A 110,902-nucleotide genomic window follows, 5' to 3' on the forward strand; every position below is an offset into this window, starting at 1 on the left:
CACTCGCCAGCGCGGCGTCACGCAGCGACCGGTAGATGGCATTGACGTCGGACAGGCGGGTGACCGCGGCCCTCAGATCAGGAGAAGCCGCAGTCGTGAGCAGGATCTGGTCCGGGCGGCTCTGCGGCTTCAGCAGATCGTAGCCGTAGACCAGGCCCTTGGGCGGCGTACGCAGGTGCTGCATGTAGGCGACCCACGCCTTGCTGATCCGCACCTCCGACGCCTGGGTAGCAACGACATTGCCCGGCACCGCCGCAGCCAAGGCCGCGTCGACATCGGCGGCAAGCGCCGGACCCGCGGCAAAGCCGTCGATGGTCGAGCGACGCAGGATCGAGGACAACTGGCCGACCGCAGACCTGGTCGCATCGTTGCGAAGCCAGATCGGCGCTTCGCCATGCTGGAAATAATAAAGCTCGACCGGATCGGTCGGAGCGACCCGCACCACCGCGACAGGCGCGGGTGCCGGCTTGGGCTTCTTGCGGGCTTCGGCGGTGCCGGGCACGGCCAGAAGCGCGAGAACAGTTGTCGAAAGCAGGAGCTTGTTCACCGAGGATCCCCGTTAACCGATGGTTTCCCCAGCCTTTTACCGGCGCAGGTCTGTCGGGCAAGTGAACCGACGACTCGGTTCGGCGCATTTAGCGCGTCAACCGGCAGCCTGTTCGAGGACCGGGCCGATCCGATCGATGGTGTAGGGCTTTTCGAGCAGGGGGGCCTCGGCGAAATTGGCCGGAGGCGGCTCGACATGACCGCCGCTGGCGATCACGAACGGAACGCCGCGATCGCTCAGCACTTCTGCCACAGGCCAGACGAGCTCACCCTTCAGGTTGACGTCGAGAATGGCGACATCGAAGCCACCGTCCTCGCACGCCTTCATCGCGTCCGCGAGATTATCGCAACTGGCATGGATGCGGTGACCCAGAGTCTCGAGGAAGTCCTCGAGCATCATGGCGATCAGCGGCTCGTCTTCGACAACGAGAATGGAGCGTGCAGTACCCACCGACCGGCCTTTGCAGGTCCGAAATGGTAAGGCAATACTTTTCAGCGCGCTGCCAGGATCCGCCGGGCCGCTTCGGAAAGTTGCTGTACGGAGAAGGGTTTAGGCAGAAACGCCACATTGTCGAAGTCGATCGAGCGGCGGAGTTGCTCCTCCGCATAGCCTGACATGAACAGGATCGGCAGTTCGGGCCGGGTCAAGCGAGCCTCGCGGACCATGGTTGGCCCGTCCATGATCGGCATGACGACATCGGTGATCAGCAGATCGATGACCTCGCCCCGGCCGACGATCTCCAGCGCCTCCTCGCCGTTGGCGGCGGTCAGCACGGTGTAGCCCTGGCGGGTCAGGGCGCGCTCGGCGACGGTCCTGACCATCGCCTCGTCCTCGACCAGCAGGACCACGCCGGTGCCCCAGGTCTCCTCGACCTTGGGCGCGGGGGCAGCCGCGCGAACGGCCACGGTGCGTTCTTCCTGGTGGACCGGAAGATAGATGACGAAGCTGGTCCCCTCGCCCACCTTGCTGTCGGCGAAGATGAAGCCGCCCGACTGCTTGACGATGCCGTAGACGGTCGACAGCCCGAGCCCGGTGCCCTTGCCGACCTCCTTGGTGGTGAAGAAGGGCTCGAAGATCTTGCCCAGGACCGACGGCGGGATGCCGCAGCCGGTGTCCGAGATGCTGAGCGCGGTATAGTCCGCGATCGGCAGGATGTCGGAGCCGAGCTCGGCGACCTGATCGGCGCGGACCGCATAGGTCTGGATGATCAGCTTGCCGCCGCCCGACCCGAGCATCGCGTCGCGGGCGTTGACCGCGAGGTTGACGATGACCTGCTCGAGCTGCCCCGGATCGGCGCGCACCGCCCCCAGTTCGCGGCCATGCTTGACCTGCAGCACCACCGTTTCGCCGAGCAGGCGCTTGAGCAGGTGACTGACCTCGCTGACCACGTCGGGCAGTTGCAGGACCTGCGGGCGCAGCGTCTGCTGGCGCGAGAAGGCGAGCAGCTGGCGGGTCAGGCCGGCGGCGCGGTTCGAGTTCGATTTGATCTGCTGGATGTCGTCGTAATCGCTGTCACCCGGCGTGTGCCGCATCAGCATGAGGTCGCAGTGGCCGATGATCGCGGTCAGGATGTTGTTGAAATCGTGGGCGACGCCGCCGGCGAGCTGGCCCACCGCCTGCATCTTGGTTGCCTGCGCGACCTGGCGCTTGAGCTTGGCTTCCTCGCTATTGTCCTTGAGCAGCAGGAGGACGCTGGCCTCGCCGAGGTTGCGCAGGCCCGCGATGGTCAGCGCGACCGGTTCGCCCGGCTGATGGGGCAGGCGCACGGCAAGGTCGCCCGACATGGCGGGCCCGCGGCTGTTGCGGCGCACGGCGTCGGCCACCGCCGCCTTATCCTCCTTGACCACCAGGTCGCTCGGGAAGGCGGGCAGCGTCTTGTCCTCGTCGAGCGAGGCGGCGCGGCGGAACGCCTTGTTGCTGGTGAGGAAGCGACCGTCGCGATCGACCAGCGCCAGACCGAGGGGAAGCAGGTCGAGCAGCGCCTGGAGGCTGGCCGGCTCGGCGAGGCCGGGGGTTTCCCCGGTCGCAAACAGCAGCGCCAGGCCGGCCGGTTCGCCAGACCCGGGCGCCACCGGAATGTGGAGCAGGCGAAGCATCTGCCCACCCGCCCCCTCGGCGGCGAGCCGCACCCGCCCCTCGCCTGCCCCGTCGAGCAGCGAATCCATCCGGACCGCGTCGTCCGGGGCGAGTTGGGTCCGCCGCATGAATAACGGATTGGCGGCAATGACCTGTCCGTCGGCATCGACCGCCGCGGCGAGCACGCCCGCTTCTCCCAGCACTTCGCCTTCGCCGCCGGTAAGACGTGACACGAGCACGTCGAGCGGCGAGCGCGGAGACGGCGGGAAGCGCCAGAGCAGTTGGTCGCGGGCCTGCCCGACCCGCTTGACCGAGACGGTGAGCAGCCCGTCGGTTCCCTGCAGGTCGATGGCCTGGCTCTCGCCATCCCGAAGCGCGAGGTGGCCGGCTTCGGACAGCGCCGCCGCCGCTTCGTCCCCGGAGCCGAGGTGAAGCGGTAGCGGAAGGTCGGGGAAGCGGTCGCGATAGGCCTGGTTGAGACTTAGCAGTGCACCCTCGCCGTCGGTCAGCGCGACCGGATCGGGGCACAGGTTCAGCCCGGCCGCGACCAGCGCGAAATCGGGGGCGATCGCCGGGGCGGCGTGGGAGAGATCGACCGGACGGCGCCTCAACCATCCGAAAGCGGCAGCACCGAGCGCGGTGACCCCGAGCGGGGCCGCGACCGGCAGGTTACCGAACGCCAGTGCCAGCAGCGCGACGCCGCCGAGCAGGGCGGCGAGGATGAGCGGCGCCAGCCAGGGCTCGTCGCGCGACACGGGTTCAGCGTCGATCGCGGCGAGCCTGGCGTGGAGCATCAGCCTACCATACGCGGACGCGCTGCTCTGGCGCCAGATAAAGCTTCTGGCCGGGCTGGACGTTGAACGCCCCGTACCAGGGGTCGAGGTTACGGACGACCGACACGCGCTGCTCCGAAGGACTGTGGGAGTCGGTGAGGAGGCGCTGGCGCGCGGCCGCCTCGCGATACTTGGCCCGCCACACCTGCGCCCAGCCGAGGTAGAAGCGCTGGGCGCCGGTGGTGCCGTCGATGCTCGGCGCCTCCGCTCCACCCAGCGAATGCTGGTAGGCATCGTAGGCGACCGTCAGGCCGGCAAGGTCGCCGATATTCTCGCCAAGCGTGAGCCGGCCGTTGACCTTGGCATCCGGGAACGGCTGATAGGCATCATATTGCGCCACCAGCCGGTCGGTCGCTGCCTTAAAGGCGGTCACGTCCGAAGGCGTCCACCAGTCCGCCAGACGGCCATTCTCGTCATATTTCGAGCCCTGGTCGTCGAAATGATGGCTGATCTCATGCCCGATGACCGCGCCGATGCCGCCATAGTTGAGCGCCGGATCGGCATTGGGATCGAAGAACGGCGGCTGAAGGATGGCCGCCGGGAAGACGATCTCGCTCATCGAGAAATTGGCATAGGCGTTGATGGTCATCGGGGTCATGCCCCATTCCCAGCGATAGATCGGCTTGCCCAACTTCTCGATATTGTACGCGTAATCGAACTGGTTCGCGCGCAGCGCATTGCCGAAAGCATCGTCGCGCGACACCTGCAGCCCACTCATGTCGCGCCACTGGTCGGGATAGCCGATCTTGGTGGTGAAGTTGGCCAGCTTGGCGCGGGCACGCTGCTTGGTGGCGGGCGCCATCCAGGTCAGTCCGTCGATCCGCCGGCCCATCGCCTCGACCACATTCTTCACCAGCGCATCGGCCGCGGCCTTGGTTTCGGGCGGGAAGTATTTGGCGACGTAGAGCTTGCTGACGTCGTCCTGCAGCGCACCGGTGGTAAAGGACACCGCCCGCTTCCAGCGCACTTCCTGCTCGGGCGTGCCGTTCAGCGTCGTGCCGTAGAAAGCGAACTGCTCGCGGTCGACGGCCGACGGGAGAACCGACGCGAAGGCACTGAGCGAGCGGACCAGCAGCTGGTCCCGGAGCACGCCGAGCGGAGCGCGACCGAGAATCCTCGCCTCGCCGGTGATCGCGCTCGGCTGAGCGACGATGAGGTCGCTCACCCCATTGGCTCCGCTTTCGCGGATCATCCGCGCGAAATCGAAGCCGGGCGCACTCTTGGCAAGCGCGGCGACGGTCATCTTGTTGTAGGTCTTGGTCGCGTCGCGGCTGTCGACCCGGGTCCAGTGCACCCTGGCGAGGTCGGTTTCGAAGGCGAGGATAGCCGTGGCCCGGGCGGCGGCATTGGGCTCACCCGCCAGCGTCAGCATGTTGGTCAGGTGCTGGAGATACTTGGCCCGGATGTCCGTGAGCTTGGCATCGTCCTTGAGGTAATAGTCGCGATCGGGAAGCCCGAGGCCGCTCTGCCCCAGCGACAGGATGTAGGTGTCGGGATTCTTATCGTCCTGCCCGACATAGGCGCCAAACGGAGTGCGGACGCCGTTGCGGGCGGCCGCGGCGTACAGTGCGGGCAGTCCCCCGCGATTGTTGAGGGCCTTGATCTGGCCCAGCCAGGGCTCGATCGGCTTCATTCCCTTGGCGTCGATCGCGGCCTGGTCGGTGAAGCTGGCATAGACCGCGCCGATCCGGCTGTTCGAATCCTTGGCGGATTCCTCGATCAGCTCACGGGTACGCTGCTTGGAGATGTCGTCGAGCTTGGCGAACATGCCGTAGCCGCTCTTGTCGGCCGGAATCGGCGTGTCGCGCAGCCAGGTGCCATTGGCATATTCGAAGTAATTGTCGCCCGGCAGGACGCTGTTGTTCATCCCGCTGGTGTCGAAGCCATAGGTGCCAAGCTCGGGGCTCGGCCGGGACGGTGCGGGGGCGGCGTCAGCGACCGCAGGCGTCTCGCCCGCTGTGCTGTCGACCATTGCGGGGGTGGTGGCGCAACCGGCGAGGGCAGTGGTCGCGGCGAGAACAAGAAGAAGTCGCTTCATGGAGTTACGCTACTTTCCGGTCAGTGGATGTGTTGGAATAATTCAGGCCGCACGCGCCTGCGCCACTTGCGGCTGACCCACCAGCGCCAGACGACGATCGACACTGCATAGCCGACCAACGCACTGACCAGTGCGATCAGGAACAGGCCGGTAATCATTGCCGGGGCGGCGTCGGACAGCAGCCATTCGAGCCAGCGCCTGGCCCCCGCGCCGCTCGAGTAGAGCGCCTGAAAGGCTGCGAGGTCAGCGTGGAAGCCGAGCTTGTTGCCCAGCGCGATCGCCGCGATCAGGAAGAGGGGCGTGGTCGCGGGATTGGACAGGAAGGTCATCGCCGCGGCGATCGGAATATTGGCTCGCAGCGGGATCGAAAGCAGCGCCGCGCCGACGATCTGCAGCCCCGGGATCATCAGGAAGATCCCGACGAAAAGGCCACCGGCGACCCCGCGCGGCACCGAGCGGCGGGTGAAGCGCCACAGGTCCGACCGGCGGATGCTCTTGCCGAACGGCTTCAGCCAGCGGCTTTCCAGCACTTCCTCGCGGCTCGGCGTGGCCTTGTCGGCCAGGCGGCGGAAGAAGCCGGGGCGGCTAGCCACGATCGTCGTCGGCCGCGCGGCGCTCAGCCATTCGACTTCAGCAGGCGCTGCTGCTCCCGCTTCCAGTCGCGTTCCTTGATCGTCTCGCGCTTGTCGTGGACCTTCTTGCCGCGAGCCAGGGCCAGCTCGACCTTGGCCTTGCCCTTGCCGTTGAAATAGATCGACAGGGGCACCAGCGTCAGGCCCTGCCGGTTGATCGCGCCCATCAGCCGGCCGATCTCGCGCTTCTTGAGCAGCAGCCGGCGCTTGCGGCGCGGCTCGTGGTTCATCCAGCTGCCGTTCTTATATTCGGGGATGTGGCTGTTGATTAGCACCACTTCCTCGCCTTCGACGGTGGCATAGCTTTCCGCGATCGAGCCTTCGCCGTTGCGCAGCGCCTTCACTTCGGTGCCCTGAAGCGCGATGCCCGCTTCGAACCTTTCCTCCACGAAATAATCGAACCGGACGCGGCGGTTGTCGGCCACGACCTTCTGCTTGTCGAATTCTGGTGAGGGCGGGGCAAATTTGGGCATGGGGCTTTCCCGACAGCACTTAGGGGCTGCACCCCCCGGGCGGAAGCCACCGCTTCGCAAAAGAGTCGGGTTAATTGACAGATAACCATCAGCCTTAACGCGAAAAGCGCGGAACACGGCCATTGGCACGGCCGTTGCTTAACCAATGGCTATGGATGTGAAGGGTTTCGCGCGGCGTGCCGGCCGTCTGTTCGTCATCCGGACGCGCTGGGAGGCGTGGGCGGTGACCTGGGCGATCGCTTTGGGTGCGGCCGAACGCGGCAAATATTACCTCGGCCTCTATCCGGGCGTGCTCGGCTGGACCTTCTTCGTGATCTGCTGCGCGGTGGTGTTCGTCGCCGGCGCGAAACTGCTCGACGCGACCCGGCATGAGGCCGCGGCGAGCCGCCCCCCGCGCAAGCTGGTCCCGGCCACCGGCCCGCTTCGGCGCCAGCGTCCGCTCAGTCGTAGTCGACCCAGAGGGTTCCGTCCGGGCGACGATTCAAGGTTACGGTCCGCACATCGCAAATATTGACCGACGGCCAGACGATGTCCGAGCCGGCGATGCGGGCCCGCAGGTCGAACGCGCACAGATCGCCTCCCGGCGATGGAAGCGACAGGCGCGCCCGGGCAGGCACTCCAGCACCGCCGAGGGAGCGCCACGTGGCACTCCCGTCAGCCGGGCGGATCGACAATGCTTCGATAAGGGTCCCGGTCCCGTTCACCAGCACGAAGGGGCCGGGGGCACCGAGGGCGGCGAGAAGCAGGAGGTAAGCTCCGACCATGTCTCCTTATAGCAGAAGGAGGCCATGGCCGCGAGCGGTCAGGCTGCGCGGCTGAGCCCGCCCGTCCCGTGGCGGAACAACGGCGCGGCGGCGCTGCGCGAGTAGCTTTCCGACAAGGGCAAGGCGGTGCCACAGAAGCCGCATTCGGCCAGCATGCGGCCGATCAGCCAGTGCGTGCGTCCGCAGCCGGGGCAATGATTGACGGCATTCTCCCGGTAGACGGCATGGTAGCCACGGACCGAGGGATTGTAGTTCCGGGTGGTCGTGATGCTCGAAGTCAGCATGGGCTGTCCCCCGCTCCTAAAATTTAGTTCAAATGCGTAACGAGCGCCGAGTCGTTCGGTTTCAGCGATGATCTGCTTTCGCCCGGGCCCTGTCACCCATTTGCAACGCAATGTGCCGAGGCGGGACGGGTGTGGATATTAACCTTTTATCCACCAATGAGGCGCAACTTTCCGGAAATTGCGCCGCCTGTCCCTTGTAGTGGAGCCCGGAAGAATGGAGTCGAACCAGCGCTATTATGCCCGGCGGGCAGCGGAAGAACGAACCGCCGCAAGTCGCGCTATCACCGCTGCGGCGCGGGAGTGGCATGCCCAGCTCGCCCTGCAATTCGCCGTCAGGGCCGCCGAAAGCGTCGCCGCCGCGGCCTGAGGGCGCCGGTTCCCGTCAGCTTGGCAAAGCCCTCGCCGGTCTGACATAGTCTGCTCCATGTTGAACCTGTTTCTCGCCGCCGCCGCAGCGCTGCAGCCAGCGGCCGCTCCGGCACCGCTGATGATTTTCTTCGACAGCGGCGGAAAGGACATTCGCCGCGAATGGGAGCCGGTCCTCGACGAGGCGGCGAAGGCGGCAGCGGGCGTGACCCGGCTGCGCATCATCGGTCATAGCGATCGCCCCGGCAGCCCTGCCGTCAACCGCCGCTTCGCGCTTCAGCGCGCTCAGGTGGTTGCCGACGCCCTCGTCGCGCGCGGTGTGCAGCGATCGGTCCTGCTGATCGAGACGCAGGGCGAAGACTCCCCCTTCATCCCTACCCCCGACAACGTCCGCGAAATCCAGAACCGGCGGGTCGATATCCGCCCGGAGTAAGACGCCCGTCGCCCAGAAGCGACTTGCCTGATCCCTGTTGGCGGCCGAAGCACGCAGGCGATGATCGAGCATCACAACGGAAAGCGCAAAGATCACGTCGACGTGCTGGTCGTCGGTGCGGGTCTGTCCGGCATCGGCGCCGCCTGGCACCTGCAGGCCTACTGCCCGAAGCGAAGCGTCGCGATCGTCGAAGCGCGGGATGCGATCGGCGGGACCTGGGACCTGTTCCGCTATCCCGGCCTGCGCTCCGACAGCGACATGTATACGCTCGGATACAGCTTCGAGCCGTGGACCGGAGACAAGGCGATCGCCGATGGCGCGACCATCCTCGCCTACGTCAATCGGGTGGCGGACAAATATGGCATCCGCCGGAAAATCCGCTTCGGCCACAGACTGGTCGCTGCCGATTTCGACAGCACGGCGGCCCGCTGGACGGTCACGCTCGAGACCCCTGGCGGCGAACGCCGAATGACGTGCCGCTGGCTGCACATGGGCACCGGCTATTATGACTACGACCAGGCTCATCTCCCCGATTTCGCGGGCGCCGACAACTTTGCCGGCGAGTATTTTCATGCCCAGTTCTGGCCGCAAGACCTTGAGCTTGCAGGCCGGAAGGTGGTGGTGATCGGAAGCGGAGCGACGGCGGTGACGATCGTTCCGGAACTCGCCAACCGAGGCGCAGCGCACGTCACCATGCTGCAGCGCTCGCCGACCTACATGGTCAGCCACCCCTCGGTCGACAAAGCGGCCAACCGCCTCCGCCGACTCCTTGGCGACCGCCTCGCCCACGGCATTATCCGCACTCGCAACGTGCTGCTGCAGCAGGCCTTTTATCAGCTGGCGAGGAAGCGGCCCGCTTTCACGAGACGCCTTCTACGCAAGGGCCTGCTCCGGGAACTTCCAGCCGACTACGAGGTCGATACCCACTTCAACCCGTCCTACAATCCATGGGATCAGCGGCTGTGCCTGGTGCCCGATTCCGACCTGTTCGAAGGAATAAGCGGCGGGAAGGTGTCGGTGGTGACCGATCACGTCGATCGCTTCGTCGCGGAGGGCATCCGGCTGAAGAGCGGACGATTGCTGGAGGCCGACGTGATCGTGGCGGCGACTGGCCTCAAGGTGCGGCTGCTGGCCGATGCGCGGTTCAGCATCGACGGCGTGCAGCGCAAGCTGGGCGGCGCCATGACCTACAAGGGCATGATGTTCGGCGGAGTACCGAACCTTAGCTACAGCTTCGGCTACACTAATGCGTCGTGGACGCTGAAGGCCGACTTGTCGTCCTACTATCTGTGCCGGCTGCTCAACCGCCTCGCCGCGAAGCGGCAGACGATTGCGGTGCCAGAGCCCGATCCGCAGGTACAGGCGGTCAATTTCCTCGATTTCACCTCGGGCTACCTGCAGCGCGCCACGGCGGTGCTTCCGGTCCAGGGCGACCGCGGGCCATGGAAGCTTTATCAGAACTACGCGCTCGACCTCGCGGCCCTGAAATATGGCCGGGTCTACGACGGGGTCATGCTGTTTTCCGGACAGGCCGAGCGCCTGCCGCCCTCCCCAACCCTGACCCGGAGAATGACATGAGAAAATGGGTGATCGCGGGGGCGTCGCTGGCGGCGGGCCTTGCCGGTGCCGGGCTGTTCAGTACCGGCATGGCCCGGCGGGCGGAGAAGCGGGTGCCGATGGACGGTCGGCTGGTCCAGGCCGGCGGCACGTTGCTTCATGTCACCGAGCAGGGCGACGGACCGCCGCTGCTGCTGATCCATGGCCTCGGCGCCCAGTTGCGCAGCTTTGCGGGGGAAATGGTCGACGAGCTTGCCCTCGACCATCGCGTGATCAGGGTCGACCGGCCGGGGTCGGGCTATTCGCCGCCCCTGCCCTCCCGCTCGCAGCATCTCGCCCATCAGGCCGAAGCCATCGCCGCGCTGATCGATGAACTAGGCCTGGAGAGGCCGTGGCTGGTCGGCCATTCGCTCGGCGGCGCGCTCAGCCTGCATGTCGGCGAGCGCTTTCCCGACAAGGTCGCGGGTCTTGCGCTGATCGCCCCGGCGACCCAGCCGGTGGTCGAGGTGCCGGATGTCTTTCGCGGACTGCTGGTTCCGCTGCCGATCGTCGGCCTCGTTTCGCGAACGCTCGCCGTCCCGCTCGGCATGGCGAGCCGCGCCAAGGTATTGAAGGAAGTGTTCAAGCCCGAGCCGGTGCCGGACGACTATCTGACTGCCGGAGGCGGAGCGCTGGCGCTGCGGCCCGGCAGCATCGAGGCGGCCTGCGGTGACCTGCAACTTGCCCAGCAAGGCGCCAGGGAGATGGTCGGGCGTTACGCCGCCATGACCCTCCAGGTGCGCATCCTCTACGGCTGCGGGGACAATCTGCTCGACTATCGCCTGCACGGCGGCGCAACGGCCGATGCGATCCCGGGTGCGACGCTGACGCTGGTCGAGGGCGGGCACATGCTGCCCTTCACGCAGCCGCTGGAGACTGCGCGGTGGGTGCGATCGGTCACGCGGCGAGGTTGAAGGTGGAGGGCAATCGCGCCACATGGGCCTCATGCTGATCACCACCGAGCTGACGCCCAACCCGTCGACCCGCAAGTTCCTGCCGGGCACCACCGTCATGGAAGCGGGCAGCCGCGACTTTCCCGATGCCGCCAGCGCCGAAGCGAGCCCGCTCGCCGAGGCCCTGTTCGCGACCGGCGACGTCGAGGGAGTGTTCTTCGGCCGCGACTTTGTGTCGGTCACCGCCGCGCCTGACATCGACTGGGCCGGGCTCGAGATCGACGTGGTGCAGATCCTGCTCGATCACTTCGTCTCGGGCGCGCCGCTGTTCCGGGCCGGGAGCGCGGGCGGCATCCACGTCGCGGCGGACGAGGACGCCAGCTACGACGAGGATCCGGCCGATGCCGAGATCGTGGCGCAGATCAAGGAACTGCTCGAGACCCGGGTCCGCCCCGCGGTCGCCCAGGACGGCGGCGACATCGTCTATCGCGGCTACAAGGCCGGCACGCTGTTCCTGGCGATGCAGGGCGCCTGCGCTGGCTGCCCGAGCTCGGCGGTGACGCTGAAGCGCGGGGTCGAGAACCTCATTCGTCACTACGTGCCCGAAGTGGAAATCGTCGAGGCGGTCTAGGACTTTCACCTGCAGCCACACGGTGGCTAGAACAGCCTTTCACTTCCGGAGCCTGTCCATGCCCTCAGCCTATATCGTCGCCGCCGCTCGCACTGCCGGGGGCAAGAGGGGTGGAGCGCTCAAGGACTGGCACCCGGCCGACCTTGGCGCCAGGGTGCTGGACGCGCTGGTCGAGCGGTCGGGGATCGATCCGGCCGCCGTCGAGGACGTGATTGCCGGCTGCGTCGGCCAGATCGGTGAGCAAAGCTTCCACATCGGGCGCAACATGGTGCTGGCGTCGAGCCTGCCCGACAGCGTACCGGCGGTATCGATCGACCGGCAGTGCGGGTCTTCCCAACAGTCGATCCACTTCGCCGCGCAGGCGGTGATGAGCGGGACGCAGGACGTGGTGATCGCCGCCGGGGTCGAGAGCATGACTCGGGTTCCGATGGGGCTTCCGGTGCTGCTGCCCATGCAGGCCGGGATCGGCATCGGGCCGTGGCCGCAGTCGATCAAGGATCGCTACGGCGTGACCGAATTCAGCCAGTTCACCGGGGCCGAGATGATCGCCGGCAATTACGGGATGAGCCGCGAGGAACTGGACAGCTTCGCGCTCGAAAGCCACCGGCGCGGAGCGGCGGCGACCGAGCGGGGCGACTTCGATCAGGAGATCGTCCCGCTGACGGTCGTCGATGCCGACGGCCGGGAGCGCCAGCACGTCCGCGACGAGGGCATCCGCGCCGACGCCTCGATGGAGCGGCTGGGCAGCCTCAAGACGCTGAAGCCCGACGGAGTGATCACCGCCGGCAACGCCAGCCAGATCTGCGACGGCGCGTCGGGCGTGATGGTGGTCAGCGAGCGGGCGCTGAAGGAGCATGGGCTGACCCCCCTCGCTCGGATCGATCACCTGACTGTCACCGCGGGCGACCCGGTGATTATGCTGATCGAGCCGATCCCCGCCACCCGCCGCGCGCTCGAGCGGTCGGGGCGGCGGATCGAGGACATCGCCCTGTACGAGGTCAACGAGGCCTTTGCCCCGGTGCCGCTGGCTTGGCTGCGCGAGATTGGCGGCGATCCGGAGCGGCTGAACGTCAACGGCGGGGCGATCAGCCTCGGCCACCCGTTGGGCGCTAGCGGGACCAAGCTGATGACGACGCTGGTCCATGCGCTGCGCAAGCGGGGCGGCGGCTATGGCCTCCAGACGATGTGCGAAGGTGGCGGCATCGCCAACGTAACCGTCATCGAAGCGCTCTGAGCGCATGATCATCAACGTGACCACCCGCGACGGCCATGCCCGTGCCATCGAGGGCCAGGGTGGCCGGTCGCTGATGGAGAACCTCCGCGCTGGCGGGATCGAGGAAGTGCTGGCGCTGTGCGGCGGCTGCTGTTCGTGCGGCACCTGCCACGTCTTGGTCGGCGAAGAGTGGTTGGCCGCCTTGCCCGCGCTAAAGGAGGATGAGGACGATCTGCTGGCGATGAGCGACGAGCGCCGGCCCAACAGCCGCCTGTCGTGCCAGATAAGGTTCGAGGCGGAACTGGACGGGATCAAGGTTACGGTCGCACCGGAAGATTGAGCGGCGCAGGGTCACCCGACGAGAAAAAAGAGCGAACCGTAAAGGTTCACAGCGCCATGCTTTGTCCTACGTTGCAAGCCTCTGCAGCCGACCCTAGATGCCTGCCCATGAAAAGCCTTTCTTTCCTCGTTGCGGCTCTGGCCGTCGCAGCGCCCGCGACCGCACAGGCCCCTGCCCTTCACGTCGGCGGCTGGGTCCGCGCCGGGGTGGGCAGCAGCGCGGCCTATGTCAGCGTGCACAATGGCGGCGGGGCCGACCGCCTGCTGGGCGCGAGCAGCCCAGCCGCGGGCCAGGTGTCGATCCACGACAGCCAGAACAATGGCGGGGTGGTGCGGATGCGGGCGGCGGGTGCCCTGCCCCTCCCCGCCGGGGCAAGCATCGCGATGAAGCCCGGTGGGCTGCACATCATGCTGACCGGACTGAAGGCACCGCTGCGCCCCGGCGCCAAGCTGCCGATCGTGCTGCGTTTCGCCAAGGCGGGGCTGGTCCGTGCAAGCCTGCCGATCCTGCCGCCCGGGGCGCAGGGTCCGGCCGCCGCGGGGGCGCATCATGGCCACTGAGGCGCCCGCGTCGAAGCTGAAGGTGCTGCGCCTGGTCTTGTGGTCGCTGGTCGGCCTCGCCGCCCTCGCCTTCGCCTGGCTGCTGCTGATACGGCCGGAGGGCCTGACGGTGACCAGCCGGGCCGATCCCGGCATGCCCGGCTTCACCATCGGCGCGCCGTTCACGCTGACCGGGGCCACCGGGAAACCGTTCAACAGCGCGCAGGCGCTGGCAGGGCGGCCCTATGCGATGTTCTTCGGCTTCACCAACTGCCCCGACGTCTGCCCCAACACGCTGGGCAAACTGGCCAAGCTGCGCGGCCAGTTGGACAAGGGTGACCAGGCGTTCGACATCGTGTTCGTCTCGGTCGACCCGGGGCGCGACACGCCCAAGGTCGTGGGCGACTATGTCCAGCTGTTCGGAACCCCGATCATCGGCCTGACCGGGACCGAGGAGCAGGTGGCAGCGGTCGCCAAGAGCCACGCCATCTACCAGGCGCGGGTGCCCGACAAGGCGGCGCCCGGCGGCTACACCGTGGACCATGGCAGCCAGGTGCTGCTGTTCGGGCGCGACGGCAAGTTCGTGTCGACCATCGCGCAGGAAGAGGCCGATGCGCCGGCCCTCGACAAGCTGCGGCGGATCGTCGCCTAAAGCTTCTTGCGCGTAGGCTGAAGCGGTTGGGAAAAGTCTGACCCAGGCAACGACGTCGGCCATCACGCCAGGGCGGACATTGCATCCGACGTATGCATCGAGCAGCATCCTGATTTACGCCCATCTTTGCCGGAGGCGGCCGTGCTTTCTTACGCCAGTCTAGCTGCGCTGCTCGGTTTGGCGCCCGCCCCGACAAACGCGCCGGGTGTAGTACTAAGACGCCACTGTTCGTGACCGTCAGCGAACGGCCCAACAATGATGTTCAGCGCCCTTCCGCCATCCTGTCGCAAGGGACCACCGACTGGTTGTTTCGTCCGGGCCCGAAGGTGGATCTCCTGCGCAAGCAGGCTATCGTGGGCGGCGATCCGACGGTGGGCGGGGTGACGCTTCGCGATGGTTCGGGTCTGTCGTTCGACCGCGACTGCCGCGGCGACCGTTGCCTGTATACGGGCCTCTCACGGGTCGCTCGGCCCGATGCCTGCTGGAATCTGTCCTACGATGCCCGGAAAGGCGATGGCGACCTGGTCCTCGGAAGGAACAGGGTCGTCGTCGCCCCGAAGGGCGAGGGAAGCGAAGTCCGCTTGGTCAGGAACGACCCCGCTGCGCCGCCAAGATCCCTACTGCTTTTGGAAACCGCGAGTCCGATCGTCGGGCTGAACGTCTCGATCCTTTCCTTTCACGGCGGTCTGCGCACCTTCGACGTCATTCGCGGGGAAGCGGGCGGAACCTTGGTGCTGACCACCTACGTATTCGATCACAAGGTCGCCCCCTGAGGTTAAGCCTCGAGGTCGACGGACTCTTAGTGCTGGGGACCCGTGAACAGGCGGGGAATCGTCCACATCATCAGGAACACGATGATCGCTCCCCAGGTGGCGAATGGCCAGTTCCTGTTCTTCAGATCCCTTCCAGTCTGGATCGCGCAATAGGCGAGCACCGGAAGTATGAAGATCAAAGCCAACCCGCCCACTACCTGCTTCCTTTTCCGGAGTTTGAGGTGGTCGCCACAACCGATCGCCGCAATAGGTCAAAGGCGGACTTAAGGAACTGGCGGCTCGTAAGGCGAAATCCTGTACGTGGTCACGATCAGCGAACCGTTCCTATGTTGTCGGATAACGTCCATGGTGAACAACACGCCGTGGAGCGGTGGCGACAGGCCAATCGCGACGATGCGCTCTCCACCGACAAGGAGCCGCCTTTCGATCCACCTGTCGCCGATGGCTCGGCGAAGGAAGAGCTCGCTTGGACTGCCGGGACGCTTGAAAACGAGTTGGGTCTTCGCGTCGATCTCGACGATGCCATTGCGTGAAATCCGGTATGGTGCGTCCGCGAGCCACGGCCAGCATGCGGACGCCACGCCGGTTCGATTGAGCCCTAGGTAGATGCAGCGCGCTCCCGAGCAATCACGATCGAATTGGAGGCCCGACCCGTCGTCCAGCAATGCCACCCCCATCGTGGGGTCCTCGGCGACGATCGTCTTTCCGGCGAGCGGGTGACGCTGCCTTCCGAGGCTGAAAACGACATCCGTCGCACCTTCACTGATGATGCTGGTGGGAAATCCAAAGCTGGTGGCGGGTCGCTCCGTGACAGTCGATGCTACCGCAGTGGTTTGGCACGCCCCAATGGGCGTCGGAGAGACTGTGCCGCCGACGGCGCTCAAGGCAAGAATCGATAGCAGCATTTACCCAAGGTAGCTGACGCCGGGGCTTCGGCAACGGGTCGCAAGGGCAACGGTACCGCGCCCATCGCTGAACCATCCACAACTTTCACGATCCCAGATGTTCTTGAATTGTTCTCCCCGATGTAACCCGGCCGGGTGAGCACGAAGCATATCCGGACAATCGCCGACCTAGTTCGATTCGGCGCGAGCTTGCGCATCGATTGCGGAGACTGCGGCGCATCCCTGACCATGGATGGCCTGGAGGCGGCCCGAAGGAGCGGTGCCCGCGATCTGCGGTCGCTTCAGCCGCGGCTGCGCTGCCGACGGTGCGGAGCCAGGAATTCGAAGCTGACGATCCTGCCGCCGCTCTAGATTGCAATTCCGGGAAGGGCGGAGATCGACCTACGATTGAATAGCGCCCTGACGCCTCTCATTGAGAATCGCCGCAACCCGATCGGCACAGCGCCGTAGCAGAGCTACCGTCTCGACGGTGCTGAGCACGCGCTCTTCGGGGTCGATGGCGCACAGCGTTCCGTAGAATTCGCCATTGGCGAGAACGATCGGGAGCGAGGCGTAGCTCTCGAAACCGTAGAGCATGGGGACGGGGTGGGTTCGCCATTCGGGATCGTCGGCGATGCGGTCGATGATGATGGCTTGGCCGCACCTGCGGATGTCGTCGCAGATGGTCTTCTTCACTTCCAGTTCGCCCCCGGGGTCGAGCCCGAAGCCGATGCGGTCGACCACCTGGGCGGCGATCCAGCGCTCTTCGGTGACCCTGGCGACCGCGACGAAGCCCATGCGGGTGGCGTGGCAGACCTCCAGGAGGATGCTGCCGATCTCCGGATCGCTGCCTTCAGCCGCGACTTCGCGTGCGAACTCGTCGTTCATGCGGGAAGGTATGATCGTCAGGAGAGGTGCTGACAACTCGGGGAATAGTGGAACGTTGGTCGGGGATGTTGACCACTTTCTGGCGCAGGTTAGTCTCGCGAGGTGTCACGCCACCTGATCACGCTCATGGCTGCCCTGGTTGCCTTTCCTTCGGTGGCATGGGCCTGCAGTTGTGCCGACCCGGACGATCTGACGGAACGCCAGATGCGTCACCTCCTGAGCAAGGTATCGCTCATCGCTCGCGGGCGCGTGGTGGCGGTGGATTATCCCGCCGGCTGCAGCGTCGCCCCGTTGCGGTGGGCCTATGCGATTGCGGGTGCCCGGCTTCCGGTGACCTATACGATCGCGGTTCGCGAGACACTGCTCGGGCGTCCTGTCAGGACGACGACCGTGGTGCAGCGTCAAGGCGCGGGGTTTGACGGTTGCAGGCCCCTTGGTTCGGCCGCTTGCGAGGACACGCTGCCGACTGTTGACACGCTATGGGTGCTCAACCGCATGCCAAATGGAGAGCAGCGCTCAGCCGGGGGATGCGGCTTGGCGCTGGCACCCCATTTCCTTCGACTTGCGAAGCAGCGCCGCAGCAGCGCGGGCTGATCAATTCTGCTCCGGGTAGCGTTCCGGAAATCCGGCTGCGCTTCAGCCCTTCACCCGTGCCAGCAGGCGTTCGACGGCGGCGATGCTTTCGGGTTCGTCGAAGCTGGGGGCGTGACCAACCTGTTCGATGGTCACCAGTTCGGCCTCGTCGCCCAGTTCGCGGACCATGCGGTCGGCGGTGGCGGCGGAAAAGAGGTCGCTGGTGGCGCCGCGCAGGATGGTCACCGGGCGACCCTTGAGGTGGTCGAGCCACGGCCAGAGATTGGGCTGGGTGGCGTCATTGGCCTCGGCGAAGGGCTCGGCGATGCGCATGTCATAGTCGTAGACGACCTGCGGCCCTTCCTCGCGGCAGCAGCGGCGGGCGAAGCGCTCCCACTCGGCCGCGCCCCAGCGGGGATAGACGTCGCCCATCCGGCTCATCATCGCTGCGCCGGCGTCGGCGAAGCTGGTCCAGGTCACCGGCTGGCCGACATAGGTGCGGATGCGCTCGATCCCCTTAGGGTCGACCTCGGGCCCGATGTCGTTGAGCAAAGCTCCGGCGATCCGTTCATTCTCCATCGCCGCGATCAGCATGGTGACGAGCCCACCGAGCGAGGTGCCGATGAACACCGCGTCAGCGATGCCGAGCTGGTCGAGCAGCTTGATCACATCGCGGGCATAGGTCGCCGGCATGTAGCGCGAGGGATCGGGGTCGGCCGCGCTTCCGCCGCGGCCACGGAAGTCGAGCGCGAGGACCCGCCATTCGCCGGCGAAGCGGTCGGCCACCGGCTCGAAATCGCGGGCATTGCGGGTCAGGCCCGGAAGGCACAGGATCGGGGGCTGGTCGGGGTCTCCACCCGCATAATCGCGATAATGGAGCCGAAGGCCGTCCGTGCTGTTGTAGTTCCGGTCCTCGTACCGAGCCACTCGCTGCTCCTTTTCTGATCGCCTGCCTCTATCCGGACAAGATGACGCCTGTGCAACCCTACCAACCCGATCCGCGCATCCTGGAGCTTGGCGACGGCTTCTACGACCCGGTCCGGGCGGCGGAGTTTCCGGCGTGCACGGCGCGGTTCGTGAATGAGCGCGCAGCGGCAGAGGTCGGGCTGGAGTCGGCCGACTGGGCGCGGCACTTCTGCCGGTTCGAGCCGCTGCCGGGCAATCTCGAGGCGCCGCTGGCGCTGCGCTATCACGGGCATCAGTTCCGGTCGTACAATCCGGAGCTTGGCGATGGGCGCGGGTTCCTGTTTGCGCAGCTACGCGACCGTGGCGGGCGGCTGACGGACCTCGGCACCAAGGGTTCGGGGCAGACGCCGTGGAGTAGGTTCGGCGACGGGCGGCTGACGCTCAAGGGCGGGGTGCGCGAGGTGCTGGCGACCGAGATGCTGGAAGCGCTGGGTGTCAACACGAGCCGGACCTTCGCACTGTTCGAGACGGGCGAGGAATTGCAGCGCAACGACGAGCCCTCCCCGGCCCGCTCGGCCGTGCTGACCCGGCTGAGCCATGGGCACATCCGGATCGGCACCTTTCAAAGGCTGGCGTTTGGCGAGGACGTCGAGGGACTCGAGCGGCTGGTGAGCTATTGCCTCGAGCATCTGTATGGCGAGCCGGCCGATGGCGGGGCCGAGCGGCTGTTCGCGCTGGTGACCGAGCGGACCGCGGCGCTGGCGGCGAGCTACATGGTGGCCGGCTTCGTCCATGGGGTGCTCAACACCGACAATATCAACATCACCGGCGAGAGCTTCGACTATGGGCCGTGGCGGTTCGCGCCGACCTGGGAGCCCGGCTTCACCGCGGCCTATTTCGATCATTCCGGGCTCTATGCGTTCGGGCGGCAGCCGGAGGCGATCCAGTGGAACCTGGCGCAGCTGGCGGGGTGCCTGGCGCTGCTGACCGACGGGCACGAGCGGCTGCAGGCGAGCTTGGAGGGCTTCGCCGCCCACTTCCACGCAGCCCTTTCGGCGGGGATGGTGCGGCGGCTGGGTCTGACCCCCGCTGGGGCCGAGGAAGATCGGGTGGTTGCCCGGGCGGTGGTGGCGGCGCTGGGGACCGGCAAGGTCGGGATCGACCGTTTCTTTTTCGACTGGTTCGGCGGCGCGCGTCCGACGGGCGAGGCTTATGCCGATCCGGCGTTCGAGGCACTGGCCGAGGCGATCGGGGACCGGCGGGGTGAGCGGCGCCACGCCTATTGGTCGGACGCGCAACCCTGTTCGATTCTGATCGACGAGGTCGAAGCAATCTGGGCGGCGATTGCCAGCGACGACGATTGGGCGCCGTTCGAGGACAAGGTGGCGGCGATACGGCGGATGGGCGAGGCCTTGACGGAGACGGCGGGCTCGGCTTCTTCGCCAACTCCATGACATTGATTTCCTTTGAGCCGGCGACCGGCGACACCCTGTGGTCCGGCGAGCCCGGCGATGCGGCGACCGAGGTCGCAGCCGCGCGCGAAGCCTTTCCGGCCTGGGCCGCGCAGCCGGTCACGTATCGCGCCGAGACCCTGCGCCGCTTTGCCAATGCGGTGCGGGCGAGGGAAGCGGAGTTCGCCCGGCTGATCGCGCGCGAGACGGGCAAGCCCCTGTGGGAGGCGAAGACCGAAGTCGGCGCGGTGGTCGGCAAGGTCGAGATTTCGATCAGCGCCTACATGCAGCGGACCGGGACCACCCGCCAGGAAGCGGCGCTGGGGTCCAAGGTCGCGGTTCGGCACAAGCCGCACGGGGTGCTGGCGGTGCTGGGGCCGTACAATTTCCCGGCGCACCTGCCCAACGGGCACATCGTTCCGGCGCTGCTCGCCGGCAATACGGTGGTGTTCAAGCCGTCGGAAAAGACCCCGGCGGTCGGCGAGATGCTGGTCCAGCTGTATCACGAAGCGGGCGTGCCGGAAGGCGCGGTCAGGCTGCTGATCGGGGGGCCGAACGAGGGCCGTGCGCTGGCCGGCGAGGACGGGATCGACGGGCTGCTGTTCACCGGTTCGGCCCGGGCCGGACAGGCGCTCCACCGCCAGTTCGCCGACATGCCGCACAAGATCCTGGCGCTGGAACTGGGCGGCAACAACCCCCTGGTGGTGTGGGACGCGGCCGACACTGCCGCCGCGGCGACCATTGCGGTGCAGTCGGCCTATCTGTCGGCCGGGCAGCGCTGCACCGCCGCGCGGCGGCTGATCGTGCCCGAGGGCCGCGCCGGGGACGCGCTGGTCCAGGCGATGCTCAAGCTGATGGACCGGCTGATTGTCGGCGAGCCGTTCGCCGAGCCGCAGCCGTTCATGGGGCCGGTGATCGACAATGACGCGGCCGACCATATCCAGGCGCAGTTCCTCGACCTGATGATCAAGGGTGGGAAGGTGATCCGCCGCCTCGACCGGCCGCAGGAGCAGCAGCCGTTCCTGACCCCGGCGCTGATCGAAGTGACCGACGTGGCGGGTCGCCCCGACGAGGAGATGTTCGGGCCGGCGCTGCAGCTGATCCGGGTCGACAGCTTCGAGGCGGCCATCGCCGAGGCCAACAACACCCGCTTCGGGCTTGCCGCGAGCCTAGTCGGTGGGTCGCCCGAGCAGTTCGACCGCTTCTGGAACGAGGTAAGGGCCGGGGTGATCAACTGGAACAAGCCGACCAACGGTGCGCCGTCGAACGCGCCGTTCGGAGGCGTCGGCCTCAGCGGCAACCACCGGCCGAGCGCGGCCTATGCGGCGGATTATTGCGCTTATCCGGTGACCAGCAGCGAGGCGGAGATTGCGCGGGCCACGATCGGCGAGGGTCTGCGCGACCCCACTATGCTGGAAGACTAAGGGCCATCGCGGGCCGGAGCGTCTGAAGCGCGTCCGGCCCGCGGCCCACCCCCGGGCAGGGGCTAGTGGAAGTCGGGCGTGTGCCCCTCTTCCACCAGATCGGTGAACTTGGTGATCCGGGCATCGAACTTGAGCTTGACCTTGCCGGTGGCGCCGTGGCGCTGCTTGGCGATGATCAGTTCGGCGGTGCCGTAGATCTTGGCCATTTCCTCTTGCCACGACGGCAGGTCGGGATGGTCGTCCGGCGGCTGCTTGGCCATCAGGTAATAGTCGCCGCGGTAGATGAACCAGACCATGTCGGCGTCCTGCTCGATCGAGCCCGATTCGCGAAGGTCGGACAGCTGCGGGCGCTTGTCTTCGCGCTGCTCGACCGCACGGCTGAGCTGGGACAGGGCGACGACGGGCACGTGCAGTTCCTTGGCGAGGCTCTTGAGGCCGCGGCTGATCTCGGAGATTTCCTGGACGCGATTGCCATCGCTGCTCTTGCCCGTCCCGCTGAGCAGCTGGAGATAGTCGACGATCACCAGCCCGATGTTCTTCTGGCGCTTCAGCCGGCGGGCGCGGGCGCGCAGGGCGGCGATGGTCAGGCCGGGGGTGTCGTCGATGTAGAGCGGCAGGCTGTTGAGCTCGGCCGCGACCCGCGCGAACTCGCGGAATTCGTTGATGTTCATGTTGCCGGTGCGGATCTGCGTGCCGGGGATATTGCTCTGTTCGGCGAGCACGCGGGTCGCCAGCTGGTCGGCCGACATTTCGAGGCTGAAAAAGGCCACCGCAGCGCCGGCCGAGCGCTCGGACACGATGCCGTCGGCATTGTCCTGGAGCATCCGCCGGGCGGCATTGAAGGCGATGTTGGTGGCGAGCGAGGTCTTGCCCATGCCGGGGCGCCCGGCGAGGATGATGAGGTCGGAGCGGTGCATGCCGCCCATTCGCGAATTGACCTCGGTGAAGCCGGTGGTGATCCCCGACAGCGCACCACCCGAGTTAAGGGCGGCCTCGGCGATCAGAAGCGCTTCCTTCGACGCGTCGGCGAAGGTCTTGACCTTGCCTTCGCCCCCGCCCTGCTCGGCGACCTTGTAGAGTTCGGTCTCGGCGCGCTCGATCTGTTCGAGCGGCTTGACGTCCTCCGAGGTGTCGAGGGCGCCGGTGACGAGGTCGCGCCCGACCGCGACCAGGCTGCGTAGAAGCGCAAGGTCGTAAATCTGGGAGGCGAAGTCGCGCGCCGCGATCAGCGCCGCGCCCGATCCGGTCAGCTGCGCGAGATAGGACGGGCCGCCGACCTGCCGCATCGCTTCGTCCGCTTCGAACAGGGGCTTCAACGTCACCGGGTTGGCGATCATGTTGCGATCGGTCAGCCGGAGCACGGCGTCGTAGATGCGGCCGTGCAACGGCTCGAAGAAATGATCGGCGCGCAGCTTGAGCTGGACGTCCTCGACCAGCCGGTTGTCCATCAGCAGCGCGCCAAGCAGCGCGGCCTCGGCCTCGACATTGTGGGGAAGCTGCTGGACCGGGGTCTCGGCGGGCCCGGCGCCCGGATGAAGGAGGATTTCGGCCATGAGCGTTCCTCTACGCCTTTCGCGGGCGCGGCCAAGCTGTGGATAACGGGGAAATCGTGGGGAGCGCGGATTTCCGCCCGGCGGGAATCGACGAACCGTTGGGCGCACGGCTAAGCCCTGCCCCATGAGCATCCTTTCCGACCGCTGGATCCGCGAGCAGGCCCAGAACTCCGGCATGATCGAGCCGTTCGTCGAGGCGCAGCGGCGCGACGGGTGCATCAGCTATGGCCTGTCGAGCTACGGCTATGACGCCCGGGTCGCGGACGAGTTCAAGATCTTCACCAACGTCGATTCGGCGGTGGTCGACCCCAAGGACTTCGCCGCCAACAGTTTCGTCGATCGCAAGACCGACTGCTGCATCATCCCGCCCAACAGCTTCGCGCTGGCGCGTACGGTGGAATATTTCCGGGTGCCGCGCGACGTGCTGGTGATCTGCCTCGGCAAATCGACCTATGCGCGGTGCGGGATCATCGTGAACGTCACCCCGCTCGAGCCGGGCTGGGAAGGGCATGTGACGCTGGAGTTCAGCAACACCACGCCGCTGCCGGCGAAGATCTACGCCAACGAGGGGGCGTGCCAGTTCCTGTTCCTCAAGGGCAACGAGCCGTGCGAGGTCAGCTATGCCGACCGCGCGGGCAAGTATCAGGGGCAGCAGGGGGTGACGCTGCCCAAGCTGTGATCAGGCCTGCCTGTCGACCCACGCGATGAAGGTGTCGGCGAAGCCATCGATCAGCTTGGCGAGGCCTTCGTCGCTGACCTTGCCGTCGTCGCCGAACTTGCCCGCCGACAGGTTGCCGACGTACATTTCGGGTTGGCCGAGTACAATGGCGTCGAGGTGGACCAAACTCTGACGGAGGTGGTGGTTGCAGCCGAAGCCGCCGGTGCCGCCTGTCGATTGAGTGACGACGGCGGCGGGCTTTTGCTGGAAAACGCCCTGACCGTAGGGCCGCGAGCCGATGTCGATCGCATTCTTGAGGCCGCCGGGGACCGAGCGGTTCCATTCGGGCGAGACGAATAGCAGTCCGTCGCAGCCCATCACCGCGGCGCGGAAGGCGTCCCAGGCGGGGTGGGCCGCGTCCTTTTCGAGGTCAGGATTGTAGAGCGGCAGCGCGTGGATCTCGACGTCCTTGAACGTCAGCCGGTCGCCGACCGCGAGTTCGATGCCCCGGGCAAGCTTTTTGGTCAGGCTGTCGGCACGCGGGCTGCCGCGAAGGACGGCGATGGTCTTGGGCATGGGTGAACTGTTCCTAGCGCTTGCGGGATTGGTGGCGGATGTTTGCCGGTCGGCCGCGGCGACCGCCAGCAGGCTTAAAGACGCGGTCACGCCGTTGTTCCCTGGGGCCTCCGGCGGGACGGCCGTAGCTGCCCTCCGGAAGCTCGAAACGGAGCGCGCCGCTGACCGGATTGGCTTCGGTCAGGCGCAGCTGGAGTCGCTGGCCGATGCGATAGGTTTCGCCGGTCTCGTCACCGACCAGCTGGCGCCCGGCCTCGTCGTAGCGGAAATATTCATGCCCAAGGTCGGCGGCAAGGATCAGGCCGTCACCGCCGAGACCATCAACTGTGGCGAAGAAGCCGAACGGCTGGACGCCCGAGATGCGGCAATCGAGCAATTGGCCGACGTGATCGGCGAGATAGGCGGCGACGTAGCGGTCGATGGTGTCGCGCTCGGCCTCCATTGCGCGGCGTTCGAGCATGGAGATGAGCTCGCCAATCTCGGTGAAGCGGGCGGCGTCGTCAGCGGGCAATCCGCCTTCGCCCAGCTTGTAGTGACTGACCAGCGCGCGGTGGACGAGGAGATCGGCGTAGCGGCGGATCGGCGAGGTGAAGTGGGCGTAGGACGGCAGCGCCAGCCCGAAGTGGCCGAGCGGATCGGGCGAGTAGCGGGCCTGGGTCTGGGTGCGCAGGATCTGCTCGGTGATCTCGGGCAGCGCATCCCCGTCCCCAACCCGCTCGATGATGCGGTTGAAGGTCGCGGGCTTGATCACCTGGCCCAGCGCGAACTCCATATCGAAGGTGGCGAGATAATCCTTGAGCGCGGTCAGCTTCTCACGGCCGGGCGTCTCGTGGACGCGGTACATGACCGGCGCCTTCTTCGCCTCCAGCGCCTTGGCGGCGGCGACGTTGGCGGCGATCATGAAATCTTCGACCAGTTTGTGCGCGTCGAGCCGCTCGCGCGGGGCGACCGAGGTGATTCGACCCTTCTCGTCGAGGACGACCTGGCGTTCGGGCAGGTCGAGTTCGAGCGGCTCGCGCTTCTGGCGGGCGGCGTAAAGCGCGGCCCAGCAGTCCCACAGCGGCTTCAGCGCGGTGTCGAGCAATTCGGGTTCCACCCCGCCTTCGCCATCGATGGCGCGCTGGGCGTCCTCATAGGCGATATTGGCGGCGACCCGGATCACGGCGCGGGTGAAGCGGTGCGCCTCGAGGCTACCGTCGGGGCCGACCTGGAGGTGGCAGGCGAGCGCGGCGCGGTCCTGGCCTTCCTTCAGCGAACAGATGTCGGACGACAGTTCGTGCGGCAGCATCGGGACGACGCGGTCGGGGAAGTAGACGCTGTTGCCGCGGCGGCGGGCTTCGCGGTCGAGCGCGCTGCCGGGGCGGACGTAGAAGCTGACGTCGGCGATGGCGACGATCGCATCCCACCCGCCGTCTTCGCGGGGCGAGGCCCAGATGGCGTCGTCATGGTCGCGGGCGTCGGCGGGGTCGATGGCGACGATCGGCAGGTGGCGCAGGTCCTCGCGGTCGGAGCCGAGCGGCAGGCTCGACACCTCGCGCGCTTCCTCGACCGTTTCGTTGGGGAATTCGTGCGGAAGCCCGTGCTTGTGAATGGCGATCAGGCTGAAGCTGCGCGGGGCGAAGGGATCGCCGAGGACGGCGTCGACCTTGGCCGACACGCGCGGCGGGCGGCCGGAGGGTTCGGCCAGGACGAGGTCCCCGGTCTGCGCCTCCCCGAGGTCGGACAGGGGAAGCTGGCGGCGTTCACGCTTGTCGACGGGTTTCAGCCACTTGGCGCCCGCTTCGTCCTCGTGGACGACGCCGAGGATGAGGTCGGCCGAGCGCTGCAGCTTCTTCATTAGGTGGGCGACATGGCCCGACCCGCGCTCCTCGGTACGGGCGAGAATGCGATCGTTGAGCGCGAGTGCCGAGCGGCGGCCCTTCTCGAGCACGCGGAGTTTTGGCGGCGGCCCCTCCCCCTGCCAATTGTCGGGAACCGCGAGCGCCTGCTCCTCGATCGCGACGATGCGGAGCACGGTGACACGGGGCACGCCGCCCGTCTTGTGGAAGGCGCGGCCGGGAGCGCTGTCGATCAGCCCCTCGTCGGCCATGTCCTTGAGCAGGGCCTTCAAGGCGATCTTGTCGTGACCGTGCAGGCCGAAGGCGCGGGCGATCTCGCGCTTGCCGGCAGGCTGGCCCGACTTCTCGATGAAGTCGAGGATCTGCCTGGAGGTGGGAAGGCCGGTGTGGGCGGGCTTGCGGGGCATTCGGGTCCTTATGACGGGGTGGCAGCACGGGCCGCTAGAGCAGCGCGCCGGGCGAGATGATGTTCCCGCCAGACGATGACGAGACCGCTGGCGATGATCACCGGCGCGCCGAGCCAGACGGTGGCGGTGGGCAGCTCGGCAAACAGCCACAGCCCGAGCAGGGTCGCCCAGAGCAGGGAGGTATAGTCCATCGGCATAACCAGCGCGACCGGGGCGAGACGGAGACTGGCGGTCAGGGTAAGCTGGGCAAGACCGCCGGCCAGCGCGAGGCCGGCAAGGATGGCGAAGGTGGCGGCGTCATGCGCACGGCCGAAGTGGAGCATGAGCAGTCCGAGCGGCAGGAGGCTGCTGGCGGCGAACCAGAAGACCGTGGTCGACGCCCGCTCGGTCGCGCCGAGACGGCGGATGACAATGGTCACGGCGGCGGTCATGCCGGCCCCGACCAGCGCCACCGCAGCGCCGAGTAGCGGCACCCCGCCCTCGCCCGGATGAACGATCAGTAGGACGCCAAGGAAACCGACCACCACCGCGCCCCACCGCCAGCGCCCCGTTGCCTCGCCCAGCACGAGGGCGGCGAGGATCGTCGCGAAGATCGGCACTGTGAAACCGATCGCGGTGGCGTCGGCCAGCGGCAACAGCAGGATGGCGAGGAAGTTCATCGCCATCGAGGTGAGGCCGAGCGCCATCCGGCCGATGTGGGCGCCGACCCGCCTGGTCCGCAGCGAGGCGAGACCGGGTCCAGCGAGGACCAGCCCGGTGGCGCAGACGACCGAGCCGATCTGACGATAGAAGAGGCTTTCCACGACATGGACGCCGCGATTGCCCGCCAGCTTCACGCCGGCGAACATGATCGCCAGGAGCAGCGCCGTCACCAGCCGCAGCAGGATACCGGCAAGCGGGCGCTGGGCGGCGGGACGGTCGGTATCTTCCGCGGTCATCGCCGCGCCGAGCCTGGACTCACTTGGTCTCCGGCGCCACGTACGGCTTGAACGCGCCGCCCGGGACAGCGCTGGCAACCGGGCTTTCCCAGCCGTCCTTGCCGACCGAAGACACGCCGAACACCCAGTCGTCGACGCGGATGCCCTTCAGGACGGCCTGCTTCTGCGCGCCTTCGACCCGGCCCATGGTGGCGTTGTTCGACGGACGATTGGGATTGAGCGCCGACCCTGCCGGCGGCGCTTCGTTCGTGACCAGCACGTCCGAGACCGCGGTCGACGACTTGGTCCAGTTGTTCTCGTCGGTCCGGCGCCAGTGCACCTTGTAGGCCGGGACGCCCGCCACCGGGGGCCAGTTGACCGTGGTGTCGGTGCTGACCGCGCCCTGGGCGACCGGGGCGGGCGGCGGCGGGGCGTTGGCGATCGCCATCAGCGCGGCGACGTTGAGGCGCACGATCTTGGCGAGGTAGGGGAAGTCCATCTCGTCGATGGTGTCGCCGAACTTGCGACCATTCTCGGTGCGCAGGTCCTGGTGCTGGTGGTCGTAATCCTCGACCGCGACCGAGAAGCGGACGGCGGGGAAGCCGGCGTTGAGGAATTCGGTATGGTCGCCGCCGCGCCCGAACCGGTCGTTGCGCCACACCTGGCGGACGTCGAGGCCGATCTGCGGCAGCCGCTCTGCAAGGCGATCGAGGAAGCGGCTGATGTTGCGGCTCGGGCTGTCATTCTCCCCGCCGAGGCTGCGCTGCGAAGCGGCGAGCGCTTCGCGGCCCTGCCAGCGCGGGCCTTCGGAGAAGACCCGCACGGCCTTGGCATCGCATACGCCGTCCGACCCGCAGCTGTTGCCGATGATGTCGTTGTTGAGGTTGGCGACGACGTTCCAGCCCTGCGCCTTGGCGTAATCAGAGAGGATTTTGCCGCCGAGCAGCCCCTGCTCTTCTCCCGACAGCACGCCATAGACGATGGTCCCGCCGAACTTGGCGCCGCGCAGGGCGCGGGCGGCCTCCAGCACCGCGACGGTGCCCGACCCATCGTCATTGGCCCCGGGCGAGTCGTTGGTCGCGTCCATGACGTCGGTCACGCGGCTGTCGATGTGGCCGGTGATGATCACCACGTCGTTCGGCCGTTCGGCCCCGCGCTGGATGCCGACGGCATTGCAGACCCTGGTCGGCTGCGGCACGCGGCGGCCAGTCACCGTGTCGCAGGTCTGGAGCGTCTCGAGGCCCAGCGCCTTGAGTTCGGCTTCGGCCCAGCGCACCGAGGCGCCGATCCCGCGTTTCGGGTCGGTCTGGCTGGACAGGGTGTGGCGGGTGCCGAACCCGACCAGCCGGACGACATCGGCGCGCAGCCGCGCTTCGCTGACCTTGCGCGCGGCTGCCATGATCTGTTGTTCGGGGGTCGCCGCCGCCGACGCGGCAGTGCTGGCGAGGAGAAAGGTGGAAATGGTCAGCGCCAGCGGTTTCAGCATCGAAAACTCCCAAGTCATGCGGTCGTGCGGTGGAGTAGGTTTTTCCCGAAGCCCGGTCTAGGCTGCTGCATTCTTAACGGGGAGCAGTGACATGGGGATGGTGCGTTGGGCCCTTGCGGCGGGGGCGTCGCTGAGCGTGTTGGCGAGTTCGGTGGTGGCGCAGGGCCTGCCTCCGATCCTGACAGGCGCGCCCACCGCTGCCGCCGTGTCCGCGCGATGCACCGAGATGCTGACCCGCAGCGCGGCGTTGCGCAAGGCGCTCGAAGCGCCGGGCAAGAGCGCCTCGGCGCTGCAACAGTTCGACGATCTCCTCAACGTGCTGATCGGCGCCAGCGGCGAAGCGACGCTGTATCGCGAAGTGCTCGTCGACGACGCTGCCCGCACCGCCGCGCAGGATTGCGAGGTCAAGGTCGGGACCGAATTTAATGCCGTCACCTTGTCGCGGCCGATCTACGAGAAGCTGAAGGCACTGCCGACGCCGGCCGACAAGGCGAGCGCTTTCTACCTCCAGCGCATGTTGCAGGCCTTCGAACTGTCGGGCGTGGCTCTCGATGCCGACAAGCGGGTCGAAGCGCGCCGGCTCGCCGATCGGATCTCCGAACTCACCACCACCTTCCAGGCCAATATCCCCAAGGGCTAGCGAACGATCACCGTCACCGCGGCCGAACTCGACGGGGTGCCGGCCGATTTCATCGCCGCCCGCAAGCCGGGCGCCGACGGGCGCATCACCCTTCGCACCGACAGCGCCGATTTCGTGCCGGTGATGACCTACGCCAGGAGCAGCGCGCTGCGCGAGCGCTTCCAGCGTGAATATGCGCAAGTCGCTTATCCGCAGAACGACGCGGTGCTGCGCGAGATGATCGATACGCGGCAGGCATTCGCCAAGCTGATCGGGCGGCCCGACTTCGCCACCGTCGATTTCGAGCCGCGGATACTGAACACGCCGGCCAAGGTCGAGGCACTGCTGGCCGAAATGGCTGCCGCGGCCAGGCCCGCCGCCCAGAGCGACTATGCCAAGAGCTCGCCGTGCTGCGCCAGACCGATCCGCAGGCGAGCAAGATCAACCCGTGGGACAATGGCTATCTGACCCCGCTCGTCCAGAAGCAGAGCTATGGCTTCGATCGGCAGGAAGCGCGCAAATACTTCAACTATCCCAAGGTGCGCGGCGGCATCCTGCAGCTGAGCGAGGACCTGTTCAGGGTCGACATCAAGCCGTGGAAGACCGCGCTGTGGCACCCCAAGGCCGAAGCCTATGAGATGTTCGAAGGCGGCAAGCTGATCGGCCGCTTCTACCTCGACATGCACCCGCGGCCAGGCAAGTATGAGCATGCCAACGTGGTCCCGCTGCGTCAGGGCAAGGGCGGCCAGGTCCCGGTGATCGCGCTGGTGATGAATGCTCCCGACGGCCTGATGGAGCATGGCGACGTCGTCACTTTCCTCCACGAATATGGCCACCTGCTGCACGGCATCTTCGGTGGCCAGAACCAGCATTGGGCCGGGCAGAGCGGGATCGCGACCGAGGCCGACTTCGGCGAAGCGCCCTCGCAGATGCTCGAGGAATGGGTGTTCGACTATGACACGCTGAAGCGGTTCGCGACCAACGAGGCGGGCCAGCCGATCCCGCAGGAACTGGTGGCGCAGATGAATCGTGCGCGCCTGTTCAACCTTGGGATGGGCGACATGCGCCAGCTCGGGCTGAGCGAAGTCGCGCTGAGGCTCTACCAGCAAGGAGCGCCCGCCGATCTCGGCGCCGCTTACCGTGGTTACGTCAATCGCTACGACCTGATCCCGCTGCCCGAATGGTCGCAGGGCCAAAACAGTTTCAGCCACCTCGCCGGCTATGGCGCGAGCTATTACACCTATCGCTGGTCGAAGGTGATCGCCGACGACCTGTTCACCCGCTTCGCCAGGGAAGGACTGCGCAATCCGAAGACCGCGGCCGATTACCGGCGGCTGGTGCTGGCGCCGGGCGGGACCAAGCCGGCGGCGGAGCTGGTCCGAGATTTCCTCGGGCGGCCGATCAGCATCGACGCCTACAAGGCGGAGATGGCCAGGGCCGCGCGCTGAGCCGCGCGAGCATTGGCAAGCGGCGCTGACCGGGGCTAGAGGGAGCGGCAATCCCCTTCCCTAGTCAGGACGCGTCCTCATGCTTCGTCAGATCGACCATTTCATCGGTGGCACTTCGGTGGCGGCGGGGGACCGCTCCGGCGATGTCTTCAACCCATCAGCGGGCGAGGTCCAGGCGACCGTCCGCCTCGGCACCGCGACCGACCTCCAGAAGGCGGTCGACGCCGCTAACGCCGCCCTACCCGGCTGGGCCGCGACCAACCCGCAGCGCCGCGCCCGGGTCATGTTCAACTTCAAGGCGCTGATCGAGAAGAACATGGAGGAGCTCGCCGCCACCTTGGCGTCCGAGCATGGCAAGGTGATCGCCGACGCCAAGGGTGACATCCAGCGCGGGCTGGAAGTGATCGAGTTCGCCTGCGGCATCCCCCACGCGCTGAAGGGCGAATATACCCAGGGCGCAGGCCCCGGCATCGACGTCTATTCGATGCGCCAGCCGCTCGGCATCTGCGTCGGAATCACCCCGTTCAACTTCCCGGCGATGATCCCGATGTGGATGTTCGGCGTCGCCATCGCCTGCGGCAACGCCTTCATCCTCAAGCCGTCCGAGCGCGATCCGAGCGTCCCCGTGCGGCTGGCCGAACTGATGAAGGAAGCGGGCCTGCCCGACGGTATTCTCAACGTTGTCCATGGCGACAAGGAGATGGTCGACGCGATCCTCGATCATCCGGACGTCAAGGCGGTGAGCTTCGTCGGCTCTTCCGACATTGCTCAGTATATCTACAGCCGCGGCACCGCGAACGGCAAGCGCGTGCAGGCGTTCGGCGGGGCCAAGAACCATGGCATCGTCATGCCCGATGCCGACCTCGACCAGGTGGTCAACGACCTGACCGGCGCCGCCTTCGGTTCGGCCGGCGAACGCTGCATGGCGTTGCCCGTCGTCGTCCCGGTCGGCGAGAAGACCGCCGATGCACTCCGTGAAAAGCTGATCCCGGCGATCGAGGCGTTGCGGGTCGGTGTGTCGACCGATCCCGACGCGCACTATGGGCCGGTGGTCAACGAAGCGCATAAGAACCGGGTCGAGGAGTGGATCCAGACCTGCGCCGACGAGGGCGGCGAGCTGGTGGTCGATGGCCGCGGCTTCAGCCTGCAAGGCTCGGAGAAGGGCTATTTCGTCGGGCCGACCCTGTTCGACCATGTGAAGCCGCACTTCCGCTCGTACCAGGAAGAGATCTTCGGCCCCGTCCTGCAGATCGTCCGCGCCGCCGACTTCAACGAAGCGGTTCGCCTGCCGAGCGAGCATCAATATGGCAACGGCGTCGCCATCTTCACCCGCAACGGCCACGCCGCGCGCGAGTTCGCGGCGCGGGTCAACGTCGGGATGGTCGGCATCAACGTGCCGATCCCGGTGCCGGTCGCCTATCACACGTTCGGCGGGTGGAAGCGGTCGGGCTTCGGCGACACCAACCAGCACGGGATGGAGGGCGTCAAGTTCTGGACCAAGGTCAAGACGGTGACGGCGCGCTGGCCCGACGGCGGCGTTGGCGACGGCGGCAACGCCTTCATCATCCCGACCATGGGCTGAGGCGGGTGCGCTTCCTCCTCCTGCTGCTGGCGCTGCTTCTGATCGGAGCGCCGGCGGCAGCGGCGGACAAGCGCATCGCGCTGACCTTCGACGACGCACCGCGGCAGCGCGGGGCCTATTTCACGCCCGACGAGCGGTCCAAGCGGCTGATCGCCGGCCTGCGCAAGGCAAAGGTTCGCCAGGCTGCGTTCTTCGTCATTCCCGGCAATTTCGGCAAGAACGACGGCGTCGGCGGCGAGCAACGGATCGCGGCTTATGTCCGGGCCGGGCACGTCATCGCCAACCACAGCTGGAGCCACCCGGCGCTGACCGAGGTCACGGCGGCCGACTATGTCGCCAACATCGACCGGGCCGAGCAATGTCTCAAGGGCCAGCCGGGCCGGCGCCCGTGGTTCCGCTTTCCGTATCTCAATGAAGGCCGGGCCGACAAAGCCAAGCGCGATGCGGTTCGCACGGCGCTGGCGGCGCGGGGCCTGCGCAATGGTTACGTCACCGCTGACGGGGCCGACTGGAACATGGAAGCGCTGACCACGGCGGCGGTGAAGGCGGGCAAGCCGGTCGACATGGCCGCGCTCCGCCAATTGTATGTCGAGACCATGGTCGGCGCGGCCGAGTATAACGACGGTCTGGCGCGCAAGGTGCTGGGCCGGGCGCCGGCGCAGGTGCTGCTGCTTCACGAGACCGACCTGGCGGCCTTGTTCGTCGCCGACCTTGCCGCCGCGCTGCGCAAGGCCGGGTGGACGATCATCACCGCCGACGAGGCCTATCGCGATCCCATCGGCTCGCTCCACCCCGACGTCCCCTCGATGCAGGGCACGCTGACCGAGGCATTGGCGTGGGAGAAGGGCCTTGCGGCGCCCCGCTGGTACGACCGGGTCAGTCCCAAGGTCGCCGATCCGTTGTTTGCCCAGCGTGTCCTGGGGGAGACCCGGCCGTGAAGCGGGCGCAGGGAAGCTCGCCCTATGAAGCGCGCTACGGCTTCTCCCGCGCGGTCCGGGTGGGCGAGCGGATCCTGGTGGCCGGAACCGCGCCGGTCGAGGCCGATGGCTCCTCGACCCCCGGCGACGCGGCCGATCAGGCGCGGCGCTGCCTCACCATCATCCTCGGCGCGATCGCCGAGCTGGGCGGATCCGCGGCGGACGTGGTGCGGACCCGGATGTATATCGTCGATCCCGCCGATGCCGATGCGATCGGCGCCGTGCATGGCGAGTATTTCGGCGAGATCAGGCCCGCATCGACGATGGTCGTCGTAAAAGCGCTGCTTCGCGACGAATGGCGGGTCGAGATCGAAGCCGAGGCGTTGGTGAGGGGTGAAACATAATCTTCTAGCGCTGATCGTCGCCCTTCCCCTCCTTGCCTGCACCCCCGCCGGGGACAAGGCCGAGACCGGCGAGGCGATCGCCCAGGGGGCCGGGGTCGGCGATGGCCCGACCGGCCGGGTCGGTCCCTCGGTTGCGCGCGGGGCCGACAAGGGCCCCATCCCCTCCGACATCGACGAGGGCCTGAACCCGGCGAACGAGGCCGCCCCGAAAGGCGAGCCGGCCGCCAAGCCGACCATGATCCCGGCCCAGTTCCACGGCCGCTGGGGCCTGACTGCCAACGACTGCAAGCCCGAGTTCGTCAGCGCCGCCAAGGGGCTGATGGTGGTGAACGACAGCCGGCTGACCTTTTACGAAAGCCGCGGCACCCTCGACCGGATCGACGCCTGGACGCCGGCCAATCGCTTCACGGCCAACTACGGCTTTTCGGGCGAAGGCATGACGTGGGAGCGGGTGATCACGCTGGAGCGTACCGGTTCCACGCTTCGCCGGACGGAGAAGGGCGGCGACGAGGGCCCTGTCGACCTCCGCTACACCGCCTGTCCAACCACCTAGGGGCGGCGGAGCAAGTCTGCTCCCATGCCGACCTGACCTTGATACCGGGCCGCTGGAAAGTCGCAGCGGTCGGAGCTAGGGCGAGCCCATGTCCCAATTCGACCTCACCGACGACCAGCGCCAGATCCAGGATCTGGCGCGGCAGTTCACCGCCGCCGAAATCACGCCCCACGCCGCCGAGTGGGACGAGAAGCACCATTTCCCGCGCGCCACCGTTCAGAAAGCGGCCGAACTCGGATTCGGGGCGATCTACGTGTCCGAGGAAAGCGGCGGGATCGGGCTCGGCCGGCTCGAATCGGCGCTGATCTTCGAGGCGCTGAGCTACGGCTGCCCGTCGACCAGTGCGTTCATCTCGATCCACAACATGGCGGCGTGGATGATCGACCGCTTCGGCTCGGACGCGGTCAGGCAGAAGTATCTGCCGAGCATGATCGGGATGGAGCGGCTGGGCTCCTATTGCCTTACCGAACCGGCGAGCGGGTCGGATGCGGCGGCGCTCAAGACCCGCGCGGTGCGCGACGGCGACCATTACGTCGTCTCGGGCTCCAAGGCGTTCATTTCGGGCGGCGGCGAGAACGAGATCTACGTCACCATGGTCCGCACCGGCGAGGACGGCCCCAAGGGCATCAGTGCGATGGTGATCGAAAAGGACATGCCTGGCGTCAGCTTCGGCGCGCAGGAGCGCAAGCTCGGGTGGCATTCCCAGCCCACCGCGCAGGTCAATTTCGACGAGGTCCGGGTGCCGGTCGAAAACCGCGTCGGCGGCGAGGGCGAGGGCTTTCGCATCGCGATGATGGGGCTCGATGGCGGGCGGCTCAACATCGGCGCCTGCAGCCTCGGCGGCGGGCAGCGCTGCCTCGACGAGGCGGTCGCTTATACCAAGGAGCGCAAGCAGTTCGGCACCGCCATTGCCGACTTCCAGAATACCCAGTTCATGCTGGCCGACATGGCGACCGAGCTGGAGGCGGCCCGTGCGCTGCTGTATCTCGCGGCGGCCAAGGTCACCGACAATGCGCCGGACAAGACCCGCTTTGCGGCGATGGCCAAGCGGCTTGCGACCGACACCGGCTCCTCGGTCGCCGACCGCGCGTTGCAGCTGCATGGTGGCTATGGCTATTTGATGGACTATCCGATCGAGCGCTTCTGGCGCGACCTTCGGGTTCACTCGATCCTTGAAGGGACCAACCAGGTCATGCGCATGATCACCGCGCGGGAGATGCTGCGCCAGTGACCAACGATGTCCTGATCACAACCGAAGGCGCGCTGGGCCGGATCCGGCTCAATCGACCGCGGGCGATCCATGCGCTGACCCGCGACATGTGCGAGGCGATGAGCGACGCGCTGCTGGCGTGGCGCGACGATCCCGCGATCCAGGCGGTGTTGATCGACCATGCCGAGGGGCGCGGCTTCTGCGCCGGGGGCGACGTGGTCGCGCTGGCAAAGTCGGGCGCCGGTGACGGGACGGAGGCGGCCGCCTTCTTCCACGCCGAATATCGCCTCAACCATCTGCTGTTCACCTATCCCAAGCCGACCATCGCGTTGATGGACGGGATCACCATGGGCGGCGGCGTGGGCATCGCCCTCCCCTGCCAGGTCCGGGTCGCGACCGAGAATACGCGGCTGGCCATGCCCGAGACCGGGATCGGCCTGTTCCCCGACGTCGGCGGCGGCTGGTATCTGTCGCGGCTGGAAAGCCGGGTCGGCCAGTTCATGGCACTGACCGGCGCGCGGCTGGACGGGGCGGAGTGCCGCTACCTTGGCCTTGCCACCCATTATGTGCCGCAGTCCGCCATGCCCGACCTGGTCGAGCGGCTGGCCGCCGCGCCGGCGCGGGCCGCGGGAGCTGCCGGCAATTTCGTCGGCAACATGCCGGCGGCGCGAATCGAGCAAAACATGGCCGACATCGCCCGGCTGTTCGCGCCCGACACGCTGGAGGAAGTGATTGCCGGCCTGGAAGCCGAGGACAGCGATTGGGCCCGGTCGGAACTGGCGACGCTGCGCAGCAAGAGCCCACTGTCGTGCAAGGTCTCGCTGCGGCTGCTGGCGGAAGGCGCCGGGCGGGCGACGTTCGAGGACGAGATGCGCGCCGAATATGCGCTCGCCTGCCGTGTCGTGCACACCCACGATTTCGTCGAAGGCGTCCGCGCGCTGCTGATCGACAAGGACAACAACCCCGAGTGGAAGCCGGCGGTGCCCGAGGCCGTGCTGGACGAGACCGTCGACCAGCTGTTCGTCGAGCTTCCGCCCGAAGAAGCCTGGACGCCGTTTCCGGAGATCGCATGACCGAATACACCACCCTGCTGATCGAGCGGCACGATGCCGTTACCCTGGTCCGCCTCAACCGCCCGCAGGCGCTGAACGCGCTCAACAGCCAGGTGCTGGCCGAACTGATCGATGTCTTTGCCGCCTATGACGCCGACGACAGCCAGCACTGCCTGGTCCTGACCGGCAGCGAAAAGGCATTCGCCGCAGGGGCCGACATCAAGGAGATGCAGAGCCAGGGCTTTGCCGACATGTACTCGGCCAATTTCTTCGCCGGGTGGGAGCGGGTCACCGACACCCGCAAGCCGTGGATCGCGGCGGTCAGCGGCTTTGCGCTGGGCGGCGGCTGCGAGGTGGCGATGATGGCCGATTTCATCATCGCCGGCGACAATGCCAGGTTTGGCCAGCCTGAGATCAAGCTAGGCGTCACCCCCGGCATGGGCGGATCGCAGCGTCTGGCGGCGGCGGTCGGGAAGGCCAAGGCGATGGAAATGTGCCTGACCGGGCGGATGATGGGCGCCGAGGAGGCCGAAAAGGCTGGCCTCGTGGCGCGCGTCGTGCCGGCCGCGTCGTTGGTCGACGAAGCGCTCAAGACCGCGGCCGAGATCGCTGCCATGCCCCCGCTCGCGGCGATCGCGGCCAAGGAAATGGTCAATGCGGCGTTCGAGCTTCCGCTGGCGCAGGGCGTCAGGTTCGAGAGGCGGTTGTTCCACGGCCTGTTCGGGACCGAGGACCAGAAGGAAGGCATGGCCGCGTTCGTCGAGAAGCGGCCTGGCAAGTGGACCGGCAAGTAGGAGCGTCAAGCATGCGGATCGCATTCATCGGGCTCGGCAACATGGGCGGCGGAATGGCTGCCAACCTCGCCAAGGCGGGGCATGAGGTTCGCGCGTTCGACCTTAGCGAGGCGGCGCTGGCCAAGGCCGAGAAGCGCGGTGCGACGCGGGCGGCGGATGCGGCGGCTGCGGTCGAGGGCGCCGAGGCGGTGGTTACCATGCTGCCGGCCGGTAAGCACGTGGCCGAGGTCTATCGCTCGGCGGTGTTCGGCAAGGCTCCGGCCAGCGCCATCCTGCTCGATTGTTCGACCATCGACGTCGCCACTGCCCGCACCGTCGGGGAAGAGGCCCGCGCGGCCGGCTACGAGATGGTCGATGCACCGGTGTCGGGCGGGATCGCCGCGGCCGAGGGCGGGACGCTGACCTTCATGGTCGGCGGCTCGGCTGAAGGCTTCGAGCGGGCGCGGCCGATCCTCGAGCAGATGGGCAAGGCGGTGATCCATGCCGGCGGCAGCGGATCGGGACAGGCCGCCAAGATCGTCAACAATATGCTGCTCGGCGTCACCATGGCCGGGACCTGCGAGGCGTTCGTGCTGGCGCAGAAGCTCGGCCTCGACCCGCAGGTTTTCTTCGACATTTCGAGCAAGGCGAGCGGGCAGAGCTGGTCGATGACCTCCTATTGCCCGGTGCCGGGCGTCGGACCGGAAACCCCGGCCGATCGCGGCTATGACGGCGGGTTTGCGGCGCAGCTGATGCTCAAGGACCTGACGCTGGCGATGGAAGCGGCGCAGGCGGCGGGGGCCTACACCCCGATGGGCGGCGAGGCTGAGGAGCTTTACCGCCGCTTCGTCGAGCGGGGTGGTGGCCCCAAGGACTTTTCCGCGCTGATCAAGATGATCGATGACAGCTGGACGCCGCCCGCCCAGTCGAACTAGGCTGCGCCATCATTCTTGCCGGAGCAACCATCCGATGCGCATCCTGATCCTGTCTTCCGTTGCGGCTGCCGTCCTCGGCACGGCCGCCATCGCGGCTCCGCTTTCGCGTGAGGCGGGCGTCAGGATGATCGCGCAGCGGCATGCCGGCTACGAACAGCTTGGCAAGGCGATGCGCGCCGCCAAGCAGTCGATCGACAAGGGCGACGTGGTGACAACCCGCGCCACGGCCAACCAGATCACCGCCCTCGCGGCTCGAGCGCCGACGTGGTTTCCTGCGGGCAGTGGTCCGGAGGCCGGCAAGACCCACGCCAAGGCGCTGGTGTGGCAGCAGCGGGCCGACTTCGACGCCAAGATGAAGGATCTCGGCAGCGCATCGCGGCTGTTCCAGGCCGCGGCGGCGGGCGGCGATCTCGATGCCATCAAGGCCGCTCATGGCAAGCTTGGACAGACCTGCGGCGCCTGTCATCGCCAGTATCGCGAAGAGCATTGAGGCCCGGCGGACCCCTGGGGTCAAAACTGGGCTGTTCCCGCACGCCTTGAGGAGTCTTCGATGCGTTCGATCCTGCTGGTTTCCGCCGCCTTCCTGACCCTGTCCGCGTGCGGCAGCGGGAGCGATGACGCCAATGCCGTCCTCAACGATGCCAACGCCAGCGGCGCCGAGGCGACCGCCACGGTGACCAACACCGCCATGGCTGCCGCCGACACGCCGCTCGAACGCGAGGCGGCCCTGGCCAAGATGAAGGAGCGGCACGACGGCTACGAGAAGATCGGCAAGGCGATGCGCGCGGCCAAGCAGGGCATCGACAAGCAGGACCTGAATGCGGTGCGCGCCTCGGCCGACCAGATCGCCAGCCTGGCCCCGCAGGCGATCGGCTGGTTCCCGCTTGGCACCGGCCCCGACGTCGGCAAGACCGGCGCCAAGGCCGAAATCTGGCAGCAGAAGGCCGAATTCGACAAGGGCATGACCCGCTTCAACGAGGCGGCCAAGGTGTTCCAGGCGACCACCGCCGGCGGTGATTTCGGTGCGATCAAGGAAGCCCACGCCAATCTCGGCAAGACCTGCGCGGCCTGCCACGACCGCTTCCGCACCAAGGATGACTGACGCCGCGGCAAGCGTCAGGGGGCATGGCGGCGCGCCGCGCGCGGCGGTGCCCGTCTGGGACCTCCCGATCCGCCTGGTTCACTGGAGCATCGCGCTGCTGGTGCTTTTCTCCTGGTGGTCGGCGGAAAACGGCAAGATCGAGTGGCATATCAGGAGCGGGCTCACGATCCTGTTCCTGCTGCTGTTCCGGCTCCTGTGGGGCGTCCTCGGAAGCTCGACGGCGCGCTTCGCTTCCTTCGTGACGGCGCCGTCGCGGGTCGCCGCTTACCTTCGTGATCCGGCCGGCTGGTCGCGGGTCGGGCATACCCCGCTCGGCGCGCTCAGCGTGGTCGCGCTGCTGAGCCTGCTTGTGCTGCAGGTCGCCTTCGGCCTGCCACTGTCCGACGAGGATGGCATCGTCACCGGGCCGCTCAACCGGCTGGTGAGCTTCGACACCGCCGAATGGGCGCACGAGGTCCACGAGATCCTGTTCAACGTGCTGCTCGCCTTCATCGTGCTGCACGTGGCTGCCATTGCCTACTACCGATGGAAAGGCAGGCACCTCGTCAGTGCGATGGTGACGGGGGACAGCAAGGATTATCCTGCGGGCACCCCGGGACTGGTCAAGGCCGGCGCGGGCCGGCTGGTCGTCAGCCTGGGAATCGCCGCGGCGGTGACCTCGTGGATAGCGAACGGAGTGCCTGGACTATGAGCGAAGCCCGCATCGATTATGTCGAACTGCCGAGCGCCAGTGCGCACGAACTGACCCGCGCTTTCTATCGCAAGGCGTTCGGCTGGACCTTCACCGATTATGGCCCGACCTATAGCGCGGTTGAAGGAAGCGCGGTCAGCGTGGGCCTGCAGGGAGACCGGGAAGAAGCGCTGTCGGCGCCGCTGCCGGTGGTCCGGGTCGACGACCTCGACGCTGCGTTCGATGCCGTTACGAAGGCCGGCGGCCATATCGCCAAGCCGATCTTTGCCTTCCCGGGCGGCCGCCGCTTTCACTTCATCGATCCGGGCGGCAACGAGATCGCGGTCTGGGTCACGGCCTAAGGTCGTCCGCCGGCCCACGGCAGGCGTCCAAGCCGCTCGGCGACGCTTGCCACCCTGCCCCGCCGGGCATCGATGACCAGCCCCCCGCTCTGCCGCAGGCGCGGCGCATCAAGCGTCAGCCAGCGGGCGCGGCAGGCGCGCGGCAGGCGGCGGTCGGCGACCACGATGTCGGCCGCGGCGCAGGCCCGAATCAGTTCGCGCCAGTCGAGCCGCTGGGTCGAGCGCAGCGCCAGCAGGGTGCGCCTGGTCCCGCCAAGGTCGGCGACGCAGCTGTCGGCGCTGCACCGCGCCCGGCGGTAGGCCGCGAGCGGCGGCGGGTCGCCGTCGAACCCGGCATTCTCGGCCATGAGGTCACGCACGAAATCGCCGGCCCGGTCGCGCAGCAGCCACGGTGTTCCGGCCTCGTCGATCACCGCCAGATGCTTGCCGTCGCCGGTGACCAGGACGTCGGGCAACGGCTCGGCGAGGGTGAGGGGGATGCCGACCGCGATCGGGGCCAGGCCCCACCGCCGCCAGGCGCTGTTCCACAGGCAGAACCACAAGCCGCCGCCGATGATCAGCCCGAAGGCGGTACGCGGCATGGCGGGGAGGATCGCGCTCGCCCCCGGCGTATCCGCCACCGAGTGGGCGATGTGCAGGAGAAGGCCGATCGACCAGTCGGTGAGCGCCCACAGCGGCGCGCCGAGACCGAGGGTGTCGAGCAGCAGGGCGCTCGCCTCAAGCGGCATGATGACGAAGGTGGTGAGCGGAATGGCGACCAGATTCGCCGCAACGCCGTACAGGCCGGCCCGGTGAAAGTGATAAAGCGCGAAGGGCATCAGCGCGACTTCGATCGCCAGGCTGGTCGCGGTCATCGCTCCGAGGCTGCGCAAGGTGGCCGCCGCCCGCCCTTCTTCGCGCCGTTCGAACAATCGCTTGAATCGGGCCGAGCCGTACACCGTAACGAGGGTCAGGACGGCGGCAAAGCTGAGCTGGAAGCTGGCGCCGGCAATCGCCTCGGGGCGGATCAGCAGGACCAGCAGCGCCCCGGTCGCAAGGAGGCGGATGCTCATCGCCTCGCGCCCGAGCAGGATCCCGGCGAGGACCAGCAGGGCCGCGACGCAGCTGCGCACGGTCGGCACCTGCAGGCCGGTCAGGACGGTATAGGCGACCCCGGCCAAGGCGCCGGCCGCGAACCCGATCGCGACCAGGTTCCAGCGCAGCGCCAAGGTCGGCACCAGCGCCAGGGAGCGGAGAACGAGCAGGTAGAAGAAGCCGACCGCGGCGGCGATGTGGAGGCCGCTGACCGACAGCAAATGGGCGAGCCCCGAGCGGCGCATTGCCTCGGCGTCGGCCTCCAGCACCGAGCCCTGGTCGCCGGTGACTAGCGCGGTGGCGATCCCGCCTGCGCTGGCCCCAAGCTGGCCGCGGATGTGGGTGTCGAGATCGCGGCGGATACGGTCGAGCCCGGTTTCATGCGCGGGCGTGACGACCGTCACCTTGCCCAACGCCTTGCCGGTGGCGCCGAACCCCATGAACCACGCGTCGCGGGCAAAGTCGTGGGTGCCGGGCAGCGCCATCGGCATCGGCGGGGCCAGCCGGGCGCGCAGGCGCACCACCGCCCCCACGCCGAGCGTCGGGCCGAGCGCTTCGGCGTCGGGCAGGGGAAGCGAGACCCGGATCCGCGGCGGAAGGCCGGGGCTGGCTACGGCAAGCGTCAAGCGGAGGTTGCCACGGGCGACCAGCCGCTCGGCCTTGAGCACCTTGCCCTCGATCGCGGCGATGAGCGGCCGGTCGAGCCGCGGCGCCGCCACCTCGCCGCTGCGCCACCAGATGAGCGCGCAGCCGAGCGCCAGGCCGGCGCCGGCGGTGGCGATCACCTGGCCGGTACGGCCCCGAACGACCAGTCCGGCGGCGACGAGCCCGGCACAGCACAGCAACATCGCCGCCCAGGCGAGCGGGTCGGCAAGCACCAGCCAGGCGGCGATTCCGCCCCCCAAGGCGACCACCGCCCACGGCGCAAGCTGGGAACGTTCGACCTCAAGGCGGTTTTCCGCACTTGCGAAGAACGCTCCGGCTTGCCAGTGCACGGGTGCCGGTATGTTATCCGGGGAAGCGGCCACGTCCATTGCTGCCTCCCTAGTGAAGGCATGCGATCCGGCGGAACCGAAGAAAGAGGAAAGCGCGCTTGAGCGCAAGCACCATCGTCACGCGCTTTGCGCCCAGTCCGACCGGCTTTCTCCACATCGGAGGGGCGCGGACGGCCTTGTTCAACTGGCTGTTCGCGCGCCATCACGGCGGCAAATACCTGCTGCGGATCGAAGACACCGACAAGGCTCGCTCGACCCCAGAGGCGATCGAGGCCATCCTCGACGGGCTGTCGTGGCTCGACATCACTGGTGACGGCGAGCCGCACTTCCAGTCGCAGTTCGAGGCGCGTCACGCCGAAGTCGCCCATCAGCTGATCGAGCGCGGTGCGGCCTATCGCTGCTACCTGACCCAGGAAGAGCTGGCCCGCCGCCGCGAGGAAGCGCAGACGCAGAAGAAGCCGTTCCGGATCACCAGCGAGTGGCGCGATTGCACTGACGCGCCCTCCCCCGATGCGCCTTTCGTGGTCCGCCTGAAGGCGCCGCGCGAGGGCGAGACGGTGATCGAGGACCTGGTGCAGGGCCGGGTGGTAGTCCAGAATGCCGAGCTCGACGACTTCGTCCTGCTCCGGTCCGACGGCACCCCCACCTACATGCTGGCGGTGGTGGTCGACGACCATGATATGGGTGTCACCCACGTCATCCGCGGCGATGACCATCTCAACAATGCCTTCCGCCAGCTGGTGATCATCCGCGCGATGGGCTGGCCCGAGCCGACCTATGGCCACATCCCGCTGATCCATGGGGCCGACGGCGCCAAGCTCAGCAAGCGCCACGGCGCGCTGGGAGTCGACGCCTATCGCGACGAGATGGGGATCCTTCCCGAGGCGCTGTTCAACTATCTGCTCCGGCTCGGCTGGGGCCATGGCGACGATGAGATCATCAGCCGCGAGCAGGCGGTGGAATGGTTCGACATCGACCACGTCGGCAAGTCGCCCAGCCGGTTCGACACCAAGAAGCTGGAGAACCTTAACGGCCATTACATCCGCCATGCCGAGGACAGCCGCCTGGCGGTGCTGGTCGCGGCCCGCCGCGGGGGCCTGGAAGCTGAGGAATTGGCGCTGCTCGAGCAGGCGATGCCCGAGCTCAAGGCACGGGCCAAGGACCTGAACGAACTCAGCGCCAACGCCGATTTCCTGTTCGTGTCGCGGCCGTTGCAGCTGGACGAAAAGGCTGCGGCCTTGCTCGACGGTGATGCGCGGGCGTTGCTGGCGAAGCTGCACGCTACCCTTTCGTCGGTGAGCGAGTGGACCCACGACGGCACCGAGAGCGTGGTCAAGGCTCTGGCCGAGGCCGAAAATCTGAAATTGGGCAAGCTTGCCCAGCCGCTTCGGGCGGCACTGACCGGGCGGGCGACCAGTCCCGGCATCTTCGACGTGCTGGTATTGCTGGGTCAGGACGAAAGCCTGGCCCGCATCGGCGACCAGCTCGACCCCTCTACAGTGATGTTGCACCTCAAGGAGCGCAATTGATGTCGAATGCCAATCTGACCCTGGGCGACAAGGCGCTCGACCTGCCGGTGTTGAGCGGCACTGTCGGGCCCGATGTCGTCGACATCCGCAAGCTGTACGGTGCGACCGACGTCTTCACCTACGATCCGGGCTTCACCTCCACTGCCAGCTGCCGCAGCGCGATCACTTATATCGACGGCGAAGCGGGGATCCTGCTTCACCGCGGCTATCCGATCGACCAGCTGGCCGACAAGTCGAGCTTCATGGAAGTCGCGGCGCTGCTGCTGCACGGCGAACTTCCGAGCAAGGACGAACTCGACAAATTCACCTACACCATCAGCCGCCACACCATGCTGCACGAGCAGCTGGCGACCTTTTTCCGCGGCTTCCGCCGTGACGCGCATCCGATGGCGATCATGTGCGGCGTGGTCGGCGCGCTGTCGTCCTTCTATCATGACAGCACCGACATCACCGATCCCAAGCAGCGCGAGATCGCCTCGCATCGCCTGATCGCCAAGATGCCGACCATCGCGGCAATGGCCTACAAGTACAGCATCGGGCAGCCGTTCCTGTATCCGGACAACTCGCTGTCCTACACCGGCAACTTCCTGCGCATGACCTTCGGCGTTCCGGCCGAGGATTATCAGGTGAACCCGATCGTCGAAAAGGCGATGGACCGGATCTTCATCCTCCACGCCGACCATGAGCAGAATGCCTCGACCTCGACCGTCCGCTTGGCCGGCTCGTCGGGTGCCAACCCGTTCGCCTGCATCGCGGCGGGCATCGCCTGCCTGTGGGGCCCGGCACATGGCGGCGCCAACGAGGCCGCGCTCAACATGCTGCGCGAGATCGGTCACGTCGACCGCATCCCGGAATATATCGCCCGCGCCAAGGACAAGGACGATCCGTTCCGCCTGATGGGCTTCGGCCACCGGGTGTACAAGAACTTCGATCCCCGCGCGAAGGTGATGAAGGAGACCGCCGACGAGGTGCTGCGTGAGCTCAACATCTCCGATCCGGTGCTGGACGTCGCCAAGGAGCTGGAGCGGATCGCGCTCAGCGACAACTACTTCATCGACAAGAAGCTGTACCCGAACGTCGACTTCTATTCGGGCGTGATCCTGAACGCGATCGGCTTCCCGACCGAGATGTTCACCGCGCTGTTCGCACTTGCCCGCACGGTCGGGTGGGTCGCGCAGTGGAACGAGATGATCGCCGATCCCGAGCAGAAGATCGGCCGTCCGCGCCAGCTCTACACCGGTGCGACGCAGCGCGATTACGTGGACGTCGGCGCCCGCTAGGCGAGCGGAAGGGTCAGCCGAAAGGCGGCGCCGGGTCCGGGGAGGTCGAGCAATTCGACCTCTCCGCCCATGTCGCGGGCGAGCCGGCGGGAAATGGCGAGGCCGAGGCCGGCGCTACCGCCCCGTGCTTCCGCCCCCTGTTCGAAGCGTTCGAAGATCCGTTCCCGGTCGGCGGCGGCGACGCCGGGTCCTTGGTCGATCACCGTGATCGCGGCGGTGGATCCCCGCTCCAGCTGCAGCGCCACGGTCCCGCCTTCGGGCGAGAAGCGGACCGCATTGCCGATCAGGTTGACGAGGATCTGGGTGATGGCGCGCGGCTGCCCGCGGGCCTGCACGCTGCCCTCCCCTCCGACGTCGAGCAGGATGCGGCGGCTCGACGCATTGGCCTGAAGCAGGCTGGCGGCGTCGAGCACCAATTCGGCCAGATCGAGTTGCTCGCCGGGCGATTCGCCGACCTCGGCGCCCCCGGAGGCGCCGTCGCCGAGCGCCGTCAGCAATTCCAGCAGGTGCCGGGCCGCGGTCGCAATGTCCGTTCCATAGCCCGCATAGTCGGTCTTGAGCGGGCCCTGGCTGCGGGCGGCGATCTCTTCCGCCCGGCTGATGATCGAAGCCAACGGATCGCGCAGCAGTTCGTCGAGCGGCGGCAGGTCCGAACCTTTACGGGCCGCCACCTCATCCGGCGCGCGGACGCGGATGGTGTAGCCGACGAAGCGGCCATCCTCGACCCGCGGTTCGCCGTCGATCAGCACCGCGGCTTCGTCCCCGCGCAGCAGCGCCATCTGGCCGGCAAAGGCGGTGCGGCCCGCCAGCGCCTCCAGCAACGGCAGGTTGCCGTCCGCGTCTTCGACCGGGCGGACGAGGCGCGACAGGGCCTGGCCGATGAGGTCGCTCTCGTCCTGCCCGAGGCGCCGGGCGAGGCCGGGACTGACGCCCAGGATGCGCAGGGCTTGGTCGGTAACGACGTCTTCGGCGGCCGCCCGTTCCTCCGCCGCGGCTCCCTCGCCGCTACGCCCGCCACCCAGCCAGCGCGATTGCGCAGGCGGGCGCGCCGTCCAGCGCTCGACCGACAGGGTGACCCCGTCGCGATCGGGCTCGGCGCGGACCAGGAGGTCGAGATCCTCGTCCTCGCTGGCGGCCAGGACAGGGCGCGTGATCCCGACACCGAGGCGGGAGGCGAGCCGCACGAGGGCGGCAAGCTGGGGCACCGACAGGGTGTTGCCTAGCGTCGATCCGGCCTGTTCCTGCAAGGCCAGCAACGGGGGGTCGGCGGCGACCAGCCGGCCGGCCGCGTCGACCCGTGCGGAAATCGGGGGCTGGAGGGGGAGGCTAGCCACGACGGCCGATGATCCGCCGGGCGTTGCGATAGGCCCCGGGCAGCGCGAGTTCGGCACGAGCGGCCTCGACCGTGTCGTTGCTCATGGCGTCGAACGCATCGATGGCGCGGACCGGATCGCCGATCCCGAGCGCGGGACCGGCGGCGGCGAGCAGCGCGGCGACTTCGGGCCGTGGCGCACCGGCGAGGCGAAGCAGCAAGGCGATTCGGTCCGGGCCGCCGAGCAGCGCGCTCCACGCCTCGTCGGCGGGAATGCAGGCCTCGGCCGCGAGAATGGCGGCGAGGATCTGAGCGTCACCCTCTTCGGCAAGGGTCATCAGCAGACCCGGTTCGCGGCGGCCGTCGCCTCCAAGCGCGTCGGCCAGCGCGCCTTCGAGCTGTTCGAGCGAGGGGGTTTCGAAGCGCGATGAAAGCAGGTCGCTGATCGCATCGGCCATTTCGGCGTCACTCGGGTTTTGGCAGCGCAAGGCAAGTGCAGCGCCGATCGCGACCACCAGCCCGGTGGCAAGAGCGGCGGGAAGGTCCGGCAGGTCGAGCGCAACGCGGCCGAAGCGGTCGCGTCCGCGCCCCCGCGCGGCGATTAATGTCATGGCTGCGGCGGCGATGTCGGCGTCCTCGACGGCAGTCCAGCGCTGCAGGGTCGACCGGCCGCCGCGGCCCGCCGAGGCGATCCGCTGGCCGTCGGCACGGCGCAGCAGCAGCCTGATCAGCATCTCGTCCTGTATCAGCCCGGCACGGGTCAGGTCGGCGATTAGTTCGGCCGGGCTTGCGGTGCAGTCGGCGGCTGCCTCGGCCGACAGGCGCACCCGAAGCTCGATCGCAATGCGCTCGATCAGCCCATGAAGCATCACCGCCATCACCGAGCGTTCCTGCTCGGTCAGGCGGTCGTCGGGAGCAAGAAACAGGTCCTGTACGACAGCCGCGATCCGGCGCCCCTCACTCGCCGGAAAGGCGAGGGAAGGTCGATGCGGGTGCTGCCTCGGGGGAGGCGCAGCAATGGGCCATTCGGCGGGCATGTCGAAGCGGTTTAGCAAAGGTGCCTTAACGCCGCGTCAATCGCGATCGGCAAGCACCAGTTGCTGGACGATGAAGAAGCTTGCGGCGGCATAAAGGGCGAGCGCCACCGTTAGCAGGCTCCAGGCTCCGAACGCCGCGAAGGGCAATGCCAGGAACACCGCGCTGCGCGGGGTCAGCAGCCACAGGTCGGGGCCAAGCTCGCGTCCGCGCCGCTCCACCCGTGCAGCTTCGCCGAACGCGATCGCCGCCGCCGCCGCGACCAGCGCGCCCCACCCGCCACCGTGGCGGGCCTCGAACCAGGCGAGCCCGAGCAAGGCGATTCCATGGGCGGGAGCGAGCAGCCGGAACAGGAGGCCGTGCCGCGAGAAGGGCCGCAGCCGAACCGTCGCCAGCCGCTCGGCAAGGCGATCGAGCGGGCTTGCCGCGACCAGCAGGCCCATCGCCCACAAGGGCTCTCCGCGAGTGAACAGCAGGGCAGCGCCAAGGACCATCAGCACCGCCGCCCACAGCAGGGCGGTAGGGCGGACCGGCGCGCCCATCAGCTGGCGGGTGAGAAAGTCCTCGACCGGCGGGAGCAGGTAGCGGCTCGGCCAGTCGCGGCGGCGGTGGCGGCTGCTGTCGATCAGGTGGCGGTCGAAGGCGGCGCTGCTGGTGTCGCTGGCGGCGAGGAACGGGCGCAGACCCTCGGGCGCCGGAACCAGCCGCGCGCCTTCTTGCACCGCGCGGCGCAGCAGGGTCGAATGGAGATCCCAGTCACCCAGCATCCGCGCGGTATCGGTCAGCATCTTGGAGGAGATCAGGGCCAGCCCGGCCCAGCGATGGTCGTTGTCGATCCGCTCGAACGCATGGTGGCGTTCGTCGTCCGGAACGGTGAGGATGGCGGGACCGGGCTCTTCGGCCAGTTCGGCAAGCAGGGGCGCCGCAGGAGCGATCCCGTCGGCCATCTGCAGTACCGCGATCTCCGGATCGAACCGCGCCGCAGCTTCCATGGCGTCGGTGACGGGGACAACCGAAATGCCCTCGGCGCGGAGTCTTTCGAACGCGGCCTGGAGGGTCGGCGGCACACGCTCGACGATCACGACGATCGGGGCCGCGCCGACCGCAGCGGCGCAGCGAGCCTGATATTCGACGAGGGTGCGACCTGCGAGCGGCGCCAGTGCATGGAGCCCGCCCTGATCATCCTCGTCATGCGCCGCGATCAACGCACCGAGCGCCATTCCCACCCCTTCCTTCTGGCCCTCCCTCTTGCACGCTTCCGTAGTCGAGCAAAGGTGGTAAACATGGCGCCATGACGCCGTCCCAGCCCCGCTCCATGCACGACGCATCGGATGAGCCCCTCGAGCTGACGGAGGCGGTTGGCGCCCCGGTCGTGGAGGATCGGTCAGAAGAATTGTCCTGGGTGGACGAGCCCGTTCCCGCGGTCGAGAGCGGCGCCGACGGCAGGCGCGTGCTGGGCTGGACGCTGGGATTGCTGGCGCTGGCGTGGATCGGTTTTTCCGGATGGAGCGCCGGCCAGGCGCTGGGTCAGGCGGCGAGCGCGCCTCTGCTTGCGCAATGGCTGGCGGTCGCGGCGGCGCCCCTGGTCCTGCTCGGCCTCGCCTGGCTGATCTTCGGTCGCACCCGGCGGCGCGAGGCAGAGAGCTTCACCCGGTCGGTGCAGGTGATGCGCTCGGAAGCGCGCAGCCTGGAGCAATTGCTCGGCGTGCTGCGCCAGCGGCTCGACGACGAGCAGGCGGCGCTGTCCAGCCATGCCGACCGGCTGATGGGGCTAGGAGACGAAGCGGGCCACCGGCTCGGTAACGTCACCCGCGAACTGGCGTCCGGAAGCGAAGCGCTGAGCCGCCATGCGGCAGTGCTCGACCGCGCGGCGGAAAGCGCACGGAACGACATTGGCGTCCTGCTCGACGACCTGCCACGGGCGGAGGCGAGCAGCCGCGCGATGGCCGAGGAGTTGCGCCAGTCGGGGCGCGAGGCGAGCGCGCAGGCCGCCAGCCTCGAAGCGCAACTAGCGGCGATCAGCGGTCGCGCGCGCGAAGCGGAAGACCAGGTCGGCGGCGCTTCGCAGCGGCTGGTCGCCCATCTCACCCAGATTGAAAGTGCCGGCGCGGCCGCCGCGCTGCGGGTCGGGGAGTCCGGAACCACGGCGTCGGCGCAGATCGACGCCCTTCTCGAGCGCACGGCCGAGGCGCTGGGCGTCATCCGCTCGGGCATCGACGAACAGGCCGCAGCGGTTCGCGGGCTGGTGGACCAGAGTTCGGCGGCGCTAGGCGTCGCCGGGCAGGAAGCCGCGATCCAGCTCGGCGGGCGCCTCAGCACCGCCGGCCAGGCGCTCGACGGCCTGTCGTCGCGGATCGCGGAGCAGGATCGCGCGGTCACTGCTTTGGTGTCGAGCCTCGAACGCCAGCTTGGCGATGTCGATCAGCGCTTCGTCGATCTTGCGGCCGAAGGCGACCTGCGGGCGCAGGCGGTGGCGACGGCGATCGACCGGGTCCGCCGCGAACTCGACGGCCTTGGCGCCCAGCAGGCGGCAAGCGGCGGCACGCTGGACGACCTCAGCCACCGCACCGAGCATCTGCGCACCGCCATCGCCGGCTTGCAGCGCGAGTGCGGGACCGAACTGATCGGCGCGCTCGAAGCCGCCGAAGGCGGGGCGGAACGGCTCCTGGCGGCGGTGCAGGCCGCACGGCCCGACGTCGAATGGATGAGTCAGGCCGCCGACGGGGTGACCACCCGCCTCGAGCAGGGCACTTCGGGCCTTGCCGGACAGCAGGAGCGGCTTGCGGGCCTCCTGGCAAGCGTCGAGAGCGGCGTCGGCGGGGCCGAGCAGCGGCTTGGTGAGCTCCGCACCGCCCTCTCCGCTGCAGGTGAGGAAGCGACCCGGCTGCAGGCCGAAACCGGCCCCGCACTGGTCCAGGCGATGGTCCAGGTCCGCGAGGCCGCGGCGCAGGCGGCGACCCGGGCGCGCGAGGCGCTCGCCTCGGTGGTGCCGGAAACCGCGCAGCAGTTGTCGGTCGAGGCACAGGCGGCGCTCAGCCGGGCAATCGAACAGAGCGTGTCACAGCAACTGGGCGAAGTCGAACGGGTCGCCGCCCGCGCGCTGGAAGCGGCGCGTCACGCCTCGACCGGGCTGTCGCAGCAGATGCTCAACATTGGCCGCACCGCCACCGCGCTCGAACAGCATATCGAGAAGACCCGAGAAGACGGCCGGGTAGCGGACAGCGAAGCCTTTTCCCGCCGTGCCGCGGTGTTGATCGATTCGCTTCACTCGGCCTCGATCGACGTCGGCCGGATCCTCAGCGACGAGGTCGATGACCGAGCCTGGGCCGCCTATCTCAAGGGCGATCGTGGCGTGTTCACCCGCAAGGCGGTACGGCTGCTGTCGGCAGGCGAGCTTCGGCTGGTCGAGCAGCAACTCGGGAGCGACCCGGAATTCGCTTCGTCGGTCACCCGCTACGTGGGGGACTTCGAATCGATGCTGCGCCGCGCCTCGGCCGAACAGGAGGGCGGCATGATGGCCGTCACCCTGCTGTCGAGCGACATGGGCCGGCTCTACACCGCGCTTGCCCAAGTACTGGAACGCCGCCGCGCCTTCTGAGCGGACCGGACAAACTAATTGTAGAAGTCGAGCGTCTCGGCGGTGATCCAGCCCTGGGTCCAGTTGGCGTAGAACAAGGCAAACAGCAGCGCCGAGATGACGGCCGCCCGCAGCAGGTGCCGCTTGAGGTCGAACCGGTGCGGCGCGCTGTCGGCCTGGCCGGGAACCCGGGGCGCGCCCGCCTCCTCATCCGTCCGCATGCCGAACGGCAGCATCAGGAATGCCGTGAAGACGAAGATCAGGAAGTAGACGGCAAGGGCGCTCCCGGGGTTCACAGGCGGGTCACCAGCACTTCCACGTTGGGCTTCTTGCCCGTCCACAGCGTCGCGCAGCGGCGGACCGCGAGCCGGATGTTCTCGCGCAATCTGTCCTCGTCGCGGATCGGCTCGACAGCCTTCGCCGCGGTGGCCTGCGCATCGCGGATGAAGTCTTCGCGATCCTCCTCGACCGGCACGCCGACTGCCCGCACTACCGGGTCGGCGGCGAGCGAGCCGTTGCTGCGCAGCACCACGCTGACCGCGATCACGCCCTGCTGGGAGATGCGGCGGCGCTCGTTGATTGTCGTGCCGTCGGCCGGAAGGATGACGTCGCCGTCGAGCACCAGTCGGCCGACACGCTCCTCGCCAACCTTCTTGGCATTGCCGGGCGCGAGGCGGATGAGGTCGCCATTCTCCTGCACCAGGGCAGCGGGGATGCCACTGTCGGTGCCGAGGCGGGCCTGTTCGAGCATGTGGCGGCGCTCGCCATGGACGGGGATCAGCAGCTTGGGCCGGATCCACTCGTACATCTGCTGGAGCTCAGGCCGGCCCGGGTGGCCCGAGACGTGGACATGCGCCTGCCGCTCTGTGACCGTGCGGACGCCGAGCTCGGCCAGCTGGTTCATCACCCGGCCGACGGCATTCTCGTTGCCGGGGATCTGGCGCGAGGAGAAGATGACGGTGTCGTTCTCGCCGAACTTAATCTCGTGCTGCCCTGCCGCAATCCGCCCAAGTGCAGCGCGCGGTTCGCCCTGCCCGCCGGTGGCGACCACCAACAGCTCGCGACGTGGCATCCGCATCGCTTCGTCATAACGAATGGTGTCGGGAAAGTCGGTGAGGTAGCCGGTGGCGCGGGCGACCTTGAGGTAGCGCTCGATCGAGCGGCCCGCGACGGCCACCCGGCGCCCGGTCGCTTCGGCGACCTTGCCGATGGTGTGCAGCCGCGCAGCGTTGGAGGCGAAGGTCGTGACCAACACTCGGCCGGTCGATTCTTCAACCGCCGCGCGCAGTCCGTCGAACAGCTCGGCCTCGGAGCCCGACGCCTTTTCGGTAAAGGCGTTGGTCGAATCGCAGACCATCACATCGATTCCAAGGTCGCCGATCGCCTTCAGCTTCTCGGGGCTGGTCGGGTTGCCGAGCACCGGGGTGGGATCGAGCTTCCAGTCGCCGGTGTGGAAGATCCGGCCGTGGCGCGTCTCGATCAGCAGGCCGTTGGCCTCGGGGATCGAGTGGGCGAGCGGCACCGGTGTGACCTTGAACGGCCCGAGGTCGAGGACGTCACCCGGATGGATGAGCTTGAGCTTGACCTGGCCGGTAAGGCCTTCCTCCTCCAGCTTGTGGGCGATCAGCCCTGCGGTGAACGGCGTCGCGTAGAGCGGCACCTGGAGGTCGGCGGCGAGATACGGGATCGCGCCGATATGGTCTTCGTGGCCGTGGGTGAGGACGAGCCCGACGAGGTCCCTGCGGCGCTTTTCGATGAATTCGAGGTCGGGCAGGACGAGGTCGATGCCGGGATAGTCGGCCTCACCGAAGGTCATGCCGCAATCGACCATCAGCCACTTGCCTTCGGTGCCGTAGAGATTGACGTTCATGCCAATCTCGCCCGAGCCGCCGAGCGCGAGGAAGAGCAGTTCGTTTCCTGGTGTCACGATGTTTCCTGTCTGGGCCCGTCACGCGGGCCGATCTACGCAGTCCATTGGTCAGGTCAGGAGAAGCGGCTGGACTGACTTTGCCGCTTTGCTCCTCGCATTTGGGTCAGGCGGGCCGGTGGCTCCGCTGGTGGAGCAGCGCCAACCCGCGAATGGTGAGGTCGGGCTCGACCGCATCGAACAGGTTGTGCTGCTGAAAGAGGGTGGCAAGGCCGCCGGTGGCGATGCAGGTAACCGGGCGGCCGATTTCCGCCTTCACCCGGGCCAGCAGGCCTTCGATCATCGCGACATAGCCCCAGTAGATGCCGGACAGCATCTGACTGGCGGTGGTGCGGCCGATGACGGTCTGGTCGGTCGGCGCCTCGATCGCGATGCGCGGCAGCTTGGCGGCGGCGGCGACCAGGGCGTCGAGGCTTAGGTTGATCCCCGGGGCGATGATCCCGCCCTTGTAGGCGCCGTCATAGTCGACGACGTCGAAGGTGGTGGCAGTGCCGAAGTCGATCACTACCAGGTCGCCGGGATAGGCCGCGTGGCCGGCGATGGCGTTGAGCACCCGGTCCGCGCCGACATTGTGCGGCTCGTCGACGTCGAGTCGAATGCCCCAGTCGGCCGCGCCCTGCCCCGCGACCATCGCCTCCTGGCCGAAATATTTGCGGGCGAGGACCTGGAGATTGTGGAGCGCGCGCGGGACGACGGTGCCGATGATCACTCCGGTCACGTCGCTGCGGGCATAACCTTCGAGGCTCAGCAACTGGTGGAGCCAGACGGCATATTCGTCAGCGGTGCGGCGCGGGTCCGTGGCAATCCGCCAGCGCGCGGCGATGCTGCCGTCCTCCGCCAGCAGCGCGAAGACGACATTGGTGTTACCGGCATCGACCGCGAGCAGCATGAGGTCAGGCGTTCCCGAGCATTACGTCGGCCGCATGAATGCGCCGTTCCTCGCCACCCGGCAAGGCAAGGCGGAGCGCTCCATCGGGGGCAAGGCCGGCGAAGGTGCCTGCGAGCTTCTCGTCGGCGGCGACATGGACCGACAGGGCGGTGCCAACCGGGTGGGCACTCTCTAGCCATAAAGCGGCGAGCCCCAGCGGGTCGTCCCGCCAGCGCTGCAGTTCGCGGGCAAAGGCGGCGGCGAGTAGCGGGGCAAAGGCTTCCGGGCTGACCAGCGCAACCGAGGAGAGGGCAACTGTCTCACGGCCTTCGATGGCGGGCGCCTGGGCGAGATTGACCCCGAACCCCGCGACCACCCGGTCCTCCTGCCGCTCGAGCAGGATGCCAGCCAGCTTGGCCGATCCCAGCAACAGGTCGTTGGGCCATTTTAGGATGAGTCCGGTCGCCGGGGCGGCGGCCTCGACGGCGCGGATCAGCGCCAGCCCGGCGGCGAGCGCGAGCGTGCCGGCCTGCGGATCGGTCGGTGCCAGGCGGACCAGGGTGGAGCCGTGGAAATTGCCGCTCGGGCTTTCCCACGTTCGGTTCTGCCGGCCCCTGCCCTGTTCCTGCCGGGCGGCGATCAGCCATTCGCCCTCGGGCGCGTGGCGTTCGGCCAGTAGGTCGCTGTTGGTCGAGCCGGTACGCTCGACAAAGCGGATGCGGGTCAACAGCGCGGCCCGCGCAGCATCAGAAAACGCTGGCCGCGTCGGCTGCGGCGGTGGTCAGCGGGCTGATGAGAAGATAGCCGAGCGGGCTGATGGCGATCGCGCAGGCGGCGATCAGGGCCGTCTCCGTCTTGCCGCGGGCCGGGGCGAACGGCTCGGCCGGGGTGTCGAAGTACATGACCTTGACGACCTTGAGATAGTAGAAGGCGCCGATCACGGTCAAGACGGCCGCGGCCACCGCCAGCCAGACGAAGCCCGCATTTACCGCCGCGAAGAACACCATCAGCTTGGGCCAGAAGCCGAACAGCGGCGGAATGCCGGCGAGGCTGAGCATGAACATCGCGATGGCCAAGGCCAGCAGCGGGCGAGTCTGCGAAAGCCCCGACAGGTCGCTGAGCTTCTCCAGCGGACGCCCATCGGCATCGCGCATCCGCATGATGCAGAGGAAGGCGCCCAGAGTCATCACGACATAGACCGCCGAATAGACCAGCACCGCAGTGGCGCCTTCACGGCCACCGGCGGCAAGGCCGACGAGGGCAAAGCCGACGTTGTTAATCGATGAATACGCCAGCAGCCGCTTGACGTTGGTCTGGCCGTAGGCGGCGACCGCACCCAGCACGATCGAAGCCAGCGCAGCGAAGATCACGATCTGGCGCCACTGGTCGGTCACGGGTCCGAGCGCTTCGAGGCAGACCCGGGTGGCGAGGAGGATGGCGGCGGCTTTCTGACCGGCCGCGAAGAAGGCGGTGACGGGCGTCGGCGCGCCTTCGTAGACGTCGGGCGTCCACATGTGGAACGGCACGGCGGCGATCTTGAAGGCGATGCCCGCCAGCGTGAAGACCAAGCCGAACAGCAGACCGAGGCTGGCGCCGTTCGGGCCGGCGAAGGCGGCTGCGATACCCTCGAAGCCCGTGGTCCCGGCAAAGCCGTAGAGCAGGCTGATGCCGTAGAGCAGGATGCCGCTGGCAAGCCCGCCGAGCACGAAATATTTGAGGCCCGCCTCGGCCGAGCGTTCGTCATGCCGGCGGTAGGAGGCGAGGACGTAGGCCGACAGGCTCTGCAGCTCGAGGCCGACGTAGAGCATCATCAGGTCGGACGCGCTGACCATCACCGACGCGCCCAGCGCCGAGAGCAGGATCAGCACCGCATATTCGGCGCCATGCTCATGATTTTGGTCGAACCAGCCGTGGGCCATGACGATCGCCACCGCGGCGGCAAGGTAGATGATGACCTTGCCGAAGGCGGCGAAGCCATCCGCGGCCCACATGCCGTCGAACACTCGGCCCGCTTCCTGCGCTGCGCCGATCAGCGCGAAGCAAGCGGCCACCAGCAGCGCGATGGCGGCGACATGGGTGATGGTCGAAGACCGGCGCACGAAGGCGGCGACCATCATCAGCGCGATGGCGCCGAGGCCGAGGATGATCTCGGGAAGAATCGGGGCGAAATTCATCAGTGCGCCTCCCCGGCGCCATGTTCACTGGCCTTGGCCGCGGCGGCTGCGGCAGGATTGCCGGCGGTCGGACGGCTGTCGCCGGCCGGCTTCGCTCGCTCGATCCGCGTCAGCAGACGGCCGACATCCTCACGCATCGGCGCCATGAAACTTTCGGGATAGACGCCCATCCACAGCACGATCGCGGCGATCGGCGCCAGCAGCGCCCATTCGCGGCGGTCGAGGTCGATCATCGCCGAGGCTTCCTCGGTGCGGGCTGCGCCATAGGAAATGCGCCAGTAGAGCCACAGCATATAGGCGGCGCCGAGGATGATGCCGGTGGTGGCGAAGATCGCACCCCAGGTCGACACTTCGTAGGTGCCCATCATCGCCAGGAATTCGCCGACGAAACCGCTGGTGCCCGGAAGGCCGACCGCGGCCATGGTGAACAGCAGGAACAGCAGCGCATAGGCCGGCATGTTGTTGGCGAGGCCACCATACTTGGCGATCTCGCGGGTGTGCATCCGGTCGTAGATCACGCCGACGCAGAGGAACAGCGCGCCCGACACCAGGCCGTGGCTCAGCATCACGATCAGCGCGCCTTCGATGCCCTGCCGATTGAAGGCGAACAGGCCGAAGGTGACGAACGCCATGTGCGCGACTGAGGAATAAGCGATCAGCTTTTTCATGTCGCCCTGCACCAGCGCGACGAGGCTGGTATAGACGATCGCGACGCTCGACAGGCCGAACACCAGGGGCACGAACTGCGCGCTGGCTTCGGGGAACATCGGCAGGCTGAAGCGGATGAAGCCGTAGCCGCCCATCTTAAGCAATACGCCGGCCAGGATCACCGAGCCCGCGGTCGGGGCCTGGACGTGAGCGTCCGGCAGCCACGTGTGGACCGGCCACATCGGCATCTTCACCGCGAAGCTGGCGAAGAAAGCCAGCCACAGCCAAGTCTGCAGCCCCGGCGCGAAGTCGGTCGCCATCAGGGTCGGGATGTCACCGGTGCCGGTCTGGCCGATCATCACCAGCATCGCGACCAGCATCAGCACCGAGCCGAGCAGGGTATAAAGGAAAAACTTGTAGCTCGCCTTGATCCGCTCGACGCCGCCCCAGATGCCGATGATCAGGTACATCGGGATCAGGCCGGCTTCGAAGAAAATGTAGAACAGCAGCAGGTCCTGCGCCATGAACACGCCGAGCATCAGCGCCTCCATGAGAAGGAAGGCGGCCATATATTCGGGCACGCGCTTGTCGATCGAGCGCCAGCTAGCGCCGATGCAGATCGGCATCAGGAACACGCTGAGCATGATCAGCATCAGCGCGATGCCGTCGATGCCGAGCGCCCAGTTGAGGAACGGCGTGCCGAGGCTCACCCGCTCTTGGAACTGCCACTGCGCGCCGCCGACGTCATAGCCCGCCCACAGGACGCAGCCGAGGACGAACAGCGCCAGCGTGGCGCCGAGCGCCAGCCAGCGCGCGCCGTTCGCCTTGAGGAACAGGCAGCAGAGCGCCGCCAGCAGGGGCAGCGCGATCATCAGGGAAAGAATGGGAAAGCTCATATCAGCTGGTCATCGCCCAGGTCGCCAGGCCGACGAGGCCGAGCATCATGACGAGGGCATAGGAGTTGAGGTAGCCCGACTGCAGGGCCGCGGTCATGCGATTGCCGACACCCACCGCATGGGCCGCGCCGTGCGGGCCGAAACGGTCGATCGTCTGCACATCGCCGCGCTTCCAGAAAAAGCGGCCGAGGGAGAGCGAGGGCCGGACGAACAGGAAGGCGTAAAGCTCGTCGAAATACCACTTTTTCATCAGGAAGGCGTGGATCGGACCGGTCGCGGCGACCCATTTGGCGGGCGTGTCGGGCCGGCGGATGTAGTGGTTCCAGGCGATGCCCAGCCCGACCAGCATGACGAGGCCGGGAGTGAGCTTGACCCACAGCGGCACCTCATGCGCCGCGTGCATCAGATGCTCGTTGAAGACCAGCGAGCCGCCCCAGAATTCGGCGCCGCCTTCAGGCTCGATGAACCAGTGGTGGAAGCCGAAGCCGGCGAACACCGCGCCGAGGCTGAGGACGGCGAGCGGCACCAGCATCGACCAAGGGCTTTCGTGCGGGTGATAACCCGCGGTGCCGGTCACCGGCTGCGCGGTCGAATGGCTGCTGTCGCCATGCTCCTCGTCGGGATGGTCGTGGTGATCGCCGTGGACCGCATGCTGGATATGCTCCGAACTCGCCCAGCGCGCTTCGCCGAAGAAAGTCAGGAAGATCAGCCGCCAGCTGTAGAAGCTGGTCAGCAGCGCGGCGAAGGCGCCGACGAAGAAGGCCATCGTCCCATGCACGCTGCCGCTGGCGAACGCGCTCTCGAGGATCGAATCCTTGGAATAGAAGCCGGCGAAACCGAACACCCCGATGATCCCGACACCGGTGATCGCCAGCGTGCCGAGCACCATCGCCCAGAAGGTCAGCGGGATCTCCTTCCGGAGCGCGCCATAGTAACGCATGTCCTGTTCATGGTGCATGGCATGGATGACCGAGCCCGCGCCGAGGAACAGCAGCGCCTTGAAGAAGGCGTGGGTGAACAGGTGGAACATCGCCGCGCCATAGGCGCCGACGCCAGCCGCGAAGAACATGTAGCCGAGTTGGCTACAGGTCGAATAAGCGATCACGCGCTTGATGTCGTTCTGTACCAAGCCGACCGTCGCCGCGAAGAGCGCGGTGGCCAGGCCGACATAGGTCACTACCGTCATCGCGGTGGGGCTGACCTCGAACATCGGCGACAGGCGACAGACCATGAACACGCCGGCGGTGACCATGGTCGCGGCATGGATCAGTGCGCTGACCGGAGTCGGGCCTTCCATCGCGTCGGGCAGCCAGGTGTGGAGGCCCAATTGCGCCGACTTGCCCATCGCGCCGACGAAGAGCAGCAGGCAGAGCAGGGTCATGGTGTCGACCCGCATCCCGGCAAAGCCGATGGTCGATCCGGCCATCCCCGGCGCCGCGGCGAGGATCGCGGGGATGGAGACGGTGCCGAACACCAGGAAGGTGCCGAAGATGCCGAGACTGAAGCCGAAGTCGCCGACCCGGTTGACCACGAACGCCTTCATCGCCGCGGCGTTGGCCGAAGGCTTGTGGTACCAGAAGCCGATCAGCAGGTAGGAGGCGAGACCGACCCCTTCCCATCCGAAGAACATCTGGATCAGGCTGTCGGCGGTCACCAACATCAGCATGGCGAAGGTGAACAGCGACAGGTAGGCGAAGAAGCGAGGCTGGCTCGGATCCTCGTCCATATAGCCCCAGCTGTAGAGGTGGACGAGGCTGGACACGGTGGTGATCACCACCAGCATGACCGCGGTCAGCGCGTCGACCCGGAGGCTCCAGTCGACCTGGAGGTCGCCCGAGCGAATCCACTCCAGCACCGGCACGACGGTTGCTTCGTTGGCGCCCGACATGAAGCCGAGGAAGATCGGCCACGACAGTGCGCAGCTGATGAACAAGGCGGCGGTGGTGACGGCCTTGGCCGGGACCTTACCGATGATCCGCCCGCCAAGGCCGGCGACGAGCGCGGCCAGCAGCGGCAGGAAGACGATGAGGATGATGGAGGACTGCATGTTACCCGCGCATCTGGTCGGCGGCGTCGACCGCGATGGTCCCGCGGCGGCGGAAGAAGATCACCAGGATCGCCAGCCCGATCGCAGCCTCGGCGGCGGCGACGGTCAGGACAAACATGGCGAAGATCTGCCCCTTCATGTCGCCGAGGAAGGCACTGAAGGCGACGAGGTTGATGTTGACGCTGAGCAGCAGCAATTCGATCGCCATCAGCATCAGGATGACGTTGCGGCGATTGAGGAAGATGCCGAGCACGCCGATCACGAACAGGATCGCCGACACCGTCAGATAATGCGCCAGGCCGATCATGATCGGCACCCCTCGAGAAAGCGCCCGATCACAGCTCGATCCCCTCGCCGACAGGCTGGTTGACGTTGCGCACCGCATCCTGCGGGCGGCGGCCGATCTGGCGGCTGGCGTTCTGGCCGCGGGCGTCGCCGCGGCTGCGGTGGGTCAGCACGATCGCGCCGATCATCGCCACCAGCAGGATGAAGCCGGCAAGCTCGAACGGCAGCAGGTAGCGGGTGTAGAGCTCGGCGCCGAGCGCCTCGATGTTGTGGACCGCCTGGACCGGAGGCGCGCCGGCCATCGCCGGACCCGCCTTATAGGCCGACATGGCGATCACGATCTCGGCCAGCAGGACGATCGCGATCAACAAGCCGAACGGCAGGTTGCGGTTGAAGCCCGAGCGCAGCTGGCTGAAGTCGATGTCCAGCATCATGACCACGAACAGGAACAGGACTGCGACTGCGCCGACGTAGACGATCACCAGCAGCATGGCGATGAATTCGGCCCCGACCAGCAGCATCAGCCCGGCCGCGTTGAAGAAGGCCAGGATCAGCCACAGCACCGAATGCACGGGGTTGCGGGCGAAGATCACCAGCACGGCGGACGTGATGGTAACGGTCGCGAACAGGTAGAAGGCAAGAAGGGCGATCATGGGTTGGCCGGGCGCTTAACGGTAGGGCGCATCGGCGGCAAGGTTCGCCGCGATCGCCGCTTCCCAGCGGTCGCCGTTGGCGAGCAGCTTGGACTTGTCGTAGAGCAGTTCCTCGCGGCTCTCGGTCGAAAATTCGATGTTCGGACCCTCGACGATGGCGTCGACCGGGCAAGCCTCTGCGCACAGCCCGCAATAGATGCACTTGACCATGTCGATGTCGTAGCGGGTGGTCCGGCGGCTGCCGTCCTCGCGCGGTTCGGCCTCGATGGTGATCGCCAGCGCCGGGCACACCGCCTCGCACAGCTTGCACGCGATGCAGCGCTCTTCGCCATTGGGATAGCGGCGCAGCGCATGTTCACCCCGGAAGCGCGGGCTCTGCGGCGTCTTCTCATAGGGGTAGTTGATCGTCGCCTTGGGCTTGAAGAAATACTTCAGGGTCAATGCGTGACCCTTCACCAGCTCCCACAGCGTGAACGACTTGATGATCTGCGCGGCATTCATGGCCGGTCAGGCTCCATAACGGGTCAGCATCAGCCACAGGCTGATGGCGAAGACGAAGAACAGCGACAGCGGAAGGAAGATCTTCCAGCCAAGCCGCATCAGCTGGTCGTAGCGGTACCTCGGCACGGTCGCGCGGACCCAGCCGAAGATGAAGAAGAAGATGGACATCTTGAGCAGCAGCCAGAGGATGCCGGGGATGTCGAACCACGGAATGAGGTCGATGTTGAGCGGCGGCAAAAACCCGCCCCAGAATAGGATGGCGTTCAAGGCGCACATCAGGATGACGTTGCCATACTCGCCAAGCCAGAACAGCGCGAAGCTCATCGACGAATATTCGGTCTGGAAGCCGGCGACGAGCTCACTCTCCGCCTCGGTCAGATCGAACGGGGTGCGGAAGGTCTCGGCCATCGACGAGATCAGGAAGACCACCGCCATAGGGAAAAGCAGCGGGTTGAACCCGAAGCCGTTCAGCAGGCCGAAGATGTGACCTTCCTGGGCCATGACGATGCCGGTCATGTTGAAGGTGCCGGCGTAGAGCACGACGCAGATCAGGACGAAGCCGATCGACACCTCGTAGCTGACCATCTGCGCGGCCGCACGAAGCGCCGAGAAGAAGGGGTATTTCGAGTTGGACGCCCAGCCGGCGATGATGATGCCGTAGACGCCAAGGCTCGACGCCGCGAGGATGTAGAGCAGGCCGACGTTGATGTCCGCCAGCACCACGCCGACGTCGAACGGCACCACCGCCCAAACGATCAGCGCAACCGTGAAGCTGATGATCGGTGCCAGCAGGAACAGGCCCTTGTTGGCGCTGGTCGGAACGATGGTCTCCTTGAGGAAGACCTTGAGGCCGTCGGCGAAGCTTTGCAGCAGGCCGAACGGGCCGACCACGTTGGGCCCGCGGCGGAGCGCCATGGCAGCCCAAATCTTGCGCTCGGCATAGATGATCATCGCCACCGCCAGCATCAGCGGAAGCGCGATCAGCAGGATGCCGGCAATGGTCGCCAGAAACCACGACCAGTCGTAGTTGAGGCCCCAGCCCTGGAAGGTAGCGGTCATTCGGCGGCCTCGGCGAAGGTCTGGCCATGGATCAGCTCGGCGGAGCAGCGCTGCATCACAGGGCTGGCGCGGCTGATGGCGTTGGTGAGGTAGAAGTCCTTGACCGGCAAATTGACTGGGCCGCTCGCCTCCGCAGAGAGCGAAGGCGGCGACCACGCCAGGTCGACGAGGCCGAGCTCACCCAGCGCGGGCACTTCGGCGATCATCGCGGCGCGCAGCTGGTCGAAGCGGTCAAAGGAAAGCGGCTTGCCGATGAGGTCGGACACGGCACGCAGTATTGTCCAGTCCTCGCGCGCCTCGCCCGGGGCGAAGCTGGCCTTTTCGGATTGCTGCACCCGGCCTTCAAGATTGACGAAGGTGCCGTGCTTCTCGCTGTAGGCGGAACCGGGGAGGACCAGGTCGGCCTGCTTGGCGCCCTTGTCGCCATGGTGACCGATATAGACCTTGAACGCACCGGCGAAGCGCTCAGGAGCGACTTCGTCGGCACCGAGCAGCACCACTAACTCGGGCGATGCAGCCTCGAGGTCAGCGATTCCGCCCGGCTGCGCAAAGCCCAGCATCAGCGAGGCCATGCGGCTGGCGGCGGTGTGGATGACGTTGAAGCCATTCCAGCCGTCCTTGATGAGGCCGAGCGGTCCGACCAACGCCAGCGCGGCGCCGAGCGCCCCGGCGCCAAGCGCGCCCGGACCGACTATGACCGCCGGACGCTCCGCCTTGGCGAAGGCATCGGTGACCGCCGACGGCAGCTTGCCCAGCAGCGACAGGTCGTCGCCGATGTCGGTGACCGGATAGGTGAGGTCGACCGCCGGGCCGATGCTGAACACCGCCGCGCCCGCACGACGCGACGCCTTGAGCAGGCGGGTGTTGACCAGCGGCGCTTCCCACCGCGGGTTGGTCCCGATCAGCAGGATGGCGTCGGCGGTCTCGATTCCGGCCAGGGTCGAATTGAACGCCACCGCGCTGAGTGAGGTCACGTCATAGTCGAGGCCGGTCTGGCGCCCTTCGAGCAGGGTCGAGCCCTGCCCTTCGAGCAGCTTCTTGGCCGCAAACATGGTTTCGGCGTCAAGCAGGTCGCCAGCGATTGCCGCGACCTTGGAGCCCGCGCCCTTAAGCTTGGCGGCGAAGACATCGAGCGCCTCGGCCCAGGTCGCCGCGCGGAGCTTGCCGCCCTCGCGCAGCCACGGACGGTCGAGGCGATTACGGACTAGCGCGTCGGCATGGTGCCGCGTCTTGTCGCTGATCCACTCCTCGTTGACGTCCTCGTTGATGCGCGGAAGGATCCGCATCACCTGCGGCCCGCGCACGTCGAGGCGGATGTTGCTGCCGACCGCGTCCATCACGTCGATCGACGGGATCTTGCGCAGCTCCCACGGGCGATATTCGAAATTCTGCGGCGCCTGCAGCAGCGCGCCCACCGGGCACAGGTCGGCAAGGTTGCCCGACAGCTCGCTGGTCAGAGCGCGCTCCAGATACGCCGTGATCTGCGCATCCTCGCCGCGGTACAGCATGCCGAGTTCGGGCGTGCCCGCCACTTCCTCGGCAAAGCGCACGCAACGGGTGCACTGGATGCAGCGGGTCATCGCGGTCTTGATGACCGGACCCATGTATTTGTCGTCGACCGAGCGCTTGTTCTCGTCGAACCGGCTGGACGAGCGGCCATAGGCCATCGCCTGGTCCTGCAGGTCGCATTCGCCGCCCTGGTCGCAGATCGGGCAGTCGAGCGGGTGGTTGATGAGGAGGAACTCCATCACCCCTTCGCGCGCCTTCTTGACCATCGCGGTGTCGGTGCGGATCACCTGGTTGTCGGCGGCCGGGAGCGCACAGCTGGCCTGCGGCTTGGGAGGGCCCGGCGACACCTCGACCAGGCACATGCGGCAATTGCCGGCAATGCTCAGCCGTTCATGATAGCAGAAGCGCGGGATCTCCTTGCCGGCAAGCTCGCACGCCTGCAGCACGGTCGCCCCTGCGGGGACCTCGATCTCTTCGCCGTCGACGGTAACCTTGGGCATCAGTCCTTCTCTCGATCGGTCAGTTCGGGCAGCAAGGCCAGTAAGGCCTGGACGTTGCCAATCACGATTGCGTCCCCGTTGGGTCGAGACGAAGCAGGGCTTCGGCAAGAAGGAAGCGAATCCACGGCGCGTTCAACCGGACGGTGAAGCCCGGCATACAGGTCCGGAAACCCGGCCAGATCGCAGCGACTGCCCTCACTTCTTCCGGTGTCCCGAGCCGGGTTTTCAAGACCGAAAGCACCTGTTGGCGGTTGCCTGCGGCATAACAGCGAGCGACTGCGTGGAGGTTGCGCGTCTCGGTCGCTGCTGGTGCCGCCAAACGGAATGTGTCCGGAATTCCTTCACTGCTTCGCAGCAGGCCTTCGGCAATCGCGCCCCGCGCATAAAGCAGCGACATCGTCATGTTCGATCCGGCGCTCAGGCAACTGCCTCCTTCGCCAAAAACGTACTTGTCGAACGCTTTCTCTTCTTCCTTCGAGTCCGGTGTCGTCTCGATCAGCAGCAATGCCACCTTGCGCTGACTCTTTGCGATGCACTCGCCAAACAGCTGAAGGTCGCGATAAGCGGCGATTAACGGCACCGGCGTCGACGAAGAGAGGCCGGAACGGCCAGGGGCTATCTGAGCGGATGCCGGGGAGCCGAAAGCCGACAGGAGAAATGCTGCCGCGACGGCAGCCCGAAGGCCGCTAACCTGTAGCCGCCCATGTGGTCGAATGGACATCGTCGGTCTCACTCCGCTGCCTCGAGCATCGCGCCGCCGTTGCGTTCCGTCATGCGCCGCTCGAGCTCGGGGCGGAAGTGCTTGATAAGGCCCTGGATCGGCCACGCCGCCGCGTCGCCGAGCGCGCAGATGGTGTGGCCTTCGACCTGCTTGGTGACGTCGTACAGCTTGTCGATCAGCTCGGGGCTGCCGTCGCCTTCGCGAAGCCGCTCCATGATCCGCCACATCCAGCCGGTGCCTTCGCGGCACGGGGTGCACTGGCCGCAGCTCTCATGCTTGTAGAAATAGCTGATGCGGCTGATCGCGCGGACGATGTCGGTCGACTTGTCCATGACGATCACCGCCGCGGTGCCGAGGCCGGAGCCGACCGCCTTCAAGCCGTCGAAGTCCATCGGCGCGTCCATGATCTCGGCGGCCGGAACCAGGGGGACAGAGGAACCGCCCGGGATCACCGCGAGCAAATTGTCCCACCCGCCGCGGATGCCGCCGCAATGGCGGTCGATCAGCTCGCGGAAGGAGATGCTCATGCTCTCCTCGACGACGCACGGCTTCTCGACATGACCGCTGATCTGGAAGAGCTTGGTGCCCTCGTTCTTCTCGCGGCCGAAGCCGGCGAACCAGCTGGCGCCGCGGCGCAGGATGGTCGGGACGACCGCAATCGATTCGACGTTGTTGACCGTCGTCGGGCAGCCATAGAGGCCGGCACCGGCCGGGAACGGCGGCTTGAGGCGCGGACGGCCCTGCTTGCCTTCGAGGCTTTCCAGCATCGCGGTTTCTTCGCCGCAGATGTAGGCGCCCGCGCCGCGGTGGCAGAAGATGTCGAAGTCGTAGCCCGATCCCGCCGCATTCTTGCCGACCAGGCCGGCTGCATAAGCCTCGGCGATGGCCTTTTCGAGCGCCTGCGCCTCGCGGATATATTCGCCGCGAATGTAGATGTAGCAGGCCCGCGCGCGCATCGCGAAACTGGCAATCAGCGCGCCTTCGATCAGCTTGTGCGGATCGTGGCGGATGATCTCGCGATCCTTGCAAGATCCGGGCTCGGATTCGTCGGCGTTGATGACCAGGAAGTTGGGTTTGCCGGGCTTGGGCTCCTTGGGCATGAAGCTCCACTTCATGCCGGTCGGGAAGCCCGCCCCGCCGCGCCCGCGCAGGCCCGAGGCCTTGACGATGTCGATCAGCGCGTCGGGCCCGGCGGCCATCAGCGCCTTGGTATTGTCCCAGTCGCCGCGCGCCTGCGCCGCCTTCAGATCGGGCGACTGGAAGCCGTAGACGTTGGTGAAGATGCGGTCCTTGTCGAACAGCGGTCCTGTGTAGCCCATCTTAGAGCGAGCCCTGGCTGAGGAAGTAGATGACCGCGATCACGATCGCCGCGAGCACGGCAAACTTGATCACGCCCTTGATGAACTTGAGCGCGAGAAACGCGGCGATCACACCGACGATGATCAGGATGACGGAGCCGTCCACTCAGGCGCCCTCGCCCGCTTCGGCCCACATCGGCCGATAGTCGTAGTTGCGCTCGGTCATCTTCTTGAGGCTGGTGGGACCGCCCTCGGGGCAGCTGGTCTGCCGCCCGATCTGCGAGCCCGGCTTGACCGGCTTTCCGGACGCCAGCGCGTCGAGCACGGCGGTCATGCTGGCCTCGGTCAGATCCTCGAAATTGTCGTCGTTGATCTGGACCATCGGTGCGTTGGCGCAGGCGCCCAGGCACTCGACCTCGGTCAGCGTCCACAGCCCGTCGGGCGAAGTCCCGCCCTTCTTCATGCCCTTGGCGTAGCAGGCCTTGAGCACGTCGTCGGATCCGCGCAGCATGCACGGCGTCGTGCCGCACACCTGCACATGGTACTTACCGACCGGCACCAGGTTGAACATGGTGTAGAAGCTGGCGACCTCCATCGCGCGAATCGGGGGAAGTCCGCATTCCGCCGCGACGAATTCGATAACCGGGATTGGCAGCCAGCCCTGCGTACCGGTCTCCGCGCCGACCTGGCGCTGGGCCAGGTCGAGCAACGGGATCACGGCCGAGGCCTTGCGGCCGTCCGGATATTTGCCGAGCGCACGCGCGGCTTCGGGCGCATGCGCCTTGTCCCAGGTGAAGGTGCCCCAGCGCTCGCGCAGCTCGGGAATGTCGGGGGCGAAATGACGCTCGGCCATTAGCGGTCACACTCCCCGAACACGATGTCCATCGCGCCCAGCACCGCAGTCGTATCGGCCAGCATGTGACCCTTCATCATGAAATCCATCGCCTGCAGGTGGCTGAACGCGGTCGGCCTGATCTTGCAGCGGTAAGGCTTGTTGGTGCCGTCGGCGACCAGATAGACGCCGAACTCGCCCTTGGGGCTTTCGGTCGCGACATATACTTCGCCCGCAGGCACGTGATAGCCCTCGGTGTACAGCTTGAAGTGGTGGATGAGCGCTTCCATCGAGGTCTTCATCTCAGCCCGCTTGGGCGGGAATACCTTGCGGTCGCTCGAACCGATCTCGCCCGACGGCATCTCGTTCAGGCATTGGCGGACGATCCGCCAGCTTTGGCGAACCTCTTCGACCCGCACCATGAAGCGGTCGTAGCAGTCGCCGCGCGTGCCGACCGGCACGTCGAACTGCATCCGGTCGTAGACTTCGTAAGGCTGGCTCTTGCGGATATCCCACGGAATGCCCGAGCCGCGGATCATCGGGCCCGAGAAGCCCCAGGCGATCGCGTCTTCCTTGGTGACTGTGGCGATGTCGACGTTACGCTGCTTGAAGATGCGGTTGTCGGCGACCAGGCTGATCGCGTCCTCGAACAATTGCAGGCGGGTATCGAGGAAGGTGCCGATCTGGTCGAGCACCTTGGGCGGGATGTCCTGGTGGACGCCGCCGACGCGGAAGTAATTGGCGTGCATCCGCGCGCCCGACACGCTTTCGTAGATCTGCATCAGATCTTCGCGCAGCTCGAACATCCACAGGTTGGGCGTCATCGCGCCCACGTCCATGACGTGGCTGCCGAGATTCAGCATGTGGTTCTTGATGCGGGTCAGCTCCGCCATCATCACCCGGATATACTGGGCGCGGATCGGGACCTCGAGGCCCATCAATTTCTCGGCCGCGAGCACGAAGCTATGCTCCATGCACATCGGCGAGCAGTAATCGAGGCGATCGAAATAGGGGATCGCCTGCGCGTAAGTCTTGTATTCGATCAGCTTCTCGGTGCCGCGGTGGAGCAGGCCGACGTGCGGATCGACCCGCTCGACGATCTCGCCGTCGAGCTCGAGGATCAGGCGCAGCACGCCGTGGGCGGCCGGGTGCTGGGGGCCGAAGTTGATGGTGTAATTCTGGATCGTCTCGTCGCCGGGGTTCTGGTCGCCCAGTTCCGGCATCACGCCGACCTCGACGCGGGTTGTCTGGCGCTTCTCGTCGACGACGACGCCATTCTCTTCGCTGATTGCCATTACTGCGCCTCCCCGCTGTCGCGGGTCACCTTGCTGCTGTCAGGCACCGGCTCATCGATCGCCGTGGCCTTGCCACCGACCTGGGCCGACTTGTCGCCGTTCGACTTGCGCGCTTCGGCCGAGGCTTCGGCCATGCCTGCAGTCTTCCGGTCTTCATTGTCGGTAATGTAGGGCTTTTCGCCGCCGCGCGGACCGGCACCGGCGGCCGGAGCGACCTTGGCCGGCTCGGCGGTGGCAGGCGCCGGCGAGGCACCGCCCGGAGCGCCCGGCTCAGCCTTTTCGTCGCCCGGCAGGCGATATTCGGGCCCGTTCCACGGCGTCAGGAAATCGAACGCGCGGAAATCCTGGGCCAGGCTGACCGGCTCGTAAACGACCCGCTTCTCGGCTTCCGAATAGCGCATCTCGGTATAGCCCGTCAGCGGGAAGTCCTTGCGCAGTGGGTGCCCCTCGAACCCATAGTCGGTGAGTATGCGGCGGAGGTCCGAGTTGCCGGCGAAGGTCACGCCGTAGAGGTCGAACACCTCGCGCTCGAGCCAGCCGGCGACCGGCCACAGATTCGTGACGGTCGGCACCGGTGTGACCTCGTCGGTCCGCACCTTGACGCGGATGCGGCGGTTCCGGGTCAGCGAGAGCAGGTGATAGTTGACCTCGAACCGCTCGGGGATCTCGGGATAATCGACCCCGGCGATCTCCATCAGCTGCTGATATTCCAGCCCCGGCGTGTCGCGCAGCAGGCGGCAGGCGTCGGCCACCCCCTCGCGCGCGACAGTCAGCGTAATCTCGTCAGCGGCGTGCTTTTCCTCGAGGATCAAGGCACCGAGCGCGGCCCGCGCAGCCTCGATCACGCCCTCATCGGAAGCGGTCCTAGGAGCCGAATGAGTCACCGCTCGAACGTCCCCTCGCGGCGGATCTTCCGCTGCAACTGCATGATCCCGTAGAGCAGGGCCTCGGCGGTCGGCGGGCAGCCCGGGACATAGATATCAACCGGAACGATCCGGTCGCAGCCGCGCACCACCGAATAGCTGTAATGATAATAGCCGCCGCCATTGGCGCAGCTGCCCATCGAGATGACGTAGCGCGGCTCGGCCATCTGATCGTAGACCCGGCGCAGGGCCGGAGCCATCTTGTTGCACAGGGTGCCGGCGACGATCATCACGTCCGACTGGCGCGGTGACGCGCGCGGGGCGACGCCGAACCGCTCAAGGTCGTAGCGCGGCATGTTGACGTGGATCATCTCCACCGCGCAGCAGGCGAGCCCGAAGGTCATCCACCACAGCGAGCCGGTCCGGGCCCACGTGAACAGGTCCTCGGCCGAGGTGACCAGAAAGCCCTTCTCGTCGAGGTCCTTGCCCATCTCGGTCAGGCGGGCATGTTCGGGCGAACCCGGAACCAGGCCATAGGCGCGGGCGAGCTCCTCCTCGGTAGGATAGGGATTCACCGCGGGGTCAAGCATCACTCCCATTCGAGCGCTCCCTTCTTCCAGGCATAGGCAAGGCCGAGCGCGAGTTCCGCAAGGAACACCATCATCGCGCCCCAGCCCAGCCAGCCGGTGGTGTCGAGCGTGACCGCCCAGGGGAACAGGAACGCCGCTTCCAGGTCGAACACGATGAACAGGATCGCGACCAGGTAGAAGCGGACGTCGAACTGCGAGCGCGAGTCCTCGAAGGCCGGGAAGCCGCACTCGTATTCGGTCAGCTTCTCGGCATAGGGCCGGTCGGCGCCGGTGAATTTGGACGCAATGATCGGCGCGATCACGAACAACAGGCTGAGACCGAGGGCAACGCCCAGGAACAGCAGGATCGGCAGATATTGTGCGGCAACTGAGGCCACGCGAGACTCTCCGGAATTAGGTTGGCCGCGCTCTAGAGCAGGGCTGGTGCGGAAACAACCATCAGAAGGACCTTCTGGTCCCCCTTTGTCCCTTCATCGAGAAGCCCTCGGCCTCAGCCGCGCAATGCGCTCGCGACGAGCTTGTGGAGGCGGCTGTGGAGGTCGCCGTTGGCGGCGAGATACTCGCGCCGTTCCATCATCCGGTCCTGGCCACGATAGTCGGACACGAAGCCGCCCGCTTCCTTGACCAGAAGCATGCCCGCAGCGCTGTCCCACGGATCGAGATCTTCTTCCCAGAAGCCGTCCATCCGCCCGGCCGCGACCCATGCGAAATCGAGGCTGGCGGCGCCGAAGCGGCGGATTCCGGCGACTTCAGGCGCGATCGCATTGTAGATCTTGGTCCACTGCGCCGCGTCCGACCGCCCGAGATGCGGGATGCCAGTGCCGATCAGGCTTTCGTCGAGATAGCGGCGGGCCGACACCCGGAGGCGGCGGTCGTGAAGCCAGGCACCACGGCCCTTTTCAGCCCAGAACGTCTCGTCGGTCAGCGGCTGGTAGACCAGGGCATGAGTGATGTCGGGCTGGCCGTTCGGCTTCTTCTCTTCGACCGCGATCGAGATGGCGAAGTGCGGGATGCCGTGGAGGAAGTTGCTGGTTCCATCGAGCGGATCGACGATGAACCGCGGCTTGGCCGGGTTGCCCTCGATCGTGCCGCCCTCCTCCAGCAGCATGCCCCAATCGGGACGCGCGGCGCGAAGTTCGCTGACGATCGTCTCTTCCGACGCCTTGTCAGCCATGGTGACGAAGTCGCCCGGCCCCTTCTTCGAGACCTGCAGCTCGGCCACTTCGCCGAAGTCGCGACGAAGCTTGGGCGCGGCCTTGCGCGCGGCCTTTTGCATAACGGCGATCAGGCCGGAGTGGGTTGCCATATCTTTTCTCCCCCCTCCTGCTTGCGGGAGGGGACGGGGGTGAATCGGTCGTGCGGGGTGGTCGATGCCCACCCCTGCCCCTCCCGCCAGCGGGAAGGGAATTGAGGTCAGTCCGCGCGGCGGACGTAGGTCTGTTCGTAAACGTCGACCACGATCTTGGTGCCGGCACCAATGTGCGGCGGGACCATGACGCGGACGCCATTCTCGAGGATCGCGGGCTTGTAGCTCGACGACGCGGTCTGGCCCTTCACCACGGCATCGGCCTCGACGATGGTGGCTTCGACCGTGTCGGGAAGCTGGACGCTGATCGGGCGCTCGTCATACAGCTCCATCACCACGTCCATGCCGTCCTGCAGGAAGGCCGCGGCATCGCCCAGCGTGTCGCGCGACAGAGTGATCTGCTCGTAGGTTTCCTTGTCCATGAACACCAGGTCTTCGCCCTCGGCGTACAGGTAGGAGAAGTCCTTGGTGTCGAGGCGAACGCGCTCCACCGTCTCGGCGGAACGGAAGCGGACGTTGTTCTTGCGGCCGTCGATGAGGTTCTTGAGCTCGACCTGCATGTAGGCACCGCCCTTGCCGGGCTGGGTGTGCTGGATCTTCACCGCACGCCAGATGCCCTTCTCATATTCGATGATATTGCCGGGACGAATTTCGACGCCGCTGATCTTCATGGATCCGCTGTTCCGCTTCTACAGGTTGAAAGAGCTTGCCGGACCAGGGTCCGACCCACGGCAGCGCCACTAGCCGCGATCGCGCCGAACGGCAAGCTACCGGGCGGCCGACCGCCTGCTCGCGAGCTGCGGATAGGGGTTAATCGGAGCGCCCTGCCACCAGCGTTCGCCCGGGCTCATCCGGTAGATGGCATAGTGGAGATGCGGGCCAGACGGGTTGGCGTTGCCACTGATCCCGACCGTGCCGACCGGGTCGCCGCGACGGATCCGCTGCCCTTCCCTCAGCCCCGGCGCATAGGAATCGAGGTGGGCGTAATAGTGCAGCCACTGGCCGTCGGGGGAACGGACATAGGCAGTGATCCCGCCGCCGCCGTGCGAATAATAGAGCTTCTCGACCGTTCCCTCGGTCGCCGCGACGACCGGGGTCCCGCGCGGAGCCATGATGTCGATCGCATTGTGCACCCGGCTGCCTCCGCCGCGGCTGGCGGTGAAGGTATCGGTCAGCTGGTCGAACCCAATGCCGGCGACCGGAATGGCCAGCCCAGAAGCGGAGACGATCAGGGGCCCGGCCGGACCGCCCGTCCGCCGCGGTGCGCCGCGGCTGCTGTCGACCCCGACCTTCTCGGCGGATTCGGCGAGGATCGCGACGGCGGCGGACGGCGGGTCGGCCGTCCGCGACACGTTGCGCCACCACAGCCAGGCGCCGAATGCCAGCAAGGCGAACACCAGGGAATTGCCGAACAAGCTGAAGCGGCTGACCCTCATCTTGGTTCAGGCCTGGAAGATCGCCGTGAAGCCCGGCTTCATGATCCGGCTGAGGCGGATCACGTCCCAGTTGGCAAGCCGGATGCAGCCCGAGCTTTCGGCCCTGCCGATGGTCTCGGGCGAATCGGTGCCGTGAATGCCGTAATGCTCCTTGGTAAGGTCGAGCCAGGCGATTCCGACCGGGCCGTTGGGCCCGGGCGGAAGCATCTGCTCGGGCTCGTTGGGATCCTTGCCCTTGAGCAGGCGCGGCTGATATTTGAATGGCGGCTCGAAGGCGTAGGTGGTGACCTTCCAGCGCCCGATCGGCAGCGGATATTGCGACGAGCCCATAGTTACCGGGAACTGGGCGACCAGCTTGCCGGGGTCGTCGTCAAGCTTGGGCGCCGGTCCGGGATTCGAGTTGGTGCTGAACTCGCCCTTCGGCACTTCCCCCTCATAAACCCGCATCACCCCTTCCGACTTGTCGACGACGATGAAGTCGCCCTTGGGCTGAGTGGCGTCGACGTTGAAGAAGTTGAGCAGCCGCCCCTGCTTCTCGTCAATCGCCCCGGCATAGTCGCGCGACGCAGGGAGGACGTTGGGAAGCCGAAGCACGGCGCCCGGCCCGATCGGCTTGTCGGGACCATTAAGAGCCACGATCGTCTGCGGCGTGGTGTGGAAACGCTCGGAAAGCTGCTCGAGCGAATTGCGGTAGTGAAGTCCGTCGAGCTTGGCCTGGTCGGCGGCGTCCTTGGGGAACGGGAAGACGAACGGCCCGCGCAGATCGTTGTCGCCAAGCCGAAGCATCCGCGTCGATGGGCGGCTAAGCTGCAGCAGCGCTTGGCGCGTGGCGCCGTCGAGCTCGCCCGTGACCGGGAGGTTGCGGCTTTGCTGGAAGCCCTTGACCGCCTGGGCGAAGACCATGCCCTTCTTGCCGTCGATTACCCCGCTCGGGAATCCGGCGGCGTCCAGCAGCACCTGGGCATGGAAGATCGTACCGTCGATCGGGGAGCCCGGTGTGCCCGGCGCGACCCACGGCCGGGCGGCTGTCTGAGCATTGGCTGGAGCGGCCGAATTGCCGGCCGGTTGCTGCGCCAGGGCGTGGCCGGCGACAGCAAGCCCGGCGCTCGCAGCAAGAAGAAGAACGACCTTACGCATGGAACTGGCACCTCGATGACCAATAGGGTTGCAGCCCGAAACGACCGACGGACGGCTTCTTTCCCACCTCGGGCGGAAACGCTGGTCTCCTGCCTCGTTGGGCGATGATGCTCCAGGCCATTCTCTTCGATGTCGACGGCACCCTTGTCGACAGCAACCAGTTCCATGTGCTCGCCTGGGCGGAGGCGTTCCATGCGGCGGGACATGATCTCCGCCTGGCCGATATTCACGCGCAGATCGGCAAGGGTGCGGACAACTTCGTGCCCGCCCTGCTGCCGGACGTCAGCGAAGCGGAAGCGAAGGAGCTGGGCGAGGCGCACAAGGCGCTGTTCGCCCGGCACTATTCGCACCGGCTCAAACCCTTTCCCCGTGCGCGCGAAATGCTCCGGCGATGCCGCGACGCGGGGCTCAAGGTGATGCTCGCCACTTCGGCGAGCGGGCGCGAGCTGGAGCGGAACCTAGACGTGCTGGACGCGCGCGGGATCGTCGACGGCTGGACCAGCGCCGACGACGTCGGTCACTCGAAACCCTCTCCGGACCTGTTCAAAGCTGCGGCCCGCAAGGCCGGTGTCCGGCCGGAAGAGAGCCTGGTGGTGGGCGATACGCCTTACGACATCGACGCGGCGACGGCGGCGGGGATCCGAACCGTCGCGGTCCGTTCCGGGCTGTTCGACGACGAAGTGCTGGCGGGCGCGATCGCCATCTATGACAATGTCGCCGACCTGCTTGCGCGGTTCGACGACAGCCCGCTCAGCGGCCGCTCAGCCACCGGCGACTAGGTCGCCCGGCCTTAGGGGCTCCGCTTGAGCAGGGGCTGGAAGGCCGCGACGACCTGCGCCGGGTCTGGCTCGTTCCACACGGCTCCGCAGACCGCGAGGAAGTCGGCGCCCGCCTCGACCAGCGGCCGGCCGTTGGCCGGGGTGATTCCGCCAATCGCCACGCAGGGTAGTTCGAACAGGGTGCCCCACCAGCCGAGGATGCCCAGTTCGGGGACGTGGCTGACCTGTTTGGTAGCGGTCGGGTAGAACGCCCCGAAGGCGACATAGTCCGCGCCTTTCTCGCCCGCTTCCATCGCCAGGTGGCGGCTGTCGTGGCAGGTGACGCCGATCTGCGCCATCGGCCCCAGCAGGGCGCGGGCTTCGCGCGGATCGCCGTCCTTCTGCCCGAGGTGAACGCCGTCCGCGCCCAGCCGCTTAGCGAGGCCCATGTCGTCGTTGACGATGAACGCCAGCTCATGGTCGGCGCAGATGCGCTGCAGCGGCTCGGCCGCCTTGGCCAGCGCATGCTGGTCGAGGCCCTTCACCCGAAACTGGAAGGCCGCCACCCCGCCCCCGCCGAGTGCCGCGCGCAGGCGGTCGGGGAAGTCGCCTTCCACCTCCTGCGGGCTGATCAGGTACAGCGAAGCGTCGCCGCGGGATTCTCCGTGGAAGCGCTCGGCGAAGCCTTCCACCGTCAGTTCGTCGTCTTCATGTTCAATCATCGCGCCGCCCTAGCGGACCGCGCGGCGGTCTCCAACGGCTGCGCTCCAGAACAGCGCGGCGGCGATCAGCCACAGGAAGGCGAAGAAGGAGCTGAACCGTGCGCCGCGCATATCGACGCCCATTCCGCCGAGTGCGAGGCCGAGTTGCACGGCGGCTGCCGCAGCCATGATGATGGCGGTCCGGCGCGGATCGAACCGCACGGCGGCCGCGGCGATGAACGCCAGCACCGGCACGCCCATGAAAAACAGGTTGTAGGGATTGTCCTCCGATCCGATCATCCCGACCGCCAGATTGGCCCAGACCGTCATGAACGCGGTCAGCACCGCCACTACGGCGCCCAGGCGGAAGGCATTGCTTCCCGAACGCCGCACCAGGAACTCAATCCCAAGCCCGACACTGCCGAGCATGATCCCCATGATGACGAAATCGGAGGCGGTCCAGGGAAAGCGAAAAATGGCCGGTAGCGAGAGCAGGGTCGCGAGCGTCCCCCACATGGCGAGGCGCCACAGGGCGGATCGTCCGCCGGTCGATCGGGTCATCCTTGTCACTCCTGGAAAGCGGTTGCGATGCTTGTCTCCTGCCCCACCCTTCTGCTCAAAGGCATGACGAAGGGGTGAGCATTTGCTGAGCGGGATGAGCAATGAAGTGCTGGAGTTCGAGGGCTTCACGCTGGAGCCCGCCGAGCGCCGCCTGACCCGCGACGGGGCGCCGGTGGAGATCAGCGGCCGCTACCTCGATGCGCTGCTGCTTCTGGCCGGTCGCCCGGGTGAACTCATCACCAAGGACCGCTTCATGGGCGAGGTCTGGCGCGGGGTGCCGGTGACCGATGAGGCGCTGACCCAATGCATCCGCAACCTGCGCAAGGCGCTGGGCGACCAGGCCGGCCGCCCGCGCTTCATCGAGACGGTGCCGCGGCATGGGTATCGGTTCGTCGCGGAGGTCCGGGTGCGGGGTGCGGCATCTGAGGCGGACGCTATCGGTGATGCGGCGTGGCAAAGCGGTCCGGCAATGAGGGCCGAAGCGACAGTTGCAGGCTTTACTTCGGCAGCGTCACCTGACGGGGAAATCCCCGTCCTCCATGGTGCTGCCCCCATCCCGAACACACGAACCGACCGCCCGAACAATTTGAAACCTGATTCATCTTTCAAGTCCCAGTCAGCTCGTTCGCAGTTCTTGCTGATTGCGGCGGCGGGGCTGGTTGGCGGGGCGGGTTCGGGGCTGGTCGGCGGGATCGGTTATGGGCTGATTGCGGCGACGGAGCCGCCGGCCGGGACCGGGGCGATTTCGATCCTGCTCGTCATGACCTGCCTGTGCGTGCTGATCGGCCTGATCGGCGGGCTCGGCGTGGGCGGCGGGAGTGCGCTTGGGCGGCTGGTCGCCCGCGGACGGCTGTTTCCGCTTATGGCGGGCGGGGCGTTCGGGGGACTGGCGGTCGGGGCGCTGGGCCGGCTGATCGGGCTCGACGCCTTCTCGCTGCTGATCGGCAGCCGTCCGCTGGCGATCACGGGTGGCAGCGAGGGACTGATCATCGGCGCGATCGCGGGGGCCGCGCTGTGGCTGGCCGAGCGCGATGGCGACACGCCGCCCGCGACCACCGCGGGCAAGGGAGCGCTGCTCGGCGCGATCGCCGGACTGCTGATGACGCTGGGCGGCGGCAAGATGATGGCGGGCAGCCTCGCCGGCCTTGCCGCGGTGCATCCCGACGCCCCGCTCGGACGCCTGCTGACCGAACTGACGCCCCCGCTCCTGCTGGCGGCCGGAGCGGCGGAGGGGGCGATCTTCATCGCCGCCCTCACGCTCTCCTACGCGCTGGTGCTGCGGAGCCGGAGCGCTCCCGGCCTGTAGGTTCAGGCCACCGAAGCGGCGTGGATCTCGTCGATCGCGGTGCCGAGCGTCTTGTCGAACTCCTCGTCCGACTGCCCGTGGCGAAGGTCGCTCAGCAGCGCGCGGCTGAAGCTGGCGATCATCCCGGGGTTGCGGGCGAGCTGCTCGCAGGCGTCGGCACGGCTGAAGCCGCCCGACAGTGCAACGACGCGAAGCACGCGGGGATGCTCGGTGAGCGGCTGGAACAGGCCGGCCTCGGCCGGGATCGAGAGCTTGAGCATGACCTGCTCGCTCTCCGGCAAGCGGTCGAGATGACGGAGGATTTCATCGCGCAGGATCGCGTCGGAGGCAGCGCGGTCGGTGCTCTTAATGTTGACCTCGGGCTCGATGATCGGGACCAGGCCGTGGCGCAGGACCTGGATCGCCAGCTCGAATTGCTGGCCGACGACGGCGGAGATGCCTGCTTCGTTGGCCTGATTGACAACCGAGCGTTCCTTGGTGCCGAACACGCCGAGGCCCTTGGCGCGGGTCAGCAGTTCGTCGAGGCCTGAGATCGGCTTCATCAACTGGACGCCGTCGCGCTCGTCCTCGAGACCCTTGTCGATCTTGATGAACGGCACGATCCCGCGCTCGATCAGCGCGGCCGGGGTCGGACGCCCATCGACCTCGCCGTCCATGGTCTTTTCGAACAAGATGGCGCCGATCACCTTTTCGCCCGAAAAACAGGGCGAGGTGATGATCCGGCTGCGCATCTGGTGAATGAGGCCGAACATTTCCTCGTCGCCCGAGTAAGCGTCTTCCTCGACGCCGTAGCCCTTGAGCGCCTTGGGGGTCGAGCCACCCGACTGGTCGAGCGCCGCAATGAAGCCCTGGCCAGCGGCGATCTTGTCACGCATGTCATTGAACTGCATCTTTTATCCTCTTGGCTGCAGGAGCGCGGAGACGCCCGGAAGGTCGCGTCCTTCCATCCATTCCAGGAATGCCCCCCCGGCGGTTGAAACAAAGGTGAAGTCGGCGGCCACCCCGGCATGGTTGAGCGCGGCGACCGTGTCCCCGCCTCCCGCGACCGACACCAGGCTGCCGTCGGTGGTCAGCGCTGCGGCGATCCGGGCGAGCGCGACGGTGGCGGTGTCGAACGGCGGCGTCTCGAACGCGCCGAGCGGACCGTTCCAGACCAGGGTCCGGCAGGTCTTGAGCGCATCGCCGAGCGACTCGACCGCCGACGGGCCGACGTCGAGGATCATCTCGTCCGAGGCGACCTCGTGCACGTTGACGGTGCGCAAGGACGGCGGATTGGCGGCGAATTCCTTGGCGACCACCACGTCATACGGCAGGTGGACAGTGCAATTCGCCTTGTCGGCGGCGTCGAGGATCGCCTCGGCCTGGCCGGTCAGCTCATGCTCGCACAAAGACTTGCCGACATTCACGCCTCGCGCGGCAAGGAAGGTGTTGGCCATGCCGCCGCCGATGATCAGGTGATCGACCTTGCCGACGAGGTGAAGCAGGACGGCGAGCTTCGTCGAGACCTTGGCCCCCCCGACCACCGCCGCCACCGGCCTCTCGGGCGAGCCGAGCGCGGCCTGCAGGGCTTTCAGTTCGGCTTCCATCGCCCGACCGGCAAAGCTGGACAGCAGGTGGGCCACACCCTCGGTCGAGCTGTGCGCGCGGTGCGCGGCGGAGAAAGCGTCGTTGACGTAATAGTCGCCGAGCGCCGCGATCCCGCGGCTGAGTTCGGGGTCGTTCTTTTCCTCGCCGGCGTGAAAGCGGGTATTCTCCAGCACCGCGATCGAGCCCGCGGTCATCGTCGAAATCGCCCGCGCCGCATGCTCGCCCTGGCAATCCTCGACGAAGCGGACCGAGCGGCCGGTGAGGTCGGTCAGCGGTTTGACCAAGAGGGCGGTCGACATGTCGGGCCGCGACTGGCCCTTGGGCCGGCCGAAATGGCTGAGCAGCAGCACGATCGACCCGCGGTCCGACAGTTCGAGGATCGTCGGCAGCGCGGACTTGAGGCGCGTCGCATCCGACACCGCCCCGTCCTGCATCGGCACGTTGAGGTCGACGCGGACGAGCACGCGCTTGCCCGTCAGGTCGGCCGGGAGGTCGTCGAGGGTGTGGAAATCGGGCAAGTGGCGCTCCAATTCCTCTCCCGCTTGCGGGAGGGGTCAGGGGTGGGTGTGACCGGCAGGGGCTCGAAGGCCCACCCCCGGCCCCTCCCGCGAGCGGGAGGGGAGAAGATCAGCCCAGCTTGGCCATGGCCGAGGCGGTGTCGACCATGCGGTTCGAGAAGCCCCATTCATTGTCGTACCAGCTGACCACCCGGACCAGCTTGCCTTCGAGCACGGCGGTCTCGAGGCTGTCGACGGTCGAGCTGGCGGGCGTATGGTTGAGGTCGATCGAGACGAGGGGATCGGTCGAATAGTCGAGAATGCCCTTTAGCGGGCCGCTCTCGGATGCTGCCTTCAGCACGCCGTTGACCTCGTCGAGGCTGGTGTCGCGCTTGGGGGTGAAGGTGAGGTCGACCATGCTGACGTTGGGGGTCGGCACCCGGATCGCCGACCCGTCGAGCTTGCCCTTGAGCTCCGGAAGCACCTCGCCGACCGCGCGGGCGGCGCCGGTGGTGGTCGGGATCATGCTCATTCCGGCGGCACGGGCGCGGCGCATGTCGGAGTGGATCTGGTCGAGGATCTTCTGGTCGTTGGTGTAGGCGTGGATCGTCGTCATCAGCCCGCGCTCGATGCCGATGGTGTCGTTCAGCACCTTGGCGATCGGGGCCAGGCAGTTGGTGGTGCAGCTGGCGTTGGAGACGACCCGATGCTCGGCGGTGAGCTTGTCGTGGTTGACGCCATAGACGACGGTCAGGTCGGCCCCCTTGGCCGGGGCCGAGATCAGGACGCGCTTGGCGCCCGCCGCGATATGCTTCTCGCCGCCTTCCTTGTCGGTGAAGAAACCGGTGCACTCCAGCGCGATGTCGACGCCGTGCTGCTTGTGCGGCAGGTTCGCCGGGTCACGCTCGGCGGTAACGGCGATGCGCTTGCCGTTGACGATGATCGCGTCGCCCTCGGCGGTCACTTCGCCAGGGAATTTGCCATGGACGCTGTCGCGCTGGAACAGCCAGGCGTTGCTCTTGGCGTCCGCGAGGTCGTTGATCGCGACCAGCTCGAGCCCGCAATCGGGACGCTCGAGGATAGCGCGGGCGACGAGGCGGCCGATGCGCCCGAAACCATTGATGGCGACCTTTGTCATTTTCTCTTCATTCCTCTCTTCGGTTCGCCCCGAGCGAAGTCGAGGGGCAGTGCGCTCGGGTGCCTCGATCTCGCTCGGCACGGACGGCGCGGGTTATCAACTTGGATGGGCTTCGACCTCGGCAAGGTCGGCTGATGGTTCGGCGATCTGGCGCCGATCTGAATTCAATTCGGCCAAGCGGGCCAGAACCTGCGGAACGATCTTCTCCACCGTCAGGCCGAAATGATCGTACAGGTTCTTGGCCGGCGCGCTGGCGCCGAAGCCGTCGAGGCCGAAGCGAAGACCCTGGACCATCGTCAGCCGCTCCCACCCGAAAGCGGTCCCGGCCTCGATCGAGACGCGCAGGATCTGCTCGGGCGCGGCGCTCGGTAGCACGGATTCGCGGTAGTTTTCGTCCTGCGCCTCGAACCGGCGCCAGTTGGGCAGGCTGACGACGCGGACGGCGACACCCTCCCCATCCAGTTTCGCCGCGATGTCGAGCGCCAGTTCGACTTCCGAGCCGGTGGCGATCAGGATGACCTGCGGGTCGGCGCACTCGCGAACGACGTAGCCGCCGCGGGCCGACAAATTGTCATTCGCCTTTTCGGTGCGGACCGGGCGGAGGTTCTGGCGCGACAGACACAGCACCGACGGGCCGTCGTGCCCTAGGGCATCTGCCCAGGCTTCCGCCGTCTCCACCGCGTCGGCCGGACGCCACACCTCGAGGTTGGGTATCAACCGCAAGCTCTGGATGTGCTCGACCGGCTGGTGGGTCGGGCCATCCTCGCCAAGCCCGATCGAATCGTGGGTCATGACGTAGATGACCCGGGCATTCTGCAGCGCCGACAGGCGGATCGCGGCGCGGCAATAGTCGGAGAAGACCAGGAAGGTCCCGCCATAGGGAATGACCCCGCCATGCAGCGCCATGCCGTTCATCGCCGCCGCCATGCCGAACTCGCGGATGCCGTAATAGATGTAGCGGCCGGAATAATCGTCGGCAGTCAGCGGGCCGGTCGACTTGGTTTTGGTGTTGTTGGAGCCGGTCAGGTCGGCCGAACCGCCGATGGTGGCCGGCACTGCGACGTTGATGACCTCCAGCGCCATTTCGCTCGCTTTGCGGGTGGCGACGGTGGGCGGATTGTCGAGCAGGGCGTCGAGATAGGGCTGAAGCCAGCGCCCGTCGGTCTCGCCGGCCATGCGGCGGGTGAATTCGTCGGCCTTGCCGCTCTTGGCGAGGCGCTTCTCCCAAGCCGCCCGTTCGGCGGCGCCGCGACTGCCGGCCTTGAGCCAGGCTTCGCGCACGTCGGCGGGGATGGTAAATTCCTGCGGGTCGAGGCCGAGGCCCTTGCGGGCGGCTTCGACTTCATCCTTGCCGAGCGCGGCGCCGTGGGTTGCCGAGGTACCCTGCTTGTTGGGCGCGCCATAGCCAATGATCGTCTTGCAGCGGATCAGGCTCGGGCGGTGGTCGGCCTTGGCCTTTTCGAGCGCCTGGGCGACCTTGCCCGCATCGAGGCCGTCGCATTCGATCGTATGCCACCCGCTGGCCGCGTGGCGGGCCATCACGTCTTCCGACCGGCTGAGCTCGGTCGACCCGTCGATGGTGATCTTGTTGTCGTCCCACAGCACGATCAACCGGCCGAGCTTCAAGTGCCCGGCAAGGCCCACCGCCTCGTGGTTGATGCCTTCCATCAGGCAGCCGTCGCCGGCGATGACATAAGTGTGATGATCGACCAGGCCGTCGCCGTAGAGGGCATTCAGGTGGCGCTCGGCGATCGCCATGCCGACCCCGGTGGCGAGACCCTGGCCGAGCGGACCGGTGGTGGTCTCGATCCCGTCGAGTTCGAAATTCTCGGGGTGGCCGGCGCACGGGCTGCCGAGCTGGCGGAAGTTCTTGATGTCGTCGAGCGTCGGCCGCTCGAACCCGGTCAGGTGAAGGAGCGCATAGATCAGCATCGATCCGTGGCCGGCCGACAGCACGAAGCGGTCGCGGTCGGGCCATTTGGGATCGGCCGGGTCGAACTTCATGACCTTGGTGAAGAGCGCGGTGGCGGCGTCCGCCATCCCCATCGGCATTCCCGGGTGGCCGGAATTGGCGGCCTCTACCGCGTCCATGGCCAGTGCCCTGATGGCATTGGCTAGACGGCGCTGGGTCGGCTGCATCATGTCTCCGTGATCGTGACGGCGCCGCACCGGAGTCGGGTGCGCCGGTAGTGCGGCCCCTTTGGGCGGTGAGCCGTTGAGCGTCAACACCCGCGCCGCTTGTGGCGGTCCATCAAGAGGCATAGGTCAGGGTCATGACACAGGAAGCATTGGAAACGGCACTGACGCGGGCCGAACGCGCGCTTGCCCGGATCGAGCGGGTGGCCGAACAGGTCGGCCGGCGCGGCGATGGCGAGGAACGGCTGCGCGAAAAGGTTCGGACGGCGATCGCCGAACTCGACCAGATCATTCGCAAGGTGGAGGCCTGACGCATGGCCGAGATCGACATCGAGATCGCCGGACGACGCTACAAGGTCGCCTGCCGCGACGGCGAGGAGCAGAATCTGCGCCACGCCGCCGAGATGGTGGACGCCAAGAGCCGCGAGGCGCTGGCCGGGCTTGGCGCTCTGTCCGAAAGCCGGACCCTGCTGTTCGCCTCGCTGCTGCTGGCCGACCAGTTGATCGACAAGCGCGGCGTCGCGACCCCGCTGCCGACGATGCCGCCCGACCCTCAGGTCGTGCGCCGGGTCGACGCGCTGGCCGAACGGCTCGAGCATCTTGCCGCCAACCTTGAGAAAGAGATCGCAAGCGCCTAAGTATGAGGGGACGGGTACTGCCTGGCACGCGCCTCATAAATCCCTGAGGCTATTCCCGATCCATGGGGGCTGTCCCTGGCTGCGTCACTAGGGTCTCCTAGGGGCACGGCACACATGGCTCCCACCTGACGTTACAGGCGTCAGAGGATTACAAGGCATCGACCTCATGGTGGTCCCGTCAACCTCCCCTCCCCTCGCCGACAAGGTCGCCCGGCGAGCCGCGCTTCGTGCCCGGCGGCGGGACTATGCCGCCAGCTTGGCGCCGGACACCCGCAAGGCGCTCGAAGAGGCCCTCAGCGCAGCGCTCGAGCCGTTGCTGTTCGCGGCCCGGATCGTCGCCGCCTACCAGCCGATGAAGGACGAGATCAGCCCGCTCGGCGTGCTGTTCCGGGCCCAGGCGCTGGGTAAGTCCACCGCCTTGCCCGCTTTTGCCGAGCGCGATTCCCGGATGACCTTCCGCAGCGGCGACGCGATCGAAGCGGGACCGTGGGGCCTGCTCCAGCCGCCGTTGAGCGCACCGCCCGTGCAGCCCGACCTGATCCTCATCCCGCTGGTCGGCTGCGACCGGTCGGGTAATCGCATCGGCATGGGCCAGGGACATTACGATCGCGCGCTCGAAGGGCTACGGAACAATGCCCGGCTGGTCGGGATCGGTTGGGACTTCCAGTTGCTGGACGAACCGGTCGGCGCCGACCCCTGGGATCAAAGGCTCGACGCATTTGCCTCGCCAGCCGGAATAACGGAGTTCGAAGCCACGTGAATCACGAAGAACAGCCTCGCCCGCGGCCCACCGCGGGCGTATTCATGATCATCGGAATCATCATCGTCTGGGCGGCGCTGATCGCGTCCGTGTCGGACACGGTGACCCGCTGGCCAGGACTGGTTCAGCTGAATTTCTATATCGTCGCCGGCGTCGTCTGGATTCTGCCGCTGCGTCCGATCCTGCGTTGGAGTGAGACCGGACGCTGGCGGGCCGACCCACCCAAACCTTGAAAAACGCGACTGAGTTAGCTACCTCATACACTCTTCCATGACCTCTTTGACCCTCCCCTCCGGCCGGCTTCACCCGGCGAAGCAGGCCGCAGCCTTGCTCCGTGCCCGACCGCGCGAGAGCGCCGGCGCCGGGTTGCTGGTACTCGCTGCCTGTCTGTCGGTGGCAGCGGTGGCGAACGACAGCGGCGCCGTTCCGGTGCGTGCCGAGGGAGTCGCAGCGCCGGCCGCCCCCGCGGTACAGGACATGACCCCGTTCGCGGTTCGCCAGATCGCGCCGAGTGACGCGCAGAAGCTGAATGCGGCGGTGCCGCTCGCCGGCGGTCCCAACCCCGCCGCCGCGCCGTTCGTGCTGAAGGCGGACAGCAAGACCTATGGCCGGGCGCTCGAATGCCTGACCCAGGTGATCTATTACGAAGCCGCGCGCGAGCCCGAGGAAGGCCAGCGCGGGGTCGCGCAGGTGGTCCTGAACCGTATGCGCCACCCGGCCTATCCGGCCAGCGTCTGCGCAGTGGTCTATCAAGGTGCCGAGCGCCCGACCGGCTGCCAGTTCAGCTTCACCTGTGATGGCTCGCTGGCCCGGGCACCGATGCGCGATTATTGGGACCGTGCCCGCCGCATCGCCGACGAGGCGCTCAAGGGATATGTCGTCGCCCCGGTCGGCAACGCCACCCATTACCATGCTGATTATGTCGCGCCCTACTGGGCGCCGACGCTGACCAAAAATGCCGTGATCGGCGCGCACATCTTCTATCGCTGGCGCGGCAATTGGGGCCAGTCGGGCGCCTTCACCCAGAAGTGGGCCAAGCGCGAGTCCGATCCCGCCTTCCTGCGCAGCGCGGCGCTTGCCGCCGAGGCGCGCTACGCCGTGACGCCCAGCATCTCGACGACGGTCGCCGAGGCACGCCAGAACCTGCCTCCCGAGCTCGCCAGGCTGGTCGAACCGGAGATTGCCGCCGGGGGTGCCAAGCGCGTCGCCCTGCGCCTGGAGGCCCGTCGCCGGGTCGAGGAAGCCACGCGTGAGCCCAGGGCGGCCGCTAGCGGCTCCAGCAGCCTCAACTGGGGGCTGACCGGCACTCCTGCGGGCGAAGCCGAACAGGCGCCGCTTGGCCGCAAGCCGGCCGAGCCTGCGGTCGCTGCCGGTGGTGAAGCCGCGCCAAGCGCGACCGAATAAGCGCGCGCATGGGCCAGCCGCGGCGCGGCGGCCCCGCGGCCATGCCGCACTTCCAGCGATGACGGGAAATGGCGCGAGTGACGGGGCTCGAACCCGCGACCTCCGGCGTGACAGGCCGGCGCTCTAACCAACTGAGCTACACCCGCGTTTGGTGTGGGCGGCCAACTAGGAGACAAGCGCGGGAGCGTCAACCGCAATAACGCACGTGCCGCCCGACTTTCGCTATGCGGCCGCCGTCAGGCCTCCTGCGCCGGGGCGGGATGTTCTTCATCTTCCTCGCCGGCATGGGTCAGCGTACCCTGTTCGAACAGGAACCCGGCGATGTCGGGCGTGCCGGCCGCGGCGAAGACGGTCTTGAGGATGATCAGCAGCGGGATCGCCAGCAGCGCGCCGGTGGTGCCCCACACCCACGCCCAGAAGCTCAAGGACAGCAGGATCAGCAGCGGATTGATCCTGACCCTCTTGCCGACCACCAGCGGAGTGATGGCATTGGCCTCGACCATGTGCATCCCGATAAAGATTAGCGGCGGGAGCAGGGCGGTCCACGGATCGGAAAAGCTGATCAGACCACCGAGCGCCAGCAGGAGGGCGGCGGCGATCGGCCCGAGGTAGGGTATGTAGTTGAGCACTGCGACGATGCCGCCCCACATCAAGGGCGAATCCATCCCCATCCACCACAGGATGCCGGCCACCAGCGTACCGAGGGTGACGTTAATGAGGGTGATGGTGCCAAGATAGGTGGAGGTCGCCGCGACCACTTGCTGGATGACCCGCGCGGTAGTCAGCGCCCCTTCGAAGCTGCCGCGGCTGGTGATCGTCTGCTTGCGCATGGCGGTCCAGCCGGACAGGAAAAAGTAGATCACCAGAAGCGCGAAGAACAACTGGATCAGGGCGTGCGGCGCGCTGCTGGTCAGCAGGTCGAACATCGAATTGGGGGTTTCGACCTGGACCGTCCGGGCGCCACCCTCAGCGCTGCTGGGAAGCTGGCGGAGGATGCGATCAACGAACCGCTCGAGATCCTTGACCATCGCCAGGATCGGCTCGAGCGCTTCACGGACGCGGCCGATCCGCTCGGGCAGGAGCGCGACCCAGTCGATCGCCGGTATGACGATCGACAGCAGGGCAAAGGCCATCACGCCCAGGAAAATGATCACGCAGGACAGCGCCGACAGCGCCGAGGGCAGGCCGCGGCGTTCGAACCATTCGAGCAGTGGCACCAGGGCGACGGCGATGACCAGGGCGGCGGTGACGGGCAGGAAGAATTCGGCTCCCGCCCGCAAGGCGAAGGGAATGGCAAAGACCAGCCCGATCCCGGCGATCAAGGTCAGCGAGGCGAGAAGCCGGTCGCGCTTGATCGTGATGTGCTCGGCAATGACGGCCGCTTCGTCCTCGGCATGATCGGGTCGTGAGGTGGGCGCGTCCATCGCCCCACCCTAGTCAGCCGCGCGTCACTCCGCCAGCGCTCACGCCGGCAGCCGTCAAATGAGGACTGAGCCGGCCGCTCACCGCCAGGAAGAACATCCGAAAGTCGCTGAACAGCGACCACAGGGGATAGGTAAAGGTCGCCGGCCGGTTCTTTTCAACGAAGAAGTGCGCGAACCAGGCGAAGCCATAGCCGGCCAGCGGCATGGCAAGCGCCCACCACGCATTGCCGGTGACAAGCAGGGCGATGAAGGCGGCGAGCACCAGCGCCGTCCCGACATAGTGGATCAGGCGGGTACGCCGACCCGAATGCTCGCGCAGGTAATAGGGCCAGAATTCGCGGAAGGTCTTGTAGCTGCGCTCTGCCATGACCGCAGACTAGCTTGGCGCCCCTGCCCCCTCAACCCGTTTCGGCGGAGCCTCGTCCGGGTCCGCCTGCTCCTCCCCCGTGACCTCATCGAGCGCGATGCCGGCGGTGAGGCCGTGGACCAGGGTCGAGAACAAGATAGTGCCGACGATCGTCGCCCACAGCTCATATTCGTTGGTCAGCTCTACATGGTGCCCGGCATAGGCGAGGTAGTAGATCGAACCGATCCCCCGCACCCCGTAGAAGGCGACCACCGCCCGCTGCCGACCGCGCAGGCTGGTGCCGAGCAGCGAGGCCCAGGCGGCGGCGGGACGGATGACCAGGATCAGCACCCCGGCGATCAGCGCATTGGCGGCGGTGAAATGCGGCCACAGCACTGGCAGGATGGCGCCCAGGCCGACCAGCAGGATCGAGGTCAGCGCGTGCTCGAGCGATTCGGAGAAATCGTGCAGCTTCTTGTGGAAGTCGTGGGTGCTTTCCGAACGCCGGAGGGTCAGGCCGGCGACGAAGGCAGCGATAAAGCCATAGCCCTCGACCAGCTCGGTCGCGCCATAGGCGAGCAGCACCCCGGCAAAGGCGATCACGCCGCTTTCGGTCCGGGCCAGCGCATTCTCGCGCGGCCAGTCGAACAGCAGCTTGCCGAGCAGCCAGCCGACCGCCGCACCGGACAATCCCCCGACCGCTACGCGGTAGACGAGGTCGCGAAGCACCCACTCCCCGGCCATTTCCCAGCTGATCATGCCAGCGCCGGCGATCAGGATGCCGAGGTGGACGAAAGGGAAGGCGAGGCCATCGTTGAGCCCGGCTTCGGTGGTGAGGGTGAAGCGGACCGGATGCTCGCCCCCTTCCAGCGGCGGCCCGACCGCGACGTCGGCGGCCAGCACCGGATCGGTCGGGGCCAGCACTGCGCCCAGCAGCAGGGCGCCGGCAAAGGTCATGCCAGCCGCGAACCAGCCGAACAGCGCCAGCGCGGCAATACACAAGGGCATGGCGATCAGCAGCAGCCGCAGCGTCGGCCACCACTGCCCCCGGTCCATCAGCCGGTCGATCCTGAGTCCCGTTCCGAACAGCCCGACGATCACGCAGATCTCGGCCATGATCTCCCACCCGCGCGGCTGGCTGACGGGGTCGAGCACCGCCCTGGCTTCGGGAAAGGGCAGAAAGGCGAGCAGCCCCGCGACGATCAGCAGTGCCGAGGCCGCCGGCTCGCGCCCCGAGATGAAGCGCGGAAGCCAGAAAGCGACGAGGATCGCAAGGCCGACCCCGGCGAGGCCGATGTGATAGGTTTCAAATCCGAACATGTGCCGCCCAATGCTTGGGAGCGAGCAGTCGTTGCGCTTGATCAACTATGGCGCATCAGCCCACGAAAAAGGGGAGCGGCCGCAGCCACTCCCCTTCCACGCAATATACAGGCTCGGATCAAGCCATCTGGAGCAGGTGAGCCGAGCGGCGCTGACGGCGCATGGCACCACCGATGACGCCGAAACCGAGCAGCATCATCGCCCAGGTGCCCGGCTCCGGCACGGCCGCAACCGCCGCGAAGTTGAACGAGCGCGACCCGAACGTACCCGATGCCGCGACATTGTCCGCATAGCCGACGAAGCTCGCACCGGCACCGCTACCGTTGCCAACGCTGAGTCCGCTGACGAACGCGCTGTCGGTGTAGAAGGACGAAGCGCCCCACCCGCTGATGGTGTTGAAGACGTAGGAGCCAGGGCTCGCCGGATCGAAGGTCGGACCCTGCCCGGCAACGAACCGCCAGAAGACGGCGTTCGGGTTGCTGTTGTACCAGGTGTCCAGATCATAGAACCCCGCGCCGGCGCCATTGGCGTCATTGTAGGCCGCTTCCCAGATCAGTTCGGAACGCTGATCGCCGTCCTGGACCAGCAAACGCAACGCGGGCGAGGCATTGCCGTTGGGTCCGCCGTTGGCGACCATCCACTCGAACGTCAGCGTGCTGACTTGGTCGAGCGTGGCACCGGTCGGCGTGCCGCCGCCATATTGAACGCCGGTCTGGACGCGAGTGCGGTCACCGGTCAGCATCAGGGCGCCGTCGCCGTCCTTCGACGTCTCACCCTGGATCGACACAGTTCCGGTGTTCTCGCCCGGAATAACGCCCCAGTTCTCGCCCGCCGGCAGCGGCGAATCGAGATCGGTGATCGTGTATTGCTGCGCGGCTGCAGGCGTCACGAAAAGGGCCGCAGCAGCGACCGCCAAGATCTTACGCATGTTTGATTAGGTCCCCTCGAAGCCAAGACCCACTCGCGTCCTGGCAATTGTTGCTTCCGCCCCACCGGGTGACCCCAATGACCAGCAGCGCGTTAACCTTTAGGTAGGGACCTTTGTTAACGCAAGTATCTGTTCGAAATAATTCTGCTTTTTAGTCCGAGGTGCAATTTAGTTTGGTCCAGAATGAGACAGTGTTGCCTGTTCGACTGTCGGGGTGCAGACATACGGAGCCAACAGCCGCAGAAATACTACCGCCGACTTGGCAATTACTATTCGAAACAGCAGTTTTTGGATGGTGCCCCCGGTCCGACTCGAACGGACACGTCTCTCGACAACCGATTTTGAGTCGGTCGCGTCTACCATTCCGCCACGGGGGCAACGTCGGCGCTTCTATGCAAACCCGTCGCGCCGAGCAAGGCGGGCTCACCAGTCGTTTTTGTATCGATGAGTTCGGTCGTGGCTGCGACCGCCGGCGCCCGTCACCGATATGCCGGCTCACTGCGCTCCAAACTGTTGCATCCGCCTCCCTCAATTGCGCGGCGCGACCCGGCGATAGCTCAGCGCTTCGGCGACATGGATGCGGCCGACAGTCTCGGCGCCGCCCAGGTCGGCGATGGTGCGGGCGACGCGGAGCACGCGATGGTAGCCCCGGGCGCTTAGGCGCATCGCTGCGGCCGCATCGGCCAGCAGCCGCCGGCCGGGCTCGTCGGGGGTCGCCACCTCGTCGAGCAGCTCGCCGTCGGCCTCGGCATTGGTGCGCGGGCCGTGGCCGTTGAAGCGCCGCGTCTGCACCGCCCTCGCCCGCGCCACCCGCTCGGCCACGGCTTCGCTGCCTTCGGCCGGCGGGGGCAGCGACAGGTCGGCGGCGCTGACCCCGGCGACCTCGACGTGGAGGTCGATCCGGTCGAGCAAGGGGCCCGAGATCCGCGCCTGATAGTCGGCGGCGCAGCGCGGGGCGCGGGCGCAGGCCAGCGCCGGATCGCCGAGATGGCCGCAGCGGCACGGGTTCATCGCCGCCACCAATTGGACCCGCGCGGGAAAGGTCAGGTGGCTGTTGGCCCGCGCCACGCTTACCGTCCCAGTCTCAAGCGGCTGGCGAAGGCCGTCGAGGACCGCGCGCTGGAATTCGGGCAGCTCGTCGAGGAACAGCACGCCGAGGTGGGCGAGGCTGATCTCGCCCGGACGCACCTTGAGCCCGCCACCGACCAGCGCGGGCATCGAGGCACTGTGGTGGGGCGAGCGGAACGGTCGCCGCCGCTTGATTTGCCCGCCCTCCATCTCGCCCGCGACCGACGCGACCATCGACACTTCCAGTGCTTCCGAGGGAGAGAGGGGCGGAAGGATGCCCGGCAGACAGGAAGCGAGCAGCGACTTGCCCGCGCCCGGCGGGCCGCTCATCAGCATATTGTGGCCGCCCGCCGCGGCGATCTCCAGCGCCCGCTTGGCGACTTCCTGGCCCTTCACCTGCCGCAGGTCGGGGCCGGCGACCATCGCCTCCGCCTCGCCCTGCCGCGGCGCCGCGAGCAGCGTCGTTCCCTTGAGGTGCGCAAGAAGCGACAGGAGGTCGGCGGCGGCGAGCACCTCGACCTGTCCCGCCCAAGCCGCCTCCGACCCTTGCGCGGCAGGACAAATCAGGCCCTTTTCTTCCCCCCCGGCATGGAGCGCGGCCAGCAGCACGCCGGGCGAGGCATTGATCCGGCCGTCGAGCGACAATTCACCGACCGCGACATAATGGCTCAGCATCTCGGCATCGACCGCGCCGACCGCCGCCAGCAGCCCGAGCGCGATCGGCAAGTCGAAGTGACTGCCCTCCTTGGGCAGGTCGGCGGGCGACATGTTGACGGTGATGACCTTGGGTGGAAGCGCCAGGCCGATCGCGGTCAGCGCGGCGCGGACCCGCTCGCGGCTTTCAGCGACGGCCTTGTCGGGCAGGCCGACGATGACGAAGCGCGGGATGCCGGTGGACAGCTGGACCTGCACCTCGACGGCGCGCGCCTCCAGTCCGAGATAGGCAACGGTGGACACGATCGCGACCATCAGCCGCGAGCCCCCGTCACCAGCAATGCACGACGCAATGGGCCCCCTAGCTCGGCATGGGCGAGGCTAAGCGCATTGCCGGCGCTGGGCAAGCGCCTCCCCTTGCCGAGCCGTCTTAGTTCCCTACATCACCGTCCATGTCCCTGGGCTCCCGCCTTCTCGCGATCCGCGACACGCGAGCGGCGCAGACCCTGCTCTTCGGGCTGGGCATCTTCCTGATGTTCGTCGCCGCGCCGCTGGCCAGCCCCCTGCCCGGCCCCGGCGGACTGCTAATTGCCGCCGCCGGGCTGACCCTGGTCCTGCGCACCAGCTTGTGGGCCAAGCGCCGCTATGTCCATTTCAAGCGCTGGCAGCCGAAGGCCGGCACCTGGTTCGACTGGGGCCTGCGTCGCGGCAGCGCGCGCCGGCGAGAAGCCCTGCGCAAGGAGCGCGAGCGGCAGGAGGCCCCGCCCCCTTCCGAAGTGCCGCGCACCGATGACCCGCTGCCCAAAGCGGGACTTGAAGTCATGCCGATCGATCCGACCCCGACCGAGGTCGCTCCGGCCGAACCGCCGGTCACCGGCGAGGCCTCGCGGCATTGACTTGGGAGCCTGCCTTGAGTAACGGCCCCCCAAGCAATGCGGCTGCCCCTGATTGGGCGGCCCTTTTTGTTCTTAACTCGAAGGCCATGAGCGATGAAGCGCACTTTCCAGCCCAGCAATCTCGTCCGCAAGCGGCGTCACGGCTTCCGCTCGCGCTCGGCGACGGTGGGCGGCCGCAAGGTGCTGGCGGCGCGCCGGGCGCGCGGCCGCAAGAAGCTCAGCGCTTAATCACCCTTACCAGGCGCGCTGACTTCCTGGCCGCGAACAGCGGCCGGCGCGCGCCGATGCCCGGCTTCGTCCTGCTGGTCCGCCCTCGCGGCGACGGGGAGCAGGCGATGCGGATCGGCTATACCGTCAGCAAGAAGGTCGGCAATGCGGTGGTTCGCAACCGCATGAAGCGGCGCCTGCGCGCGCTTGCCGCCGAACTGTTGCCCGTAGCGGGAATCGCCGGCGCCGACCATGTGCTGATTGGTCGCCAGAGCGGGATCGAACGCGACTATGCGCTGCTTCGCGCCGAGCTGGCCAAGGCGCTGGCGAAAGTGACCCGGTGATCGCGCGGATGCTGATCCTGGTGGCGCGCGGCTGGCAGCTTGGGCCAAGCGCGATTCTGCCCCCTTCCTGCCGCTTCACGCCGTCCTGCTCGGCCTATGCAATCACCGCCTGGACCCGCTATGGGGCGCTGCGCGGAAGCTGGCTGGCCCTGCGAAGGATCGGCCGCTGCCATCCCTGGGGGGGCCAGGGTCACGACCCGGTCCCGTGAGCCGGGCTTTGGGAACACACGAGGACATGGACTGACGTGAGCGAAGATACCCGCAACATGATCCTCGCCATCGTGCTGAGCGCTGCTGTGCTGCTCGGCTGGGGCCTCTTGTCGGAGCGCTACTTCCCGACTCCGAAGCCAGCGGTCACCGCGAGCAAGAACGGTTCGCCGGCGGTCCCGGCCCAGACCCCGGGCGCACCCGCCGCAGCGGCGGCCCCGGCGCTTTCGCGGGCGCAGGCGCTGCAGGGCGTCCCGCGGGTCAGGATCGAGACCCCCAATCTCGTCGGCTCTCTCAGCCTCAAGGGCGCGACCTTCGACGACTTGCGGATGGTCAACCAGACCGATCGCGTCGGCAAGGACGCCCAGCCTGCCCGCCTGCTCAGCCCGGCCGGTGCAGCGGGTGCCTATTTCGCGCGCTTCGGCTGGACCGGCCAGGGCGTCGCGGTGCCCGACGCCAATACCGTCTGGACCCCCAGCGCCGCCACCCTCACCCCGGGCAAGCCGGTCAACCTGAGCTGGACCAACCCGACCGGCCAGCGCTTCGAACTCACCGTCGCGGTCGACGACGGCTACCTGTTCACCGTGACGCAGCGCGTGTCGAACCTCGGCGGCGCGCCGATTGCGGTGCGCCCGTTCGGCCTCCTCAGCCGCGCCAACGCCGGTCCTGACGCCAAGTCTGACGGCTGGACGCACCACGTCGGCCCGATGAGCGTGATCGACGGACGGTCCGACTATGAGGTCAATTACGGGACCCTCGACGACGAAGGCTCCAAGCGCTTTACCGGCAGCAATGGCTGGGTTGGGTTCACCGACAAATATTGGCTGACCGCGCTTGCGCCGGTCGGCAATGCCCCGCTCAGCGCCAGCCTGCGCCGTGGCCAAGGCACCAGCTACCAGGCCGATTATGCGCTTGAGCCGACCATCGTCGCGCCGGGCCGGGCGATCCAGGCCAGCACCCACCTGTTCGCCGGGGCCAAGGAGAAGAAGTGGCTCGACGCCTATGAGGCTTCGGGCGCGGTGCCGGTGATCTCCGACTCGATCGACTGGGGCTGGTTCGAATTCGCCATGCGGCCAATCTTCGCGCTGCTGATCTGGCTGTTCGGCGCCATCGGCAACTTCGGCTGGGCGATCATCGCGCTGACCTTCATCGTCCGCCTGCTGATGTACCCGATCTTCGACCGTCAGTTCCGCTCGATGGCGGGAATGCGCGCGATGCAGCCCAAGATGAAGGAGCTGCAGGAGCGTCACAAGGACGACAAGACCAAGATGCAGCAGGAGCTGCTCGAGCTGTACAAGCGCGAGAAGATCAATCCTGCCGCCGGCTGCCTGCCGATCCTGATTCAGATCCCGGTCTTCTACGCGCTCTACAAGGTGCTGACCGTGACCGTCGAAATGCGCCATCAGCCGTGGGAACTGTGGATCAAGGACCTGTCGGCGCCCGACCCGCTGACTCCGATCAACCTGTTCGGCCTGCTGAACTTCGACCCGCCGGGCCTGCTTCACCTGGGCGTGCTGCCGATCCTGCTCGGCATCACCATGTGGCTGCAGTTCAAGCTCAATCCGGCGCCGATGGACGACATCCAGAAGCAGATCTTCTCGATCATGCCGTGGGTGATGATGTTCGCCATGGCGCCGTTCGCCGCCGGCCTGCAGCTCTACTGGGTGGTCTCCAACCTCCTCGGCATCGCGCAACAGAAGTATCTCTACTCCAAGTATGATGCGGAGAAGATCGCGGCGCGGGCCGGCGTGGCGACGGCCAAGACCTGATGGAAGAGCATGATGCCGAACTGACCGAGCGGGCGCGCAAGCTGTTCGCCGGTCCGGTCGAGTTTCTGAAGTCGGCCCCCGGGCTCGAGTTCCTGCCCGGTGCCGACGCGCCCGAGGTCGCCTTCGCTGGGCGCTCGAACGTCGGCAAGAGCTCGCTGCTCAACGCCATCACCGGCCGCAACAAGCTGGCACGGACGTCGAACACGCCGGGCAGGACGCAGGAGCTTAACTTCTTCGACGTCGGCAACCCGCTCGTCCTGCGGCTGGTCGACATGCCGGGTTATGGCTTTGCCGAAGCGCCCAAGGACATGGTCAAGCGCTGGCGCTTCCTGGTGAACGACTATCTGCGCGGGCGGCAGGTGCTGAAGCGCGCGGTGGTGCTGATCGACAGCCGGCACGGCGTGAAGCCGGTCGACCAGGAGATCATGGCCATGCTCGACGCCGCCGCGGTCGGCTACCGGCTGGTGCTGACCAAGGCCGACAAGATCAAGGCCAGCGAGCTTGCCGCGGTGCGCACCGCGACCGAGGCCGAGGCGCGCAAGCATCCGGCCGCCTTCCCGCAGCTGATCGCCACCTCGTCCGAAAAGGGCATGGGCATCGCCGAGCTGCGGACAGCCTTGCTCGAAGATGCGTTGAGCTAATTCAACCGACGGCGGAGACCCCATTGCTCAAGCTCATTCTCGGCAACAAGGCCTATTCCTCCTGGTCGATGCGCGGCTGGCTCGCGCTCAAGGCGTCGGAGCTGGAGTTCGAGGAACTGGTCGTACCGCTCTACGACAGCGGCTGGAACGAGCGGCGCGAGGGCGACGAATTTGCCCCGTCGTCGGGCAAGGTGCCTTTGCTGTGGCATGACGACCTGGTGGTGTGGGACAGCATGGCGATCATCGAATATTGCGCCGACCTGACCGAAGTCATCCGCTTCTGGCCCGAGGATATCGCGGCTCGCGCCATGGCCCGCTCGATGGCGGCGGAGATGCACTCGGGTTTTGCGGCGCTGCGCCGCGAGTGCCCGATGAACGTGCGCCGCAACGTGCCCAGGCCCGACCTGTCGCGCGACACGATCGCCGACATCAACCGCATCCTCGTCCTGTGGGCGCAGGCCAGGGCCCGGCACGGAGGCAGTGGTCCGTTCCTGTTCGGCGACTGGACCGCGGTCGACATGATGTATGCCCCGGTGGTCACCCGCTTCCTGACCTATTCTATCCCGGTCCCGCCCTTCGCCCGCCAGTATATGTCCGACGTGCTTCGGCATCCGCATGTCGCCGCATGGATCGAAGCGGCGCAGGACGAACCGTGGGTTATCGAACAATATGAAGGCGATCACGGAACCGCCTGACTCCCCGTTCGTCTCGGGGATGTGCGTAAACTTTTCCTTATCGCCGCGGTAGTTACCGTCTCGGCTTGTGCCACTCCCAAAGCGCAAATCGCGGAGGGCCTGACCGGTTATGGGGTCGCTGAGGGCCCCGCCAAATGCGTTGGCGAACGACTACAAAGCAATCTTTCGCTCGGCCAGTTGCGGGAGCTTGGCCGCGTCGCCAGCGCCACCCGCGCGCGTGATCCCGACCCCTCGCGGCTGACCATCGACGACTTCCTTCGCGCTGCCAGCGAAGTGCGCGACCCGCAGATCGGCATCGAGGTCGCCAAGGCCGCCGGGCGCTGCAACCTGGTGCCGCTGGGCTTTGCCCCGGCCAAGTATGAGATGGACGACGCCTGAGCCTGTCGGACTGCCCCGCGGGCTGCTAGCAAGCGGCCCATGCCCATCATCGACCCCGTCGACCTTGCCGCCCGGCTGATCTCCGTCTCTTCGGTCACGCCCGCCAGCGGCGCGGTATTCGATGTGCTCGACGAAGCGCTGGGCAGCCTCGGGTTCGCCATCCACCGCTTCACGCTTGGCGAGGCCCCCGACGGACCGACCGAGAATATGGTCGCCATCCGTGATCGCGGCCCGGGGCCACACGTCGGCTTTGCGGGCCACCTCGACGTCGTGCCTGCCGGGGAGGGATGGCAAGGCGATGCCTTCACCGCCCGCATCGAGGATGGACGCCTGATCGGTCGCGGCGCCAACGACATGAAGAGCGCGATCGCCGCCGCAGTCGCCGCCGTGTCCGGGATCGACCAATCGAACGGCACGCTATCCTTCCTCATCACCGGCGACGAGGAAGGCTATGCCACCTACGGGACGCCGCGAATCATCGATTGGCTGAACGAGCGGACGATCCGCCCCGACATGATCCTGATCGGTGAACCGACCAGCGAGACCCGGCTTGGCGACACGGTAAAGATCGGCCGGCGCGGCTCGCTCAATTTCTGGATCAAGACCAAGGGAATCCAGGGCCATGTCGCCTACCCGCACAAGGCCGACAATCCGGTGCCCCGCCTGGCCCGGATCGTCGCTGCCCTGTCGGCGCTCCACCTCGACGACGGTACCGACGCGTTTCCGCCCTCCAACCTCGAATTCGTCGCGCTCGGCACGCCGACCGCCGCAAGCAACCTTATTCCCGGCGAGGCAAGCGCGCAGGGCAATATACGCTTCAACAACCTGCACTCAGGCGAGCAGCTGATCGGCCTGCTGACCGAGACCGCCCAGGCGATAGACCCGACCTGCGAGCTGCGGACGCGGATTTCCGGCGAGGCATTCCTGACCCCGCCGGGCAGGCTCTACGACCTCGTCACCGAGGCGATCAGGGAGGAATGCGGGATCGCGCCCGCGCTTTCGACCGGCGGCGGCACCTCGGACGGCCGGTTCCTGATTAAGCTCTGCCCGGTGGTCGATTTCGGGCTGCCCAACGCCAGCATGCACAAGGTCGGCGAAAGCGCGGCCGTGGGGGACATCGAGGGTTTGGCCCGGATCTATCGTCGGGTCTTCGAAGGCGGCCTGAAAGCCTAGGCCGCGCTTCGGTCTTCGCTCACCGCGTGCGAGGTCCAGGCCAGGAATTCCTGCTCCAGCATCGGTTGTGCGAAGACGAAGCCCTGGATGGTCTCGCAGCCCATGGTACGCAGGATATCGGCCTGAGCGACCGTTTCGACCGCTTCGGCCACCAGTTCGCAGTCGACTCCGCGGACCAGCTGGATCACTGCCTGGACGACGTTGCGCGCCTGTTCGCTGGTGGTGATGTCGTGGATCAGCGACTGGTCGAGCTTGACCCGGTCGAGCGGCAACTGGCGCAGCCGGGCGATGTTGGAATAGCCGGTGCCGAAATCGTCCAGCGCGATGGTCGCGCCGTCGCGGCGGATATCGGCCATTTCGGCCAGCGTCGCCTGGGAGCATTCCATCGCCGTCGATTCGGTGATCTCGATCTCGATCCGGTCGAGGCCGACCCCGGCCTCGGCGAAGATTTGGCGCAGCTTGGGGAAAAAGTCCTGCCGTTCCAGCTGGCGCGGGGAGACGTTGAAGGCGACCCGCTTCGGCCCCTCCTGCGTTTCGCTCCAGCTGGCCAGCATGGCGGCCACCTCGGCCATCACCCATTCGCCAATCTCGCTGATGATCCCGGTCTGCTCGGCGATCGAAATGAACTGGTTGGGCGGGACCATGCCGCGCAACGGATGCTTCCAGCGCAGTAGGGCTTCGGCGCCCGTCACCGCGCCGCTGACGAGGCTGAGCTGCGGCTGGAGGACGAGGCGGAATTCACCGCGCTCGACCGCATCGGCCAGCGCTTTCTCGGTGTCGATCCGATGCTGGTGCTCGGCCGCCAGCGAATCGCTGAACAGGCAGTGCCCGTGGCCACCACGCGACTTGGCGCGGTACATGGCGATGTCGGCCGCGCGCATCAGCTCTTCGACCGAGCGACCGTGCCGAGGCCCGAGGGCCAGGCCGACCGAGGCGCCGACGTCGATGCTGTGGCCGTGCAATTCGAAGGGCTCTCCGATCGCCAGCACCACGCGGCGAGCGATCCGCTCCGCCTCCGTTTCTCCAGCGACGTCAGGAAAGAACAGCGTGAATTCGTCGCCCGCGAGCCGTGCGAGCAAGGGCCGCCGCGCGGCGCCGACCGCCTCGCTGTTGATCAGCACGCGAAGCCGGTTGGCGACCATCACTAGCAACTGGTCGCCGCGGGCATGGCCGAGGCTGTCGTTGACCGCCTTGAACCGGTCGAGGTCGACGAACAGCATGGCGGGAGTGCGGTTCTCGGACTTGGCGAGCAGCCGCTCCGCCTCGGCCCGGAAATTGAGGCGATTGGGCAGGCTGGTGACGGGATCGTACATCCCCAGCGCCTGCGCATTGTCGATCGAGCTGCGAACCTCGGCGAACAGGGTATCCACCGCCGCCGCCACCTTGGGCATCGCCCTCCGCACCGCTTCGGGCGCCGGGCTGGTGAGGTCGCCCTCCTCAACCGCCAGCAAGCGGTCGCGCAGCGCCGCAAGCGCCCGGGCACCGGCGCTGTTCGGGCGCTCGGCGGCGATATAGCAGACCACGAGGCAGAAGCCGCCAGCGACCACCGCGGCAGTGATCTGCTGCGGCAGCTGAGTGATGGTCACGAAGACGTACAGCGAGAAGACAAAGGACGCGACGCCAGCCAGGCCGGACAGGACCATGTTGCTGATCTTTTGCGCAGTGCCGACCTTCATCACCTCCGCTGCATTAAGGATGCGGAGTTAAGAAGCGGTATAGCCGTGCGGACGCCCGCTCAGCGCCGCAGGATGAGGTACAGGCTGCCGCCTCCACCGTGGCGGCGATGCGCGCTGCGGACGGCGGCGATCCGCTCGGCATGGCGCGATACCGCAAGCCAGTCGTGAACGGCGGCGCGGATCTTGCCGCGCTGGATCGGCGGCTCGCCGGGTCGGTGGTGGCCGGTGATCAGCAGCAGCACGCGGTCGCCGGTCAGGACCGCCCGCTCGAGCGCCGCGTCCAGCGCTTCATAGGCGCGCTCGAGGTTATGGCCGTGGAGATCGATCGTGCGGTCGACGGGAATGTTGCCGCTCTTCAGCCGCCGTTCCCAATGGCTGTCAAGATTGCCGTGGATGGTCGCGCGGCGGACCGGCGCGGCGGTCACTTCACGCGGCGGCGGAACCCGCCCCTTGGCTGGCCGGCCGGGCGGGGTCACGGAGGGCAAGGCAATCGCCGGTTGCACCGCCGCGACTTGCCGGGGCCTCACCGGCCCATCCCTGCTGAGCGGCGTAATGGACGCGGTCACCCGCGCCCACAGCGCCGCTTCGTCAGGGCTGAGCGACCGCACGTTGGCTCAGCAGTCGATCGACGCTGACCCGGGGAAGCAGCAGTAGCGCCTCGCCCTTGGAGGACATGCCTCCGGCGATGCGCCGCGCTTCCTCGCCGGCACCCCAGAAGGTGTCGAAGCGATTGGCACCCTTGATCGCGCCGCCGGTATCCTGCGCCACCCACAAGCCGTCGGCGTCGTTGGTCGCCATGTCGAGCCACACCGGGGCGCCTAGCGGCACGAACATCGGGTCGGTCGCGACGGTCCCGCGCGCGGTAACCGGCAGGCCGAGCGCGCCGAGCGGTCCGGGGCCGGTCAGTTCCTTGAAGAAGATCTTCGACAGGTTCTCGCGCATCAGGCCCATCCCGCCGTCGGGCTGCGCGCGCATCCAGCGCTTGATCGAATCCATGTCGGCGCCGCCCGGCGGCAGGATACCGCGGTCGCGCAGCAGCTTCCCGACCCCGACATATTCGCGGCCGTTCTGGTTGTCGTAGCCGATTCGCATGACCGAGCCGTCCGGCAGCTTGAGCCGGCCCGAGCCCTGGATCTCGAGGAAGAACATGTCGATCGGATCGGCGGCGTAGGCAAGTTCGAGCCCGCGTCCGGCCAGCGCTCCGTCGTAGATCTCGACGCGTGTCCAGTAGGGGACGCATTGCCCCGTCTCGTCCAGCCGCCCGCGTCCGGCAGTCCCGTCGGTGCGCGTGCAACGGACGAGGTCGGCCGGGGTGCGATAGATCGGCAGCGCATAGCCGGGTCCGGGCACCCGCGAGCCGAGGATCTCGGGCTCCCAATAGCCGGTCGCGAACGCCGGCTCGGCGCCGACTTTCACCCACGAAAAGCCTGTCTCGAAGAAGCGCTTCGCGTCGGCAGAGGTGTCGGGCACCAGCCGGGCCTGGTTGCAGACCGCGCGCCAGTCCTCGCCCTGGGTCAGGCCGGAGGTGTCGGGACGGCGGACCACCGACGGGCAGGAAATGCGGAACGCCGCCAGCGCGCGAAGCGCGGCCTCGGCGGTAAACGGGCGCGGCGCGGCGGGCGTGATCCCGCTCAGCGCCGCGGTCGCGGGCTTGGGCGGGGTCGGCGTCGGCACTGGCTCGGGCGTGGCCACCGGCGGTGTCGGCTCAACCGTCGGCAACGGGCGAGTGGCACAGGCGGCCAGCGACAGGGCGAGCAGCGCTCCAAGCCCGAACTTAAGGGACGTCACCTTATTCGTCGTCGGTTTCGACCAGGATCCAGTTGGGATCGCTGCTGCCAAGGTCGCGGCGGAAGGTCCACCGGTCGCGGGTCTGGACCGCATCGCTGACCGAACCGGCAAGCACGTTGCCCTCGGCGTCGCGGGTGATCGCCACGATATCGGCCTCGAAGCGGACGGTGATCGTCGCGACCTTGCCGGCGGTGTTGGCGGCGGCGATGATCGCCTGCTCGATCGCGATCAGGCGATTGTCGAGCCGCTGCCCGGCCGCCTCGCGCTCGGCGATCGCCTCGTCGAAGGCGCCCGCGATCTCGGGATCGAGGAAGCTGCGGACCTCGTCGATCTGGCCCTTCCAAAAAGCATCCAGGATCATCCGGTAGGCGCCCTGCGCGCCTTCCAGGAACCGGGCCACGTCGAAGCTCGGGTCCGCCGCCAGCAGCGCGCGGACGCCGGGTCCGGCGGTCGGCAGGTAGGCGGTGTCGAGCGGCTCGACCTGAGCACCGTTGGCCTGGGCCGGCGAGACCTGCGCAAGCTCGTTCTGCTGCGCGAGTTTCGGCCGCGGCTCATTCGGGTTGCGGGGCAGCTGCTGTTCATGCCCGGTGCGTTCGCCCAGAACGCTGTACAGGCGAAAACCGACAAACAAGGCAACCAGTGCGAGGATGATGATCGAAACCAAGAGTGTCGCCTTCTTTCCCGTCGGGAGTGTATCACAGCAACGCCTAACATAGGCACTGGTGTCCAAGCCGCAAACCCTGGCCCCAAGCATATCTCGCGCCATTGCACCGCTTCGGCCCGGCTGCTAGTCGCCCGCCCCGAACAAGCCGCGGGAAGCAGCCAATTTCCCGTGCCTTTCCTTGTAGCATGTTTGAGGGCATTTGATCATGGCCGCTTCCGATCCCGTTTCCACCGGCGCCAACGGCTCCGCCGAGCCGACCGCCGACGCTCCCCAAGTCGCCGCGCTGGCGCAATATGTGAAGGACCTCTCGGTCGAGAACCCCTCGGCGCCGCAGGTCTTCCAGTGGAACGAGCAGCCCCAGCTCGACGTCCAGTTCAACATCGCGGTCAACAAGATCGCCGACGACGTCCATGAAGTCGTGCTGAAGATCGATGCTTCGGCGCGCTCGGCCTCGGGCGTGCAGTTCGTGCTCGACCTCAGCTACGCCGGCATCTTCGGCCTCCGCAACATTCCGGAAGATCAGCTTGCGCCCTTCATGCTGGTCGAAGCGCCGCGCCTGCTGTTCCCGTTCGCCCGCCAGGTGGTCGCCGCCGCGACCCAGGACGCCGGCTTCCCGCCGCTGATGCTCGATCCGATCGACTTCGCCAGCGTCTACCTGAGCCAGCTCGAAACGGCGCAGGCGATGGCCGACGCCGGCGAACTGCCGCAGGGCGACACCGTTCAGTAAGAGCGCTCCTCCCCTTGCCGGGGAGGGGAACGGGGGAAGGCTAGGCCGATGAATCTCCTCAAGGCCACCGGCACCATCGGCGGGCTAACCATGGTCAGCCGGGTGCTGGGCTTCGTCCGGGACATGATCGCTGCGCGCCTGCTGGGCGCAAGCCATGCCAATGACACCTTCAACCTCGCATTTCTGCTTCCCAACATCTTCCGCCGGCTCTTCGCGGAAGGGGCTTTCTCATCGGGGTTCGTACCCCTGTTCAGCCGCCGCCTGGCCAAGGGCGGAGAGCAGGACGCCGAAGCCTTTTCCAACGAGATCCTCGCGGTGTTCATGCCGGCGTTGCTGCTGGTCACCGTGGTGTTCGTCATCTTCATGCCCGGGGTCATCGCGCTGGTTGCCGGCAGCTACCGCGATGTGCCGGGCAAATATGAGCTGGCGGTCGAGCTCACCCGCTGGACGTTCCCCTACCTATTCTTCATCAGCCTGGTCGCGCTCCTATCGGGCATCCTCAACTCCCTGACCCGCTTCGTTGCGGCCGCCTTTGCGCCGGCGCTGCTCAACCTAGTTCTGATCGCGGCGCTGGTGATTGCCCCGCGCAACGACGACATTGCAACGGTCCGGATCATGGCGATCGCCGTGCTGATCGGCGGCGTCGTCCAGTTCGCCCTGTGCTGGATGGCCGTCCGCCGCGCCGGGGTTCGCCTCTCCCTCCGCCGCCCGCGGATGACCCCGGCGGTCAAGGAACTGGTCGTCCTGATCCTGCCGGCCACCATCGCGGCGGGCGCCTACCAGATCAGCCAGCTGTTCTACGCCTTCTTCTCCGCCCGCCTCGGCGAGGGCGCGTTGACGATGCTGAGCTATGCCGATCGTCTTAATCAGCTTCCTCTGTCGATCATCGGCACGGCGCTGGGCGTCGCCATCCTGCCCGCGATCAGCCGGGCCATCGCCACCGACAACGAGGCCGAGGCAGCCGACGTCCAGGCCCGCGCGTTCGAGCTGTCGATGCTGCTGACCATCCCTGCCACGCTGGCATTGATGGTTGCTGCCTTTCCGATCATCGGCGCCCTGTACCGGGCCGGCGACTACAGCCTCGAGGCGGCCACCACGACCGCCAACATCCTTGCCCTGCTGGTAACCGGCCTGCCCGCCTATGTGCTGGTTAAGGTCCTGACCCCCGCCTTCTACGCCCGCAAGGACGTGAAGACCCCGGTGTGGATCGCGATGGGCATCCTGATCGCGTCCATCCCCGCCAACTTCCTGCTGATCGATCGCATCGGCATCTACAGCCTAGCGGTTGTGACCTCCACCGGAGCATGGCTCAATTTCATTAGCCTGCTGGCCATCCTCTACGCCCGTCGTCAGTTCCGGATGCCGGTCTGGTTAGTCAGCCGCGTCGCGCGGCAACTGGTGGCGGCGCTGGCGATGGCAGGCTCCTTGTTCTTTCTTTGCTCGGCGCTCGCCGACTGGTTTCTGGGCAGCTCGATCGAGCGTGCGGTCGGCCTTGCCATCCTGTGCGGTACCGGCGGGATCGTCTATTTCGGCGTCGCCTTCCTGATTGGTGGGGTCGATCGGGACGCACTGGCCGCGCTGCGTCGCCGTCGCCCCGTGACCGAGGCTGAGCCGTCATGAGCACCACGCCCGTCACCCGGGTCCTGTCGGGCATCCAGCCGACCGGCAACCTCCATCTCGGCAATCTGCTGGGCGCGATCCTGCGCTGGGTCAGGATGCAGGACGAGGCGCCGTGCCTGTTCTTCCTCGCCGACCTCCATTCGCTGAGCGATCACACCCCCGCCGACACCCGCCGCGCGCAGATCCGCAGCATGGCGGCGGCGTTGCTCGCCAGCGGGATCGATCCCGACAAGGCGGTGCTGTTCGCCCAGTCCGACGTCCCCGCCCATGCCGAGCTGTGCTGGATGCTCAACGGCACCGCCCGCATGGGCTGGCTCAGCCGGATGACCCAGTGGAAGGACAAGTCGGGCAAGAACAAGGAGGGCGCAAGCGTCGCGCTGTTCGACTATCCGGTCCTCCAGGCCGCCGACATCCTGCTCTATCGCCCTAGCCACGTGCCCGTCGGCGAGGACCAGAAACAGCATATCGAGCTGACCCGCGATATCGCGACCAAATTCAACCTCGACACCGGGACCGAGACCTTCGTCCTGCCCCAGCCCTTCATCGGCGGCGGCGTCGCGGCGCGGGTCATGTCCCTGCGCGACGGCAGCGCCAAGATGAGCAAGTCCGACCCGTCGGACATGAGCCGCATCAACCTTATCGACAGCGACGACGAGATCGCCGCCAAGATCCGCAAGGCGCGGACCGATCCCGAGCCGCTGCCGGGCGACCCCGATCTGCTCAAGGAGCGACCCGAAGCGCGCAACCTGGTCGGGATCATGGCCGCGGTCACGGGAGAGAACGAGACCACGATCCTCGCGCGATTCGAGGGCCAGGGCTTCGGCGCGTTCAAGCCGGCGCTGGCCGACGCCCTGGTCGCCGCGCTCGCTCCCATCCGCACCCGCTACGAAGCGCTTCAGGGCGACCATGCCGAACTCGACCGGCTGCTCGACGAAGGCGCTGAAAAGGCGCGGCAATTGGCCGCCCCAACCCTACTTGCGGCCAAGCGCGCGCTGGGTCTCGGGCGCTAAGGGTCGGGCACGGCTGGTCGCTTGGCTGGCACCCTTCATCGACGGTTCAACTCGCTCGGTGTTATAAGCCACTCGTTTACCGGGACTTTCCCCCGATTCGAGGGTTTCCGCATCATGACGTTCCTTAAGAAGATTGCCGCCGCCGCCATGATAGGCGCGGCCAGCGTGGGCCTCTCGGCCTGCGCCATGGGCCTTCCCGCCAAGGTCACCCGCTTCCAGGCCATGCCCGCGCCGCAGGGTCAGAGCTTCTATGTCGTCCCCGGCCAGGGTCGCGCGCAGGGCGGCGGGCTGGAGTTCAACCAATATGCCGCTTTGGTCGCCCAGCAGCTGCAGGCGCAGGGCTATGCCCCGGCCGCCAGTCCCAGCCAGGCGAGCATGATCGTGCAGCTCGGCTACACCGTCGACCAGGGGACCGAACGCCAGGTCGTCGATCGCTTCGGACCGGGGGGCTACGACCCCTTCTATCGCGGTTTCTACAGCCCCTACGGGCGCTTCGGCAGCCGTTTCGACCCGCGCTTCGGCATCTATTACGGGCGGCCCTATTACAGCCGCTACGGCGGCTATCGCTCGGCCTTCTACTACGGTTGGGACGACCCGTTCTGGTTCGGCGGCCCGAGCGTCCGCCAATATACCGAGTATAAGTCGGAGCTCGACCTCGACATTCGTCGCCGGGTCGACAATCAGCAGCTGTTCGACGGCCGTGCGCAGGCGCGCTCGACCACCGACAATGCGCAGGTGCTGGTCCCCAACCTGATCCAGGCCATGTTCACCGGCTTCCCCGGCCGCAATGGCGAGACGATCAAGATCACGGTGCCGGCGCAGAAGCGCTAAACCCACGGTTGAACGAGATAGAAGGCCGTCCCTGCCAGCGCTGGGACGGCCTTGTTCGCGTCTACTTCGCGCGCTCGATCCGCTTAGCCGCCTCGTCGATGATGTCGACCACGTCGTTCAGGAGCTCTTCGTTCCAGCCGCCGTGCGCCGCGCGGTTGCGGAGCGCGGTCATCAAATTGCCGACCGCCCGGCCAAGCTCGGGGCGGCTCGATTGGCGGCGCCCTTCCCCGCTCGCCTGCAATCGCTCGAACAGCGCGGTCACTTCGTCGGCACGCTCCTCCAGCATGGCGCGACCCTCATCGGTGATGGCAAAGCTCTTCTTCGAGCCGCTGCTCGCCTGCCGCTCGATCAGGCCCATGTCTTCCAGCAGTTCAAGCCGGGTGTAGAGGATGCCCGCACTCGGCGTGTAGTCGCCGTGGGTCAGCTCCTCGAGCGCCTTGATGATCGCATAACCGTGGCGCGGCTCGTCGGCGATCAGCTTGAGGATGATGAGCTGAAACTCCTCCGAGTTGAACATCCGCCGGCGCCGGCCGCGGGGCGGACCGCCGAACCCACCGCCACGAGGCCCGCCTTCGACCGGTCCGCCGCCATGTTCGAAGTGGATGTTTCCCCACGGAAATTCCCAGTCGCGGCTGCCGAACTGGAACACCGGCGGCCCATCGCCGCAACCGTGCCGCCTGCCATGAAAATGGAATCGCATGACTCCCTCCTGTCTTGAGCGCTCAAGATATATCTTGAAAGAACTTCGTCAAGACAGGCATGGCGCTTGGGTTCGCTTCTTTCTACGAGCCGACGAATGGCCGATCTGTTTGCAGCCGAGCCCGATGCCGCGGTCCCCGCAGAAACCCCGCTCGCCGAGCGACTCCGCCCGGCCAGCCTCGACGAGGTCATTGGCCAAGAGCATCTTACCGGCCCCGACGGCCCGATCGGCCGGATGGTCGCGGCCGGCCGTCTGTCCAGCCTGATCCTGTGGGGACCGCCCGGCACCGGCAAGACGACGATCGCCCGCCTGCTCGCTGGAGCGGTGGGCTACCGCTACGTCGCCATCTCGGCGGTGTTCAGCGGCGTCGCCGACCTCAAGAAGGTGTTCGCCGAGGCCGAGATGCAGTCGCGGTCGGGCAAACGCACCTTGCTGTTCGTGGACGAGATCCACCGCTTCAATCGCAGCCAGCAGGACGGCTTCCTGCCCTATGTCGAGGCGGGCGCGGTGACGCTCGTCGGTGCGACCACCGAGAACCCCAGCTTCGAACTCAACGCCGCCCTGCTGTCGCGGGCGCAGGTGCTGGTCCTCCACCGCCTCGACGAAGCCGCGCTGACAACCCTCCTCGAGCGCGCCGAAGAAGTCGAAGGCGCTTCCCTCCCACTCACCGACGACGCCCGCGCCGCGCTGGTCACCAGTGCCGATGGCGACGGCCGCTTCCTCCTCAACCAGGCCGAAATGCTGTTCGCCGCCGGGATCGAGGAACCGCTCGATACCGCCGCCCTGCGCGACCTCATCCAGCGCCGACTGCCGGTCTACGACAAGGACCGTGAAGGCCATTACGGCCTGATCTCCGCGCTCCACAAGTCGATCCGCGGCTCCGATCCCGACGCCGCCCTCTATTATCTCGGGCGAATGCTGACCGCCGGCGAGGAGCCGCTCTACCTCCTCCGCCGACTGACCCGCGCCGCGGTCGAGGACATCGGCCTCGCCGACCCGCAGGCGCTGGTGCAGTGCATGGCGGCCAAGGACACCTACGACTTCCTTGGTTCTCCGGAGGGCGAACTGGCGATCGTCCAGGCCTGCCTTTACCTCGCCACCGCGCCCAAATCGAACGCGCTCTACATGGCCCAGAAGGACGCCTGGAAGAGCGCCAAGGAACATGGCTCGCTGTCCCCGCCCAAGCATATCCTCGGCGCCCCGACCAAGCTCATGCGCGAGCAGGGTTACGGCAAGGGCTACGAATATGATCACGATGCGCCCGACGCCTTTTCCGGCCAGTCCTACTGGCCCGAGGAAATGGCGCCGCAGACCTATTACCGTCCCACCGACCGCGGCTTTGAAAAACGGCTTGCCGAGCGGCTCGCGTGGTGGAACGAGAAACGCCAATTGCAGCAAGGGGAGCAGTGCTGATGTATCCACCGTCCACGACCGACGAATGGCGGGCCGACATCATCGAATGGGCGCCGCGCATCGCCATCGCGCTGGTCATCATCCTCGCCACCTGGGCGATCGCCCGCGCGGTCAAATGGGCGCTCGCCAAGGCCATCAGCCGCACGCCCGCGCTGCAGCGCCATACCCCAGGCAACGACCATGAAACCGTTGGCCAGCAGATCGGCACCGTCGCCAAGCTGCTGGTCTGGCTGGTCGGGATCATGGCCGCACTCAATTTCCTGCAGATCGGCCAGATCCTCGCCCCGGTGAACACCCTCACCGCCGAGATTTTCGCCTTCCTGCCGCGGCTGCTCGGCGCCGGGCTGCTGTTCTTCGTGATGCTGATCGTCGCCCGCATCGTGCGGCGCCTGATCGAGACCCTGCTTACCGCCCTCAACGTCGATGGCTGGCTTGCCCGGATCGGGCTGGGCGATCATCCGCCCACCGTCCGCACCAGCCCCGAGGCGGTCCCGGCCGGTACCACCCCGCCCGCGACCCGTGCCACGGTCGCCCGCGCCGGCGGGATCCTAGCCTTCGCGGTGATCATCATCCCGTCCGCCATCGCCGCGCTGCAGGTACTCGGCATCGACGCGATCAGCGGGCCCGCGGTCGCCATGCTCAACGAGATCCTCGCCGCGATCCCGCGCATCCTCACCGCTGCGCTGTGGCTCGGGATCGCCTTCATCGCCGCGAAGTTCCTGAAGTCGATCCTCGAGGCGATCCTGCCCCCGACCGGGTTCGATGACGCGCTGCGCTCGACCGGCGTGCTTCCGGTCACCACCACGCCCAGTCGAATCGTCGCCAACATCGCCTTTATCGCGATCATGCTGGCCGCCGCGATCGAGGCCGCGCACCAGCTCGGCGGCGACACCGTCGCGATCTTCCTGGTCCAGGTCACCAGCCTCGGCTCAAAGGTGATCTTCGGCACCTTGATCATCGTCGCCGGCATCTTCCTCGCCCGGCTGCTCGCCAATCTGGTCGGTTCCTCGACCGGCGAAGGCGGCTTTGCGCAGACCATCGTCCGCTACGCCATCATCGCCCTGTTCACCGCCATTGGCCTCACCTTCATGGGGCTGGCCGACGTGATCGTCTACATGGCATTCGGGCTGATCCTGGGCGCCGGCGCGATCGCCACCGCGCTGGCCTTCGGGCTCGGCGGGCGCGAGGCGGCAGGCCGGGTCCTCAACCATTATGCCGACCGCATCACCGGTCCGCGCCCGCCGGCAGCACCCCCGCGGCGCCCGGCCCGGCTCGAAGGGACCAAGGAAACCCCGACCGGCGACGGGGGATCGCTGATCTGACGGCCTTCACCCGTACCGTCGCGATCGACTGGTCGGGCGCCAAGGGACGACGCCACAAGGGCATCGCGGTCGCCGCCTGCGGCCGCGATGGCCCGCCGCGGTTGGTCCGCCCGGGCCACGTCTGGAGCCGGACCGCGGTCGCCGACTGGCTGGTCGCCGAAGCCGCGCGCGAGCCGACTTTGTTCGGCTTCGATTTCTCCTTCGCCCCGCCGTTCGCCGAACGTGGCGCCTATTTGCCGGGCGAGACGGGCGTGCCGGAAAACGCGCGCGACTTCTGGGCCTATGTCGAGGCCCGGGCTCCCGACGAGGATCTCGGCGCCGCCAGTTTCCTCGAGCAGGTCCATCGCCCGCATTTCTATTTCGGGATCGCCGACGGAGTGAAAGCCGACTTCGTCCGCTTCCGCCAGTGCGATCATCGCCTGAACGCATCCGGCGGCCGCAAGACCGCCAGCGCTTACGATGCGATCGGCGCGGCGCAGGTCGCCAAGGCGAGCTTCGCGGGCATGCGCCTGTTGCACCATATCTCGGGAAAGGTCGCGATCTGGCCGATGGATCCGATTCAGCCGGGGCAGAGCGCCGTCGCCGAAATCTACACCCGCATCTATCTTCGCAACGCCGGGCTATCGGGCACCAAGCTGCGCACCCGCACCGATCTCAACCTCGCGTTGAAGGCTCTCGGCAGCCCGCCGGCCCGACTCCGCTTTGAGCCTGACGACCATCAGACCGACGCACTGGTCACCGCTGCCGGCATGCGGGCTCACCTTGCGCACCCCGAAGCCTTCGCCCCGCAAGGCCTGACACCCGAGCTCGCCCGAACCGAGGGCTGGACCTTCGGCATCGTCTAAGCCAAGAGGCGCTCCGCACGACATGATCGTGGGCCGGTTTAGCTCAGTTGGTAGAGCAGCGGTTTTGTAAACCGAAGGTCGCGGGTTCGACTCCTGCAACCGGCACCATCAGACCGCTGCCCCAACCGGGTCAGGCGGCGTGGGCTAGTTCGACCTGCTCGTTCAACGCGGTCGGCAATTCCTCGACCTGGACCGCCGGCTCGGCGACCTGCTCGATCTTGTCCGGGAAGAAGGTGCGGCTGACGAAGACGATGACGCCCAGCGCCACGTAGATGCCAAGCATCGCCACCGGCGCGAAGATGATCCCGGCGCCCAGCGGCACGCGCAGGAAATTGGGGTTGAAGCCGAGGTCGTGACCAAGCGCTTCGCACACGCCAAGGATGGTGTCGTTGCGGAAGGCGACGTTGTTGCGGAAATAGTCGCGGCTCGGAATCAGGCTCATCTTGTCTCTCCAGGGCGGTCGGCCAAGCGACGCTCGACAGGGATGCACACACCGTGCCACCTGAGGCTTTCGCTTGCTTTTCCGATGGTTGGCTGCGTTGGGCAGCCTCGCCGTTCATTCGTTCCGGGCCTATGTTGGGACAATGCACCACTTTGTGAAGGTGCGATCGGCCAAAGCGTCTGGAAATCGGACCGGCGGCGTACCGTTTCTGCCAACCGTCGTTACGCAGCGACCGGCGGCTAGACGCTCGCCCCATGGCTGTCGGCCAGCCCGATGTGCGGCGCGGTCGGGACCAGCGGATATTTGTTGCCCGCCGCGCAGTTGAACAGCAGCACCCGCTCGTCGCGCCCGACCAGCCCCCGCTCCAGCGCGGCGCGCCAGCCGGCCAGCACCGCGGCACCTTCCGGACACAGCAGCAGCCCATCGTCGCGCGCCGCCGCCGCCAGCTCGGTCGCGATCTGCTCCTCCCCGACCGCGATCGCAAAGCCGCCGCTTTCCCGCACCGCGCGCAGGATCAGGAAGTCGCCCACAGCCTTGGGCACGCGAATCCCGGTCGCGATCGTCGCCGGATTGTCCCACCGCTCGGCGAATTCGTCGCCAGCTTCCCAGGCCCGGACCATCGGCGCGCAGCCGGTCGCCTGGACCGCCACCATCCGCGGCCGCTCTGGGCCGATCAGCCCTGCCGCTTCCATCTCGGCGAACGCCTTCCA

General features: G+C 67.2%; 117 protein-coding genes and 3 tRNA genes (2 of these 120 cut by a window edge). 58 read left to right on the forward strand and 62 right to left on the reverse strand.

Annotated elements, in window-relative coordinates; genetic code table 11:
* From M1K48_RS05115 to smpB, 6 genes are all read right to left on the reverse strand, one after another.
* Nucleotides 1-547: the beginning of a L,D-transpeptidase family protein gene (locus M1K48_RS05115; RefSeq protein ID WP_249504772.1), read on the reverse strand. 785 nt of this gene lie to the left of the window's left edge; only the first 547 of its 1,332 coding nucleotides appear in the window; its start codon is at nucleotides 545-547; its stop codon lies beyond the left edge, outside the window.
* Nucleotides 548-643: 96 nt separating this feature from the next.
* The gene (locus M1K48_RS05120; protein ID WP_249504773.1) at nucleotides 644-997 is read right to left on the reverse strand and encodes a response regulator; all 354 of its coding nucleotides are present in this window, start codon (nucleotides 995-997) and stop codon (nucleotides 644-646) included.
* A 41-nt stretch (nucleotides 998-1,038) separates the two neighbouring features.
* Complete coding sequence (locus M1K48_RS05125) at nucleotides 1,039-3,417, reverse strand: hybrid sensor histidine kinase/response regulator (protein ID WP_249504774.1); 2,379 nt, start codon at nucleotides 3,415-3,417, stop codon at nucleotides 1,039-1,041.
* A gap of 4 nt (nucleotides 3,418-3,421) precedes the next feature.
* Complete coding sequence (locus tag M1K48_RS05130) at nucleotides 3,422-5,494, reverse strand: M13 family metallopeptidase (RefSeq protein ID WP_249504775.1); 2,073 nt, start codon at nucleotides 5,492-5,494, stop codon at nucleotides 3,422-3,424.
* A 20-nt stretch (nucleotides 5,495-5,514) separates the two neighbouring features.
* Nucleotides 5,515-6,087 carry a DUF2062 domain-containing protein gene (locus M1K48_RS05135; protein ID WP_249504776.1) on the reverse strand — a complete coding sequence of 191 codons (573 nt, stop codon included), beginning with the start codon at nucleotides 6,085-6,087 and terminating at the stop codon, nucleotides 5,515-5,517.
* Between the two features lie 23 nt (nucleotides 6,088-6,110).
* Nucleotides 6,111-6,599 carry an SsrA-binding protein SmpB gene (smpB, locus tag M1K48_RS05140; protein WP_249504777.1) on the reverse strand — a complete coding sequence of 163 codons (489 nt, stop codon included), beginning with the start codon at nucleotides 6,597-6,599 and terminating at the stop codon, nucleotides 6,111-6,113.
* 157 nt (nucleotides 6,600-6,756) lie between these two features.
* Between smpB and M1K48_RS14345 the strand changes: the two genes are divergently transcribed.
* Nucleotides 6,757-7,113 carry a hypothetical protein gene (locus tag M1K48_RS14345; RefSeq protein ID WP_319941204.1) on the forward strand — a complete coding sequence of 119 codons (357 nt, stop codon included), beginning with the start codon at nucleotides 6,757-6,759 and terminating at the stop codon, nucleotides 7,111-7,113.
* 288 nt (nucleotides 7,114-7,401) lie between these two features.
* On the opposite strand, the gene M1K48_RS05150 is transcribed toward M1K48_RS14345, so the two are convergent.
* Nucleotides 7,402-7,647, reverse strand: a complete 246-nt coding sequence (locus M1K48_RS05150) for a hypothetical protein (RefSeq protein ID WP_249504778.1) — start codon at nucleotides 7,645-7,647, stop codon at nucleotides 7,402-7,404.
* A gap of 214 nt (nucleotides 7,648-7,861) precedes the next feature.
* Here M1K48_RS05150 and M1K48_RS05155 point away from each other — a divergent pair, with 214 nt between their 5' ends.
* The 11 genes from M1K48_RS05155 (at nucleotide 7,862) to M1K48_RS05205 (ending at nucleotide 15,616) form a co-directional block, all read left to right on the forward strand.
* Entirely contained in the window at nucleotides 7,862-8,014 is a 153-nt protein-coding gene (locus tag M1K48_RS05155; protein WP_249504779.1) for a hypothetical protein, read from the forward strand.
* Nucleotides 8,015-8,071: 57 nt separating this feature from the next.
* The gene (locus M1K48_RS05160; RefSeq protein ID WP_249504780.1) at nucleotides 8,072-8,446 is read left to right on the forward strand and encodes an OmpA family protein; all 375 of its coding nucleotides are present in this window, start codon (nucleotides 8,072-8,074) and stop codon (nucleotides 8,444-8,446) included.
* A gap of 60 nt (nucleotides 8,447-8,506) precedes the next feature.
* Nucleotides 8,507-10,024 carry a flavin-containing monooxygenase gene (locus tag M1K48_RS05165; RefSeq protein ID WP_249504781.1) on the forward strand — a complete coding sequence of 506 codons (1,518 nt, stop codon included), beginning with the start codon at nucleotides 8,507-8,509 and terminating at the stop codon, nucleotides 10,022-10,024.
* Nucleotides 10,021-10,956 (forward strand): alpha/beta fold hydrolase, encoded by a 936-nt coding sequence (locus M1K48_RS05170; RefSeq protein ID WP_249504782.1) that lies wholly within the window; start codon nucleotides 10,021-10,023, stop codon nucleotides 10,954-10,956. The genes M1K48_RS05165 and M1K48_RS05170 overlap by 4 nt, the downstream gene beginning before the upstream one ends.
* A 31-nt stretch (nucleotides 10,957-10,987) precedes the next feature.
* Nucleotides 10,988-11,566 carry a NifU family protein gene (locus M1K48_RS05175; protein WP_249505189.1) on the forward strand — a complete coding sequence of 193 codons (579 nt, stop codon included), beginning with the start codon at nucleotides 10,988-10,990 and terminating at the stop codon, nucleotides 11,564-11,566.
* 58 nt (nucleotides 11,567-11,624) lie between these two features.
* Entirely contained in the window at nucleotides 11,625-12,800 is a 1,176-nt protein-coding gene (locus M1K48_RS05180; RefSeq protein WP_249504783.1) for an acetyl-CoA C-acetyltransferase, read from the forward strand.
* A 4-nt stretch (nucleotides 12,801-12,804) separates the two neighbouring features.
* Nucleotides 12,805-13,119, forward strand: coding sequence for a 2Fe-2S iron-sulfur cluster-binding protein (locus tag M1K48_RS05185; protein ID WP_249504784.1), 315 nt, complete (start codon nucleotides 12,805-12,807; stop codon nucleotides 13,117-13,119).
* Nucleotides 13,120-13,226: 107 nt separating this feature from the next.
* A complete protein-coding gene (locus tag M1K48_RS05190) occupies nucleotides 13,227-13,679 on the forward strand; it encodes a copper chaperone PCu(A)C (RefSeq protein WP_249504785.1) in 453 nt (150 codons plus the stop codon).
* Nucleotides 13,669-14,310 (forward strand): SCO family protein, encoded by a 642-nt coding sequence (locus tag M1K48_RS05195; protein WP_249504786.1) that lies wholly within the window; start codon nucleotides 13,669-13,671, stop codon nucleotides 14,308-14,310. Before M1K48_RS05190 ends, M1K48_RS05195 begins: the two co-directional genes overlap by 11 nt.
* A 230-nt stretch (nucleotides 14,311-14,540) precedes the next feature.
* Nucleotides 14,541-15,083 carry a hypothetical protein gene (locus M1K48_RS05200; protein WP_249504787.1) on the forward strand — a complete coding sequence of 181 codons (543 nt, stop codon included), beginning with the start codon at nucleotides 14,541-14,543 and terminating at the stop codon, nucleotides 15,081-15,083.
* Between the two features lie 29 nt (nucleotides 15,084-15,112).
* Nucleotides 15,113-15,616, forward strand: a complete 504-nt coding sequence (locus M1K48_RS05205; RefSeq protein ID WP_249504788.1) for a hypothetical protein — start codon at nucleotides 15,113-15,115, stop codon at nucleotides 15,614-15,616.
* A 753-nt stretch (nucleotides 15,617-16,369) separates the two neighbouring features.
* Here the strand turns inward: M1K48_RS05205 and M1K48_RS05210 are convergent.
* On the reverse strand, nucleotides 16,370-16,855 hold the full coding sequence (locus M1K48_RS05210; protein ID WP_249504789.1) for a GAF domain-containing protein: 486 nt from the start codon (nucleotides 16,853-16,855) through the stop codon (nucleotides 16,370-16,372).
* Between the two features lie 102 nt (nucleotides 16,856-16,957).
* On the opposite strand from M1K48_RS05210, the gene M1K48_RS05215 reads away from it, so the two are divergent.
* On the forward strand, nucleotides 16,958-17,449 hold the full coding sequence (locus tag M1K48_RS05215) for a hypothetical protein (RefSeq protein ID WP_249504790.1): 492 nt from the start codon (nucleotides 16,958-16,960) through the stop codon (nucleotides 17,447-17,449).
* Nucleotides 17,450-17,491: 42 nt separating this feature from the next.
* On the opposite strand, the gene M1K48_RS05220 is transcribed toward M1K48_RS05215, so the two are convergent.
* On the reverse strand, nucleotides 17,492-18,355 hold the full coding sequence (locus tag M1K48_RS05220) for an alpha/beta fold hydrolase (RefSeq protein WP_249504791.1): 864 nt from the start codon (nucleotides 18,353-18,355) through the stop codon (nucleotides 17,492-17,494).
* A 41-nt stretch (nucleotides 18,356-18,396) separates the two neighbouring features.
* Between M1K48_RS05220 and M1K48_RS05225 the strand changes: the two genes are divergently transcribed.
* Nucleotides 18,397-19,788, forward strand: coding sequence for a protein adenylyltransferase SelO family protein (locus M1K48_RS05225; protein ID WP_249504792.1), 1,392 nt, complete (start codon nucleotides 18,397-18,399; stop codon nucleotides 19,786-19,788).
* Nucleotides 19,785-21,209, forward strand: a complete 1,425-nt coding sequence (gene astD / locus M1K48_RS05230) for a succinylglutamate-semialdehyde dehydrogenase (protein WP_249504793.1) — start codon at nucleotides 19,785-19,787, stop codon at nucleotides 21,207-21,209. The genes M1K48_RS05225 and astD overlap by 4 nt, the downstream gene beginning before the upstream one ends.
* 62 nt (nucleotides 21,210-21,271) lie before the next feature.
* Here the strand turns inward: astD and M1K48_RS05235 are convergent, their stop codons facing one another.
* Complete coding sequence (locus tag M1K48_RS05235; RefSeq protein ID WP_249504794.1) at nucleotides 21,272-22,762, reverse strand: replicative DNA helicase; 1,491 nt, start codon at nucleotides 22,760-22,762, stop codon at nucleotides 21,272-21,274.
* 124 nt (nucleotides 22,763-22,886) lie between these two features.
* Between M1K48_RS05235 and dcd the strand changes: the two genes are divergently transcribed.
* Nucleotides 22,887-23,441, forward strand: coding sequence for a dCTP deaminase (gene dcd, locus M1K48_RS05240; RefSeq protein ID WP_249504795.1), 555 nt, complete (start codon nucleotides 22,887-22,889; stop codon nucleotides 23,439-23,441).
* Here the strand turns inward: dcd and M1K48_RS05245 are convergent, their stop codons facing one another.
* From M1K48_RS05245 to M1K48_RS05260, 4 genes are read right to left on the reverse strand one after another with little or no spacing between them, the layout of a single operon-like run.
* On the reverse strand, nucleotides 23,442-23,996 hold the full coding sequence (locus M1K48_RS05245; protein WP_249504796.1) for an NADPH-dependent FMN reductase: 555 nt from the start codon (nucleotides 23,994-23,996) through the stop codon (nucleotides 23,442-23,444).
* Between the two features lie 13 nt (nucleotides 23,997-24,009).
* The gene (rnr, locus tag M1K48_RS05250) at nucleotides 24,010-26,241 is read right to left on the reverse strand and encodes a ribonuclease R (RefSeq protein WP_249504797.1); all 2,232 of its coding nucleotides are present in this window, start codon (nucleotides 26,239-26,241) and stop codon (nucleotides 24,010-24,012) included.
* A gap of 8 nt (nucleotides 26,242-26,249) precedes the next feature.
* Nucleotides 26,250-27,179, reverse strand: coding sequence for a DMT family transporter (locus M1K48_RS05255; protein ID WP_249504798.1), 930 nt, complete (start codon nucleotides 27,177-27,179; stop codon nucleotides 26,250-26,252).
* 19 nt (nucleotides 27,180-27,198) lie between these two features.
* Entirely contained in the window at nucleotides 27,199-28,644 is a 1,446-nt protein-coding gene (locus tag M1K48_RS05260) for a M28 family peptidase (protein WP_249504799.1), read from the reverse strand.
* Nucleotides 28,645-28,735: 91 nt separating this feature from the next.
* Here M1K48_RS05260 and M1K48_RS05265 point away from each other — a divergent pair, with 91 nt between their 5' ends.
* The 15 genes from M1K48_RS05265 (at nucleotide 28,736) to M1K48_RS05330 (ending at nucleotide 40,271) form a co-directional block, all read left to right on the forward strand.
* Nucleotides 28,736-29,284 carry a hypothetical protein gene (locus M1K48_RS05265; RefSeq protein ID WP_249504800.1) on the forward strand — a complete coding sequence of 183 codons (549 nt, stop codon included), beginning with the start codon at nucleotides 28,736-28,738 and terminating at the stop codon, nucleotides 29,282-29,284.
* A gap of 36 nt (nucleotides 29,285-29,320) precedes the next feature.
* Nucleotides 29,321-29,731: a M3 family metallopeptidase gene (locus M1K48_RS14295; protein ID WP_257794168.1), complete on the forward strand. Its 411-nt coding sequence runs from the start codon at nucleotides 29,321-29,323 to the stop codon at nucleotides 29,729-29,731.
* Nucleotides 29,671-30,711: a M3 family metallopeptidase gene (locus M1K48_RS05270; RefSeq protein ID WP_257794169.1), complete on the forward strand. Its 1,041-nt coding sequence runs from the start codon at nucleotides 29,671-29,673 to the stop codon at nucleotides 30,709-30,711. Before M1K48_RS14295 ends, M1K48_RS05270 begins: the two co-directional genes overlap by 61 nt.
* A 79-nt stretch (nucleotides 30,712-30,790) precedes the next feature.
* Entirely contained in the window at nucleotides 30,791-32,293 is a 1,503-nt protein-coding gene (locus M1K48_RS05275; protein ID WP_249504801.1) for a CoA-acylating methylmalonate-semialdehyde dehydrogenase, read from the forward strand.
* Nucleotides 32,294-32,298: 5 nt separating this feature from the next.
* Nucleotides 32,299-33,231 carry a polysaccharide deacetylase family protein gene (locus M1K48_RS05280; RefSeq protein WP_249504802.1) on the forward strand — a complete coding sequence of 311 codons (933 nt, stop codon included), beginning with the start codon at nucleotides 32,299-32,301 and terminating at the stop codon, nucleotides 33,229-33,231.
* The gene (locus M1K48_RS05285; protein ID WP_249504803.1) at nucleotides 33,228-33,614 is read left to right on the forward strand and encodes a RidA family protein; all 387 of its coding nucleotides are present in this window, start codon (nucleotides 33,228-33,230) and stop codon (nucleotides 33,612-33,614) included. The genes M1K48_RS05280 and M1K48_RS05285 overlap by 4 nt, the downstream gene beginning before the upstream one ends.
* Nucleotides 33,604-34,167, forward strand: a complete 564-nt coding sequence (locus M1K48_RS05290; RefSeq protein WP_249504804.1) for a hypothetical protein — start codon at nucleotides 33,604-33,606, stop codon at nucleotides 34,165-34,167. Before M1K48_RS05285 ends, M1K48_RS05290 begins: the two co-directional genes overlap by 11 nt.
* 88 nt (nucleotides 34,168-34,255) lie before the next feature.
* Entirely contained in the window at nucleotides 34,256-35,398 is a 1,143-nt protein-coding gene (locus M1K48_RS05295) for an acyl-CoA dehydrogenase family protein (protein ID WP_249504805.1), read from the forward strand.
* Nucleotides 35,395-36,450: an enoyl-CoA hydratase/isomerase family protein gene (locus tag M1K48_RS05300; RefSeq protein ID WP_249504806.1), complete on the forward strand. Its 1,056-nt coding sequence runs from the start codon at nucleotides 35,395-35,397 to the stop codon at nucleotides 36,448-36,450. Before M1K48_RS05295 ends, M1K48_RS05300 begins: the two co-directional genes overlap by 4 nt.
* Entirely contained in the window at nucleotides 36,447-37,223 is a 777-nt protein-coding gene (locus M1K48_RS05305; protein WP_249504807.1) for an enoyl-CoA hydratase-related protein, read from the forward strand. The genes M1K48_RS05300 and M1K48_RS05305 overlap by 4 nt, the downstream gene beginning before the upstream one ends.
* An 11-nt stretch (nucleotides 37,224-37,234) precedes the next feature.
* Complete coding sequence (mmsB, locus tag M1K48_RS05310) at nucleotides 37,235-38,137, forward strand: 3-hydroxyisobutyrate dehydrogenase (RefSeq protein ID WP_249504808.1); 903 nt, start codon at nucleotides 37,235-37,237, stop codon at nucleotides 38,135-38,137.
* Nucleotides 38,138-38,171: 34 nt separating this feature from the next.
* On the forward strand, nucleotides 38,172-38,627 hold the full coding sequence (locus M1K48_RS05315; protein WP_249504809.1) for a c-type cytochrome: 456 nt from the start codon (nucleotides 38,172-38,174) through the stop codon (nucleotides 38,625-38,627).
* 60 nt (nucleotides 38,628-38,687) lie between these two features.
* On the forward strand, nucleotides 38,688-39,239 hold the full coding sequence (locus tag M1K48_RS05320) for a c-type cytochrome (protein WP_249504810.1): 552 nt from the start codon (nucleotides 38,688-38,690) through the stop codon (nucleotides 39,237-39,239).
* A complete protein-coding gene (locus M1K48_RS05325; RefSeq protein ID WP_249504811.1) occupies nucleotides 39,232-39,930 on the forward strand; it encodes a cytochrome b/b6 domain-containing protein in 699 nt (232 codons plus the stop codon). The genes M1K48_RS05320 and M1K48_RS05325 overlap by 8 nt, the downstream gene beginning before the upstream one ends.
* Nucleotides 39,927-40,271: a VOC family protein gene (locus M1K48_RS05330; RefSeq protein ID WP_249504812.1), complete on the forward strand. Its 345-nt coding sequence runs from the start codon at nucleotides 39,927-39,929 to the stop codon at nucleotides 40,269-40,271. The genes M1K48_RS05325 and M1K48_RS05330 overlap by 4 nt, the downstream gene beginning before the upstream one ends.
* Here M1K48_RS05330 and M1K48_RS05335 read toward each other — a convergent pair.
* Complete coding sequence (locus M1K48_RS05335) at nucleotides 40,268-42,340, reverse strand: ComEC/Rec2 family competence protein (RefSeq protein WP_249504813.1); 2,073 nt, start codon at nucleotides 42,338-42,340, stop codon at nucleotides 40,268-40,270. The two genes, M1K48_RS05330 and M1K48_RS05335, sit on opposite strands and share 4 nt — an antisense overlap.
* A gap of 98 nt (nucleotides 42,341-42,438) precedes the next feature.
* On the opposite strand from M1K48_RS05335, the gene gltX reads away from it, so the two are divergent.
* Together gltX and M1K48_RS05345 are read left to right on the forward strand one after the other, a co-directional pair.
* Nucleotides 42,439-43,869, forward strand: a complete 1,431-nt coding sequence (gene gltX / locus M1K48_RS05340; RefSeq protein ID WP_249504814.1) for a glutamate--tRNA ligase — start codon at nucleotides 42,439-42,441, stop codon at nucleotides 43,867-43,869.
* A complete protein-coding gene (locus tag M1K48_RS05345) occupies nucleotides 43,869-45,149 on the forward strand; it encodes a citrate synthase (protein WP_249504815.1) in 1,281 nt (426 codons plus the stop codon). Before gltX ends, M1K48_RS05345 begins: the two co-directional genes overlap by 1 nt.
* On the opposite strand, the gene M1K48_RS05350 is transcribed toward M1K48_RS05345, so the two are convergent.
* The 3 genes from M1K48_RS05350 to M1K48_RS05360 are packed head-to-tail and all read right to left on the reverse strand — an operon-like array spanning nucleotide 45,146 to nucleotide 48,716.
* Nucleotides 45,146-46,483 (reverse strand): sensor histidine kinase, encoded by a 1,338-nt coding sequence (locus tag M1K48_RS05350; protein ID WP_249504816.1) that lies wholly within the window; start codon nucleotides 46,481-46,483, stop codon nucleotides 45,146-45,148. The genes M1K48_RS05345 and M1K48_RS05350 overlap by 4 nt on opposite strands.
* On the reverse strand, nucleotides 46,476-47,498 hold the full coding sequence (locus tag M1K48_RS05355; protein ID WP_249504817.1) for a DUF2336 domain-containing protein: 1,023 nt from the start codon (nucleotides 47,496-47,498) through the stop codon (nucleotides 46,476-46,478). The genes M1K48_RS05350 and M1K48_RS05355 overlap by 8 nt, the downstream gene beginning before the upstream one ends.
* 36 nt (nucleotides 47,499-47,534) lie before the next feature.
* On the reverse strand, nucleotides 47,535-48,716 hold the full coding sequence (locus M1K48_RS05360) for a V-type ATP synthase subunit F (RefSeq protein ID WP_249504818.1): 1,182 nt from the start codon (nucleotides 48,714-48,716) through the stop codon (nucleotides 47,535-47,537).
* Between the two features lie 95 nt (nucleotides 48,717-48,811).
* On the opposite strand from M1K48_RS05360, the gene M1K48_RS05365 reads away from it, so the two are divergent.
* Complete coding sequence (locus M1K48_RS05365) at nucleotides 48,812-51,094, forward strand: coiled-coil domain-containing protein (protein ID WP_249504819.1); 2,283 nt, start codon at nucleotides 48,812-48,814, stop codon at nucleotides 51,092-51,094.
* Between the two features lie 14 nt (nucleotides 51,095-51,108).
* Here M1K48_RS05365 and M1K48_RS05370 read toward each other — a convergent pair whose 3' ends face one another.
* The 24 genes from M1K48_RS05370 to M1K48_RS05485 all read right to left on the reverse strand — a co-directional run bounded on the left by M1K48_RS05370 (nucleotide 51,109) and on the right by M1K48_RS05485 (nucleotide 73,618).
* Nucleotides 51,109-51,369 (reverse strand): DUF1467 family protein, encoded by a 261-nt coding sequence (locus tag M1K48_RS05370; RefSeq protein WP_249504820.1) that lies wholly within the window; start codon nucleotides 51,367-51,369, stop codon nucleotides 51,109-51,111.
* On the reverse strand, nucleotides 51,366-53,000 hold the full coding sequence (locus M1K48_RS05375) for a ribonuclease J (protein WP_249504821.1): 1,635 nt from the start codon (nucleotides 52,998-53,000) through the stop codon (nucleotides 51,366-51,368). Before M1K48_RS05375 ends, M1K48_RS05370 begins: the two co-directional genes overlap by 4 nt.
* Nucleotides 53,001-53,106: 106 nt before the next feature.
* Nucleotides 53,107-53,889 (reverse strand): type III pantothenate kinase, encoded by a 783-nt coding sequence (locus M1K48_RS05380; RefSeq protein ID WP_249504822.1) that lies wholly within the window; start codon nucleotides 53,887-53,889, stop codon nucleotides 53,107-53,109.
* A gap of 4 nt (nucleotides 53,890-53,893) precedes the next feature.
* Nucleotides 53,894-54,595, reverse strand: a complete 702-nt coding sequence (locus M1K48_RS05385) for a biotin--[acetyl-CoA-carboxylase] ligase (protein ID WP_249504823.1) — start codon at nucleotides 54,593-54,595, stop codon at nucleotides 53,894-53,896.
* A 19-nt stretch (nucleotides 54,596-54,614) separates the two neighbouring features.
* Nucleotides 54,615-56,042 carry an NADH-quinone oxidoreductase subunit NuoN gene (nuoN, locus tag M1K48_RS05390; protein ID WP_249504824.1) on the reverse strand — a complete coding sequence of 476 codons (1,428 nt, stop codon included), beginning with the start codon at nucleotides 56,040-56,042 and terminating at the stop codon, nucleotides 54,615-54,617.
* Nucleotides 56,042-57,586 (reverse strand): NADH-quinone oxidoreductase subunit M, encoded by a 1,545-nt coding sequence (locus M1K48_RS05395; RefSeq protein WP_249504825.1) that lies wholly within the window; start codon nucleotides 57,584-57,586, stop codon nucleotides 56,042-56,044. The genes nuoN and M1K48_RS05395 overlap by 1 nt, the downstream gene beginning before the upstream one ends.
* Nucleotide 57,587: 1 nt before the next feature.
* Nucleotides 57,588-59,633, reverse strand: a complete 2,046-nt coding sequence (gene nuoL / locus M1K48_RS05400; protein WP_249504826.1) for an NADH-quinone oxidoreductase subunit L — start codon at nucleotides 59,631-59,633, stop codon at nucleotides 57,588-57,590.
* Between the two features lies 1 nt (nucleotide 59,634).
* Nucleotides 59,635-59,940, reverse strand: a complete 306-nt coding sequence (nuoK, locus tag M1K48_RS05405) for an NADH-quinone oxidoreductase subunit NuoK (RefSeq protein WP_249504827.1) — start codon at nucleotides 59,938-59,940, stop codon at nucleotides 59,635-59,637.
* Between the two features lie 28 nt (nucleotides 59,941-59,968).
* Nucleotides 59,969-60,571 carry an NADH-quinone oxidoreductase subunit J gene (locus M1K48_RS05410; RefSeq protein WP_249504828.1) on the reverse strand — a complete coding sequence of 201 codons (603 nt, stop codon included), beginning with the start codon at nucleotides 60,569-60,571 and terminating at the stop codon, nucleotides 59,969-59,971.
* Between the two features lie 15 nt (nucleotides 60,572-60,586).
* A complete protein-coding gene (gene nuoI / locus M1K48_RS05415) occupies nucleotides 60,587-61,072 on the reverse strand; it encodes an NADH-quinone oxidoreductase subunit NuoI (RefSeq protein ID WP_249504829.1) in 486 nt (161 codons plus the stop codon).
* Between the two features lie 6 nt (nucleotides 61,073-61,078).
* Entirely contained in the window at nucleotides 61,079-62,131 is a 1,053-nt protein-coding gene (gene nuoH, locus M1K48_RS05420; RefSeq protein ID WP_249504830.1) for an NADH-quinone oxidoreductase subunit NuoH, read from the reverse strand.
* A complete protein-coding gene (gene nuoG / locus M1K48_RS05425) occupies nucleotides 62,128-64,140 on the reverse strand; it encodes an NADH-quinone oxidoreductase subunit NuoG (protein WP_249504831.1) in 2,013 nt (670 codons plus the stop codon). The genes nuoH and nuoG overlap by 4 nt, the downstream gene beginning before the upstream one ends.
* Nucleotides 64,141-64,201: 61 nt before the next feature.
* Nucleotides 64,202-64,861: a hypothetical protein gene (locus M1K48_RS05430; RefSeq protein ID WP_249504832.1), complete on the reverse strand. Its 660-nt coding sequence runs from the start codon at nucleotides 64,859-64,861 to the stop codon at nucleotides 64,202-64,204.
* 8 nt (nucleotides 64,862-64,869) lie between these two features.
* Nucleotides 64,870-66,180: an NADH-quinone oxidoreductase subunit NuoF gene (gene nuoF, locus M1K48_RS05435; protein ID WP_249504833.1), complete on the reverse strand. Its 1,311-nt coding sequence runs from the start codon at nucleotides 66,178-66,180 to the stop codon at nucleotides 64,870-64,872.
* Nucleotide 66,181: 1 nt separating this feature from the next.
* Nucleotides 66,182-66,325: a hypothetical protein gene (locus M1K48_RS05440; RefSeq protein WP_249504834.1), complete on the reverse strand. Its 144-nt coding sequence runs from the start codon at nucleotides 66,323-66,325 to the stop codon at nucleotides 66,182-66,184.
* Nucleotides 66,326-67,012, reverse strand: coding sequence for a complex I 24 kDa subunit family protein (locus tag M1K48_RS05445; protein ID WP_249504835.1), 687 nt, complete (start codon nucleotides 67,010-67,012; stop codon nucleotides 66,326-66,328).
* Complete coding sequence (locus M1K48_RS05450) at nucleotides 67,012-68,214, reverse strand: NADH-quinone oxidoreductase subunit D (RefSeq protein WP_249505190.1); 1,203 nt, start codon at nucleotides 68,212-68,214, stop codon at nucleotides 67,012-67,014. The genes M1K48_RS05445 and M1K48_RS05450 overlap by 1 nt, the downstream gene beginning before the upstream one ends.
* 71 nt (nucleotides 68,215-68,285) lie before the next feature.
* Nucleotides 68,286-69,170: an NADH-quinone oxidoreductase subunit C gene (locus tag M1K48_RS05455; RefSeq protein ID WP_249504836.1), complete on the reverse strand. Its 885-nt coding sequence runs from the start codon at nucleotides 69,168-69,170 to the stop codon at nucleotides 68,286-68,288.
* Entirely contained in the window at nucleotides 69,167-69,640 is a 474-nt protein-coding gene (locus M1K48_RS05460; protein WP_168071064.1) for a NuoB/complex I 20 kDa subunit family protein, read from the reverse strand. Before M1K48_RS05460 ends, M1K48_RS05455 begins: the two co-directional genes overlap by 4 nt.
* Nucleotides 69,641-69,738: 98 nt before the next feature.
* Entirely contained in the window at nucleotides 69,739-70,116 is a 378-nt protein-coding gene (ndhC, locus tag M1K48_RS05465; RefSeq protein ID WP_249504838.1) for an NADH-quinone oxidoreductase subunit A, read from the reverse strand.
* A gap of 113 nt (nucleotides 70,117-70,229) precedes the next feature.
* The gene (locus M1K48_RS05470) at nucleotides 70,230-71,045 is read right to left on the reverse strand and encodes an inositol monophosphatase family protein (RefSeq protein WP_249504839.1); all 816 of its coding nucleotides are present in this window, start codon (nucleotides 71,043-71,045) and stop codon (nucleotides 70,230-70,232) included.
* Between the two features lie 107 nt (nucleotides 71,046-71,152).
* Nucleotides 71,153-71,716, reverse strand: coding sequence for an elongation factor P (efp, locus tag M1K48_RS05475; protein WP_249504840.1), 564 nt, complete (start codon nucleotides 71,714-71,716; stop codon nucleotides 71,153-71,155).
* Nucleotides 71,717-71,812: 96 nt separating this feature from the next.
* Nucleotides 71,813-72,481, reverse strand: a complete 669-nt coding sequence (locus tag M1K48_RS05480) for a M23 family metallopeptidase (protein WP_249504841.1) — start codon at nucleotides 72,479-72,481, stop codon at nucleotides 71,813-71,815.
* Between the two features lie 6 nt (nucleotides 72,482-72,487).
* A complete protein-coding gene (locus M1K48_RS05485) occupies nucleotides 72,488-73,618 on the reverse strand; it encodes a L,D-transpeptidase family protein (RefSeq protein WP_249504842.1) in 1,131 nt (376 codons plus the stop codon).
* Nucleotides 73,619-73,722: 104 nt separating this feature from the next.
* Here M1K48_RS05485 and M1K48_RS05490 point away from each other — a divergent pair, with 104 nt between their 5' ends.
* Nucleotides 73,723-74,397, forward strand: a complete 675-nt coding sequence (locus M1K48_RS05490) for an HAD family hydrolase (protein ID WP_249504843.1) — start codon at nucleotides 73,723-73,725, stop codon at nucleotides 74,395-74,397.
* An 11-nt stretch (nucleotides 74,398-74,408) separates the two neighbouring features.
* Here M1K48_RS05490 and thiE read toward each other — a convergent pair whose 3' ends face one another.
* The gene (thiE, locus tag M1K48_RS05495) at nucleotides 74,409-75,098 is read right to left on the reverse strand and encodes a thiamine phosphate synthase (protein WP_249504844.1); all 690 of its coding nucleotides are present in this window, start codon (nucleotides 75,096-75,098) and stop codon (nucleotides 74,409-74,411) included.
* 9 nt (nucleotides 75,099-75,107) lie between these two features.
* Nucleotides 75,108-75,638 (reverse strand): hypothetical protein, encoded by a 531-nt coding sequence (locus M1K48_RS05500; protein WP_249504845.1) that lies wholly within the window; start codon nucleotides 75,636-75,638, stop codon nucleotides 75,108-75,110.
* A gap of 94 nt (nucleotides 75,639-75,732) precedes the next feature.
* On the opposite strand from M1K48_RS05500, the gene M1K48_RS05505 reads away from it, so the two are divergent.
* Nucleotides 75,733-76,944, forward strand: a complete 1,212-nt coding sequence (locus tag M1K48_RS05505; RefSeq protein WP_249504846.1) for a winged helix-turn-helix domain-containing protein — start codon at nucleotides 75,733-75,735, stop codon at nucleotides 76,942-76,944.
* A gap of 2 nt (nucleotides 76,945-76,946) precedes the next feature.
* Here the strand turns inward: M1K48_RS05505 and M1K48_RS05510 are convergent, their stop codons facing one another.
* From M1K48_RS05510 to tkt, 4 genes are all read right to left on the reverse strand, one after another.
* Nucleotides 76,947-77,834, reverse strand: a complete 888-nt coding sequence (locus M1K48_RS05510; RefSeq protein ID WP_249504847.1) for a fructose bisphosphate aldolase — start codon at nucleotides 77,832-77,834, stop codon at nucleotides 76,947-76,949.
* A gap of 3 nt (nucleotides 77,835-77,837) precedes the next feature.
* Entirely contained in the window at nucleotides 77,838-79,049 is a 1,212-nt protein-coding gene (locus tag M1K48_RS05515; RefSeq protein WP_249504848.1) for a phosphoglycerate kinase, read from the reverse strand.
* 109 nt (nucleotides 79,050-79,158) lie between these two features.
* Nucleotides 79,159-80,166, reverse strand: coding sequence for a type I glyceraldehyde-3-phosphate dehydrogenase (gap, locus tag M1K48_RS05520; RefSeq protein ID WP_249504849.1), 1,008 nt, complete (start codon nucleotides 80,164-80,166; stop codon nucleotides 79,159-79,161).
* A 96-nt stretch (nucleotides 80,167-80,262) separates the two neighbouring features.
* Nucleotides 80,263-82,305 (reverse strand): transketolase, encoded by a 2,043-nt coding sequence (gene tkt, locus M1K48_RS05525; RefSeq protein ID WP_249505191.1) that lies wholly within the window; start codon nucleotides 82,303-82,305, stop codon nucleotides 80,263-80,265.
* 134 nt (nucleotides 82,306-82,439) lie between these two features.
* Between tkt and M1K48_RS05530 the strand changes: the two genes are divergently transcribed.
* The 5 genes from M1K48_RS05530 (at nucleotide 82,440) to M1K48_RS05550 (ending at nucleotide 85,104) form a co-directional block, all read left to right on the forward strand.
* Entirely contained in the window at nucleotides 82,440-82,613 is a 174-nt protein-coding gene (locus M1K48_RS05530; protein WP_249504850.1) for a hypothetical protein, read from the forward strand.
* A gap of 3 nt (nucleotides 82,614-82,616) precedes the next feature.
* Nucleotides 82,617-82,940: a cell division protein ZapA gene (locus M1K48_RS05535; RefSeq protein ID WP_249504851.1), complete on the forward strand. Its 324-nt coding sequence runs from the start codon at nucleotides 82,617-82,619 to the stop codon at nucleotides 82,938-82,940.
* A 166-nt stretch (nucleotides 82,941-83,106) separates the two neighbouring features.
* Nucleotides 83,107-83,700 (forward strand): 5-formyltetrahydrofolate cyclo-ligase, encoded by a 594-nt coding sequence (locus M1K48_RS05540; protein WP_249504852.1) that lies wholly within the window; start codon nucleotides 83,107-83,109, stop codon nucleotides 83,698-83,700.
* Nucleotides 83,697-83,933 (forward strand): DUF2842 domain-containing protein, encoded by a 237-nt coding sequence (locus M1K48_RS05545; protein ID WP_257794170.1) that lies wholly within the window; start codon nucleotides 83,697-83,699, stop codon nucleotides 83,931-83,933. Before M1K48_RS05540 ends, M1K48_RS05545 begins: the two co-directional genes overlap by 4 nt.
* A 37-nt stretch (nucleotides 83,934-83,970) precedes the next feature.
* Nucleotides 83,971-85,104 (forward strand): cell wall hydrolase, encoded by a 1,134-nt coding sequence (locus tag M1K48_RS05550; protein ID WP_249504854.1) that lies wholly within the window; start codon nucleotides 83,971-83,973, stop codon nucleotides 85,102-85,104.
* A gap of 69 nt (nucleotides 85,105-85,173) precedes the next feature.
* Here M1K48_RS05550 and M1K48_RS05555 read toward each other — a convergent pair.
* From M1K48_RS05555 to M1K48_RS05585, 7 genes are all read right to left on the reverse strand, one after another.
* Nucleotides 85,174-85,250: transfer RNA gene (locus M1K48_RS05555), tRNA-Asp, on the reverse strand.
* 90 nt (nucleotides 85,251-85,340) lie between these two features.
* A complete protein-coding gene (locus M1K48_RS05560) occupies nucleotides 85,341-86,528 on the reverse strand; it encodes an AI-2E family transporter (protein WP_249504855.1) in 1,188 nt (395 codons plus the stop codon).
* 13 nt (nucleotides 86,529-86,541) lie between these two features.
* On the reverse strand, nucleotides 86,542-86,895 hold the full coding sequence (locus M1K48_RS05565; protein ID WP_249504856.1) for a DUF962 domain-containing protein: 354 nt from the start codon (nucleotides 86,893-86,895) through the stop codon (nucleotides 86,542-86,544).
* A gap of 9 nt (nucleotides 86,896-86,904) precedes the next feature.
* Nucleotides 86,905-88,194 carry a cation:proton antiporter gene (locus tag M1K48_RS05570; RefSeq protein ID WP_249504857.1) on the reverse strand — a complete coding sequence of 430 codons (1,290 nt, stop codon included), beginning with the start codon at nucleotides 88,192-88,194 and terminating at the stop codon, nucleotides 86,905-86,907.
* 118 nt (nucleotides 88,195-88,312) lie between these two features.
* Nucleotides 88,313-89,122, reverse strand: coding sequence for a PEPxxWA-CTERM sorting domain-containing protein (locus M1K48_RS05575; RefSeq protein ID WP_249504858.1), 810 nt, complete (start codon nucleotides 89,120-89,122; stop codon nucleotides 88,313-88,315).
* A 293-nt stretch (nucleotides 89,123-89,415) separates the two neighbouring features.
* Nucleotides 89,416-89,499 (reverse strand) — tRNA-Leu (locus M1K48_RS05580).
* A gap of 151 nt (nucleotides 89,500-89,650) precedes the next feature.
* On the reverse strand, nucleotides 89,651-91,159 hold the full coding sequence (locus M1K48_RS05585) for a YifB family Mg chelatase-like AAA ATPase (RefSeq protein ID WP_249504859.1): 1,509 nt from the start codon (nucleotides 91,157-91,159) through the stop codon (nucleotides 89,651-89,653).
* A gap of 137 nt (nucleotides 91,160-91,296) precedes the next feature.
* Here M1K48_RS05585 and M1K48_RS05590 point away from each other — a divergent pair, with 137 nt between their 5' ends.
* The 9 genes from M1K48_RS05590 (at nucleotide 91,297) to dapE (ending at nucleotide 97,154) form a co-directional block, all read left to right on the forward strand.
* Entirely contained in the window at nucleotides 91,297-91,740 is a 444-nt protein-coding gene (locus M1K48_RS05590) for a hypothetical protein (protein ID WP_249504860.1), read from the forward strand.
* Nucleotides 91,741-91,833: 93 nt separating this feature from the next.
* A complete protein-coding gene (gene rpmH, locus M1K48_RS05595; RefSeq protein ID WP_029942004.1) occupies nucleotides 91,834-91,968 on the forward strand; it encodes a 50S ribosomal protein L34 in 135 nt (44 codons plus the stop codon).
* A complete protein-coding gene (gene rnpA, locus M1K48_RS05600) occupies nucleotides 91,968-92,291 on the forward strand; it encodes a ribonuclease P protein component (RefSeq protein WP_406697338.1) in 324 nt (107 codons plus the stop codon). The genes rpmH and rnpA overlap by 1 nt, the downstream gene beginning before the upstream one ends.
* Nucleotides 92,288-92,500: a membrane protein insertion efficiency factor YidD gene (gene yidD, locus M1K48_RS05605; RefSeq protein WP_249504862.1), complete on the forward strand. Its 213-nt coding sequence runs from the start codon at nucleotides 92,288-92,290 to the stop codon at nucleotides 92,498-92,500. Before rnpA ends, yidD begins: the two co-directional genes overlap by 4 nt.
* 36 nt (nucleotides 92,501-92,536) lie before the next feature.
* Nucleotides 92,537-94,267 (forward strand): membrane protein insertase YidC, encoded by a 1,731-nt coding sequence (yidC, locus tag M1K48_RS05610; RefSeq protein ID WP_257794171.1) that lies wholly within the window; start codon nucleotides 92,537-92,539, stop codon nucleotides 94,265-94,267.
* Nucleotides 94,267-94,908: a ribosome biogenesis GTP-binding protein YihA/YsxC gene (gene yihA, locus M1K48_RS05615; protein ID WP_249504863.1), complete on the forward strand. Its 642-nt coding sequence runs from the start codon at nucleotides 94,267-94,269 to the stop codon at nucleotides 94,906-94,908. Before yidC ends, yihA begins: the two co-directional genes overlap by 1 nt.
* A gap of 23 nt (nucleotides 94,909-94,931) precedes the next feature.
* Nucleotides 94,932-95,603 carry a glutathione S-transferase family protein gene (locus tag M1K48_RS05620; protein WP_257794172.1) on the forward strand — a complete coding sequence of 224 codons (672 nt, stop codon included), beginning with the start codon at nucleotides 94,932-94,934 and terminating at the stop codon, nucleotides 95,601-95,603.
* Nucleotides 95,604-95,624: 21 nt separating this feature from the next.
* Nucleotides 95,625-95,981 (forward strand): hypothetical protein, encoded by a 357-nt coding sequence (locus M1K48_RS05625; protein WP_249504864.1) that lies wholly within the window; start codon nucleotides 95,625-95,627, stop codon nucleotides 95,979-95,981.
* Nucleotides 95,982-96,020: 39 nt separating this feature from the next.
* A complete protein-coding gene (gene dapE, locus M1K48_RS05630; protein WP_249504865.1) occupies nucleotides 96,021-97,154 on the forward strand; it encodes a succinyl-diaminopimelate desuccinylase in 1,134 nt (377 codons plus the stop codon).
* Here the strand turns inward: dapE and M1K48_RS05635 are convergent.
* The 4 genes from M1K48_RS05635 to M1K48_RS05650 all read right to left on the reverse strand — a co-directional run bounded on the left by M1K48_RS05635 (nucleotide 97,151) and on the right by M1K48_RS05650 (nucleotide 101,282).
* Nucleotides 97,151-98,830: a putative bifunctional diguanylate cyclase/phosphodiesterase gene (locus M1K48_RS05635; protein WP_249504866.1), complete on the reverse strand. Its 1,680-nt coding sequence runs from the start codon at nucleotides 98,828-98,830 to the stop codon at nucleotides 97,151-97,153. The two genes, dapE and M1K48_RS05635, sit on opposite strands and share 4 nt — an antisense overlap.
* Nucleotides 98,831-98,889: 59 nt before the next feature.
* On the reverse strand, nucleotides 98,890-99,357 hold the full coding sequence (locus M1K48_RS05640; RefSeq protein WP_249504867.1) for a Smr/MutS family protein: 468 nt from the start codon (nucleotides 99,355-99,357) through the stop codon (nucleotides 98,890-98,892).
* A gap of 61 nt (nucleotides 99,358-99,418) precedes the next feature.
* Complete coding sequence (gene mltA / locus M1K48_RS05645) at nucleotides 99,419-100,618, reverse strand: murein transglycosylase A (RefSeq protein WP_249504868.1); 1,200 nt, start codon at nucleotides 100,616-100,618, stop codon at nucleotides 99,419-99,421.
* A gap of 1 nt (nucleotide 100,619) precedes the next feature.
* Nucleotides 100,620-101,282, reverse strand: a complete 663-nt coding sequence (locus tag M1K48_RS05650) for a Tim44/TimA family putative adaptor protein (protein ID WP_249504869.1) — start codon at nucleotides 101,280-101,282, stop codon at nucleotides 100,620-100,622.
* A gap of 205 nt (nucleotides 101,283-101,487) precedes the next feature.
* Between M1K48_RS05650 and secB the strand changes: the two genes are divergently transcribed.
* The 4 genes from secB to M1K48_RS05670 all read left to right on the forward strand — a co-directional run bounded on the left by secB (nucleotide 101,488) and on the right by M1K48_RS05670 (nucleotide 105,470).
* Nucleotides 101,488-102,009, forward strand: a complete 522-nt coding sequence (gene secB, locus M1K48_RS05655) for a protein-export chaperone SecB (protein ID WP_249504870.1) — start codon at nucleotides 101,488-101,490, stop codon at nucleotides 102,007-102,009.
* Nucleotides 102,010-102,057: 48 nt separating this feature from the next.
* Entirely contained in the window at nucleotides 102,058-103,629 is a 1,572-nt protein-coding gene (gene murJ / locus M1K48_RS05660) for a murein biosynthesis integral membrane protein MurJ (RefSeq protein ID WP_249504871.1), read from the forward strand.
* Nucleotides 103,626-104,639, forward strand: a complete 1,014-nt coding sequence (gene trpS / locus M1K48_RS05665; protein WP_249504872.1) for a tryptophan--tRNA ligase — start codon at nucleotides 103,626-103,628, stop codon at nucleotides 104,637-104,639. Before murJ ends, trpS begins: the two co-directional genes overlap by 4 nt.
* 114 nt (nucleotides 104,640-104,753) lie before the next feature.
* Nucleotides 104,754-105,470: a DUF4136 domain-containing protein gene (locus tag M1K48_RS05670; RefSeq protein WP_249504873.1), complete on the forward strand. Its 717-nt coding sequence runs from the start codon at nucleotides 104,754-104,756 to the stop codon at nucleotides 105,468-105,470.
* A 61-nt stretch (nucleotides 105,471-105,531) separates the two neighbouring features.
* On the opposite strand, the gene M1K48_RS05675 is transcribed toward M1K48_RS05670, so the two are convergent.
* The gene (locus M1K48_RS05675; RefSeq protein ID WP_249504874.1) at nucleotides 105,532-106,170 is read right to left on the reverse strand and encodes a PadR family transcriptional regulator; all 639 of its coding nucleotides are present in this window, start codon (nucleotides 106,168-106,170) and stop codon (nucleotides 105,532-105,534) included.
* A gap of 96 nt (nucleotides 106,171-106,266) precedes the next feature.
* Here M1K48_RS05675 and M1K48_RS05680 point away from each other — a divergent pair, with 96 nt between their 5' ends.
* The 4 genes from M1K48_RS05680 (at nucleotide 106,267) to M1K48_RS05695 (ending at nucleotide 109,858) form a co-directional block, all read left to right on the forward strand.
* The gene (locus M1K48_RS05680; protein WP_249504875.1) at nucleotides 106,267-107,583 is read left to right on the forward strand and encodes a replication-associated recombination protein A; all 1,317 of its coding nucleotides are present in this window, start codon (nucleotides 106,267-106,269) and stop codon (nucleotides 107,581-107,583) included.
* Nucleotides 107,583-108,905 (forward strand): mechanosensitive ion channel, encoded by a 1,323-nt coding sequence (locus M1K48_RS05685; protein ID WP_249504876.1) that lies wholly within the window; start codon nucleotides 107,583-107,585, stop codon nucleotides 108,903-108,905. The genes M1K48_RS05680 and M1K48_RS05685 overlap by 1 nt, the downstream gene beginning before the upstream one ends.
* Nucleotides 108,902-109,750, forward strand: coding sequence for a hypothetical protein (locus M1K48_RS05690; RefSeq protein WP_249505194.1), 849 nt, complete (start codon nucleotides 108,902-108,904; stop codon nucleotides 109,748-109,750). The genes M1K48_RS05685 and M1K48_RS05690 overlap by 4 nt, the downstream gene beginning before the upstream one ends.
* 32 nt (nucleotides 109,751-109,782) lie before the next feature.
* Nucleotides 109,783-109,858: transfer RNA gene (locus M1K48_RS05695), tRNA-Thr, on the forward strand.
* A 22-nt stretch (nucleotides 109,859-109,880) separates the two neighbouring features.
* Here the strand turns inward: M1K48_RS05695 and M1K48_RS05700 are convergent.
* The gene (locus M1K48_RS05700) at nucleotides 109,881-110,192 is read right to left on the reverse strand and encodes a PspC domain-containing protein (protein ID WP_249504877.1); all 312 of its coding nucleotides are present in this window, start codon (nucleotides 110,190-110,192) and stop codon (nucleotides 109,881-109,883) included.
* Nucleotides 110,193-110,431: 239 nt separating this feature from the next.
* Nucleotides 110,432-110,902 carry the final stretch of a threonine synthase gene (locus M1K48_RS05705; protein WP_249504878.1) on the reverse strand. The gene runs 732 nt beyond the window's last position, so only the last 471 of its 1,203 coding nucleotides appear in the window; the start codon falls outside the window, past its right edge — the gene reads right to left on this strand; it ends in the stop codon at nucleotides 110,432-110,434.

This window comes from Sphingomonas glaciei (assembly GCF_023380025.1).
GTDB lineage: Bacteria > Pseudomonadota > Alphaproteobacteria > Sphingomonadales > Sphingomonadaceae > Sphingomicrobium > Sphingomicrobium glaciei.

Coding starts and splice junctions, on each gene's coding strand:
- M1K48_RS05125 (WP_249504774.1), bottom strand. CDS start 3,417: ATGCTCCACGCCAGGCTCGCCGCGATCGACGCTGAACCCGTGTCGCGC.
- M1K48_RS05130 (WP_249504775.1), bottom strand. CDS start 5,494: ATGAAGCGACTTCTTCTTGTTCTCGCCGCGACCACTGCCCTCGCCGGT.
- smpB (WP_249504777.1), bottom strand. CDS start 6,599: ATGCCCAAATTTGCCCCGCCCTCACCAGAATTCGACAAGCAGAAGGTC.
- M1K48_RS05150 (WP_249504778.1), bottom strand. CDS start 7,647: ATGCTGACTTCGAGCATCACGACCACCCGGAACTACAATCCCTCGGTC.
- M1K48_RS05155 (WP_249504779.1), top strand. CDS start 7,862: ATGGAGTCGAACCAGCGCTATTATGCCCGGCGGGCAGCGGAAGAACGA.
- M1K48_RS05160 (WP_249504780.1), top strand. CDS start 8,072: ATGTTGAACCTGTTTCTCGCCGCCGCCGCAGCGCTGCAGCCAGCGGCC.
- M1K48_RS05165 (WP_249504781.1), top strand. CDS start 8,507: ATGATCGAGCATCACAACGGAAAGCGCAAAGATCACGTCGACGTGCTG.
- M1K48_RS05170 (WP_249504782.1), top strand. CDS start 10,021: ATGAGAAAATGGGTGATCGCGGGGGCGTCGCTGGCGGCGGGCCTTGCC.
- M1K48_RS05175 (WP_249505189.1), top strand. CDS start 10,988: ATGCTGATCACCACCGAGCTGACGCCCAACCCGTCGACCCGCAAGTTC.
- M1K48_RS05180 (WP_249504783.1), top strand. CDS start 11,625: ATGCCCTCAGCCTATATCGTCGCCGCCGCTCGCACTGCCGGGGGCAAG.
- M1K48_RS05185 (WP_249504784.1), top strand. CDS start 12,805: ATGATCATCAACGTGACCACCCGCGACGGCCATGCCCGTGCCATCGAG.
- M1K48_RS05190 (WP_249504785.1), top strand. CDS start 13,227: ATGAAAAGCCTTTCTTTCCTCGTTGCGGCTCTGGCCGTCGCAGCGCCC.
- M1K48_RS05195 (WP_249504786.1), top strand. CDS start 13,669: ATGGCCACTGAGGCGCCCGCGTCGAAGCTGAAGGTGCTGCGCCTGGTC.
- M1K48_RS05210 (WP_249504789.1), bottom strand. CDS start 16,855: ATGAACGACGAGTTCGCACGCGAAGTCGCGGCTGAAGGCAGCGATCCG.
- M1K48_RS05225 (WP_249504792.1), top strand. CDS start 18,397: ATGACGCCTGTGCAACCCTACCAACCCGATCCGCGCATCCTGGAGCTT.
- astD (WP_249504793.1), top strand. CDS start 19,785: ATGACATTGATTTCCTTTGAGCCGGCGACCGGCGACACCCTGTGGTCC.
- M1K48_RS05235 (WP_249504794.1), bottom strand. CDS start 22,762: ATGGCCGAAATCCTCCTTCATCCGGGCGCCGGGCCCGCCGAGACCCCG.
- dcd (WP_249504795.1), top strand. CDS start 22,887: ATGAGCATCCTTTCCGACCGCTGGATCCGCGAGCAGGCCCAGAACTCC.
- M1K48_RS05245 (WP_249504796.1), bottom strand. CDS start 23,996: ATGCCCAAGACCATCGCCGTCCTTCGCGGCAGCCCGCGTGCCGACAGC.
- rnr (WP_249504797.1), bottom strand. CDS start 26,241: ATGCCCCGCAAGCCCGCCCACACCGGCCTTCCCACCTCCAGGCAGATC.
- M1K48_RS05255 (WP_249504798.1), bottom strand. CDS start 27,179: ATGACCGCGGAAGATACCGACCGTCCCGCCGCCCAGCGCCCGCTTGCC.
- M1K48_RS05260 (WP_249504799.1), bottom strand. CDS start 28,644: ATGCTGAAACCGCTGGCGCTGACCATTTCCACCTTTCTCCTCGCCAGC.
- M1K48_RS05265 (WP_249504800.1), top strand. CDS start 28,736: ATGGGGATGGTGCGTTGGGCCCTTGCGGCGGGGGCGTCGCTGAGCGTG.
- M1K48_RS05275 (WP_249504801.1), top strand. CDS start 30,791: ATGCTTCGTCAGATCGACCATTTCATCGGTGGCACTTCGGTGGCGGCG.
- M1K48_RS05295 (WP_249504805.1), top strand. CDS start 34,256: ATGTCCCAATTCGACCTCACCGACGACCAGCGCCAGATCCAGGATCTG.
- M1K48_RS05305 (WP_249504807.1), top strand. CDS start 36,447: ATGACCGAATACACCACCCTGCTGATCGAGCGGCACGATGCCGTTACC.
- mmsB (WP_249504808.1), top strand. CDS start 37,235: ATGCGGATCGCATTCATCGGGCTCGGCAACATGGGCGGCGGAATGGCT.
- M1K48_RS05315 (WP_249504809.1), top strand. CDS start 38,172: ATGCGCATCCTGATCCTGTCTTCCGTTGCGGCTGCCGTCCTCGGCACG.
- M1K48_RS05320 (WP_249504810.1), top strand. CDS start 38,688: ATGCGTTCGATCCTGCTGGTTTCCGCCGCCTTCCTGACCCTGTCCGCG.
- M1K48_RS05325 (WP_249504811.1), top strand. CDS start 39,232: ATGACTGACGCCGCGGCAAGCGTCAGGGGGCATGGCGGCGCGCCGCGC.
- M1K48_RS05330 (WP_249504812.1), top strand. CDS start 39,927: ATGAGCGAAGCCCGCATCGATTATGTCGAACTGCCGAGCGCCAGTGCG.
- M1K48_RS05345 (WP_249504815.1), top strand. CDS start 43,869: ATGTCGAATGCCAATCTGACCCTGGGCGACAAGGCGCTCGACCTGCCG.
- M1K48_RS05355 (WP_249504817.1), bottom strand. CDS start 47,498: ATGCCCGCCGAATGGCCCATTGCTGCGCCTCCCCCGAGGCAGCACCCG.
- M1K48_RS05360 (WP_249504818.1), bottom strand. CDS start 48,716: ATGGCGCTCGGTGCGTTGATCGCGGCGCATGACGAGGATGATCAGGGC.
- M1K48_RS05365 (WP_249504819.1), top strand. CDS start 48,812: ATGCACGACGCATCGGATGAGCCCCTCGAGCTGACGGAGGCGGTTGGC.
- M1K48_RS05380 (WP_249504822.1), bottom strand. CDS start 53,889: ATGCTGCTCGCGGTCGATGCCGGTAACACCAATGTCGTCTTCGCGCTG.
- nuoN (WP_249504824.1), bottom strand. CDS start 56,042: ATGAATTTCGCCCCGATTCTTCCCGAGATCATCCTCGGCCTCGGCGCC.
- M1K48_RS05395 (WP_249504825.1), bottom strand. CDS start 57,586: ATGAGCTTTCCCATTCTTTCCCTGATGATCGCGCTGCCCCTGCTGGCG.
- nuoL (WP_249504826.1), bottom strand. CDS start 59,633: ATGCAGTCCTCCATCATCCTCATCGTCTTCCTGCCGCTGCTGGCCGCG.
- nuoK (WP_249504827.1), bottom strand. CDS start 59,940: ATGATCGGCCTGGCGCATTATCTGACGGTGTCGGCGATCCTGTTCGTG.
- M1K48_RS05410 (WP_249504828.1), bottom strand. CDS start 60,571: ATGATCGCCCTTCTTGCCTTCTACCTGTTCGCGACCGTTACCATCACG.
- nuoI (WP_249504829.1), bottom strand. CDS start 61,072: ATGAATGCCGCGCAGATCATCAAGTCGTTCACGCTGTGGGAGCTGGTG.
- nuoH (WP_249504830.1), bottom strand. CDS start 62,131: ATGACCGCTACCTTCCAGGGCTGGGGCCTCAACTACGACTGGTCGTGG.
- nuoG (WP_249504831.1), bottom strand. CDS start 64,140: ATGCCCAAGGTTACCGTCGACGGCGAAGAGATCGAGGTCCCCGCAGGG.
- M1K48_RS05430 (WP_249504832.1), bottom strand. CDS start 64,861: ATGTCCATTCGACCACATGGGCGGCTACAGGTTAGCGGCCTTCGGGCT.
- nuoF (WP_249504833.1), bottom strand. CDS start 66,180: ATGGGCTACACAGGACCGCTGTTCGACAAGGACCGCATCTTCACCAAC.
- M1K48_RS05445 (WP_249504835.1), bottom strand. CDS start 67,012: ATGGCCGAGCGTCATTTCGCCCCCGACATTCCCGAGCTGCGCGAGCGC.
- M1K48_RS05450 (WP_249505190.1), bottom strand. CDS start 68,214: ATGCCGGAACTGGGCGACCAGAACCCCGGCGACGAGACGATCCAGAAT.
- M1K48_RS05460 (WP_168071064.1), bottom strand. CDS start 69,640: ATGGGCAAGGACCTCGACGAGAAGGGCTTTCTGGTCACCTCGGCCGAG.
- M1K48_RS05470 (WP_249504839.1), bottom strand. CDS start 71,045: ATGGCAACCCACTCCGGCCTGATCGCCGTTATGCAAAAGGCCGCGCGC.
- efp (WP_249504840.1), bottom strand. CDS start 71,716: ATGAAGATCAGCGGCGTCGAAATTCGTCCCGGCAATATCATCGAATAT.
- M1K48_RS05480 (WP_249504841.1), bottom strand. CDS start 72,481: ATGAGGGTCAGCCGCTTCAGCTTGTTCGGCAATTCCCTGGTGTTCGCC.
- M1K48_RS05485 (WP_249504842.1), bottom strand. CDS start 73,618: ATGCGTAAGGTCGTTCTTCTTCTTGCTGCGAGCGCCGGGCTTGCTGTC.
- M1K48_RS05490 (WP_249504843.1), top strand. CDS start 73,723: ATGATGCTCCAGGCCATTCTCTTCGATGTCGACGGCACCCTTGTCGAC.
- thiE (WP_249504844.1), bottom strand. CDS start 75,098: ATGATTGAACATGAAGACGACGAACTGACGGTGGAAGGCTTCGCCGAG.
- M1K48_RS05500 (WP_249504845.1), bottom strand. CDS start 75,638: ATGACCCGATCGACCGGCGGACGATCCGCCCTGTGGCGCCTCGCCATG.
- M1K48_RS05505 (WP_249504846.1), top strand. CDS start 75,733: ATGAGCAATGAAGTGCTGGAGTTCGAGGGCTTCACGCTGGAGCCCGCC.
- M1K48_RS05510 (WP_249504847.1), bottom strand. CDS start 77,834: ATGCAGTTCAATGACATGCGTGACAAGATCGCCGCTGGCCAGGGCTTC.
- gap (WP_249504849.1), bottom strand. CDS start 80,166: ATGACAAAGGTCGCCATCAATGGTTTCGGGCGCATCGGCCGCCTCGTC.
- tkt (WP_249505191.1), bottom strand. CDS start 82,305: ATGCAGCCGACCCAGCGCCGTCTAGCCAATGCCATCAGGGCACTGGCC.
- M1K48_RS05530 (WP_249504850.1), top strand. CDS start 82,440: ATGACACAGGAAGCATTGGAAACGGCACTGACGCGGGCCGAACGCGCG.
- M1K48_RS05535 (WP_249504851.1), top strand. CDS start 82,617: ATGGCCGAGATCGACATCGAGATCGCCGGACGACGCTACAAGGTCGCC.
- M1K48_RS05540 (WP_249504852.1), top strand. CDS start 83,107: ATGGTGGTCCCGTCAACCTCCCCTCCCCTCGCCGACAAGGTCGCCCGG.
- M1K48_RS05550 (WP_249504854.1), top strand. CDS start 83,971: ATGACCTCTTTGACCCTCCCCTCCGGCCGGCTTCACCCGGCGAAGCAG.
- M1K48_RS05560 (WP_249504855.1), bottom strand. CDS start 86,528: ATGGACGCGCCCACCTCACGACCCGATCATGCCGAGGACGAAGCGGCC.
- M1K48_RS05565 (WP_249504856.1), bottom strand. CDS start 86,895: ATGGCAGAGCGCAGCTACAAGACCTTCCGCGAATTCTGGCCCTATTAC.
- M1K48_RS05570 (WP_249504857.1), bottom strand. CDS start 88,194: ATGTTCGGATTTGAAACCTATCACATCGGCCTCGCCGGGGTCGGCCTT.
- M1K48_RS05575 (WP_249504858.1), bottom strand. CDS start 89,122: ATGCGTAAGATCTTGGCGGTCGCTGCTGCGGCCCTTTTCGTGACGCCT.
- M1K48_RS05585 (WP_249504859.1), bottom strand. CDS start 91,159: ATGGTCGCGATCGTGTCCACCGTTGCCTATCTCGGACTGGAGGCGCGC.
- M1K48_RS05590 (WP_249504860.1), top strand. CDS start 91,297: ATGTCCCTGGGCTCCCGCCTTCTCGCGATCCGCGACACGCGAGCGGCG.
- rpmH (WP_029942004.1), top strand. CDS start 91,834: ATGAAGCGCACTTTCCAGCCCAGCAATCTCGTCCGCAAGCGGCGTCAC.
- yihA (WP_249504863.1), top strand. CDS start 94,267: ATGGAAGAGCATGATGCCGAACTGACCGAGCGGGCGCGCAAGCTGTTC.
- dapE (WP_249504865.1), top strand. CDS start 96,021: ATGCCCATCATCGACCCCGTCGACCTTGCCGCCCGGCTGATCTCCGTC.
- M1K48_RS05635 (WP_249504866.1), bottom strand. CDS start 98,830: ATGAAGGTCGGCACTGCGCAAAAGATCAGCAACATGGTCCTGTCCGGC.
- secB (WP_249504870.1), top strand. CDS start 101,488: ATGGCCGCTTCCGATCCCGTTTCCACCGGCGCCAACGGCTCCGCCGAG.
- murJ (WP_249504871.1), top strand. CDS start 102,058: ATGAATCTCCTCAAGGCCACCGGCACCATCGGCGGGCTAACCATGGTC.
- trpS (WP_249504872.1), top strand. CDS start 103,626: ATGAGCACCACGCCCGTCACCCGGGTCCTGTCGGGCATCCAGCCGACC.
- M1K48_RS05670 (WP_249504873.1), top strand. CDS start 104,754: ATGACGTTCCTTAAGAAGATTGCCGCCGCCGCCATGATAGGCGCGGCC.
- M1K48_RS05675 (WP_249504874.1), bottom strand. CDS start 106,170: ATGCGATTCCATTTTCATGGCAGGCGGCACGGTTGCGGCGATGGGCCG.
- M1K48_RS05680 (WP_249504875.1), top strand. CDS start 106,267: ATGGCCGATCTGTTTGCAGCCGAGCCCGATGCCGCGGTCCCCGCAGAA.
- M1K48_RS05685 (WP_249504876.1), top strand. CDS start 107,583: ATGTATCCACCGTCCACGACCGACGAATGGCGGGCCGACATCATCGAA.
- M1K48_RS05700 (WP_249504877.1), bottom strand. CDS start 110,192: ATGAGCCTGATTCCGAGCCGCGACTATTTCCGCAACAACGTCGCCTTC.